The following is a 110,381-nucleotide window of genomic DNA, read 5'->3' as shown; positions in this document are numbered from 1 at the left end:
ACGACGCGGCGATCGCGGCCGGGTCGGCGAAGCAGCGGACGTACTCGGCGACGGCGCGGTCGTCGAACGGGGTGCCGCCGTGGTGGCGCGACCGCATCCGGGCGGTGATCCAGAACTCCGGGTCGCCCCCGATGAGCCGCTCCGGGATCCCGGCCGTGGCGGTGAGGAAGAACCAGTGCCAGTAGCCCAGCCCGAAGCCGGCGTCGGCGGTGTCGAAGGCGTGCCGGGTCGGGACGATGTCGAGCACCGCCAGCGCCGACACCGCGTCCGGTGCGTCGAGGGCCAGCCGGTGCGCGACCCGGCCGCCGCGGTCGTGCCCGGCGACGGCGAACCGGTCGAACCCCAGCTCCCGCATGACGGCGAGCTGGTCGGCGGCCATGGCGCGCTTGGCGTAGGCGGCGTCGTCCGGGCCCGGGGGCGGCTTGGCGCTGTCGCCGTAACCGCGCAGGTCGGTCGCGACGACGGTGAACCGGTCGGCGAGCAACGGCGCGACCCGGTGCCAGATCGCGTGGGTCTGCGGGTAGCCGTGCAGGAGCAGCAGCGGCGGCCCGGATCCGCCGGTCACGGTGTGCACCGCCGTCCCCGCCGCGTCGACCGTGCGGGCGGCGAACGGGGCGGGCAGCAGGGTCCGCGGGCTCATCGTGCCGGACCCCCGTGGGCTGGGGTAGGACGGGCGGCATGCCGCTGCCGGACCCCGTGCCGACCGACCCCGTGCCGACCGACCCCGTGCGACCCGGCGCCGCGCTGCCGGACACCGTCCTGCTCTGGGACGCCGACGAGGTCGCCGACCCGCCCCCGGAGCCCTGCTGCCTGGCCGGGACCGCGCCGGGCGACCGGGCCGTGGTCTACCGCACCGGGCCGGGCGGCGGCGTGATGGCGCTGTTCGCGTTCACCGGTCCCGCCGAGCCGCACCCCGGCGGGCGGCACGCGGCGGGCGTCGTCGTGCCGGTCGGACGGCCGGTGCCGCGGGCCGAGCTGCTGGCCGACCCGGTGCTCGCGCCGGTGTTCCGGCACCTGCGCGGCCGTCGCAGGCTGCCGCCCGACGCGGCCCGTCGCCTGGTCGCGCTCCTCGCGGGCTGAGCCGCGACGCCCGGCCGCCGGGGCGCGCCGGCCGGGTCCGGACGGGCTCATCCCCGCACGACCTCGGCGATCGCCGCGCCCAGCTCGGCGGTCGTCGCGGTGCCGCCCAGGTCCGGGGTGACGGTCGCGCCGCCCCGCCCGACGACCTCCTCGACCGCGGCCAGCACGGCCGCCGCGGCCTCGTGCTCGCCGAGGTGCTCCAGCATCATCGACCCGCACCAGATCTGGCCGACCGGGTTCGCGACGCCCTTCCCGGCGATGTCCGGTGCGGACCCGTGCACCGGCTCGAACAGGCTCGGGAACTCCCGCTCCGGGTTGATGTTCGCGCTCGGCGCGATGCCGATCGTCCCGGTGCAGGCCGGCCCGAGGTCGGACAGGATGTCCCCGAACAGGTTGCTGGCGACCACGACGTCGAACCGCTCCGGGCTCATCACGAACCGCGCCGCCAGGATGTCGATGTGGGAGGAGTCGACGTCGACGTCGGGGTACTGCGCCGCCATCGCCGCGACCCGCTCGTCCCAGTACGGCATGGTGATCGCGATGCCGTTGGACTTCGTCGCCGAGGTCAGGTGCCGGTTCGGGTGCCGCCGCGCGAGCTCGAAGGCGTAGCGCAGGATCCGGTCGACGCCGGTGCGCGTCATGACGGTCTCCTGGATCACGATCTCGCGGTCGGTGCCGGAGAACATCCGCCCGCCCACCGACGAGTACTCGCCCTCGGTGTTCTCCCGGACGATCAGCATGTCGATGTCGCCGGGGGAGCGGCCGGCGAGCGGGGCGGCGACGCCGGGCAGCAGCCGGGCCGGGCGCAGGTTGACGTACTGGTCGAAGCGGCGGCGGAACTGCAGCAGGCTGCCCCACAGCGACACGTGGTCGGGCAGCACCTCCGGCCACCCGACGGCGCCGAAGAACAACGCGTCGAAGCCGCGCAGCTGCTCGAACCAGTCCTCGGGCAGCATCGTGCCGTGCTCGAGCCAGTGGTCGGCGCTCGCGAAGCCGAACTCGGTGAACTCCAGCCCGATCCCGAACCGCTCCGCGGCCGCGGTCAGCACGCGGACGCCCTCCGGGACGACCTCCTTGCCGATCCCGTCGCCCGGGATGACGGCGATGCGGTGCGCGGTCATGTCGTGTCCTCCTCGACTCGGTTGCTTCTATCCTGATCGGCGAACCGGATGCGGTGAACCGTCGTCCGGACCGGACAGTCTTTCCGCAGGGGAAAGGAGTGGGTGTGGAGCTGCCCGAGTTCGACGACCTGCGCTTCTTCGCCGGGGTCGCCGCCGCGGGCACGCTGACCGAGGTGGCGCGCCAGTGGGGTGTGTCGGTGTCGGCGGTCAGCAAGCGGCTCGCCCGCCTGGAACGACGTCTGGGCGTCCGCCTGGTCAACCGGTCCACCCGGCGTCTCACCCTGACCGACGAGGGCCGCCGCTACGCCGAGGGTGCCCGCGACGTGCTGGGCCGCATCGACGACCTGGAGGACGAGATCGGCCGGCGTCGCTCGGGGCTGCACGGGCGGATCGCGGTGCACTCGTCGATGGGGTTCGGCCGGGCGCACGTCGCGCCGCTGCTCGGCACGTTCGAGGCGGCCAACCCGGACCTGCGCATCGACCTGGAGCTGTCACACCTGCCGGTCGCCGTCGGCGGGTCCGGCTACGACTTCGCGGTGCGGGTCGGACCGCTGCCCGACTCGCGGCTGCACGCCCGGGTCCTGCACCGCAACCGGCGCGTGGTGTGCGCGGCGCCGTCGTACGTGGGCCGCCGCGGCGCCCCGCGCACCCCCGCCGACCTGGCAGGACACGACTGCATCGTGATCCGGGAGAACGACACCGCCTACGCCCACTGGCGTTTCGGGACCGACGCCGACGCCGCCGGGGTCCGCGTGACGGGCGCGATGACCTGCAACGACGGCGAGGTCGCGACGGCGTGGTGCCGGGCCGGCCGCGGGCTGGTGATGCGCTCGCTGTGGCAGGTCGCGCCGCTGCTCGCGTCGGGGGAGCTGGTGCAGGTGCTGGCGGACATCCCGACCCCGTCGGCGGACCTGCTGGCGGTGCACGGTGCGGACCCGCCCCGGCGGGTCCGCGCGGTGCTCGACCACCTCGTCGACGGGCTGGCGGAGCGGCTGCCGGTCAGGCCGGCTCCCGTTCCCGCCGCCGCGTCCACGGCCACGTGATCGCCGCCCACCCCACCGCGACCAGCACGAACTCGACGACCAGGTAGACCGGCCACGGGCCCAGCAGGTCCAGCGCGGAGGCGTTGGTCGGCTTGTGGGCGAGGAAGCCGTAGTTGGTGCCCGCGGCCAGGTTGAACGGCAGCACCACCGCCGCCCAGGCGATCGTGGCCGCCAGCGTCACGGCCATCCCGCGCCAGGTCGGCCGCACCCCGGCGCCCCAGGTCAGGTACACCGCGGCCCAGGTCACCAGCAGGTGCAGCGCCCAGAAGTGCAGGAACGCGACGTGCGGGAAGTCGGGGGAGTCGGTGGCCGGGGTGAGCAGCGCCTGCGGGGTCAGCGTGAGACCCCAGTAGTACAGCGGCGCGCACGCCCACCAGCGCCGTGTCCACAGCGCGACCGCGGCGGTGACCCACGACAGGTCCGACAGCTGCAGCGGCAGCGAGATGTGCACGTCGAAGGTCTGCGGGGTCAGCAGCCGCAGCTGCAGCGGCACCAGCGCCGCGACGACCACGACGGCGAACGCCCGCGAGACGCCCGGCTCGGCGGGGGTGCCGCGCAGCCGTCGTCCCAGGGCCACCAGCGCGACGGCGCCGAGGACCCCGACGGTCAGCGCGGCCCAGTGGGTCGCGCCGTAGGGCACGAAGACGCCGGTGTCTCCCATCGCCCGATCATGACGGACCGGGCAGCGCCGCGAGCAACCGCCACAGCGGGCGCTGCACCGCGTCGGGGATCCCGGCGAGGGTGAAGTCCAGGTCGTGGGCGACGTTGAGCCGCGCGAGGCGGCGCAGCGGCGGCAGCCGCCCGGCCGTCGCCAGGATCCGGAACTGCTCCTCCAGGGCCCCGGCGGGGGTCTCGACGGTGCGCACGCGCACCGGGCCGTCGCCCCCGTTGCCGAACGAGTGCGTGACGCCGGGCGGCACCACGATCCCGTCGCCGGGGTGCAGCAGGCTCGTCCAGCCCCCGACCCGGACCCGCAGGACGCCCTCGAGCACGGTGAACGACTCGGTGGCGCCCCGGTGCCGGTGCGGCGGGGGACCGGCCACCCCGGGCGGTACGACGGCCTCGAACTCGAAGGCCGGGGCGCCGCTGTGCAGCACGTCGATCGTCTCGCCGGACGGCATCTCGATGCGGCTCACGGCGGCCTCCCGGGTCAGGCGCCGGCGGTCCCGGCGGCCTCGGCGTCGTCGTCGGTGTCGTTCTTCTTCCGCTTCGGCACCAGGTGCGCCACGGCGACGATCACCGCGCCGACCACGACCCCGAGGATCGCCGAGCCGACGGTGTTGGTGAGCCAGCCCAGGAACCCGCCCAGCGCACCGGTCGCGTCGGCGACGGCCACCTCCAGATGGTGCACCAGGTCGTAGATCGGGGAGAAGCCCAGCTCGTCCATCCCGACCAGCAGGATGTGCCCGCCGACCCACAGCATCGCCGCGACGCCGACGACCGACAGCGTCGTCAGCACGATCGGCATGGCCTTCACCAGCCCGCGCCCGAACGACGCGACGGGGCCGGAGCCGCGCTTCGCCAGGGCCAGGCCGGCGTCGTCCATCTTCACGATGAGCGCGACCGCGCCGTAGACGAGCGCGGTGATCGTGACGGCGACGACGGCCAGGATGATCGCCCGGGACACGATTCCCTCGGACGCCACCTCGTTCAGCGCGATGACCATGATCTCGGCCGAGAGGATGAAGTCGGTGCGCACGGCGCCGGAGACGACCCGGCGCTCGTTCTCCGCCGGGTCCGCCGCGACCTTCTCGTCGCGCTCCTCGGGGTGCTCGGAGTGCCCGGAGAAGTACTCCCAGAGCTTCTCCGCGCCCTCGTAGGCCAGGTAGCAGCCGCCGACCATCAGGATCGGGGTCAGCAGCCACGGCGCGAACTGGGACAGGATCAGCGCGACCGGCAGGATGAACACGATCTTGTTGATCAGCGAGCCCCTGGCGATCCGCCAGATGATCGACAGCTCGCGCTCGGGCTTGAGCCCCTGCACGTAGCGGGGGGTGACCGCGGCGTCGTCGACGACCACCCCTGCGGCCTTGGCCCCGGCGCGCCCGGCGGCCCCGGCGACGTCGTCGAGGGAGGCCGTCGTCAGGCGCACCAGCGCCGCGACGTCGTCGAGCAGGGCGAACAGTCCGCTCATCGGGTCACCGTCCGTTGCATGGCCGAATCCGTGCGCACGCGCGGAGCCTACGGTGCGGGCGGGACGAACGGGACCGAACCCGCCCGATCGCGGGGCTTGACCGTGCCGCGGCGGCACGGTGTCGACTGGGCCCATGGCAGAGGACACGACCACCACCGCGCCGACCGCGCCGACCGCAGGCCCGGACACCGTGGACCCGTCGGACCCGGTCGCCGGCTTCTCCGCGCTGCGCGAGGTCGCGGCGGTCGTGGAGATCCCGCTGGAGATCCCCGGACGGCCCACGCAGCAGGGCCTGATGGTGACCCGGCACGCCGAGGTCCGCGCGATGCTCACCGACGACCGCTTCCGGCACGACGCGGCCGCGGTACCGGAGGCGGAGAACTACCTGCGCAACGCCCAGACCGGGCTGATCGGGCTGCCCGAGGACCTCGACCTGCTCCGCCGTCCGATGCTGGGCCGGGACGGCGAGGACCACGCGCGGCTGCGCCGGCTCGTGTCGCGGGCGTTCACGGTGCGCCGGGTGAACGGGCTGCGCCCCCGCGTCGGGGCGATCGTCGACGGCCTGCTCGACGACGTCGCCGCGGCCGGTGCCGACGGCACCCCGGTCGACCTGGTGGAGGCGCTGGCCTACCCGGTGCCGATCGCGGTCATCTGCGAGCTCGTCGGCGTGCCGGAGGGCGACCGGGACCGCTGGCGGGAGTTCGCCCGGCTGCTGATCCAGCCCGACCCGGAGCGGATGCCCGACGTCGCCCGGGGGATGGTCGCCCACGTCCGGGACCTGATCGAGGCCCGTCGCCGGGAGCCGGCCGACGACCTGCTGTCCGGGCTGGTCGCGGCGCACGACGAGGACGGCGACCGGCTCTCGGAGCAGGAGCTCGTCGACATGACGGTGAACCTCACCGTCGCCGGGTTCGAGACCACCGCGCACGTGCTGGCCAAGGGCACACTCGCCCTGCTCAGCCGCCCGGACGAGCTCGCCGCGCTGCGGGCCGATCCGCAGCTGTGGCCGACGGCGGTGCACGAGCTGGTCCGCACCTGCGGTCCGATCCCGGCCGGTGCCCCGCGCTACGCCGCCGAGGACCTGGAGATCGCCGGGACCCCGGTGCCCGCCGGGACCGCCGTGCTGCCCGGCGTGCTGCCGGCGAACTTCGACCCCCGGGTGCTCGACCGGCCCGAGAAGCTGGACGTGCGCCGCGACCCCGGACGCGGCGAGGGGCACCTCGGGTTCGGGCACGGGGCGCACTACTGCCTCGGCGCCGCGCTGGCCCGCCAGGAGGTCGAGGTCGTGCTGTCGGCGCTGGTCACGCGCTTCCCGGGGCTCCGGCTCGCCGAGCCGGCGGACGGCCCGTCGCGGCTGGGGTTCGAGCGGCTGCCCGCCCTGTCCGTCCACGTCGACCGCCCGCCGGAAGGCTGACGCTCAGCGCGCCGCGCGGGTCTCGTAGAGCCGGCGCGACCACAGCAGGCTCCCGACGGTGATCACCGTGCACCAGCCGACGGCGAGCGCGGCGTCGGCGCCGAGCCCGGCCCCGCTGCCGGGCCCGGCACCGAGCAGACCGCGCAGGGTGTCGATGACCGGGGTGAACGGCTGGTACTCCGCGAACCACCGCAGCCCGGCCGGCATGGACTCCACCGGCACGAACCCGCTGCCCAGGAACGGCAGCAGCATCAGGAACATCGGGGTGTTGCTGGCCGTCTCCACACTGGCGGCGGCGAGCCCGAGGGCCACGGTCAGCCAGGTCAGGGCGACCGTGAGCAGCACCAACATCCCGGCGACGCCCAGCCAGGCGAGCGGCCCGGCACCGCTGCGGAACCCGAGCGCCAGCGCCACCCCGAGCACGACGACCAGACCGACCGCGGTCTGCACGAACGCGCCGACGACGTGCCCGGTGAGGACGCTGGACCGGGCGATCGCCATCGTCCGGAAGCGGGCGACGACGCCCTCGGTCATGTCGGTGGCGACCCCGATGGCGGTGCCCATCGCGACGCTCGCAACGGTCAGCAGCAGCACCGCGGGGGTGACGAAGGCCAGGTAGTCGCTGCGGTCACCGCCCAGCCCGGCGCCCATCGTGCCGCCCAGGACGACCACGAACAGCAGCAGGAACACCAGCGGCTGGGCGATCAGCATGATCGTCAGCGACGGGTAGCGGCGCAGGTGCCGGATGCGGCGGCGCAGCATCGTCACCGAGTCGGTGAGCAGGCGGGGACGGTCGAGGTCGGTGGTGTCCATGACGGCGGCGCTCATGACGCGGCCACCTCCGGGGTGCTCGGGTGGCCGGTGAGGGCCAGGAAGACGTCGTCGAGGTCGGGCGTGTGGGTGGTCAGCTCCTCGGGTTCCACCCCGGTCCCGGCGAGGCGGTCCAGCAGGTCCCGCAGGTCGCGGGCCCCGGCGGCGGGCAGCTGCAGCGTCACCGCGGCGGTGTCGGCGACGGCGGCGGGCAGCACGGTGCGGGCGGCGGCGAGGGCGTCGTCGTCGGCGAAGCGCAGGCGCACGTGCCCGCCGGGGACCTGGGCCTTGAGCTGCGCCGGGGTGCCGCGGGCGACGAGCCGGCCCCCGTCCAGGACGGCCACCTCGTCGGCGAGCTGGTCGGCCTCCTCCAGGTACTGGGTGGTCAGCAGCACGGTCACGCCGCGGCCGACGAGGTCGCGCACGGCGTCCCACAGGCCGCGGCGGCTGCGCGGGTCCAGCCCGGTGGTCGGCTCGTCGAGGAACAGCACCTGCGGGTCGGAGACCAGCGTCATGGCCAGGTCCAGCCTCCGGCGCATCCCGCCGGAGTAGGTCCCGGCCCGGCGGTCCGCGGCGTCGGCGAGGTCGAACCGGTCGAGCAGCTCGCGTACCCGTTCCCGGTGCCGCCCGCGGGGCAGGTGGTGCAGGTCGGCCATGAGCTGCAGGTTCTCCGCCCCGGTCAGCAGGCCGTCGACGGCGGAGAACTGGCCGGTCACCCCGATCGCGGCGCGGACGCCGTCGGGGTCGGTCGCCGGGTCCCTCCCGGCGATGCGGATCCGGCCGGAGTCCGGCGGGATCAGCGTCGACAGGATCCGGACCAGGGTGGTCTTGCCGGCGCCGTTCGGGCCGAGCAGGGCGAGCACGGTCCCGGCGGGGACGTCGAGGTCGATGCCGCGGAGCACGGCGTGGTCGCCGTAGGACTTGTGCAGGGCGGCGACGGCGATCGCGGGCGGGGGTGTGGGCACGGTGGTTCCTCTCGTGGACGGGCTCATGGGTGGGGCCGCGGCCGGCGCGGGTCAGGCGCGGCGGACGACGATGTCGCCCTCGCGGGACCGGGCGTGCACGGCGACGGTGTCGACGGCGTCGCCGTCCGGGGCCTCGCGCGGTGCGAGGTCGTTGCCGACCCGGCCGGTGGTGTCGAGGTCGAGCCAGGCGGCGCTGCCCTGCGCGACGCCGATCTCCAGCCGGCCGTGCGTGCTGGTCAGCGACACCTCGCCGCGGTGGACGCGGCCGAGCCGGACGTCGCCGTAGGCGGTGCGCACGCGGGCGCCCGCGCCGAGCTCGTCGACGTCGATGGGACCGTGCGTGCCGGTCAGCTCGGCGTCGCCGGTCAGCTCGTCGGCGCGGATGCCGCCGTGCTTGCTGCTCAGCGTCGCGGTTCCGCCGATGCGGTGGATCTGCATGCCGCCGTGGTCGGAGCGGACCGTGGCGTCCCCGGTGACGGTTCCGCCGATCCGGACGTGACCGAAGCCGGTGCTCAGGTCGGCGGAGGCGGCGTCGTCGACGCGGACGTCGCCGAAGCGGGTGCGGGCCTCGCAGGCCCCGAGCGGGCCCTCGACGACGATCCCGCCGTAGGCGGTGGCGGCGGTCAGCGCCGACCCGGCGGGCAGGGCGATCCCGACCTCGATCGAGCGGCCGGGGGTGCGCGGGGTGAGCTTCTGCAGCAGCCCGAGCTGCGGGCCGGTGACGCGCAGCTCCCGCCCGGTCAGCTCGACCCGGACCCGGTCGGCGTGGGCGCGGTCGGCGTCGGAGCTGCGGACCTCGACGACGGTGTCGGTGCGGTCCGACGCGGTCACCCGCAGCTCGCCGATGGCGAGGTCCACGATCGCGGTGACGGGCTCGGGGGTGTCGTAGGTGGGCACGGGGCATCGCCTCCTCGGCGTCGCGGTGACGCCGTGAGTCAGGGGTGGGTGGCAGAGGTCGTGTGGCTCAGCCGAACCAGCCGACGCGGCCGCGGCGGGCGGCGTCGGGACGGTCGGGCGCGGTGGCGGGGCGGTCCAGCGCGGCCGCGGCCACACGGGTCAGCCAGGTGTTCACGCTGAGGCCGTCCCGCCCGGCGGCCTCCTCGATCCGGGCCTTGAGCGTCTCCGGCGGCCGGAAGTTGATCCGGGCGACCGGCCCGGACTCGCCGTCGGCGCCCGCCGGTGGCGATGGCGCCACGGGTGGCGCCTCCGTCGTCGCCGGGGGTGCCGACGGCGGGGCCGACCCTGCGGTGACGACGAACTCTGGGTCGCTGCCGCGCAGCCGCACGTGCACCGACCCCGGTGCGAGCTCGAGGGTGATCTCGTCGGCCGCCGCGGCCAGTGCCTCGAGCAGGACCAGGCGGGTCGTCGACGTCAGGGGCGTGAGCAGCCGTTCCGCGGCCGCCCGCGTGTCCTCGCCCGCGGCCTCGCCCAGTGCGGCGAACTCGGTGCGCAGGCGGTCGACATATCCGTCCAACTCCATGGCGCAATAATGGCGCAGAATGGCGCCATCGTCAAGGATGTGGCGCCACGGAGATCGGTCGGCGCCGCGGGCTTGACCCTGCCGCGACGGCACGGTGTCCGATGGACCGGACCTGCTGACGCCGTCGAGGGAGTACGTCGTGGACCGCACCACCTGCCCGGTCGCCGCCTTCGGGCGCCTGCGCGAACAGGGGCCCGTCGTCGCGATGCCGGAGTCGCCGATGGTCGCCGCGTCGCTCGTCACCCGGCACGACGACGTGCACGCCCTGCTCCTCGACCCGCGGTTCCGCAACGACCCCACCGGGGTGCCCGGCGCCGGGGACGTCCTGGGCCCGCTCCTGACGGGGCTCGGGCTGCCGCCGGAGCTCGACCACCTCGGCCGGGGCCTGCTCGTCCGCGACGGCGCCGACCACGCCCGGCTGCGCCGGCTCGTCTCACGGGCGTTCACCGTGCGCCGGGTCGCCGCGCTGCGCCCGCGCGTGGAGCAGCTCACCGCCGAGCTGCTCGACGACGTCGCGGCCGCCGGTGCCGACGGCAGCCCGGTCGACCTGCTGCCCACGGTGTTCCGCGCGCTGCCGATCGCGGTGATCTGCGAGCTCGTCGGCGTCCCGGTGGAGCAGCGCGGACTCTGGCGGGAGCTGGCCGCCCTGCTCGTCGCACCCGACCCGGAGCGGATGCCCGACGTGGCGCGCGCCGTCGTCGCACAGATCCACGAGCTCGTCGCGGCCCGGCGGGCCGACCCGCGCGACGACCTGGTCGACGTGCTCGTCGCGGTGCACGACGACGGCGACCGGCTCACCGCCGACGAGCTGGACGTCCTGCTGTTCGACCTGGTCGTCGCCGGGTTCGAGACGACCGCGCACGTGCTGTCCCGGGCGACGCTGGCCCTGCTGACCCGCCCCGACCAGCTCGCGACGCTGCGCGCCGAGCCGTGGCGGTGGCCCACCGCGGTGCACGAGATCGTGCGGACCTGCGGCGCGGTCCCGGTGAGCACGCCCCGCTACGCGAGCACCGACGTCGTCGTCGGCGGCACCCGGATCGCGGCGGGGGAGTCGGTGACGGCCGGGCTGGTCACCGCGAACTTCGACCCGCGCCGGCACGACCGGCCCGACGAGCTCGACGTGACCCGGGACCCGGGCCGCGGCGAGGGGCACCTCGGGTTCGGCCAGGGCGCCCACTACTGCCTGGGTGCCGCGCTGGCCCGCCAGGAGGTCGAGGTGGCGCTGCACGCGCTGGTCGAGCGGTTCCCCGCGCTGCGGCTCGCCACACCGGCCGACCGGCCGTCGGACCTCGGGTTCGAGCGCCTCGGGTCGCTCGAGGTGCGGATCGACGCGCCGTGACCGCCGGTGTTGCGCGACCACACCCGTGCTGCCGTCGTGCCCGGTTCCGGCCAGGATGACCGGTGTGACCCGTGACCCGCACCCCGCCCGTCTCCGTCGCGCCGGGACGGCGGCCGCGGCCGTCGCCCTGATGGTCGCCGCCGGCTGCGGCGCCGCCGCACCCGCGCCCGCCGAGCCGGCGCCCGCGCCGCCCACCACCGACGCCCCGGCGGCGGCCGGGGAGCTGGCGCCGGTCGTCGTCGCGGGCGGGTTCTCCCACGTCTGGAGCGTCGGCGTGCTGCCCGACGGGCGCGCGCTGGTCACCGAGCGGGACGGGCGCCTGTCGCTGCTCGCCTCGCTCGACCCGGGCACCGCGGTCACCCCGGTCGCCGCCGACCTGGGCGACGTGTTCGCCCGCGGGGAGGGCGGGCTGATGGGCCTGGCCGTGCACGCCGACTTCGCGACGTCGAACCGGTTCACCACCTGCCAGACCCGTGCCGAGAACGGGAGCCCGGTCGACGTCCGGCTGGTCACCTGGACGCTGTCCGCGGACGGGGCCACCGCGACCCGGGTCGCGGACCCGCTGGTCGGTGGCCTGCCGATCGCCTCGGGCGGACGGCACTCGGGCTGCCGGGTCGCCGTCGACGACACCGGGGCGCTCGTCGTCGGGACCGGCGACGCGGCGATGCCCGCCACCCCGCAGGACCTCACCTCGCTCGGCGGCAAGACGCTGCGGGTCGACCCGGCCACCGGCGGGCCCGCCGCCGGCAATCCCTTCGCCGACGCCGCCGACCCGGCCCAGCGGCTCGTGTACACCTCCGGGCACCGCAACGTGCAGGGCGTCGCGGTCGAGCCGGGCACCGGGCGGGTCTTCACCGCCGAGCACGGCCCCACCCGCGACGACGAGGTGAACCTGCTGCGCCCGGGCGGCAACTACGGCTGGGACCCCTCGCAGGGCGGCACGGTGACCACCTACGACGAGTCGGTCCCGATGACCGACCGGGACCGCTTCCCCGACGCCGTCCCCGCCGTGTGGGCCTCCGGCAGCCCGCCCGAGGCGCTGGCCGGCGCCGCGTTCCTCGACGGCGACGCGTGGGGGCAGCGGAACGGGATGCTCGCCGTCGCCGCGCTGCGCGGGCAGAAGCTGCTGCTGATGCGGGTCGGCCCGGAGGGCACCGACGGCGCGGTCTCCGACGTCGAGATCCCGGCGGCGCTCGACGGGGACTCCGGCCGGCTGCGCGGGGTGTACGCCGTGCCCGGCGGTCCGCTGCTGGTCACGACCTCGAACGGCGACGACGACCGGATCCTGCGGATCGACCCGAGCTGACCCCGCGGTGCGGGGCCGGCCCGGGCCGGTGGTGGTGCCGGGTCAGCGCCCGGGATCGGTCCGTTCCCGCAGCTCGGTGCCGGTGGCGACCTCGCCGCCCCCGGTGCCGACGGTCGCCACGGCGGCCGTGCGCTCGACGGCCCGGGCGTCGTCGTCGGCGCCGGGCTCCGCGGCGTCGTTCTCGGCCCTCATCAGCTGGTCGACGTCGACCTGCCCGGGGTCGTCGAGCACGGCCCGCAGCCGGTCGCGGTCCAGCTCCCCGGTCCAGCGTGCGATGACCAGGGTGCCGATGCCGTTGCCGGTGAGGTTGGTCAGCGCGCGGCCCTCGGACATGAACCGGTCGATGCCCACGATCAGGGCCAGTCCGACCAGCGGGATGATGTGGTCGAACGCCGCCAGCGACGCGGCGAGCGTCACCAGCCCGGCGCCGGACACGCCGGCCGCGCCGTTGGACGAGATCAGCATGAACAGCAGGATCCCGATCTGGGTGCCCAGCGGGACGTCCACGCCGAACGCCTGGGCGATGAACATCGCGCCCATCGTCATGTAGATCGCGGTGCCGTCGAGGTTGAAGGAGTAGCCGGTGGGGATGGTCAGCCCGACGACGTGCTTCGGTGTGCCGGCCGCCTCCAGCTTGCGCATCATCCGCGGCAGCACCGTCTCCGACGACGACGTGCCGAGCACGATCAGCAGCTCGTCCTTGATGTAGCGCAGGTACTTGAACAGCGAGAACCCGGCGAGCCGGCAGATCGGGCCGAGCACCACGAAGACGAAGATCAGACAGGTCGCCCAGAAGGTCAGCATGAACCCGGCCAGGCTGCCCAGGATCGAGCTGCCGTGCTGGCCGATGGTGAACGCGATCCCGCCGAACGCGCCGAGCGGGGCGACCCACATGACCAGCTTGATCACGCCGAACATGACCTGGGCGAACGAGTCCAGGGCCCGGGTGATGCTCTTGCCCCGCTCGCCGAGCATGGTGATGGCGACGCCGACCAGGATCGCCAGCAGCAGCACCTGCAGGAGCTGGCCGTCGGTGAAGGCCGAGGCGAACGAGTCCGGCACCAGTGCCAGCAGGAAGTCGGTGAGGCCCCCGCCCGCGGCGGCCCCGGCCGACTCGATGGTGGAGTCCGCGGCCGAGCCGTCGAAGCTCTCCCGGTCGTAGCCGAGCCCGACGCCCGGGGCGATGACGTTGATCGTCAGCAGGCCCAGGGCCAGCGCGATCAGGGTGGTGACGTTGAAGTAGACCACCGTGCGCCCGGCGAGTCCGCCGACCTTGGCCAGGTTGCCGAGACCGGCGATCCCGACCACGACGGTCGCGAAGATGACCGGCGCGATCACCACCTTCACCAGGCTGATGAACAGCGTGGCGAGCCACTGCATCTGCGCGCCCACCTCGGGCAGCAGCAGGCCGACGAGGATCCCCGCGGCGATGCCGGCGAGCACCCAGACGTAGAGGTGCTTGTAGATCGGGGTCCTGGTCCGGGGCCGTGGTGCGGCCGGGACGGCGTCCGCCGTTGGACTGCTCATGCTCGCTCCCTCGCGTGACGATGCCTGCCCGACGGTGGTCGGGCGGGACGTCGTGCGGGGCCGGACGACCGGATTCTTGGGCTGTTCTTGGGATTACCGGCATACCGGACGAAAACGTAGGATGCGGACATGGCCGGATGGTCGCGCCGCGACGTGCTGCGGGGCGGCGGACTGCTCGCCGGGACCCTGCTCACCGGTGGTGCGCTGACCGGCTGCGCGGCGCCGCCGCCCCGGCCGCCGTCGCCGTTCCGGCTGGCCACGGGCCCGGAGGGCGCGGTCTACCGTGAGATCGGCGCCGCGCTGGCCCGGCTGCTGGACCGCGAGTGGGGCCGTGAGGTCGTCGAGGTCGTGCACACCGACTCGGCCCCGGAGAACGTCGCGCTGCTGACCTCCGGGCGGGCCGAGCTGGGGTTCGTCAACGTCGACGTCGCCCTCGCCCACCCGGAGCCGGTCGTCGCACTGGCCCGGGTGTTCGACTCGGTGCTCCACGCGCTCGTGCCCGCCGTGAGCCCGGCCCGCGACGCCCGCGACCTCGACGGCCTGACCCTCGCCGGCGGTGCGCCCCGCTCCGGGACCCGGTTCGTCACCGAGCGGCTGCTGGAGGTCGCCGGGGTCCGGGCGACGCTGCGCAGCCACACCCAGGCCGACTCGGTGCGGGCGTTCCGGGCGGGGGAGGTCGACGGCGTCCTGAGCCTCACCGGCATGCCGACGCCCGCGGTCACCGAGCTCGCCGCGTCCGGCGGGGTCCGGCTGCTGGACCTGACCGTGCAGGTGGAGGCGCTGGTCGCGCGGCACCCGCTGGAGTACGTGCCGGTCGTGGTGCCCGCGACGATGTACCCGCCGCTGGAGGCCGCGCCCGCCCCGGCCGTCCCGACGCTGCTCGCGGTGTCGCCGTCGATGGACGACGCCCTCGCGCACTGGCTCACCGACCAGCTGTTCGTCCACTCCGGCGAGCTGTCCCGCGTCCGGCTGGAGGCGGGCCAGATCAACCCGCGCACCGGCGCGGCGACGACGCCGGTCCCGCTGCACCCGGCTGCGCGCCGCTGGTTCCGCGACCACAAGCCCTGACCTCCGTGCGTTACCCCGGCGACACGGTGACGACCGCGGTGAGGCCGCCACCCGGGGTGGCCTCGAGCGACAGCGCGCCGCCGGCGTCGTCGAGCACCTGCGCGACGATCGCCAGCCCCAGCCCGGTCCCCGGCACGTTCTGGTCCCGCGGCGAGCGCCAGAACCGCTCGGTGGCCCGCCGCCGCCCGGCGGGGTCGAGTCCGCGGCCGTCGTCGGCGACGGTGAGGCGGTAGCCGCCGTCCGGGGCCGCGGCCCCGCGCACCGTGAGGGTGCGCCCGGCGGAGAGTCGGCAGGCGTTCGCGACCAGCTCGTCGACGGCGGCGGCGAGCCCGCCGGTGGGCTCGCGCACCGTGGTGGCGGTGTCGGCCAGCTCCGCGGTGAAGGCCAGGCCGGCGTCGCCTGCCACACCCCGCCAGATTTCCGCGCGCCGCCCGAGCGCCCCGGCGACGGTCGCGGTGCCCGCCGGGCGGTCCCGCAGCGCCGTCGCGGCCAGCATCCCGTCGACGACCGAGCTCATCCGGTCCAGGTCGTCGACGGCGTCGTCGTAGGTCGCGCGGGCGTCCGGGTCGCGCTCGGACAGGTGCGGGGCGAGGTTCTCCACCGACAGCCGGGCCGAGGCGATCGGGTTGCGCAGCTGGTGCGCGGCGTCGGCGACGAAGCGCTGCTGGCGCTCGATGGTGCGGTGCACCGCCTCGACCATGTCGTTGAACCCGGCGGCGAGATGACGCAGCTCCGGCGGGCCGCCTGCCGGGGCGGCCCGGGCCCCGAGGTCACCGGCGCGGACGGCGGCGGCGCTGCGCTCCAGGTCGGTGACCGGCCGCAGGATCCACCGCGTCATCGGGCCGACCGCCCCGATCACCAGCGCCGCGACCAGGGCGAACAGCCCGCCGAGCAGGCCCCAGTCGCGCAGGATCTCCCCGCGGACGGTGTCGGTCGGGACCGCGAACACCAGGGCCGCGACGACCTGCGAGTCCCGCCCGACCGGCGTCACGACGATCTCGTCGGCGGTGTCCCACGGCCACACGGTGCGGTCCAGCGGCGGCAGCCGCCCGGCCATCGCACCGGTGAGCCGGGGCAGCGCCGTGTCCGGCGGGCTGCCCGCGTGCCCGGGCCCGGTCGCGTGCAGGACGTGCCGTTCGCGGTCGAGGAACCAGACGCCGGTGTCGTACAGGTCGGCGTACTCGTCGAGCTCGGCGCGCAGTCGCGCCAGGTCGGCCTCCAGTGCGGTGCCGCCGGTCAGTGCGGTCAGTGCCAGCACCGAGAACCGCGACGCGTCGGCGAGCCGGTCCGACACCAGCGTGGCGGTGTGCCGCTCGGCGATCGTCGCCGCCGTCGGCACCAGCACCCCGAGCAGCAGCAGGACCAGCAGCGGGGCGACCGCGACGACGAGCCGTCGCCTCACGGCCCGGCCTGGTAGCCGACCCCGCGCAGGGTGCGGATCCGCAGGCGTCCCTCGACCTTCCCGCGCAGCGTCGCCATGTGGGTGTCCAGGGTGCGTGAGCGCGCCTCGGACGGGGCCGACCACACCCGGTCGAGGATGACGCCGCGCTCGACCGGGCCGTCGTGGGCGAGCAGCAGGGCCAGGACGGCCGACTCGGTCGCGGTGAGGGCGACCGACCAGCCGTCGTCGGTGTCGGACAGGGTCCGGGCGGTCGTGTCGAGCTCGAGCGACCCCCGCCGGTGCACGACCGGCGCCGGTGCCTCGCGCAGGGCGCGGGTGCGCCGGCTGACGGCCTCGATCCGGGCGAGCAGCTCGGCGAGGCTGAACGGCTTCACGACGTAGTCGTCGGCGCCGGCGCGCAGCCCGACGACCCGGTCGGTCTCGCCGTCCTGCGCGGTGACGATCAGGACCCCGGTCGCCGGGTGGTCGCGCAGCCGTCGCACGACGGCGGAGCCGTGTCCGTCGGGCAGCCCCATGTCGACCAGGGCCAGGTCAGGGACCTGCTCGGCGATGGCCTCGTACGCCTCGGCGACGTCGGCGGCGCGCACGACGCGGTGGCCCGCGCGCAGCAGGGCGCGCACGAGGCCGCGGGCCACGCGGTCGTCGTCCTCGACCACCAGGATGCGCACCGGGCCAGGATAGTCCGACAAGACGGACAAAACGTACGGAAAGGGTGACCGGGGGTCTGAACCGTCCGGAGCCGGGTAGACGGCGCGGATGGTCGTGCCCGAGGAACCCGTGACGGTGTCGCTCCCGGCCGGGGCGGCGCTGTCCGGGCTGTCCGCCTACGACGTCTGGGTCCGCTACGCGGGTCTCGGCGGCACCGGCAGCGAGCACGACGTCGCCGACATGCTGACCGACCCGGCCGCGGGTGCCCGGGCCGACCGGGTCCTGCTCGCCCGGGTGCTCGACGCACACCTGGTCGTGCTGGGGTGCCGCCGCCGGGTGCGCCCGGACACCGGCGACGAGCCGGACCCGCCCGCCGTGTCCTGACCCGGCGGGCTCAGCCGCGCACCGACCGGGCGAAGCCGACGACGTCGCGCACGGCGTGCGCGTAGACGTCGGGCATCGCGTCGCGGAACAGGATCATCCCGACGTGGCAGAGCCCCGGGTACACGAGCCCGACCGACGGCACGCCGGCGGCGAGCAGCCGACGGTGGTGGGCGAGCCCCTCGTCGCGCAGCGGGTCCAGCTCCGCGCACGCGATCACGTGCGGCGGGAGCCCCTGCAGGTCCTCGGGGCGTGCGGCCGCGGCCCAGCAGGTCGGGTCGTCGGCGTGCACGGAGCCGGGGTCGTAGACCTCGGCGAGCAGTGGGAACAGCTCCCGGTTGAGCCAGTAGCGGTCGTTCTCCCACAGCGACGCCAGGTCCGCGGGCGGCCGGTCCCAGGACCCCAGCACATAGGGGCACTGGGCGTAGACCCCGGCGATCCGCCCGGACCAGCCGTCCCGACCGGCCCGGATCGCCAGCCCGAGCGCGAGGTTCGCCCCGCCGGAGTCGCCGGTGACGACGACGTGCGTGCCGCCCAGCTCGGCGAGGTGTTCGTGCACCCAGTGCAGGCCGGTGACGCAGTCGTCCAGGCCCGCCGGGAACGGGTGCGGCCCGAGCCGCCCACCGCCGTTGCGGTACTCGACCCCCACGACGACGGCGCCTTCGGCGGCCAGCTCGTCGCGCCAGCGCACGTAGAGCGGCCCCTCGGTGGCCAGCATGACCATCCCGCCGCCGTGGACCTGGTAGATCACCGGCAGCGGCCCGTCGACGACGGTGGGGCGGTGGACGTGCAGGGCGATCTCGTGCCCGTCGGCGGCGGGCACGGTCCGTGTCGTGCGGTCGATGCCGGACATCGGGGCCCAGCCCGCGGCCAGCGCCGCGAAGAGCCCCTCGAAGCCCTCCTCGACGGCGTCGACGAACCCGAGCAGCGCCGGGCGGCCCGCGGTGCGGTCCAGCGGGGCGTCGTCGGCGTGCCCGGTCAGGCCGAAGCCCTCCAGCACCGCGACCATCCGCGGATCGGCCCGCGGGTCGTCGCCGATCGTGGTCGCCGGGTCCCCGAGCCTGCCGGGTGCGCGGGTGGGTACGGAGGCGTCGGTGCTCATGCGGGCTCCTCGGACAGCGGGTGGCCGCCCGATCGTGTCCCGCGTCACACGCGTTCGTCAACGGCGTCGTCGCGCCGCGCCGGAGCAGCCGGTTCGAGCAGGTGGACCTCCCGTTCGAGCTCGCCCATCCGGTCCCGCTTCACCGGCGGCGGCTCGGGCACCGGGCCGCCCTCGCGGATGACGCGCACGGTGTCGGCGAGCCGGTCCACCCGGCGCAGGATGCCGTTGCGGTGCAGGAACCAGGCCAGGAACCGGGTCAGCACGGCGACCGCGAGCGCGATGCCGACCGACAGGTAGTCGCGGAGGCGGATCTGGTTGATCTCGTCGATCCGGTCGTCGAGCAGCTCCCGCTCACCGGTCCGCATCTGGTCGACGCGGCTGCGGATGCCGTCCATGAGGTTCTTGCCGTAGGCGAGGTCCTGCCGGATCTCGCCGTCGGTGTCCCCGCCCGCGGCGACGACGTCGCGCTGCCGGGCCAGGTCGGTCATCTGCTTCGACGTCAGGTCCCGCAGCTCGGTGATCCGGGCCAGCTTGTCCGTGCGCGGCTTCTCCCCGGGCTCCGCCGCGGCCAGCGTCTCCAGCCGTCCCAGCACCGCCGGGAGCTCCGCCGACGCGTCGGTGAAGGGCTCCAGGTACTCCGTGCGCCCGGTGAGCTGGTAGCCCCGCACCCCGGTCTCGGCGTCGACCATGAGCGTGGTGAGTTCGCCGAGCGATCCGGTCATCTCGAACTTGCGCTGGATGTCGGTCTCGATGTCGACGCGCTGCAGGTTCCCGGTCAGGGCCAGCCCGGCCGAGATCAGCACCGCGACGAGCGGCAGCCCGATCGTGATGCGCCCCTGCACACGCATGGGCAGGTCGTTCCAGTACCGCAGGACGGGTCGCGCCGGAGCGCTCAGGGTGTCGCGAAGGCTCCTGGCCACGGCGTGAGTCTACGGACGGGCCCCGGGGGCGGGCCTGTCCGAGCGGCCGAGCAGCCCGGCCGGCGCGGCCCGCTGCCCGGCGGGACGAGCACGACGGCGGTACGCCGGGGTCGAGCCCCGGGGCTCACGGCTCCGCGTACCGGTCCGCGAGCGCGCGGGCCCGGTCGTGCAGGGCGGTCCGTAGCCACGGCGGGGCGAGCGCGTCGGCATGCGGGCCCAGGTCCCACAGCGCCCACTCGGCGTGCCTGCGGTCCTGGAACGCGACGTCGAGCCGGGAGGTACCGCCGTCGTCGACGGTCTCGGAGTGCACGGCGACGGCCGTGCGGGCCAGCACGTCGCGGTGCGTGGGGGAGACCCGGACCGTCACCCGCACCTGGTCGGGTCCGGCCCGGAACCGGGCGCTGCGCTCCTGCCAGGCCCGGGTCAGGTCCACCTGCTCGGTCCGGTCGGCGGGCTCGGGCAGCACCTCGGCCGCGGTGATCCGGGAGAGCCGGTAGGTGCGGTCCTCCCCGGCCCGGGTGGCCAGCAGATAGCCCTGCTCGCGGACCGTGACGAGCCCGACCGGGTCGACCGTGCGCCAGCGCGGCTCCTCGTCGGCGGCCCGGTAGCGGATCCGGAGCCGGCGCCCGTCCAGGACGGCTCGCCGGACCGGTCCGGCGACGTCGTCGGGCACCTCGTCGGGGTGCAGACGCCGGGCGAGGAGATCGGTGTCGGGGTCGACGAGCAGCCGTTCCGCGACGGCGACGGCCGGGTGCCCGTCGGGCAGCGCGTCGACCACCTTGAGCACCGCCGAGGCGAGCGCCGACCCGAGGCCGAACGCCTGCACCCCGCGCCGCGATCCGGCGACGAGCAGCGCGACGGACTCGTCGTGGGTCAGCCCGGTGAGCTCGGTGCGGAAGCCCGGCAGCAGCGCGAAGCCGCCCTGCGGCCCGCGCCGGGCGTACACCGGGACGCCGGCGGAGGACAGCGCGTCGATGTCGCGCAGCACGGTGCGCGTCGACACCTCCAGCTCGCGGGCCAGCGCGGACGCCGGCATCCGGCCGCGCTGACGCAGCAGCAGGACCAGCGAGACCAACCGGTCGGCGCGCACGCCGGAAACGTAGCCGACGTACCCGACAGGAGATGTCGTGATCTCCGGCGAGGCTGGAGCTGCACGGACCACGACGAACGGAGATCACAGTGGAACGGACCTCGATCAACCCGGTGACCTGGTCGGCGGCGATGGGCTTCGACCAGGCGGTGCTCGTGTCCGGCGGCCGGACGCTGTACTGCTCGGGGCAGACCGCGATGAGCGCGGACGGTGTCCCGCTGCACGAGGGCGACCTGGCGGCACAACTGGCGACGAGCCTGGACAACCTGGAGGGCGTGCTCGCCGCCGCGGGCATGGGCCTGACCGACCTGGTGCGGCTGACCGTGTACACCACCGACGTCGACCAGTTGCTCGGTCACCACGGCGTGCTCGCCGGCCGGCTGGGCGCGTCGGATGTCGCCCCGGCCACCACGCTGCTCGGGGTGACCCGGCTCGCGGTCCCCGGCCAGCTGGTCGAGCTGGAGGGGACCGCGGTGGCCTGACCGGTCGGGCCCGCTGCGCCGGCCACGGCCGCAGGTAGCCACGGGCGGGTCCGGGGCGCTCAGGTGCGGCGCCGGACGAACGCCCCCGCGACGAGCGCGACGGTCCGGTCGGCATCGTCGGCGAGCCGGCGCAGTACCCGCTCCGGGCCGGAACCGGGCAGCTCGACCAGGGCCTGTGCGACCCGGATCCGGGTCGCGGGGTCGGTGCCGGCCAGGTCGCGGGTCAGGGCGTCGAGGACGATCCCGGAGGTCACCGGATCGTCGTGCGACAGCGCCGCGAGGATCTCCGCGGCCTCGACGTCGTCGACGCCCGCGCGCACCATCGCCACCAGCTCCGGGACGGCCCCGGCGCCGCCGCCCCGTCCGACGACCGTCGCGGCGCGGCGCCGCACCCCCGGGTCCGGGTCGGCCAGGGCGTCGGCGAGCGCCGCGGCCGCGGCCGCGGCCGGTGCGGCGTCGGTCAGCGCGTCGGCCGCCCGTCGCCGGACCCCGGGCTCGCCCGAGCGCAGACCCGCCGCGAGCGCGGCCACGGCCGCCCCGTCCGGGTCGCCCGCGCGGGCCACCGTCCGGCGCAGGGCCCAGCGCAGCGCGCCCGCGGCGTGCGGATCGGTCTCGGCGAGCAGCGTGCGGGCCAGCATCTCCGCGGGCGGCGCGGGCCAGTCCCCCGCGGCCAGCGCTGCCTGCTGGCGGTGCCCCGCCGTCGGGGAGCCGAACGCCCGCAGCAGCCCGACGACGTCGACGACCTCCGCCCACGTCTCCGGCCCGGCGGCGTCCACGGTGCGCAGTCGGGCGAGCAGCTCCCGGTCCCGTTCCAGGCGCTCCTCGGTGGCCCGGACCAGGTCCGCGACCAGCGCCGACGGGGCGAAACCCGGGTCGTGCAGGGCCTCGCCGACCTGGGCGAGCGACAGTCCGAGCGTCCGCAGGCCCTCCACGTGGAAGAGCCTGCGGACGTCGCCGGGGGAGTACTCCCGGTAGCCGCCGACGGTGCGCCCGGTCGGTCGCAGCAGTCCGACCGCGTCGTAGTGGCGCAGCATCCGCACGCTCACCCCGCTGCGTCGGGCGACCTCCCCGATCAGCACGGCGGCCCGCCCGGTACGGCGCCGATCAGCACGACGCCACCTCGTGTCCCGGGCCGAGCGCGACCACGCGGCGGGCCTGTTCCACGGCGTCGTCGAACCCGGCGTCGGGATCGGCGCGCAGGAGCAGGGTGGCCCGTGCGTGCGCCGCGACCACCGGGTCGGGGTCGGTCGCGGCCCGGTCGAGGACGCCGTCGGCCGCTTCACCCAGGTCGGCCAGCGCCCGGGACAGACTCAGCCGGACCGCCCGGTCGCCGCGGCCCAGCTGACGACCCAGCTCCGCGGCGAGCGCGGCACGGCCGCCCGCGGCGACGAGCACGACGGCGGTGCGCCACGCGGTGCGGGCGACCTCGTCGTCGGGGTCGCGCAGCAGGGCGGGGGAGACCCGGTCCGCGGTCGCCGGATCGGCGATCTTGGACAGGGTGTGCAGCGCCTGGGCCCTGGCCCGCGGCCGCGGCGAGCCCAGCTCGACGTCCAGCCGGGGCAGCACGGTCGCGGTGGGAAGCCGGGTCAGCGCCCAGGACAGCATGTCGCGGACGAAGAAGTCCGGCTCCGCCCCGCAGCGCTCGACCAGGGCGTCGAGCAGGTCCGGGTCGGCGGCCGACCCGGCGGCGAGCGCGGCCCGCAGCCGGACCGACGGGTCGGCGGCGGACAGGGACGCGGTGATCTCCGGTGGTGTCATGACCGCCACCCCAGTACCTGTCACGGTGTCAGGGTCAAGTCCGTCGCGCCGGGAGCGCAAGCGGTCCTCACATGTCCGGGCGACCGCCGGCCGGTGGACGGCTGCCGGGTGCGGGGCCCCGACGCGGGCGGGGCCCCGGTGAATCGGCGTCAGCCCGGCGTGATGACCACCTTGAGCGCCTGGTTCGCCGCGGCGTTCTTGAACACGTCGTACGCCTCGTCCATCTGGTCGAAGGTGAACGAGTGGGTGCCCATCTTCTCCGCCGGGATCCGCCCGCCCGCGACCATCTTGAGCAGCGTCGGGATGGACACGGTGTCGACCAGGCCCATCGTCAGCGTGACGTTGGAGATCCACATGTCCTGCATGGGCAGCTCCACCGGGGTGCCGTGGACGCCCACGTTGGCGATCGTGCCGCCCGGGCGCACCAGCGACGCCGCCGTCAGCAGCGTCTCCGGGTAGCCGACGGCCTCGATCGCCACGTCCACGCCGAGCCCGTCGGTCAGCGCGGTCACGTCGGCGACGGTGCCCGGCCCGACCTCGACGCTGTCGGTCGCGCCGAACTCGACGGCCTTCTCCAGCCGGAACTTGTTGGAGTCGATCGCGATGACCTTCGACGCGCCCCACAGGCCGGTGGTGAGGATCGCCGAGAGGCCGACCGCGCCCGCGCCGACGACGGCGACGGTGTCGCCCGGCCGTACGTTCCCGGCGAGCACACCGACCTCGTAGCCGGTCGGCAGCGAGTCGGCGAGGAAGATCGCCTGCTCGTCGGTGACCGACTCCGGCACGGCGTAGAGCGAGGTGTCGGCGTAGGGGACCCGGACGTACTCGGCCTGGGTGCCGTCGATGAGGTGGCCGAAGATCCAGCCGATCCCGCCGACGGTCTGGCAGTGCGACGGCATGCCGCGCTGGCAGTAGTCGCAGCGGCCGCACTTGGTGATCGCGGGGACGAGGACGCGGTCGCCGACGGCGAAGCCGGACACGGCGTCGCCGACGGCGGTGATCGTGCCGACGGCCTCGTGGCCGAGGATGCGGCCGTCGGTGACGGCCGGGACGTCGCCCTGCAGGATGTGCAGGTCGGTGCCGCAGATCGTGGTGGTGTCGACCTTGACGATCACGTCGGTGGGGTCCTGGATCGTCGGGTCCGGGACCTCCTCCCAGGCCTTGGCGTCCGGTCCGTGGTAGACGAGTGCCTTCATCTGCTCACTCCGTTGGTCGCAGGGGGTGCCGAGAGCGTCGGCGGGCCCGACGCTAATGCGGGAGTGCGCATGTGACTGTCCCGTTCTGGGACGACTCCGCGGGCGGCACGACCCCCGGCGACGGCGGTGTGTCCCGGTCCCGGGACACCTCAGCCGATGTAGCTGATCCCGAACGCGTCGATCTTGCGGTAGAGCGAGGACCGGGCGATCCCCAGCAGCTCGGCGGCCTGGTAGCGGTTGCCGCGCGCCTCGTAGAGGGCCTGGATGATCACGTCGCACTGGGCCGCCTCGAGCATCGACATCCGCGGTGCGCCGCCGGTGAAGCACGACGACGGCAGGTCCGGTGCCTGCACCACGCCGACCGGCTTGCGGGCGATGACGTAGCGCAGCACGTCCTCCAGCTCTCGCAGGTTCCCCGGCCAGGCGTAGCCCTCCAGGACCCGCACCACCTGCATGCTCAGGCTCAGCGACCGGCCGCCGGACAGCGAGTGGAGCACCGACCGCGCGAGTTCGCCGAGCTCGTCGGCCCGGTACCGGAGCGCGGGCACCCGGACCGTGTCGTGGAAGTGGCGCAGCAGCAGCCCGTAGGGCCGGGTGGCGTCGACCGAGGGGGTGTCGATGCACCCGACGACCGTCGGTGCGGCGGATGTGGCCACCAGCACCCGCAACGACTCGTCGAGGCGCCGCGCGGCGACCGACCCGAGCAGCGAAAGCCGGCGCAGGACGAGCAGCCGCGGCCGGTCCCCGTCGGTGCCGCGGACCGTCGGCAGGAGGGGGCCGCCGGACTCCGCGATCCGCGCGCAGTCGAGCACCTGCACCGTCCCGGCCGGGTGCCTGCGGCGGAACTGCTCGACCGCCAGGGTCTGCTTCCCGACCCCCGGCTCGCCGACGAGGAGCAGGTGCCTGGTCCGGGCGGCGACCGCGGCCGCGACGTCGCGGCGGGCGCGCAGGTAGGGGCTGAGCAGCTCGCGGTTCGCGCGACGCCGCACCTCGGCGGCGGCGCCGTCGGCATGGGCGTCCCGGAAGTCGGCCGCGAAGTCCCGGCGGGCGGTCGGCGCGACGTGCGACCCCTGGCGGCGCATCGCGTCCGTCACCAGGGCCCCGGCCGGTACGGGAACGCTGCGCCGCCCGGAGCTGACGTGGCCCACGACGGCACGGCCGTCGCGGACGACGGAGGTGACGACGTCGTCGCGGCGGCCCGACGGGAGGTCGGCCGTGGACCCGGCGGGCGGCGGCTCGGCGAGGGCGGCGTCGGCGAGCGCCCGGTCGAGCATGTGGTCGCGGTCCTCGCGGGGCAGGGCCCGGAACCCGGGGCTGCACAGGGTCGCCCGGCCGTCGGTCGCGAGGACCCATTCGGCCCCGGAGCGTGCGCAGACGTCGTCGAAGCGGGCGTGCAGCATCCGCCCGGCCCGGTGCCCGCGGTCCCGGACACGCTCGCCGACCTGGCGGGCCAGCTCCGCGGCGACGGCCGCACGCAGCGCCGACGTACCGCCCGGCGTCGACAGGTGCGTCACGACCACCACCGTCTGCGGGGCCGCGTCGGTGTCGGACGGCACCGGTGCGGCGGCCTCGGCCAGGTGGGCGAGGTCGGGGTGGAGGTGCTCGGGACCGTCCACCCGGGCGGCGCGACCGGTGGCCCGCACGAGCGCGGACGCCGTCGTCGCCACGTCCTGCTCGGCGATCCGGAAGCCCGGTGCGACCAGGACGGCGTCGAGCAGCGCGGCGAGGTCCGGGCAGGCGTCGCGGCGGACGCGGACCACACCGTCGCCGTCGACGAGCAGCACCGAGCAGTCCAGGTCGTCGGCGCCGACGAGGAAGCGGTCGAACACCTCGTCCGCCTCGGCGACGGCGGCGGCGCCGGGTTCGTGTCCGACGTAGGTCGCGGACCGGGCGAGGTCGACGCCCAGGTCGACCGACCGCTGCCAGGACTCCGCGACGACCGGGCGGACGTGGGCGCCCACGTCACCGACGTGCCGGGCGTGCCGCACCCGCCGGGCGGCGGCCTCGACCCCGGCGCCGGCTTCCACGGCCCGAGCGTAGCCACCCGGTGCCCCGCGCCGCGAGGATCGTCGACACCCGCCCGCCCCGCGGGGAGCCCCGGTGACGACCTCGGCCCGGGGCGTGGCGACGGACCCGCGCGGCCGGCCCGATCGGCGTACCGTCGAGACCACGGCCATGTGCTGCTGGACAGCCGGATGCCCTGCCAGTCGGGGGCACGCACGATCCGGAGGATCCGCCGGGGTTCCCGGGTCCACACGGCGACGCGTCCTGCTCCGCCGTGACCATGTCCGCGTCCCGCCGGACGGCCGCCCTGCAGGGCGCCGCCCGCCGGCCCGCGGCGGCCGAACGGAGCCACACCGTGAGCGATTCCCGCACCCCGTCACCCACCCGCCCCGCCGCCCCGCCGCGCCCGTCCGCGGCGCGTGTCGCGCTGAAGGAGGATCCGAGGCCGGTCGGGGAGGTCGACGGGGCGTGGTGGCCGCGCTCGCGCGTGCTGGTCGACGAGCTGCGTGAGCTCGGCGCAGGGGTCGGCGACCGGCTCGGCCCGGTCACCCGGGTCGGCTACAGCCTGCGGACCTGGTCGTCGGTGCCGCGCCGGACGACGAGCGACGGGCACCTGATCCGCCTCGGCGGCTTCGCCGGCACCCCGCCCGAGGTCGTCGACGTGTTCGGGCTGCACGGCCGGCTGTGCCTGCTCGTCGTGCCGCCGGAGAGCTCGGACGCCGACGCGCGGCGCTGCCTCGACCGGGCGTCGGCCGCCGGGAACGACGACGACGTCGCGACGCTGCTGGCCGGAGTCGGGACCCGCGCGACCGCCTGAGCGTGTCGTGGGATCCGGAGGGGCAGCACGGCTAGGCAGGGAAGTCCGCGCTGCGGGAGAGGTCTTCGTTCGCCCGCAGGTCGGCCAGGGCCTTCTCCAGCGCATCGGTCACGGCGTCGTATCCGCTGTTGCCCAGGACCAGCCGGCGGGGCGGCGGATCCTGGGACATCGCCATGATCACCGCACGGGCACCGCGGTGCGGGTCGCCGGGCTGCACGCCGTCCATTCCGACGAAGACGGCCCGGACCTGCTCCAGCATCTCGTGGTACACCGGGATCGCCTCCTCGACGGCTTCGTCGGCGAATCCGGCGTAGGCGTTGGTGCGGAACGCTCCCGGTTCGACGGTCAGCACGGAGATCCCCTGTGCGGCGACCTCGTCGTGCAGCGCATCGGTGACGGCTTCGACGGCGAACTTGGTCGCGCTGTAGTAGCCGAACCCGGGCGCCGGGACGAGCCCGGCCACCGAGGACACGTTGACGATCCACCCGTCGCCGCGGGCGCGCATCCCCGGCAGCACTGCGCGGGTCACGGAGAGCACGGCGAAGAAGTTCAGCTCGAACATCGACCGCACCGCGGACTCGTCCATCGCCTCGATGGATCCGTACCAGCCTCGGCCGGCATTGTTGACCAGCACGTCGATACCGCCGAAGTGCTCCTCGGCCGCTCGTACCGCGCGCTGCACCTGTGCCGCGTCGGTCAGTTCCAGCGGCACGACGAGAACGCGGTCACCGAACCGGTCCGCCTACGTCGCCAGCTCCTGCGGGCGGCGGGAGGTCACCGCCACGCGGTCACCGGTGTCGAGCGCCGCCTCGGCGAAGGCCATCCCGAAGTTGCCGGGCGTGCCACCGGTGATGAACCATCGCCGCGTCACGGCTCGATCACCAGCCGACTGATCACTGCACCATCGAGGGTGAAACGGTAGTTCAGGTCGACGACCCCGCCCGGGAAGTCGCCCTCCAGATGCTGCCCGACGTCGACGCCTCCGTCGGTCGTGGACGCACCGGTGAACTCGGCGGTGTAGGTGTACTCGGTGACCGCGGTCGCCAGCCAGGCCCCGATCTCCTCGGTGCCCGCGTGGTCGCGCCCGTCGTCGGTCACCACGGCGTCGGAGGCGAAGGTGGCGAGTGCCCGATCGAACTCCTGGGAGTCGAGTGCGGTCATGAACGTCTGCACGGTTTCCGGGAGTGCTTCCCATTCTGCTGTGGACATGGCCCCACGATGGAGCTTCCTGTCAGGGGAAGGTCAACCCGTGGTCGCGAGCATCCCGCGACGTTGACCTTGCCCCGGGGGGAGGCTCCAGGATCGCCTGCGTCCCGCAGGCGACGCGACGGGGAGGAGGACACCATGGGGGCCCAGGTCTCGATCGGTGACTTCGCGTTGATGACCGGTCTGAGCCGTAAGGCACTACGCCACTATCACGACATCGGCATTCTCGAACCGGCCCATGTCGACCCCGGCACCGGCTACCGCTTCTACGACACCGGCCAGGTCGACCATGCGCACATCGTCCGCCGGTTCCGCTCCCTGGGCATGTCCATCCCCGACATCAAGGCGCTCCTGAGCACCGACGACGCCGGGGCCCGCACCGCGATCATCACCACCCATCTCGAGCAGATGGAGGCTGCGCTCGCGCAGACCCGTGACACCGTGGGGGCGTTGCGTGAACTGCTCGCCCCGGCGAGCCCTCCCGCCGACGTCACGTTGCGCCACGAGCCGGCGCTCGCCGTGTGGTCCGTCAGCGCCACCGTCGACGTCTCCGGGATCGACGACTGGTTCGCAGCGGCACTGCGGACACTGCACCGGGCCGTCGCCGCGGCCACGGGCGCGCCCGGCGCGGTGGTGTCGGGCGGCCTCTACGAGAGAGCGCTGTTCCTCGAACAGCACGGCCGCGCCACCCTGTTCGTCCCCGCGCCACCCTCCGTCGAGCCGCCGGAGGGTGTCCGGGCCGAGGTGCTCCCCCGGACCGAGTTCGCGGTGCTCACCCATCCCGGCGGCCACGACGGCATCGACCGCAGCTACGCAGCCCTGGGGATCTACGTCAACGAGCATCTGATCAGCGGCCAGGGGCCGATCCGCGAGCACTATCTCGGCGGTACGCCCACGGATCCGGCCCGGTTCACCGCCACGGAGATCTGTTGGCCGATCTTCGGCACCACCGCACCCCCGGTATGAGCGGACCGGGAACTCGATCATCGTGACGGCGATCGTCACCATCCGGCGGGCCGCCCCCGGCTGCATCGCCCGCCGTCGTCACCGGGTCGTCGACCGCCACGGGCGGGACGACGGGCCCTCACCGGGCCACGGGGTCGCGCAGGATCGTCCGCAGGTGGTCCTGCGGCGTGCTCGCGGTGAACGGATCGAGGTGGATCTCGTGGTGGTCACCGACCCGGCGCAGGCCGTGGCCCGCGGCGAACGAGCCCAGCTCGGCGAGGGTCCGCCGCTCGTCGGCGAACGGCCCGCGGTGCAGGACCTGCACGACCAGGCGCTCGGGCAGCGTGTACAGCTCGACGTCCGCCCCGTCCGCCCCGTCCGCCGCCGTGGCGAGCTCCTCGTCGGTCGTCGCCGGGTCGACCTGTGCGAGCACCCGGTACTCCAGGTCGTCGACCGGGTTGACCCAGTAGAAGTCCGCGATCCCGACCGGGACCGAGCCCTCGGGGTACCGGTAGAGGATCTCCACGACGGCCCCGGCACCGGGCACCCGCCGCGCGGGAGGCAGCGCGCGCTCCACCGTGCGCACGGTCCGCTTCGCCCGGTGGAACGCCTCGGTGCCGGGGCGCCCGCTGCCGTGCAGCGAGACGAAGGTCGTGGCGGGCGCCACGACCAGCTCCGGCTCGTCGGCGGCGGCCAGGTGCGGGGTCGTGGGCACGGCGTCGGTGGTCATCGGGGTCCTTCCGGTGGGGAGTCGCGGTACCGCCGACGGTAGGAGCGGTTGCGGACCGTTCCCGTCCGGAACCCGGACCTATCCTGCGACGGTGCTCAGCGCCTCGCACCGGCTCCTCCAGCTCCTCACGGTCCTGTCGACCCGCCCGGAGTGGTCGGGTGCCGAGCTGGCGGACCGGCTGGGCGTGCACGAGCGGACCGTCCGCCGCGACGTCGTCAAGCTGCGTGAGCTCGGGTACGGCGTCGAGACGTCGACCGGACCGTTCGGCGGGTACCGGCTCGTCGCCGGGTCACGGACGCCCCCGCTGAGCCTCGACGACGACGAGGCGCTGGCCACCGCGATCGCGCTCCGCCGGCTCGCGTGGAGCCACCCCGACGGCGAGGGACGCGCGGCGCCGGCGGCCCTGCTCAAGCTGCGCCGGTCCCTGCCGCCCCGGGCCGCCGAGGCACTGGGCCGGTTCGACCTCGCGATCGCCGAGGCCGGGGTGCGGCCGGACGCCCCCGGCGAGGTGGACCCGGACACCCTGACCGCGCTCGCCGGCGCCTCCCGGACCCGCGACCGGGTCCGGTTCCGCTACCACGACCGCAGCGGGGCGGAGAGCACCCGCGCGGTGGAGCCGGAGCAGGTCGTCCGCACCGCGCACCGGTGGTACCTCGTCGCCTGGGATCTCGACCGCCGGGACTGGCGGGTGTTCCGGGTCGACCGCGTCGCGGCCGTCGCCCTCACCGGCCCGGCGGACCCGCGCCGCAGGGAGGTCGACGCGCCGGCGCTGGTCGAGGAGGCGATCACCACCACGCCCTACGCGACCTACGCCGAGGTCGAGATCCACCGCTCCCTCGACGAGACCCGAGCCCTGCTCCCGGCCACCATCGCGCGGCACCGTGCCGACGGCCCGGACCGGACCCTGAGCACTGTCGGCGGCCTCGACGCCCGGTGGATCGCGGAGTTCCTGCTCCGGCTCGGGGTTCCGTTCCGGGTACTCGGACCCGACGAGGTCCGCGAGCACGTCGTGGTCCGGCTGGAGGAGTTGCTGGCGCTGCAGCGCCACCCGTGACGCGGGCCACCGTCGCCGGTTGCGGACAGGAGCGGTCCGGAACCGGGCCTAGCGTCGTGGTCCCACGAGACGAAGGGCGTGACCATGATCGACGACACCGGGTCGGCCGACGACGGACTGGCCGACGCACGCAGCCGCGCCCGCGAGGTGCGGGCGCTCTACGAGCAGCTCGAGGGCCGGCTGCTGGGGCGCACCTGGACCCTCCCGGAGCTGGCGCTCGGGTTCACCCACGACGCCGCCTACGTCGGACGGTTGGTGCTCGCGGCCGAGCGCACCTGGGACATCGACGGCGACACCGACGCCGAGCTGCGGCACAAGCTCGCCGAGTGCCTGTGGTGGCTGTTCGTGCTCGCCGACCGGCTCGACGTCGACCTCCCCGAGGCCTACGGCGCCACGATGGAGCGTATCGGGGGCGGCCTGCGGCGCGCGGTCGCCGAGGGGGCCGGGTGACGGTGCGTCCCACGGCGGCGCCGGGTCAGACGCGTCGCGCCAGCACGTCGGACCAGTGCCGCTGCGCGACCCGGGGGTGCGAGCGCAGCCAGCCGGTCAGCGCGTTCTCCCCGTAGCGCGCGTCGAGTGGGTTGTCGGCGTCCTCGCTGATCCCGCGGGCGTCCGCGGCCAGCTCGGCCGGCAGGTCGAGCGGCGCGACGACGGCGTCCAGGCGCGGCGCGAGGAAGAACGGCACCGAGATCCGGTCGACGCCGGGCGGTGGCGACACCACGCGGTGCCGCGTCGCGGTGAGGTAGCCGCGGGTGGCGATCTCCAGCATCTCGCCGATGTTCACCACGAACGAGCCCGGCACCGGGAGGGCGTCGATCCAGCCGCCGTCGGGGCCCTCGACCTGCAGGCCGCCGACCTCGTCCTGCTGCAGCAGCGCGAGGTAGCCGTAGTCCTTGTGGGCGCCGACGCCCTGGTCGGAGTCCGGGTCCGGCCGCCCGGGATAGCGCACGATCTTGAGGTGCAGCGAGGACTCCTCGTCGAACCAGCCGTCGAAGTAGCCCTCCTGCTGGCCGAGCGCGGCGGCGAGCGCACGCAGTACCTCGCGGGAGACCCGCAGCGCCTCGGCCTGCCAGCGCAGGACGACCTCGCGCAGCTCGGGCAGGGCGGCCGGCCACTGGTTCGGTCCGATCAGCCGCAGCCAGTCCGGGTCCCCGGGACCGGGCTCGACGGCCGTGCGCTCGGGCCCGATGTCGATCTGCTCGCGCCAGTCGGCGGTGCCGCCGGTGTGCTCGGCCCCGGCCCGGGTGTAGCCGCGGAACTGGGGGGAGTGGACGTTCTCGATCGCGAGACGGTCCTCCATCCGCAGCGCGAAGAAGCGGCGGGCGAGCGCGTCCATACCGGTCAGGACGTCGTCGGGGACGCCGTGACCGGTGACGTAGAAGAACCCGACCTCGCGCGCGGCGCGACGCAGCTCCGCGAGGAAGGCCGCCCGCTCATCCGGACCGGCGCGGAAGCGGGACAGGTCGAGGACCGGGAGCCGGTCGGTGGCAGGGGGCGGCATGGTGCCTCCGACGGGGTGGCGGGCGGCACCTCGGACGTGGTGCGCCGGGTGTACCAGACAACCCGGCCGTCGGAGGGGGCGTCAAGGCGCCGGCCGGGGACCGACCGTCGTGATCAGCCGCGGCTGCTGCCGACGAGATGGGCGAACACCACGGTGTTGTCCCGATAACTCCGCGCGCTCGAGTCGAAAGATCCGCCACAGGTGATCAGGCGCAGTTCCGCGCGGTCGACGTCGCCGTAGACGGATTCGGTAGGAAACGCATTCTTGGGAAACGACCGGACCTCGTCGACGCGGAACGTCGCGGCGATTCCGTCGGCCCGTGTCACGGTGATGTCCTCGCCCGGACGCATCCGGCCGAGGTCGTAGAACACCGACGGTCCCTCGGCGGCCGAGTCGACGTGGCCGAGGATGACCGACGGGCCGCGGAAGCCCGGCGCCGACGACCCGCGGTACCAGGACGCCCGGTCGTAGCCGGGGCCCGGGGCCGGGACCTCGAGGGAGCCGTCCGGAGCGAGACCGGACTGGTCGACGACCGACTCGACCCCGATCGACGGGATCGAGATCGACCGGGGCGGGGAGGGCGGGAGCACCTCGCCCACCGGCCGGGCCCCGGCGGGCGCGGTGCCCACCACGGCCGGTCCCACCGGGCCGGCGGCCGCGGCCACCGGCTCCGGGGGACCGCCCGCGGTCAGCGCCGACACCAGTACGACCACACCCGCGACGGCCAGCAGCGCGCCCAGCGGAGCGAGCAGCCGCCGGACGCGGGACGGGTGTGGTGCGGTCATCGGGTGCTCCGGTCCTGGTGCCGGTCGGGGAACCGGTCGTGGTGGTCCACCACGACCGGAGCCGGGTGTGCCGCCCGCCTGTGCGGACGGCACACCCGGGGTGGATCAGTGCCCGCGGACGCCGCGACGGCGGACGACGAGCACCAGCGCGGAGCCGGCGAGCAGCGCGACACCGGTCACGACCAGCGCCGTGTCGGTGCCGGAGGTGCTGCCACCACCGGTCTCGACGCCACCCTGCGGCATCGGCATGGTCCCGCTCGTCGTGTTGACGACGATCGTCGCGATGCCGATGGTGGTGCCGCCCTTGAGGGCGTCGGTGGAGAAGGCGCCGTTCAGGGCCTCGGCGGCCCCGGCGTTCAGGGTGACGGTCGTGCCGGTCAGCGTCGCGGTGCCCGCCGACTGGTCGATCGTGATGGGCTTCAGGGTCGAGCCGTTGAGGTCGAACAGGGTGGTCGACTCGGCGACGGTCTGGCCGCCGGCGCGGACCCGGCCGGTCAGCACGGCGGGGTCGCCCGGGTCGATCACGAAGTTGTCGAGCGTGACCTCGGTGTCACCCTTGGTGAGGGTGAGCCCGCTGCCGCTGTGCTCGATCCTGCCCTGCACGTAGGGCAGGACCTCGTTCGGCTTGTAGACGGTCACGTTGCCGCCGGTGATCGGGAACGACGCGGTGCCGTCGGAGATCGAGGCGGACCCGAACGGGCCGGGGGTGACGTCGAGCGAGGTCAGCGCGTCGGTGAAGCCCTTGTCCAGCGCGACCGAGGTGCTCTTGCCGGTCAGGTTGGAGATCATCGCGACCGGGGGAGGGGTCTCCTGTGCTGAGGCGACCCCGGCGCCCAGCGCGGTCGTCGCGGCGGCGACCAGGCCGATCGTGGCCAGACCGATCACACGTCGTACTGAATTCGCCATGGTGGTTCTCCTCGGATCGCACCGACCGACGGGCGATTCCCGGCGACCTTTGCTCCTGTATTCGACGGCCGGAGCGCAGGGGTTCGGAGAAATGTGGGGAATTATGTCCCGGGGCCCGGATATCACTGCCGGTGACGTGTTCCGGACCCCGGGCAGCGGAGCGTGTGCGGCGGAGCTCAGCCCCCGGGGTGGCCGAGCCCGTGGTGCCGGATGCGGGCCTTCATCTCGGCGACGCCGTCGGCGAACCGCCTCGCGTAGACCTCCTCGACGGCGGCCGCACCGGCCGCGGTGACGCTCCCGTCGGCGTCGATGAGGCCGAGGGCGAGCAGGTGCCGGGCCACCGCCGGGCGCAGCAGGTCGACGTCCACCTCGCGCGCGTCGAGTAGTTCCAGGGCCCGTGACTCGTCGCGGGTCAGGAGCATCCGCCTCACCTCCACCCCTGGGTTCGTGCGCGGGGCGCGAGGGGTTCACCCCGGTGGACCGGCCGGACCGCGGTCAGGCGGCCGGGTAGCGGGTCGGGGTCGTGGTGTCGCTGTCGAGGTACGGGGCGTCCCCGGTCAGGTTGTCCCCCCGGTTGGGGCGGGGCCGCGGGTCGCGCGGTGACGCGTCGCCGTAGGTCGCCCGCACCAGCGACGCGTGGGTGGGCGCCTCCGGGACGCCGGGCGCGCGGCGTGCCGTCGTCTCACGGCGCAGCGCCGGCACGACCTCGGTGGCGAGCAGCTCGACCTGCTCGAGCACCGCGCCCTCGGGGACACCGAGGCTGTCCAGCGCCCACAGCTGGCGCTGGTAGTCCCCGAATCCGTCCTGGAAGGTCAGGGTCTTGTCGATGACCTCCTGCGGGCTGCCGACGCTGAGCGGCGTGCGGTCCGCGTAGTCCTCGAGTCGGGTCCCGCGGAACAGGACGTGGTTCTCGAAGTAGGGACGGAACGCAGCGTAGGCGTCCTGGGAGCGGCGGGCGACGAACGCGTGCCCCCCGAGGCCCACGATCGCCTGGTCGGGACGCCCGTGGCCGTGGTGGGCCCAGCGCTTGCGGTAGAAGTCGACCAGGGGCCGGAAGTGCAGGTTCGGCGCCAGGATGTGGTTGGCGAAGTAGCCGTTGCCGTAGTGGGCGGCCTGCTCGGCGATCTCCGGGGTGCGGATCGCGCCGTGCCACACGAACGGCGGCACGCCGTCGAGCGGCCGGGGGGTCGAGGTGAACCCCTGCAGCGCCGTGCGGAACCGGCCCTCCCAGTCCACGACGTCGGAGCGCCAGAGCCGGTGCAGCAACGCGTAGTTCTCCAGGGCGAGCGCGACGCCGTCGCGGACCTCCCTGCCGAACCAGGGGTAGACCGGCACCGTGTTGCCCCGGCCGAGCATGAGGTCCAGCCGCCCGTCGGCGAGGTGCTGGACCGTCGCGAAGTCCTCGGCGATCCGGACAGGGTCGTTGGTCGTGATCAGCGTGACCGCCGTGCTCAGGACGATCCTTCTGGTCACCGCCGCGATGTGCCCCAGGATCGCCGGCGGCGACGACGGGACGAAGGGCGGGTTGTGGTGCTCGCCGAGTGCGAACACGTCGAGGCCGAGCTCGTCGGCGTGACGGGCGAGGCGCACGATCGAGCGGAGGCGCTCGGCCTCGCCCGGGGTGCGCCCGGTGAGCGGGTCGGCGCCGATGTCGCCGACGGTGAAGATGCCGAACTGCACGGGGGTCCTTCCGGGGTGGCGGCCCGCGGGCCGCGCTCAGACGAGGTCGCGCACGGCGGCGAACGCCGCGGGCGTCACCGGGTCCAGCACGTCGTCGACGTCGTGGTGGCGCTGTACCCACCGCGCGACGTACGGGCAGACCGGCACGATCCGCAGGCCGGCGTCGCGCGAGTCGGTGAGGGCCCGCCCGACCAGGGTCCCGGCCAGCCCGCGTCCGGCGAAGGCGTCGTCGATCTCGGTGTGGAAGAAGACCCGCTGCCCGTCGCGGTCCACGTAGGCGGTGAACCCGGCGAGCACGCCGTCCACCCGCACCTCGTAGCGGTGCGTCGTGGGCCGGTGGGTGACCTCGGGCGTCCCGGCCGCGTCGGGCGTCGCCGATCCGGACATGGCTGTGACCTCCGTGATGGGGTGGTCCGGGGGCGGGTGGCCTGCCCGGCCGCGGCCGTCGGGGGTCCCGGCGGCTCCGTCGCCACGACGCTAGGTCGGCCCGGTCGTCCCCGGATCGGTCACGCGATCGGTCGTGCGGAGCCCCGGGGCACCGGTCGGGTCGGTGATCTGCCGCGACGGCGGTCGCTCCCGGGGTCCCGCGGCCGGGTGCCGCCCGGGGGTCCCACGGCGACCGTCCGGCGGGCCCACCGGTCGCCGCGTGACCCATCCGGCGACCGATCCGGCGGTGCCCACGGCGCGGTGACACTGGGCCCGGGCGGCACCCGGCCGTCCGTCGAGGAGGACCCGATGCCCGATCGAGCCGATCCCGCCGGGATCGCCGCCGCACACCTGGACGCCTGGAACGCGCCGGAGGGGCCCGTGCGCGACGAGGCCGTCGGGGCGGTCTACACGGACGAGGTGTTCGTGGGCGAGCCCGACGCCGTCCACCGCGGGCACGAGGGGATGTCCCGGGCGATCGCGGCTCTGCACGCCCAGGCGCCGGGGGCCGTGCTCAGCCGGTCGGGTCCGATCGGCACGGCCCAGGACCTGGTCACCTACGCCTGGACCCTGGGTGTCGACGGCGGGCCCGCGGTCGCGTCCGGCCGCGACGTGCTCCTCCTGCGCGACGGGCGGGTCTCCGCCCTGTACGTGCTGCTGGACGGGGCCGGGGACCAGGGGTGAGGCGGTCGGTGACGACCTGCGTGAGATCCGTGAGGGCGTCCACCCGAACTCGTGGACCGGGGCGGGCGGCACGCCGTACCCGAAGATCACGATCGACGGCACGCCGCACGCGCTCGTCGGCACGATCACCGCGTCCCACCTGAGTCGCCGCGGCCGGCCTCGGGCGGTCGGCCCGGCCGTGCGCGGCGGGTCAGATCAGACCCGCGGCGCGGGCCGCGATGACCGCCCGCGCCCGGTTCTGGGTGTCGAGCTTGCGCATCGCGCTGTGCAGGTAGGCCTTGACCGTCCCCACGGTGATCCCGAGCTGCGCGGCGATCTCGGCGTTGGTCGCGCCCACCGCGACGTGCTGCAGCGCCTCGATCTCCCGTGGGGAGAGGGCGGGTGTCTCCCCGACCGTCCGGCCCGCGGTCGGGCGCACCCCGGCGAGGCCGGTGTGGATCCGGCGCAGCCGCTCGCGCAGCTCCGGGTCACCGGTGCTCTCGATCAGCGCAGCGAGCTCCAGCAGTGCGTCGGTCCGGCTCCCGGCATCCGCGGCGGCCGGGTACGCAACGGCCGGGGGAGCGTGCTGGTCGAGCAGGGTCGTGGCGTCCCGGGCGATGGTGGCGGCCACGATGCCGGCGTTGCGGACCGCGACGTCGCCGATCGGCCGGTGCTCGCGCATCGCCCCGTACATCACCCCGCGGACCGAGCCGCGGACGACGATCGGGTACGCCAGGATCGACGCGAGCCGCTCGTGCTCGACGACGACGTGGTCGTAGTCGTGGGTGATCCCGGGGGTCGAGGCGTAGTCGCTCACCCGGCACGGGATCCGGCGGGCCATCGCGGCACCGCCGAGTCCGCGTCCGGTCAGGACGCTGAGCAGCCGCAGCGAGTCGCCGAAGGTGCCGATCAGCTGGTTGATCGAGAGCTGCTGTTCGTCGCCCACCGTCCGGGTGGTCCCACCGAAGACGACGGGCAGGCCGGTCGTCGCGCTGAGTTCGTGCAGACGCCGGGGCATGACCCGGTCCAGGGCCCGCGCGACTGCGTCGTCGTCCTGCACGAGTTCTCCTCCCGTCCTGGCGGCGTCGTCGCCGGCTCCGGACCACCTCGTCACGTGCAACGAGTCATGCCCGGCGGGGTTGTTGTGCCAGACACGCCCCGGCGCGTCAATCGGCCCGGTCGGTTCCAGCCCTGTCATCTGCCCGGGTACCGGAGCGGGTCAGCTGTGCCTGTCGCACCGGCGACCTCACGGCGGCAGGGCACGTCGACCGGGTCGTGGGACCCGATCCGAGGATCCGAACACTGACTTCGGTTGGTAGCGGGCGGGGGACCGCTGCGGCGAGTCTCGGTGCTTCACCAGGCCGCGCTCGACGAGGAGCCACGCATGACCACCACCCCCGCACCGGTCCCCCTGAGAAGGGTGGCCGCAGCCAGCTGCGCGGGCACCACCATCGAGTTCTACGACTTCTTCATCTACGGGACGGCCGCGGCGCTGGTGTTCCCGAAGGTCTTCTTCCCGGCCCTGGGCTCCACCGCGGGCACCGTCGCCTCCTTCGCGACGTTCGCGGTGGCGTTCTTCGCCCGCCCGGTCGGCGCGATCGTGTTCGGCCACTACGGCGACCGGATCGGCCGGAAGAAGACCCTGATCTCGACGCTGCTGCTGATGGGCATCGCAACCGTCCTGATCGGACTGCTCCCGGGCGCCGAGACGATCGGCGTCGCGGCCCCGCTGATCCTGGTCTTCCTGCGGTTCTGCCAGGGCTTCGCCGTCGGCGGCGAGTGGGCGGGTGCGACCCTGCTGACCGCGGAGTACGCGCCGAAGGAGAAGCGCGGCCTGTACGGCGTGTTCCCCCAGCTCGGCCCGGCCATCGCGTTCGCGCTGTCCTCGGGCACCTTCCTGGTCACCGGGCTGGTCATGGGTGACACCGACGACGCGTTCCTGACCTACGGCTGGCGGATCCCGTTCCTGCTGTCGATCCTGCTCGTCGGCGTCGGGCTGTGGGTGCGGCTCTCCATCGAGGAGACCCCCGCGTTCGCCGAGGCCCGGCGGCGCGCGGCCGCGGAGGCGACCGCGCTCGACCGCTCGAAGCGGCTGCCGTTCCTGGAGGCCGTCCGGGCGCAGCCGCGTGAGGTCCTGCTGTCGGCCGGTGCGCTGTCGATGCTGTTCGCGTTCTTCTACATGGGCACGGCCTACCTGACCGCCTACGGAACGAACCCGCAGGGTGCGGCCCTGGACCGTCCGGTGGTGCTGGGCATCGGCATCGCCGCTGCCGTCGTGTTCGGGCTCGCGACCGTGGCCGCCGGGATGCTGTCGGACCGGTTCGGGCGTCGCGCGGTCATCCGGACGTCCTGCGTCGCCGGGATCGTCTGGGCGCTGGCGCTGTTCCCGCTGCTCGACACCGGCAGCGCCACCGCGTTCGCGATCGGCCTCTGCGGAACCTTGGTGATCTTCGCGGTCGCCTACGGCCCGGCGGGCTCCTACCTGCCCGAGCTGTTCTCGGCCCGGCACCGCTACACCGGCGCCGGGCTCGGCTACAACCTCGCCGGCGTCCTCGGCGGGGCGATCCCGCCGCTGGTCGCGCCCGGTCTGGCCGCGGTGTACGGCTCGATCGCGATCGGCGTGATGCTCTCGTTGATCGGCGTGATCTCCCTGGTCTGCGTATCGCTGCTGCACGAGACCCGCAACGTCGCGCTCGAGCACGAGCGCCCCGCGACCGCCCCGACGACGGTCTGACCCGCACCACCGACCCGGAGGTCGTCCGCCCCATGGCCAACCACGACATCTACCGCGACGCCCGTGACCGGCTCGTCGCGCTGCACGGCGAGCACGAGAAGGCCGTCGCCGACTTCACCTGGCCGCAGTTCGACGGCGCGTTCCAGTGGGCCCACGACTGGTTCGACGTGATCGCCGACGGCGAGTCGCGGACCGCGCTGCGCATCGTCGAGGAGGACGGTGCCGAGGGTGCCTGGACCTTCGACGAGCTGCGCCGCCGCTCCAACCAGGTGGCCCGCTGGCTCGCCTCGCACGGCGTCGGGCGCGGGGACAGCGTGCTGGTCATGCTCGGCAACCGCGTCGAGCTGTGGGAGTCGATGCTCGCGGTGATGAAGCTCGGCGCGGTGATCATGCCGACGACCACGGCGCTCGGCGCCGTCGACCTGCCGGACCGGCTGGAGCGCGGGGGAGCGCGGTTCGTGATCGCCGACGCGTCCTGCACGGGCAAGTTCGACGGCCTGCTCGACGGGCTCACCGCGGTCTCGGTCGGCGGGTCCGCCGAGGGCTGGCTGGACCTCGCCGACTCCCGCGACGTCGACGACGCCCCGGTCGAGCACCCGGGCACCACCGCCGACGACCGGCTCCTGCTGTACTTCACCTCCGGCACCACCAGCCGGCCGAAGCTGGTCGAGCACACCCAGGCGTCGTACCCGGTCGGGCACCTGTCCACGATGTACTGGCTGGGCATCACCCCGGGCGACGTGCACCTCAACATCAGCTCGCCGGGCTGGGCCAAGCACGCGTGGAGCTGCTTCTTCGCGCCGTGGATCGCCGGGGCGACGATCTTCCTCTACAACTACACCCGCTTCGACGCCGCGTCGCTGCTCGGCCAGATCCGGGACAAGGGCGTCACCACGTTCTGTGCTCCGCCGACGGTCTGGCGGATGCTGATCAAAGCCGACCTGTCCGGCGGACCCGGCTCGCTGCGCGAGGTCATCGCGGCGGGCGAGCCGCTCAACCCGGAGATCATCGAGCAGGTCCGGGCGCAGTGGGGCCTGACCCTGCGCGACGGGTTCGGCCAGACCGAGACGACGGCGTCGGTCGGCAACACGCCCGGCTCCGTCGTGAAGCCCGGGTCGATGGGGCGTCCGCTGCCCGGCGTCCCGGTGGTGCTGGTCGACGAGCTCACCGGCGAGGTCTCCGGGACCGAGGGCGAGATCTGCATCGACCTGTCCCGGCGGCCCACCAGCCTGATGGTCGGGTACCTGGACATGCCGGAGAAGACCGCCGACGCCATGGCGGGCGGCTTCTACCACACCGGTGACACCGCGACCCGCGACGAGGACGGCTACCTGTTCTACGTCGGCCGCACCGACGACGTGTTCAAGGCCAGCGACTACAAGATCTCGCCGTTCGAGCTGGAGAGCGTGCTCGTCGAGCACCCGGCGGTGCTGGAGGCGGCCGTGGTGCCCCAGCCCGACCCGGTCCGGCTCGCCGTGCCGAAGGCCTACGTCGCGCTCGCCCCCGGCCACGAGCCGACCCGGGAGACCGCGGCCGCGATCTTCGCCCACGCCCGGGACCACCTGGCGCCCTACCTCCGGGTGCGGCGGATCGAGTTCTTCGAGCTGCCGAAGACGATCTCGGGCAAGATCCGGCGGGTGGAGCTGCGGGCCCGCGAGCGCGACGAGGCCGGGGCGGCCGCGGGCGGGGAGTGGCGCTACGAGGACTTCCCGGAGCTGAAGGGCTGACCGCCCTCCCCGGGAACGCTCCGGGGCGGTGTCCGCCGAGCCGCCTCGGACCGGACGGTCGGCCCGTCCCGGCGGCGTGCCGGGGACGGGTCGACCGTCTCTCTCGCTGCGTGGAAGCTGCCACCGGAGCAGGTCGTCACCACAACCGCGGTGATGACCCACACCGACCCGTCCGGGATCGACTCGCACGGGATGTCGATGCCGATGTCCTACGAGGAGCTGTGGCGCTCGGAACGGCTGCGGCTCGACGCGCAGGGGGACTCGGTCATCCGGCCGCCGTCGCCGCGATGGAGCCGGCGATCGGGATGACCCGGGCGGCCAGGAAGCCCTCCTGCACACCTACCGCGGGCTCGCGGTGGCGACGATCGGCGACGCCCAGGACCGCATGGGCATGATGGACGGCGGCATCCGCGCCCTCTACGAGGGCGCCCGTGCGGTCGGCCGGGCCCGCACCGTGTGGGTCCGCAGCGGGGACAACGCGGCGATCCACCGGGCGCTGCAGTCCCTCCTCACCGCGGGCTGATCGGACCCGCCGGGCCGGGACGGACGCGCGGGCCCCGAGGAGCGCCGCCACGAGGGCTCCGGTCACCCGGGCCGGTGGTCAGGCCGGGGACGGGACGGGCCGGAACGCGGCCTCGGCGGCCTCTGCGACGACCCGGTCCTGCTCCCCGCTGCCTCCCGAGACCCCGACCGCGCCGACGACGTTCCCGTCGCTGCCGTGCAGCGGCACCCCACCGGCGAAGATCATCACTCGGCCGTGGTTGGAGCCGTTGATGCCGAAGAACTGCTCGCCGGGCTGGGAGCTCGTCGCGAGGTCGCCGGTCGGGATGTCGAAGGCCCGCGCGGTGAAGGCCTTGTTGATCGAGATGTCGATGCTGCCCATCCAGGCGTCGTCCATCCGGATGTGGGCCACCAGGTTCCCGCCCGCGTCGACCACCGCCACGTTGCTCGGAGAGCCGATCTCGTGGGCTTTCCGCTCGCCCGCGGCGATCACCCGGCGGGCGTCCTCGAGGGTCACTGTCTCGATCTGTCGCATCGTCGTGTCCTTTCGGGGCCGGCTGCCGGGTGCGGCGGTCCGGCCGGTCTGCTCGGGCAGCCGGTTCGGGAGGGGGTGCGGACGGTCTCGGTCCGGCCGTCCCCGCGGGCGGTGGAGATGGCGGAGGGCATCGGGTGGCGGTTCCTCCCGCAGACGGGTCCGTGTGCTGTCCGCCCCCGTGCTCGCTGCGTCCGTCAGGCCCGGGCGGGCACGGCGGCGAAGCGGGTGACGATCGCGGCGCAGAAGGCGGGGAGGTCGAACGGGGACCGGCTGGTGATGAACTGGCCGTCGACGCAGACCTCCTCGTCGACGACCTCGGCGCCTGCGTTGCGCAGGTCGGTGCGGATGCTCGCCCACGACGTGAGCCGGCGCCCCCGGACCACGTCGGCCTCGACGAGGGTCCACGGGCCGTGGCACACCGCCGCGACCGGTCTGCCGGTGGCCACGAAGGTCCGTACGAACTCCACCGCGACCGGATGGGTGCGCAGCTGGTCGGGGTTCACCGTTCCCCCGGGCAGCAGCAGGGCGTCGTAGTCGTCGACCGAGGCCTCGGCGACGTCCCGGTCGACGGTGACGGTGCCCGCGGGGTCCTTGTCCCACTCCCGGGTCCACAGCGATCCGGTGTGGACGGACAGCACCTCGACCCGGGCCCCGGCGCCGTAGAGCGCCCCCCGGGGGAGGTCGAGCTCGACGCGTTCCACGCCGTCGGCGGCCAGGATCGCGACCGTCCGGCCGCGCAGGCTCCCGGCCGTCATCGGTCGGCCCCGTCCCGGACGGGCCGGCCGGCGCCGGGGTGCCCGGGCCGATCGAGCAGGTCCTGGACGACCTCGGTGACGACGCGGCAGTGCTGCGGGAGTTCCGGTCTGCGCTCGCGGACCCGGGTGACCAGGGTGAGGGCGAGGTCGGCGAGCTTGGTGTTGGTGTGCTGGGAGATGCGGGTCAGCAGGGCGAACGCCTCGTCGGCCTCGATGCCGTAGTGGGCGACCAGGACGCCCTCGGCCTGCCCGATCGCGTCCCGGGAGTGGAGGGCTCGGGCGAGGTTGTCCACCCGCCGCTGGAGCACGGTGGTCGGGTTCTGGTCGGGTCCGGTGGCCGTGCGGGGCCGTTCCCGTCCCGGGTTGTCGGTGGCGAGCTGTGGCGGCATCAGGGGTGTGCTCCCCTTCCGGTGGCTGCGGTGGGCTGGTGCGCCGGGCCCGGCGGGTCCCCGTGGCGCGGTCACGACGCTAGAGAGCCCCGGAGCACCGCGATCGGGCCCGGCATGCCCAGCGACACCGTCGAGGTCCGGCCCGGCGGGCCGTGGCCGCCCCGGTCGGAGCAGGCCGGCACGCGGCGGTCAGAGCAGGCCGTGTGTCCGTGCCCGGGAGATCACCTGGGCCCGGTTGCGGGCCTCGAGCTTGCGCATGACGGTGGCCAGGTACGCCTTGACCGTGTTCGGGGACAGGTGGAGCTGCTCGCCGATCTCGGTGTTGGTGAGCCCCGTGGCGACGAGCCGGATGACGTCGTACTCGCGGGCGGAGACCACCCCGCCACCACGGGGCGGCTGCCGGTGGTCGGCGCGGTCCGGGGGCCGGTACCGGCCGGTGCGGGCGACGTCGCGGACGGCGACCGCGAGGGTGTCCGCCGACGCGTCCTTGACGACCATCCCCGCTGCCCCCGCCGCGAACGAGGGGCCGACGCCCGCGTGCTCGGGGAACGCGGTGAAGAGCAGGATCCGGGTGCCGGGTGATGCGGAGCGGATCTGCGCCGCGACGTCGGGGGCTGGCCGGTCGGGCAGCCGGACGTCGAGCACGACGACGTGCGGACGGAGCCGGGCGGCCTCGGCGACGGCCTGTCCGCCGGTGGTCGCGACGCCGACGACGCGGATGTCGTGGTGGCTCGCCAGCTGGGCGGCGACGCCGTCGCGCACCACGGGGTGGTCGTCGACGACCAGGACGTGCACGGTGCCGCCCGGTCCCGTCAGCACGGCAGCTCGATGCGCCATGTGGTCCCCCCGTCCGGGTCCCCGTCGACGGTGAGCCGGCCGCCGACCCGGGCGACGGCCTCGGCGGTGGTGCTCAGGCCGATCCCGTGCGGGCGGCCGGGGGTGATGCCGACGCCGTCGTCGGTGACGGCGACGGTGAGGCGCTCGGGGGTGCGGCGGCGGCCGACGGAGACGACGACGCCGTGCGCGCCGGCGTGCTTCTCGACGTTGTGCAGGGCCTCGCGTACGGCGGTGACGGCGATGTCGCGCCGGGTGGGCGCGAGGGTGAGGTCGTCGTCGAGCATGACGAGCTCGGCGGGGGTGCCGGTGCGCTCGGTGAACGCGGTGCAGTCGGCGCGCAGCGCGACGGCGAGCTCCAGCGCGGCGGGGGAGGCGCGCAGGGTGCGCATCGAGTCCCGCAGCGCGGTCGACGCCTCCGCGGCCTGCGACCGGAGCTGGTCGAGGCGGGCACGCAGGACGGGGTCGGCGCCGGCGGACTCGGCGAGCCCGGCCATGCCCGAGCCGATGGAGAACAGCAGGGCCCCGACGCTGTCGTGCAGCTCGGCGGCCAGGCGGGAGCGCTCGGCGTGGACGGCGGCGTCGCGCGCGGCGCGGGCCCGGTCGGCGACCTCGACGGCCCGGGCGACCTCGTCGGCGACGGTGGTGGCGTGCCCGACGGCGACCGAGCCGAACGCGCCGTCGGTGCGCACCCCGACGCCGAGCACACCGAGGGTACGGCCGTCGGCCACGACGGGGACGGCGAGCAGGCGGCGGATGCCCTCGTCGGCGATGTGGGTGTCGAAGGTGTGGGTGATGCGGGCGGCGGTGAAGTAGTCGTCGACCCACTCCGCGCGGGCGAGGTCGAAGACCTTGCCGGTCAGGCCGTGCCCGGGCGGGATGTGCAGGGCGTGGAGGGTGGTGGTGCGGTCCCCGTGCAGGTGGCGCAGAACGGCGCCGCCGTCGGGGGCGTCGGGGTCGAGCTCGGCGATCCACGCGACGTCGCCCAGCGTGCGCGTGACGACGTCGACGCAGGCGCGCCAGGCCCGGTCGCGGTCGGCGAACGCGGCCAGGCCCGCGTGCTCGCGCACCAGGCCGCGCAGCGTCGCGGCCCGGTCGTCCCGCGGGACCGGCGCCGGTTCGTCCACCGGGTCAGTCAACCGTCCGGCCGTCGACGCTGTCGACCTCCACGGTCTCGATCAGCTTCCGGCGCATGATCTTCCCGGTGGAGGTGGCCGGCAGCGCGTCGACGAACCGCACGAGACGGGGGACCTTGTAGGCGGCCAGGTGTTCGCGGGCGTGGGCGATCAGCTCGGCGCCGGTGGTGGTGTCCCCGTCGGCCCGCACGACGTAGGCGCAGGCCAGCTCGCCCTTCACCGGATCGGGCACCGGGCCCGCGGCGACCATGGCGACGCCCGGGTGACCGGCCAGGACGCGTTCGATCTCGGCGGGGTAGACGTTGTACCCGGCCGTGATGATCATGTCCTTGCGGCGGTCGACGACGAACACGTAGCCGTCCTCGTCGATGGTGGCGATGTCGCCGGTGTGCAGCCAGCCGTCGGGTTCGAGCACTTCGGCGGTGGCTTCGGGCCGCCCGTGGTAGCCGAGCATGACGACCGGGCCGCGGATCATCAGCTCGCCCGGCTCCCCGGTCGCGGCGTCGCGGGCGGTGTCGTCGAGGTCGGCGATGCGCACCTGCACACCGGGCAGCGAGACCCCGATCGACCCGGGCCGCGGCGGGGCGTGCAACGGGTGGGTGGTGCCCAGTCCGGAGATCTCGGTCATCCCCCACAGCTCCAGCAGCGGCGCCCCCGAGCGCTGCTCCCACCGCTGCACCGTCGACACCGGGATCGTCTGCCCGCCGACGGTGCACCGGGTCAGCGAGGACAGATCGGCGGCGGCGAGGTCCGGGTGGGCGAGCAGCATCGCGTACATCGCCGGGACGCCCTCGAACAGCGTGGCCCGGTGCTCGGCGATCAGCCGCAGGGTCTGTGCCGGGTCGAACCGTGGCATCAGCACGACCGTGCCGCCGGCCAGGAACGTCCCGTTGATCACCACGTTGCCGTAGACGTGTGGCGCGGGCAGCGCCGTGACCACGACGTCGTCGGCGCTGCGCCCGTGCATGGTCGCGGTGGCCGCGCAGTTCCACAGCACCGCGCGATGGCTCTGCACCGCGCCCTTCGGGTGCCCGGTGGTGCCCGAGGTGTAGCCGATCGTGCACGGCGCGGTGGGGTCCGGGTCGGGCAGCGCGGGCACCGGGCCGGTCGCCTCCGACAGCTCCGCGAACGGCACCACCCCGTCCGCCGGGGCCGCCGCGGGGGGCCCGAACGCGATCACGCTGCGCAGCTCGGGCAGGTCGGCGACCAGCTCGGCGACCCGGCCCGCCTGCTCGGCGGTGGTGAACACCGCGGCCGCGCCGCAGTCGCGGAGGACGAACGCCAGCTCGTCCACGGTCAGCATCACGTTCACCGGGTTCACGACGGCGCCCGCCTTCAGGGCGCCGTGGTAGGCCACGACCCACTCCCAGCTGTTCGGTGCGTAGATCGACACCGGCCTGCCGGGGCGCACGCCACGCTCGGCGAGCCCGGCCGCGACCCGGTCGCTGAGCCCGTCGAGCTCGGCGAAGCTCAGGACGCGGCCGGGAGTCACCAGGGCGGTCCTGTCACCGAACCGGCGGGCGAGTCCGGGCAGGATCTGCCCCGGCCCGTTCACGACCGCCCCTCGTGCGGCCGGGCCCGGTGACCGGGCCACAGCCCGCCGCTCTCCGCGTTCATCGGCACTTCCTCGTATCGGACGGGTCTCGTCGACGACAGTCAAGGCGAGCGGCCGGGACCTGCACTACACCCGAACGGACATGGTGGCGGGACCGGCCGCCGCGGATGCCGCCGACCTCGTCGACCTCGAGTTCAGCCGGCCAGCAGCCGGGGGAGCAGGTACACGACCGAGAACGCCTCGTAGTAGGCGCCGACCACGAGGACCACGACCGTCGGCACCGCCAGTCGTGCGAGGCGCCGCAGGCCGACGACGTACGCGCCACCGCGCGTCGTGGCTCCGAGGTAGGACGGGCGGACCCATCCGCGACCGAGCTGGTAGACCCCGAACATGACCACGGCGTAGCCGGTGAGCTCGATCAGCAGGGTCAGGGCGTGCGGGACGAGCACGGTCGCGGTCGTCGGATCGGTCGGCGCGATCGAGACGCCGACGTTGAACATGTACAGCGTGATGACGGGGACACCCAGGAAAGGCACGACGAGCGAGGGCACCACGATGCCGCCGACGGCGGCCACGAACAGGTTGATCAGAAGGATCGTGGTCCCGAAGAGCCAGGGATTCGTGATCATCGTGCGGACGAGGTCGTCGGACACGCCGCCCGCGACCAGGGTGGGCAGCTCGAGGTCGGGGAACAGGACACCGACCCCCATGCCGACCAGGAGCGCGCCGAAGATCAGCGCGACGAGCAGCGTCAGCCCACGTGGGTCCGAGCGCAGGATGTCGGTCGTCCGGCGGAGCGCGGTCATGGTGTCCCTCCCGAGAGGTCGGTGGGACGGCTGTCGGCACGGCGGGTGACCGGCGGCGGGCACCCGCCGCACGGCGCTGCCCCGGTCCACCGGGAGCACGGCGCCGCCGATCGTGCGGGAGGCCGGGCCCGTGAGACCGGTCAGCTGTCGCACCGCGCGCCCGGCGGCGGCGTCACGAGGTCGACGAGGTAGTCGGTCACGGCACGGTCGACGCAGGCGTTGCCGCCGTAGAGGGCGATGCCGTGCCGGGCCGCCTCGACGGTCAGCAGGCTGCCGCCCAGAGCTCGGGCGAGGTGGACACCGCCCTGGTAGGGGGTTCCCGGGTCGTCGGTCAGCGAGAGGGTCAGGGTGGGTGGCAGCCCGGCCGTGTCGGTGCTCCAGGGGAGGGTCCGGCTGGGGGGCTCGGGCCACGCCTCGCACTCGTAGTGGGTCGGTCCGCCGGGGCGGCCGGGGTCGAGGAACGGGGCGGCTCGCCGGGCCCGGTCACGCAGCTCGGCCTGCTCGGCGGGGGTGCGGCGGGGGTTGTCCATGCAGCGGGTGGCGAGGTTGGCGTCGAGGTGGGTGGAGCCGCCGTAGTGGCCGTCGGGGCCGCGTCCGAGGGCCGCGTCGCGCAGGGCGAGCAGCGTGTCGCCGCGTCCTGCGGCCAGGTCACGGAGGCCCTGGAGGAGCTGGGGGCGCTGGGCGGGGGAGAACAGCGAGCTGTAGACGGCCGGGACCATGTCGGCGTAGGTGAGTGTGCGGCCGTCGGTGGTGGGGGCGGGGTGGTCGAGCAGGGGGCGGGTGAGGTTCTGGAAGACCTCGGTCGCGCGGGCCGGGTCGGTGCCCAGCGGGCAGTCCGGCTCGGTGGCGCAGGTGGCGGCGAGGTCGTCGAAGGCCTTCTGCCAGGCCTCGAACTGGGACAGCCGGAGCTGTGCCTCGGAGATGTCGGGGTCGACGGCGCCGTCGACGACCATGGCGCGCAGGTTCTGCGGGAACGTCTGGGCGTACATCGCGCCGAGCTCGCTGCCGTAGCTGTAGCCGAGGTAGGTGAGCTTCTCCTCGCCCAGGGCTGCGCGCACGACGTCCATGTCCTGCACGACGTTGTCGCTCCCGACGCTGGTCAGGGCCTCGACTCCGCCGGTGGCGTCGGTGCAGCGGCGGGCGATGTCGCGGGCCCGGTCGGCGTCGGCGACGTCGAACAGGTAGGTCGAGGGCAGTGCGTTGCGGTCGGTCTCGGCGTCGGTGAAGCAGTCCACCCGCGGTGTCGACGCGCCGACCCCACGCGGGTCGAACCCGATGACGTCGAAGCGTTCCCCGACCGGGACGTTGTCCCAGACCGGGCCCAGCGAGGCCACCAGGCTCGCTCCGGACCCGCCGGGACCACCCGGGTTGACCAGCAGCGAACCGATCTTCTCGCCGCGTGCCTCCGCCCGGAGCAGGGCGACCTGTCCCCGGGGGCCGTCGGGGTCGGCGTAGTCCAGCGGGACCTGGACGCGTGCGCAGTCGAAGCGGTCGTTCGCGTAGAGGGTCCGGTCGGCCGCCGAGGTGGCGAACCCGTCGCAGGGCTGCCAGGTGATCTGCTGGTCGTGGAAGGCGGCGAGCTGTGGTGGCGGTGTGATCGCGGCCGCGGCGGCTGCTCCGGGTGGGGCGGGGGCGCCGCAGGCGGCGACGGCGGTCAGCGACACCACCCCCACGGCGAGCCGGAGCAGGTGTGAGCGGAACATGTCGTCTCCTCGGGTCGATCGGGTCGTGTCCCATCGCACCCGCGCACGCACCGGTGGCACAGTGGCGTGAGGTCACCGCGGCACATGACGTGGTGTCACTACCGTCGCCGAGGAACGTGCCGGACCGTGGACGACCATGAAGCTGCTGGACCTGGTCCTCACCGCCGTCACCGTCCTCTCCGTGACCGTGGTCATCGCCTACGTCGGACTCGCCCACGACACCGGGCTGTTCACCGTGCTGCCCGAGCCGGTCACCGCGTTCTTCCTGCGCAACGGCTCCCTGCAGTGGGTGGCGCTCGCCGTGCTCGTCGTGGGGCTGATCGGCAAGACTCTGGTCGGGCGCATGCTGAAGCAGCGCCGCCCGCAGCCGACGCGGTCGTGACCGACCGCCCCACCGGGAGTTCCATGGCCGACACCGATGCCGCCGACACCGATGCCGCGGACACCGGCGCGGCTACGGGGACCGCGGCCGCCCGGGCGCGCCGGGCCGCGATGCTCACCGCCCTCGCCGCCATCGCCCCGCTGTGCGTGGTCGGTGTCGTGCTCACGGCGCACAGCTGGTGGGAGGGCGCCATCGTCGCGGTGGGTCTGGTCCTGGCCCTCGGGGTGCTGCGGCAGTGGAGCCTGGACGGCTACTCGCGCGGCGCCGTGTTCACCCTGGCCTTCACCGGGGTGAACTGGCTCGTCGCGGCCCTGAGCGCCGCGAGCCCGATCACCTTCGTGCCCTTCGCACTCATCGGGTCGCTGCTGGTGTCCGCCCGCCCGCGCCACCGGCGGGCGTGGGTCGGTGCGCTCGCCGTGGTCGTCGCGGCCTCCGGTGCCGCGGCGCTCCTGCCCCGGCCGCCCACCGTGACCCTCGCCGGCCAGTACGTGCTCCTGCCCCTGCTCGGCACCGTGTTCGTCGCCGGCGTCATCGTCGTCTCCGAGTACGCGTGGGTCGTCGTGCGTCGTCTGGAACGCGCCCGCGAGGCCGAGCGGGAGCTGGCGGTCGCGCACGAGCGGATGCGTTTCGCGGGCGACCTGCACGACATCCACGGGCACTCGCTGCACGTCATCAAGCTCAAGGCCGCCTACGCCCAGAGCCTCGTCCGCGGCGGCGGCGAGGACGCCACCGCGACGGCCGTCGCCGAGCTCGGTGAGATCCGGGGACTCGTCGACGACGCCCTCGCCCGGACCCGCGAGCTCGCCCACGCGCGCCACCAGCTCAACCTGACCGCCGAGCTGGAGAACACCCGTCGGCTGGGCGAGGCCGCCGGGATCACGGTCGAGGTCCAGCACGACCCCGGCGCCGCCCCCGCCCACCCGCTGCTCGCCCAGGTGCTGCGCGAGGCCACGACCAACCTGCTCCGCCACGCCCGCCCGAGCACCGTGCGCATCACCACGTCGGCGTCCCGGGTCGAGATCACCAACGACGGGGTCGCCCCCGCCGCGGATGCCGGGCCGGAGCTGCGCGGCCTCGCCCGCCTGCGGGACCGCCTGGCCGCGGCCGGCGGCGACCTGGACGTGACCACCACCCCGACGACGTTCACCGTCGCGGCCCGGCTCGCGAGCCCCGGGGCGGGCACGCGTGGTGACGGCGCGGCCCGACCCACGGGAGGCGAGGGCCATGACCGGCGCTGAGCCCGTCCGCATCGTCCTGGCCGACGACGAGAAGCTGCTGCGCACCGCGATGGCGGCGCTGCTGCCCCAGGACGGGACGATCATCGTCGTCGCCCAGGCCGAGGACGGCGACGGGGCCGTGCGGGAGACCCTCGAGCACCGTCCCGACGTGCTCGTCGTCGACCTGGAGATGCCCGGGGCCAACGGCCTCGACGCCGTCGCCCGGATCCGGGAACACCACCCCGGGCAGGCGGTGCTCATGCTCACCCGCCACGCCCGCCCGGGGGTCCTGCGCCGGGCGCTCAAGCTCGGGGTGCAGGGGTTCATGAGCAAGGGCGCCGACCCGGAGGACATCGTCGCGGTCGTCCACGAGCTGCGGGCCGGGCGTCGGTGGATCGCCCACGAGGTCCTCGAGGCATCCGTGATCGACGACTGCCCGCTCACCGACCGCGAGATCGACGCCCTCGCCGAGACCCGCGAGGGCTACTCCGTGGCACACATCGCCCGCCGGCTGCACCTCGCCCACGGGACCGTCCGCAACTACCTGTCCAGCGCGATGCAGAAGACCGGCACCGCCACCCGCCACGACGCCGCGCGCCACGCGCACGAACGCGGCTGGCTCTGACACCGGCCGGACGCCGGACCGTGGCCCCCGCACCGACGTCGGCCCGTCCCCGGGTCGTGTGCTCGACTCCACCGTCCATCCCGATGCCTACTGCCTCGAGTCCTGCTTCTCCGTCGCGCACCGCTGACGATCGTCGAACGCCGCGGCGGCTTCGATGAACAGCGCCGACCACCGTCGATGACGTGGCGGAGTACGGCAGGACGGTTCCTGGCCGCTGGAACCGGGAAGACCCCCGCATGTCCGAGAGCTACCGACAGGACCGCCGCGACGACGACCGACCGGCCCCGGAGCACCGCCGACCGGACGGTGTGTCGGACGAGGCGGTGGCCACGGTGGGCAAGTTGGCCGAGGCCGTCGAGACGATCGAACGGGCCCGCGGGCACCTCTACGCCTTCCACCAGATGACCGGGTACGCCGACGAGATGCTCGACGAGGTCGTCGGCGGCCTGCGGGGGATGGGGCGCGACGATCTGGCGGACCGGATCACCACCGAGCTGATCGGGCTCAACGTCGTCGCGGGGCGGTGGAGCTTCCAGGTCGTGGAGGAGTACGACGACGGCTACTACCGCACCACGCTGGAGCTGGACCGCGCGGTACGCGACGAGTTGGTCGGTGGGCGGCGGCATCTGATGGAGGCTGAGATGAAGGAGCAGCGCCGCACGCGCGGGCGCCCGGGCCACGCCGCGCGACCGCACGAGAGGGACTGACCTCCTCGGTCACGCGGAGCAGAGGTCGTGGCCGGTGCCCGCCACTGCGTGCGGGTGTCCCCGGCGATCGACCATGCCGGTCCGACCCCGAGGGACCGGCCGCCGGTGTCGCCGGCCCCGGGCGGCAGGCAGGTGACGCAGTCGTACCCGTGCTCGCCGTGAACGGTGCCCTCGGCGAACTCGTGCGGGAACTCCGAGCGCGGCCCGGCCGCAGCGGGTTTCGTTCCACGGTGCGAAGTCGTTTGCGATCGTGACCAGCGTTTCCGCTGTTCACGGTGTAGTGCCCCCGGCAGGATTCGAACCTGCGGCACCCGCTTTAGGAGAGCGGTGCTCTATCCCCTGAGCTACGAGGGCCTGAGGGAAGCCTACCCGGACGCCTCCCCGCCGGACCGCCGGTGCCGCCCGCCGCGCCGCGGAGCGGCGGATCCGTCGTCAGCGCGGAATCCGGGAATCGTCGTCGTGACGTCGCCCACTACGACACCGGAGGGCTTCTGCGAGTTCACGGCGACAGCGACCTCCTCGCAGCCGGAACGGTGCCACGAGCCGCGTTGACCTGCGGATTCGTGGACCGGGGGCGATGTCGCCGCCACCTCGCAGTGCACGCCTGGAGGCTGCTGCTCCCCGCTGGCAACTGATCCGTTGGGGCGATCGGGAAATCGTTCTACGGTCCCCGCAGTCGACGGGGGAGGGCCAGTGCGATCGTTGTTCCGGAACACGCGGTTCCGCCGGCTGTTCACGGCCCAGGTCGTCGCTCTGGTCGGGACCGGTCTCACGACGGTCGCGCTCGGGCTGCTCGCCTACGACCTGGCCGGCGAGCGGGCCGCGCTCGTCCTCGGCTCGGCGCTGACGATCAAGATGGTGGCCTATGTCGTCGTCGGTCCGGTCGTCGGCGCGGTCGCCGACCGGGTCCCGCGACGCATGCTGATGGTCGGTGCGGACGTCGTCCGCGCGGCGGTCGTGCTCGTCTTGCCCTGGGTGACCGGGATCTGGCAGGTGTTCATCCTGGTCGCGGTGCTCCAGGTCGCCTCGGCGACGTTCACCCCCGTGTTCCAGTCGGTCATCCCCGACGTCGTCCCCGACGAGCGGGACTACGCCGGGGCGCTGTCGGCCTCGCAGCTCGCGAGCAGCGCGGAGACGGTGCTGAGCCCGCTGCTGGCCGCGGCGGCCGTCGCGGTGATGAGCTACTCGACGCTGTTCGTCGGCACCTGTGCCGGGTTCGTGTTCTCCGCGGTCCTCGTGGCGTCGACGGCCGTCCCGCCGGTCGCGGGCCGCGCCCAGGGCGGCTTCGCGACCCGGCTGCTGCTCGGGGTCCGGCTGTTCCGGGCGGTCCCGCAGCTGCGGGGGCTCCTGGCGCTGAACGTCGTCGTCGCCGCGGTGGGGGTGGTGTCGCTGGTGACGACGGTGAACGTCGTCCGCGACCTGCTCGGCGGCACCGAGGCCGATGTCGGGCTGCTGCTCGCGGTGTCCGGTGCGGGCACGGCCGCGGCGGCGCTGGCCTCCCCGTGGGTCGCCCGGCGGCTCCCGGTCCGGACGGTGATGCTGGCCGGTGCGGCGGTCTCCTGCCTGGCGGCCGGCGCGACCCTGCTGCTGGCGGCCGCACCGTCGTGGACGACCGCGGCGTTCGCGTGGGCGCTGGTCGGCTTCGGCCCGGGGTGGATCATGGTCAACACCGGTCGCCTGCTGCGCACCTCGGCCGGGCCCGGCCAGCGGCCCGCCCTGTTCAGCGCGCAGTTCTCGCTCTCACACGCCTGCTGGCTGCTCACCTACCCGCTCACCGGCTGGCTGGCGGTCTCGGCCGGCTGGACGGTCACCTGGTCGGTCCTCGCCGCGCTCGCCGTCGTCGCGCTCGGGGTGGCGGTCACGGTCTGGCCGACGGCCGGCGCCGACCTCGTGCGGCACCGCCACGACCACGACGCCGACCACGCCCACGTCGTCACCGCCAGCCCCTCGGTGCACGGCTGGACCCACGCGCACCGGCTCGTCGTCGACGACCTGCACCCGCACGGACCCGTCCCGGTGTGACCGTTCAGGCCGCCGGGAGCAGCCCGTCGGCGACCTCCCGGGCCGCGCGGATCGGCCCCGCCCCGTGCTCGACCACCGCCATCGCGGCCGCCCCCTCCAGGAGGATCATCAGGGTCCCGGCGAGCGCCGCGGCCGGCTCGGCCGTCCCCAGCCGCTCGACCTGGGTCTGCAGGTAGCTGCGCAGCGCGGTCTTGTGGTGCCGGACGACCTCGCGGGCCGGGTGGTCGAGGCGCGGCAGCTCGGAGGCCGCGTTGAGGAACGCGCAGCCGCGGAAGCCCTCCCGGGACTGCCAGCTCTCGTAGGCGTCGAAGACGGCGAGGATCCGGTCCCGCGGCGACGCGTGGTCGGCGGTGATCCGGTCGACGTCGTCCTGCCACCGGCGGTCGCGGTCCCGCAGGTAGGCGACGACGAGCCGGTCCTTCGAGCCGAAGTTCGTGTACAGCGCCGTCTTGGTGACGCCCGCCTCGGCGGCGACGGTGTCCACCCCGACCGCGTTGATGCCGTCCCGGTAGAAGAGCCGGGACGCGGCGTCGAGCACCTTCGCCCCGGCGTCGCCGCGCCGTGTGCGTGCCATGCGTCCTCCTGGAATGAACCGAACGGTCTGTTCTTAAAGGCGACTCTAGCAGCAGAGACGATGCTGTCCGTGGGCACGAGTTGCAAATAAACAGACAGGTCTGTTCACTATCGGCATGACGGCGACCTGCGAACGGCCCGGACCTGCACCCGCCACCGACCGGCCCTGGTGGACCACCGCGCTGCTCGGCGCGGGGGTGATCGCGCTCTGCTACGGCGTCGCCCGCTACGCCTACGGACTGTTCGTGCCTCGCTTCACCGAGACGTTCGGCCTGACCCCGGCCGCGGTCGGCGTGCTCGGCGGGCTCTCCACGGCCGGCTACGTCCTCGGGCTGCTCGCCGCTCCGGCGCTGTCGGCGCGGTCGGCGCGCGGTGCCACGATCGCGGCCGCCGTCTCCGCGACGGTGGGGCTGCTGCTCATGGCCCTCGCACCGGGAGTGGTGGTGTTCGGTGTCGCGATCGTGGTGGCGGGGGCCGGCGCCGGCATCGCGACACCCGGGGTGGCGCAGCTCGTCGTCGAGACGGTCGGTGCCCTCGCGCGCACCCGGGCACAGGCCTGGGCGAACACCGGCACCGGGGCGGGGCTCGCGCTGACCGCGTTCACGCCGCTGCTGCCGGGGGACTGGCGGGCCGTCTGGCTCGGGTTCGGCCTGGTCGCGGTCGTCGTCACCGCTGCCGCCGCGTGGTTGCTGCCGCGAGGGGTCCCCGAGGCGGCGCCCACGCAGCGCGGGCGCGGCCGGGTGCTGCCGCTGCTGGCCGTCGCCGGGCTGCTGGGTCTGGTCAGCGCGCCGTACTGGACCTTCTCGACCGCGCGGCTCGACGAGCTCGGCGCCGGGCCGGTCGTCGGCACCGTCGCCTGGTGTGCGATCGGTGTGGTCGGGATGCTCGGCGGCGCGGTGGGACGGGCGGCGCAGCGGTACGGGCTGCGGACGGTCGGGCTCGTCGTCTGGACCCTGTTCTCGGCCGGGATCGCCCTGCTCGCCCTGCCGGAGCCGGGCCCGACCGGCGCGGTCGTCTCGGCGGGCCTGTTCGGCGCCGGCTACATCGGACTGACCGGGCTGTGCATCCTGTGGGCCGCACACATCCTCCCGGGCGCTCCCGCGCGCGCGGTGACGTGGGCGTGCCTCGCCCTGGGCGTCGGTCAGACGGTGGGCGCACCGCTGGCCGGGGGGCTGGCCGGCCGGATCGGGACGGCGGGGACGTTCGCCGTCGCCGCCGCGCTGGGGTTGCTGGCCTGGGCTCAGCTGCACCCGCGGCTGGCACCGCCGGACGCGGACCGGGCCCGAACGACGGCGTCCCCCGGCGCGGACGCGCCGCGCCGGGGGACGGGGGTCAGCGACGGGCCGGGGCGCGGCCGTGCGTGACGGCGCTCCAGGTGTCGATGCCCACCCAGATCGCGCGGAGCACGTTCCCGGTGCGCCGGCCGGCGTCCCGCAGGGTCTCGGACCAGGACGGCATCGGGGTCTCGTGGGTGGTCATCGGCTACCTCCTCGTAGTGGTCGACTCGGAAGCTGCTCTGTCCGACTCGCACCAGGAGAGTAGCTCCTGAGACACCGTTGCCTCAACGGTGACCATCGTGTGTCACGCCTCATCCGCTCGGAGCAGCACCGGTGACGGGGCGCAGCAGCCGGGCGCATGCGCGTGACCAGCGCGGGCCACTCCCGTGACGCGGCTCGTTCGCCGCGTCACCGGTGTGGTGCTTTCATGAACATTGCCCGCTTTTCGTCTGGACAACCGGTTCAGCGAGCGCCGCGCGCAGGAGGACCGCTTGTTCAGCATCACCGTCCGTGACCACGTCATGGTGGCGCACAGCCTGCGCGGCGAGGTCTTCGGACCGGCGCAGCAGCGCCACGGCGCGACCTTCCTCGTCGACGCCACCTTCCGGCGCCCCGAGCTGGACCCGGACGGGATCGTCGTCGACATCGGGCTGGCCACCGCCCAGCTCGCGGAGACGCTCGCCGACCTCAACCACCGCGACCTCGACGACCACCCCGAGTTCGCGGGCGTCAACACGACCACCGAGTTCCTGGCCCGGGCGATCGCGGACCGGCTCGCCGACCGCATCGGCGCGGGGAAGCTCGGCGGCAACGCCGGCGGGCTGACCGGCCTGACGGTGACACTGCACGAGTCGCACGTCGCGTGGGCGAGCTACGAGCGGGACCTGTGACGGCTCCCGCACCGCCCCGGACCACGGGGCGTGCGGTGCACGTCGTCGTCCCCGCCGGGATCGACGATCCGCGCTCCCCGAGCGGCGGGAACCGCTACGACCGCAATGTCTGCGCCGCGTTCGACCGACCCGTGCGGGAGATCGCCGTCGCGGGTGGCTGGCCGGACCCGGACCGGGCCGCCCTCGAGCGGCTCGACGCGGCGCTCAGGGGTGTCCCGGACGACGCGTCGGTGCTGCTCGACGGGCTCGTCGCCTGCGCCGCGCCCGGGGTCCTCGCCCGTCACACCGGCCGGGTACGCGCGGTCGTCCTGGTGCACCTGCCGCTGGGCGACGAGCACGGGCTCGCCGCGGCGGTCGTCGCGGACCGCCGGGGCCGGGAGCACGCGGCGCTGCACACGGCGGCCGCCGTCGTCGCCACCAGCCGATGGACGGCACGGCGGGTGGTCCGTCTGCACCAGCTGCCCCTCGCCCGCGTGCACGTCGCGTCGCCGGGGGTGGACCCTGCCCCGATGACGTCCGCGCACCCGTCCGGTACCCGGCTGCTCGCGGTCGGGGCCCTCACCCCGACCAAGGGCCACGACCTGTTGGTCGAGGCCCTCGCCCGCGTCGCCGACCGGGAGTGGACGTTGCGCCTGGCCGGGCCGCTCGACCGCGACCCCGCGCACGCCGCGGCCGTGCGCGCGGCGGTGGACCGGCACGGCCTGGCCGGGCGGATCACCCTCACCGGCCCGCTGACCGGCCCCGCCCTCGACGCCGCCTACGCCTCCGCGGACCTGCTCGTGCTCCCCTCGCGCACCGAGAGCTACGGGATGGTCGTCACCGAGGCGCTGGCCCGGGCCGTCCCGGTGATCGCCGCTGCGGTCGGCGGGGTGCCCGAGGCGCTCGGCGACGGTGGGCTGCTCGTCGACCCCGGCGACCAGGACGCGCTGGCCGGCGCGCTGCGGTCCTGGCTGACCGACCCGGGGATGCGCGCGGACCTGCGCGCCGCCGCCCGGGACCGCCGGGACCGGCTCGACGGCTGGGCCGACACCGCCCGCGCCCTCTGCGCGGTGCTGCCGTGAGCGCCGCCGCCGGCCACCGCGCCGCCGACCACCGCGCCGACCACCGCGTCGACCACACCGCCGTCCCGATCCAGGGTGCGGCGGGCAACCCGGTCTGCCCGCCGGAGTGGCTCGCCCTGCGCGAGCCCGCCGACGCCGACGCCCGCTCGACCGCGCTCGCCGACGCCGTCCGCGACCTCCTGCCGCCGGGCCCGCTGCTGGTGCGCGACCTCGGCTGCGGCACCGGGTCGATGGGCCGCTGGCTCGCCCCGCGCCTCGCCCGGCCCGGTGGCCAGCACTGGGTCCTGCACGACCGCGACCCCGTCGTGCTCTCCCACGCCGTCGCGTCGCTGCCCGGCGGGGTGACCGCCGAGGCCGGCCCCGGCGACCTCACCGGGCTCGGCGCCGACGCGCTGGCCGGGACGTCGCTGGTCACCGCGTCCGCGCTGCTCGACCTGCTCACCGCCGAGGAGATGGACGCCCTGGCCGCCGCCTGCACCGCCGCCGGCTGCCCCGTGCTGTTCACCCTGACCGTGTCCGGCCGGGTCCGGCTGCACCCCGAGGACCCGCTCGACGCCGAGATCGGCGCCGCCTTCGACGACCACCAGCGCCGCGACGAGAACGGCCGCCGGATGCTCGGGCCGGACGCCCCCGCCGCCGCGGCGGCCGCGTTCGCCCGGCACGGCGCGCGGGTCCGCACCGCCGACTCGCCGTGGCGGCTCGGTCCCGACCGGCCCGCGCTGCTCCGCGAGTGGCTGGCCGGACGGCTCGACGCGGCGTGCGCGCAGCGTCCCGGTCTCGCCGCGCACGCCGGTGCCTACCGCGACCGGCGCGAGCGCGCCCTCGACGCGGGGGAGCTCACCGTCTCGGTCGGGCACACCGATCTGCTGGCGGTGCCGGGGGGACGGTCGTGAGCGGTCGGGTGGGTCCGGCCCTGCGGCTGTTCGCCGGGGTGGGGCTGCTCGCCGTGCTGGTCGTGCAGGTCGGTGTCGGTCCGGTGCTGGAGCGCCTGCGCGGCGTCGGCCCGGCGGCCGCCGTCGCCGCGCTGCTGCTCGGCGCGGTGGCGACCGTGCTCAGCGCCTGGCGGTGGCGGATGGTCGCCCGCTCGATCGGGCTCGGCCTGACCCCGGGACGCGCCGTCGCCGACTGCTACGGCGCCACCTTCCTCAACTCACTGCTGCCCGCCGGGGTCCTCGGTGACGTCCACCGCGCGGTCAGCCACGGGCGCAGCGAGGGGGACCTCGGCGCCGGGGTGAGGGCCGTGGTGTTCGAACGGGTCGCGGGGCACCTGGTCGCGGTGGCGGCCGTCGCCCTCGTCCTGGCGCTGCAGCCGGACCTGCTGCGGGCCGCGGCCGGGGCGGTCCCGGGCGGCGCGGCGCTGCCCGTGCTCGCCGTCGTGGCCGCGCTCGGCGGGGCCGGGTGGCTGCTGCGCGCCCGGCTCGGCCGGGTGTGGTCCGACGCGCGCACCGTCCTGCGCCCGCGCACCGCGGCCGGGGTGGTGCTGACCTCGGCCGGAGCGCTGGCCTGCCACCTCACGTTGTTCGTGCTGGCCGCGCGGGCGGCCGGCGCGACCGCACCGCTCACCGTCCTGCTGCCGTTGCTGCTGGTCGCGCTGCTGGCGATGACGATCCCGCTCACCGTCGGCGGCTGGGGGCCGCGCGAGGCGGCCGCCGCGGCCGGGTTCGCAGCGGTCGGGCTGCCGGCCGCCGAGGGGCTCGCCGCCGCCGTCGCCTACGGGGTGCTGGCGCTCGTCGGGGTCGCGCCCGGCGCGCTCGTGGTGCTGCGGCGCCGCCGCGCGGCCCGGGGGACCGCGCCGTCAGCGCCCGGCGAGCACCCGCAGGTGGCCCGCGAAGGCGACCACGAGCGCGTCGAGCAGGCCCCGGCCCTTGTCGGCGGTGGCGAGCGACGGCCGTCCCACCACACCGGTGGCGGAGTAGGCCGCGAGCCCGGTCGTGAGCAGGTGCGGCCGTTCGTCGGCGACGTGGTCGGCGGTGCGGTACGACGGCCGGACCTGGTCGGGGACGGCGTGCAGCAGGATCGAGGTCTCGAGCTCCCCGGCGTGCATGTCGGCGGTGTTCGAGGTCTCGCAGCCGGCGGATCGGCGGGCGGCGGTCCAGTCCTCGGAGACGGGGAACAGGGCCATGGGCAGCGGCCCGACCGAGGCCTCCTGGACGACGTTGCGCAGGACGTGGTTCCCGCCGTGCGCGTTGACCAGGACCAGCGCGGTGGTGCCGGAGGCGCGCAGCGAGGCGGCGACGTCGGAGACGACCGCGCCGAGCGTCGCCGCGGAGATGCTCACGGTGCCCGCCCACGCGGCGTGCTCGTGGGAGCAGGAGATCGTCAGGGGTGGCAGGACGCGCACGGGGTGGGCCTGCGCGATCCGGGCGGCCACCGCGGACGCCACGAGGGTGTCGGTGGTCAGGGGCAGATGCGGTCCGTGCTGCTCGAGGCTCCCGACCGGGAGCAGGGCCACGGAGGCACCCCGCTCCCGGACGTCCTCGGTGGTGTCGACCGGGAGGGGATTCACGCAGGCGAGGCTCTCACGGCCCCGCCCGATCATGGAGGAGCAACGGTGCACGACGACCGACACGAGTTCGCCGAGTCCCGGTTGACCACACGGCACGGGGAGTTCCGTGCGATCGCCTTCCGCGAGTACGAGGGTGGTCCCGAGCACCTCGCGCTGGTGCACGGCGACCCCACGGACGTGGAGGCGCCGCTGGTGCGGATGCACTCCGAGTGCCTCACCGGCGACGTCTTCGGTGCGCGGCGCTGCGAGTGCGGCGCGCAGCTGTCGATCGCGATCGAGGCCGTCGTCAACGCGGGCCGCGGCGTGATCGTCTACCTGCGCGGGCACGAGGGCCGCGGCATCGGTCTGATCGCGAAGATCCGCACGCACGTGCTGCAGGACGAGGACGGCCTGGACACCATCGACTCGGCCCTCGCGCTGGGGCTGCCGGTGGACGTGCGCGACTTCGGCGCCGCCGCGGTCGTGCTGCGCCACCTCGGCATCGACCGGGTGCGGCTGCTGTCCAACAGCCCGGCGAAGGTCGAGGCGCTGACCGGGCACGGCATCGTCGTCGCCGAGCTGGTGCCGGTGCTCGAGCCCGCCGACGAGCACAACGTGCGCTACCTGACGGCCAAGCGCGACCGGCTCGGCCACGTCCTGCCGCAGGTCGACACGGCCGACGGCGCACCGCGCAGCCACACCGCGACCGGCTACTGAGCTCCGTCGTGCGACACCCGGAGGCACAGCGACGGCGGCCCGCCCGCCGCCATCGCGGCGAGCACGCCCGGCAGCTCGTCGAGCGTGCACTCGCCGCCGACGAGGGCGTCGAACCGCGGGTCGGCGAGCAGCCGCAGCGCCAGCGCCATCCGGTCGCCGTAGCCACGCCGGGCACGGCGCGGCGACACCGTGCCGACCTGGCTGGCGCGGATGGTGAGCCGGCGGCTGTGGAACGCCCCGCCCAGCGGCAGCGGCACCGTGCGGGTGCCGTACCAGCTGAGCTCGACCACCTCGCCCTCCGGCCCGAGCAGCTCCAGCGAGCGCGCCAGGCCGGCCGGGGTGGCGCTGGCGTGCACGACGAGGTCCCGGTCGCCCTCGGCGTCGTCGGGAGAGGCGAACTCGACGCCGAGCGCCGCGGCGACGGCGGCCCGGTCCGGGTCGGGGTCGACGAGCTGCACCCGCGCGCCGGGCAGCCCGGCCAGGACCGCGGCCACCGCCGCCCCGACCATCCCCGCCCCGACGACGGCGATCCGGTCGCCGACCAGCGGGGCGGCGTCCCACACCGCGTTCACGGCGGTCTCGACGGTGCCGGCGAGCACGGCGCGCGCGGCGGGCACGTCGTCGGGGACGACGGTGACCGCGTCGACGGGCACCACGAACCGGCTCTGGTGCGGGTACAGGCAGAACACGGTCCGCCCGGCGAGCTCCGGCGGGCCCTGCTCGACCTCGCCCACCGCGAGATAGCCGTACTTCACCGGGGCGGGGAAGTCGCCGTCCTGGAACGGGGCCCGCATCCGCTCGTGCTCGGACTCCGGGACCTCGCCGCGGAACACCAGGGTCTCGGTGCCGCGGCTGACGGCGGTGTACCGGGTGCGCACGAGCACCTCGTCGGGCCCGGGGTCGGGCACCGGCACCGTCCGGATCTCGCCGTGCCCCGGCGCGGCCAGCCAGAACGCCCGTGCCTCGTGTCCCACCGCACCGTCCCCGATCCCGGCGCCCGGCGCGCCGACGGTCCTGACGGTATCCGGACGTATCGGGCGACGGCCCGGTGCGCGGAGGTGGTCTGAGTGGACCGGCCATACGTGCTGGCGTCGGTCGCGATGTCGCTGGACGGCTACATCGACGACGCCGGCCCGGACACCCTGGTGCTCTCCGACGCCGACGACCTCGACCGCGTGGACGCCGTGCGCGCGGGGGTCGACGCGATCCTGGTCGGCGCGGGCACCGTCCGCGCCGACGACCCGCGGCTGCTGGTGCGCCGCGCGGAGCGTCGCGCCGGGCGGGTCGCCGACGGCCGCCCGCCGTCGCCGCGGCGGGTGGTGCTGACCACCGGGGCGTCGCTGGACCCGTCGGCCCGGGTGTTCGCGGGCGGGGACGCCCCGCTGGTGTTCACGGCCGGACCGTCCGCGGCCGCGCTGCGCGAGCGGCTCGGCGACACCGCCGAGGTCGTCGCCGCGGGGGACCCGCCGGACCCGTGCGCGGTGCTCGACGACCTGGCCGCCCGCGGCGTGCGGCGGCTGCTGGTCGAGGGCGGGGGCGCTGTGCACACCGCGTTCCTCACCGCCGGGGTGGTCGACGAGCTGCACGTGGTCGTCGCGCCGTTCTTCGTCGGCGACGCCCGGGCCCCGCGCTTCGTGCACGACGGCCGGTTCCCCCAGTGCCCGCAGCGCGGCATGTCCCTGGTCGAGGCCCGCCCGATGGGCGACCTGGTGCTGCTGCGCTACCGCGCGTCCTGAGCCACCGGTCAGGAGAACGCGGCCAGGAAGCGGTCCCGGAGCCCGGCCATCGGCCACGGCGGCGCGTCCGGCGGCGGGAGCAGCCCGGGCGTCCAGCCCCAGTCGTCGATCCGGTCCAGCACCTCGGTGTCGCGGGTGATCACCGAGACCGGGACGTCGGAGCCCGCGCCGGGCCCGGACACCGTCGCGCCGGGCTCGTGGTCGCCCAGCATCAGCACGACGAGGTCCCGGTCGCCCTCCGGGCGGTCGGCCACCCAGCCGGTGGCGCTGCGCAGCGCGTACTCCAGCGAGGTGAGGTAGTCCGCGCGCAGCGTCGCCCGGTCCAGGGAGAAGATCGTGTCGTAGGCCTGCTGGCCGTCGGCGTACGGCCCGTAGACGGCGCCGTCGCCGATCCCGGCCGGGTCGAGCAGCGGCGGCACCGGCGACCACGGCGCGTGGCTGGAGGTCAGGACCACGGTGCCGAGCAGCGGGCCCCGGCCCGGGCGGTCGAGCTCGAGCCGGGAGAACGCGTCGAGGGTGTACTGGTCGGGCATCGGGGACCAGCTGAACGGCGGGCCCGCGTAGCCGAGGTCGGCGCCGGCGTGCACCCGCTGGTGGCCGAAGAACGCGGCCTCGGGCCACTCCCGCGTCGTCGCCGGGGTGACGACGGCGGTCTCCCACCCGGCGTCGCGGAACGCGCGGGGCAGCGTCAGCCGGTTGGACGCGGTGAGCCGGTCGTGCGCGCCCTGGTCGGCGATCGACAGCCCGGAGAACAGCGTCGCGTGGGCGAGCCAGCTGCCGCCGCCGTTGATCGGTGCGGTGAGCACGCCGCTGCGCGCGCCGTACCCGGCCGCGGCGAGGCGGGCGTCGGCCCCGGCGAGCACCGGCCGGATCCGCGGCGCCATCTCCGGGGCGTGCTGGGCGTTGCGGCCGTAGCTCTCCACGAAGACGATGACGACGTCCGTGCCGTCCAGCGCCGTGAGCAGCGACTCCGGAGGGCGGCCGGCCCATGCGTCGCGGGCGAGGGACTCGGTGAGCTCCCGGCGCTCGGCCAGCGTGCGCGGGACCTGCTGGGCGCGGTGGGCGACCTCGGCGACGCCGTCGGCGGCGGCCACCGGCACCCCGGGGACGATCCGGGCGTCGGCGAGGGTGCCCACCAGCAGCCAGGCCGCGGCCAGCAGCGCGGCGGTCCCGACGGTGGCCCGCCGGTGCCGGGCCGCGAGCCGCCCGAGCCGGGCCGCCGCGGCCGCCGTCGCCACGACCAGCCCCACCGCGACGACGGCGGCGAGCACGGCGACCGCGGTCCCGGCCGCCGCACCGGCGGCGCCACGCAGGAACTCGTGCGCGTTGCCCAGCAGCGACCAGTCGGACACGGCGTCGAACCGGCGGCCCTGGAAGGCGAGGAAGCCGATGTCGGCGAGCTTGAGCAGCCCGACGACGCCGAGCAGCGTCCCGGCGAGGGCGGCGGCGACCCGCCGGGCCCGCCCGGGCAGCAGCGCGAGCACCGCCGCGCCGAGGACGGCTTCGATCGGCAGCCGCAGCAGCCCGGCCGGGCCGAGGGCGGCCGGGTCGGCGGGCAGCACCAGGATCCCGCCGACGAGCGCGAGGCAGAGCGTGGTGAGCAGCGCGGCCCCGGCCCGGCGGGCGTGGAACGGATGCCGGTCGGCAGCCCGCCACAGCTGCACCACCGACACCCCGAACGACCACGCCAGCGCGGCCAGCGCGACCCCGACCGCGGTGAGCGCGACGGCGTCGGGCAGCACCCCGGCCGCGGTCACGACCAGCACGATCCCCTGCAGGGCGGCGACGACCTTGGCCGAGTAGCGCGGCGGGAGCTCGCCGCGCAGCCACGGCGCGGCCCGCCCGGCGGCGACGAAGGCGTAGCGCAGCAGGCCCAGCGCGGTGACCCACCAGTGCCCGGTCGTCGCGGCGACGTGGACCGACAGCACCATCAGCAGGAACGCGTCGGTCTCCATGTCGAACCGGGCGCCCAGCGCGGTCACGGTGCCGGTGCGGCGCGCGACCGGGCCGTCGACGCCGTCGAGGGCGAGGGCGAGGGCGGTGAGCGCCACCAGCGCGACGGTCCCGGCGCCGTCCAGGCCGACCAGCGCGACGACCGCCACGGCGAGCGCGCCGCGGGCCAGCGTGACCACCCCGGCCGGGCCGAGCGTCCGCTCCCCGGCGCGGCGCGCGGCCCGCAGGAGCAGCGCCGCGGCGACGACGCCGACGACGGCCGCGCCGGTGACCCGCAGGGCACCGGCGCCGGTGGTCGGCACGAGCACGGCGAGGACGGCCGTGAGCAGCACCGCGCCCGCCGCGACCTGGAGGGCGACGGGGGCGGTGGCGGCGGTGCCGCTGGTCCTACGGAGCATGAGGTGTCCAGCATGCCCGACTTGTCCGGAGATCAGCCCGGGCGGTGGGGTCAGTCGGGCAGGTGGCGGGCGTAGACGTCGCCCGAGCGGCCCAGCGGGCGGCGCCGGTCGAGCAGGGCGCGCAGCGCGGCGGCGTCGACCCAGCGGTCGCCGGCCGAGACGTCCCAGGTCATCGTCTCGACGGGGGAGTAGCGGTAGACGTAGCGGCCCAGGGCCTCGATGCGGGCGAGCGACTCCAGGGTGGCGTCGTGCGCGGCGGGCAGGTACTCCACCGAGAGCGCGGGCAGCGGCCGGGACAGTCCGTCGAGGACGGCGGCCTCGAAGCCCTCGACGTCGATCTTGCAGAAGGCGGGGACGCCGTGCTCGGCGATGAGCGCGTCGAGCGTGCTGACCGGCACCTCGATCGAGGAGTCCCAGGTCACCCGGGCGAACCCGGCGTCGTCGGCGACGGTGTCGCGCCAGCGCTGGGACAGCGTCGAGACGGTGGGGGTGGCGCGGGAGACCCCGAGGTGGGCGGTGCCCGCCGCGGCGCCGAGCGCGAGGGGCAGGACGGTCACGGCGTCGTCGCGGCCGAAGAACAGGCGCAGCAGCCGGGTGAAGTCCGGCTGCGGCTCGACGGCGACCACCCGCGCGCCCAGGGCGCGCCAGGCGCGGACCCGGTTGCCGGCGTGCGCGCCGACGTCGAAGGCGAGGTCGCCGGGGCGCAGGAACGCGGAGTAGAAGCGGCGCATCCGGCGCTGCCGACCCGGGATCCCGTGGTAGGTCGCGAGGGAGCGGGCGATGCCGGAGGCGCGGGTCAGCACACCCCGAGCGTAGTGGGCGAAAGGGAGGAACCAGACGTGCGGATCAGGGGGTGGCCGGGCTGCGGCCGGCGGTCTCCACGACCCCGGCCAGCAGCGTCCGCTCGGTGACCCCGACGATCTCCTGCCGGGCGAGCCTGCCGTCGTGCGCGGCGAGGACCGCCCGGGTCAGCAGGGCGTACAGCGCCTCGGTCATCCACGTCGCGGACTGGGTCACGCAGAAGGCCCCGCTCCGCTGGCCGCGCCGGAACAGCTCGACGAGCAGGGTGTCCATCTCGGCGTAGCGGGCCAGGACCTCGTCGCTGGACTGGATGCGCTCGGCGAGCACCCACAGGTCCACCGAGGGCAGCAGGCCGACGATGACCCGGCGCACCGCCTCGATCGGGTCGCCCTCGTCGGTCCGGGCCTCCCGGATCGCGGCGATCCCGCGCTCCACGCCCATCTCGCTGAGCTCGGAGAGCAGGGCCTCCCGGCCGTCGACGAGCCGGTGCAGGGTCGCCCGGCTGATGCCGGCGCCGGTCGCGATCTCCGACATCGACGCGGCCGGGTTCTGCACGAGCACGGTCGCGGCCGCGAGGAGCACGTCGTTCCGCTCGATGGCCACGCCGGAGACGGTAGACCTCTCGGCGTCAGACCATCGCAGCCGTTCCGACCTGCGGATTCACGCGGAAGAAGCGGACCATCGCGTCGACGTGCCCGGTGAACGGCGGGCAGTGGACGCCGAGCCCGCCGAGCATCGCCGTCGTCGCGTCGGTGTCGTAGTGCGACGGGTGGGTCAGGTACTCCAGCGTGCTCGACGGGACCTGGAACAGCCGTCCGACGCCGGGTACGTGGTCGATGGAGAACGCGGCGAGCCCGACCGGCATCGGCACCACGCGCAGCTGCTTGCCGAGCCGGTCGGCGAAGACCTCGCACATCTCGGTCACCGTCGGCGGGGCGGGCTGGGCCAGCGCGAACGTCCGGTTCACCGCCGGGCCGTGCCCGGCCAGCGCGGCGATCCCGTCGACGACGTAGTCCGAGGGCACCAGGTTGAACCGGGTCCGCGACGCGGCGCGGGGGAGCGGCGCGAACGCCGTCCGGCCCTGCCGGGCCAGCAGCTGGAGCAGGTAGTAGGGGCCGTCGAACTTCTGCGTCGCACCGGTCACCGAGTCCCCGACGACGACCGAGGGCCGGTAGACCGACACCGGCAGGCCGGCGTCGCGCGCCTTCGCCACGACGCGCTCGGCCTCGTGCTTGGTGTGGTCGTAGTGGTTGGCGAAGGGCTGGCCGAGCTCCAGGTCGGTCTCGGAGAAGATGCCGTCGTAGCGGCCCGAGACGTAGCAGGTCGACACGTACTGCAGCCGGACCAGCTGCGACGCGGCCTCGGCGAACCGCACGACGTGCCGGGTGCCCTCGACGTTCACCCGCCAGGCGACGTCCGCCGGCACCGAGAGGTCGTAGACCGCGGCCAGGTGGAAGATCTCCAGCGGTCCGCCGAGCAGACGCTCGCGCTCGACCTGCTCCAGTCCCAGCCCGTCGACGGTGATGTCCCCGACGACGAGGTCGGTGCGCCCGGCGATCTCCGGCGCCTCGCGCTCGATCCGGGCCAGCGTCGTGCGGGCCTGGTCGAGGAACTTCGCCTGCACCAGTGCGACCGCGCGTGCGTCGGGTGCGCGGCGCAGGGTCCGCGGCAGCAGGGCCGACCCGAGGAACCCCGGGAACCCGGTGAACAGCACGACACCCACGGGTGCACCGCCTCTCGCGCGGCGTCCGTGCCGCATCGTCGCTCGTCCGGACGGTATCCGGTACCGGCCGTACCGTCCGGGTGGATGTGACCTAGATCAGCGTCGACGCGTGGTCGGGCACGTCGCGCTGCACCTCGCGCGGCGGGCGTTCGTAGCCCGTCGACGGCTTCCGGTCCGGCAGTGTCAGCACCTGGCGCGCCACCGGCTCCCAGGGGATCGACCCGAGCAGGTGGTGGATCATGTTGATCCTCGCGTTGCGCTTCTGTTCGGCCTCGACGATCCACCACGGTGCGTACTCGGTGTCGGTGTGGATCAGCATGTCGTCGCGGGCGCGGGAGTAGTCGTCCCAGCGGGTCATCGACTCGAGGTCCATCGGCGAGAGCTTCCACTGCTTGAGCGGGTTCTCCAGCCGCTCGGCGAACCGCCGCGCCTGCTCCTCGGCGCTGACCGAGAACCAGTACTTGCGCAGGTGGATGCCGTCCTCGACGAGCATGTTCTCGAACACCGGCGCCTGGCGCAGGAAGCGGCGGTACTCGGTCTCGGTGCAGAACCCCATCACCCGCTCGACGCCGGCGCGGTTGTACCAGGACCGGTCCATCAGCACGATCTCGCCGGCCGCGGGCAGCTGCTCGACGTAGCGCTGGAAGTACCACTGCCCCCTCTGGCGCTCGGTCGGCGCGGGCAGCGCGACGATCCGGGTGAACCGTGGGTTGAGGTACTGGGTGACCCGCTGGATCGCTCCGCCCTTGCCCGCGGCGTCGCGTCCCTCGAAGACCACGACCACCCGTGCGCCCGACGCCCGGACCCACTCCTGCATCTGCAGCAGCTCGCCCTGCAGGCGGAGCAGCTCGGCGTCGTAGACCTTGCGCGGCAGCTTCGGGGTGCTCACCGGCACAGCCAACCAGAAGGCGGGGTGACGTGGCGGACAGCACGGTGGGCTGGCGCGTCGCCTATTTACTCGTTTAGCGTGTTTATTCGCGACGACGACGCCGCCTCCCTGTCCTGCCACTCCCCGGAGGAGGCACCCGATGCGTGCAATCACCACCCGTCCCGCCTTCGCGCTCGCCGCACTGGCCGTCGGCGCCTTCGCCATCGGCACCGGCGAGTTCGTGATCATGGGCCTGCTGCCCGACGTCGCCGGCGGGCTCGCCGTCGACATCCCCGACGCGGGCCGGCTGATCTCGGCGTACGCGGTCGGCGTCGTCGTGGGGGCCCCGCTGCTGGTCGCGGCGGCGAACCGGTTCCCGCGCAAGCACGTCCTCATCGGACTCATGGCCGGCTACGCCGCGTTCAACGTGCTGTCCGCCGTCGTGCCCGGCTTCCTGCCGGTGCTCGCCGCCCGGTTCCTCGCCGGGCTGCCGCACGGCGCCTTCTTCGGGATCGGCGCCGTCGTCGCGGGCGGGCTCGTGAGCGCCGACCGCCGGGCCCGCGCGATGGCGACGATGTTCGCCGGGCTGACCCTGGCCAACGTCGCGGGCGTCCCGGCCGGGACCCTGCTCGGCCAGCAGCTCGGGTGGCGGCCGGTGTTCGGCGTCGTCGGGGTGATCGCCGCGGTCGCCGCGGTGGCCGTCGCCGCCTGCGTCCCCGACGTCCGCGACGCCACCCCGGTGCGCCTGCGCGCCGAGCTGCGCGCCCTCACCCACCGTCCGGTGTGGACGGCGCTGCTGGTCGCGACGGTCGGCGGGGCCGCGCTGTTCAGCACCTACAGCTACATCACCCCGATGCTGGTCGAGGTCGCCGGGTTCACCCCGACCGAGGTCACGCTGCTGCTCGCGTTGTTCGGCGTCGGCATGACCGTCGGGAACCTGGTCGGCGCCCGCCTGGCCGACATCGCGACCATGCCGACGATCTACGGCGCACTCGTCGCCGACGCCGTCGTCGCGTTGCTGTTCGTGCCTGCCCTGCAGAACCAGGCGACCGCGGTCGTCGCCCTGTTCGCCTTCGCCGTGACGACGTTCGCGCTGGTCCCGGCGGTGCAGCTGCGGATCATCAGCGGCGCCGGTGACGCGCCGAACCTGGCCTCGGCGGCCAACCAGGCCGCGTTCAACGTCGCCAACGCGATCGGGGCCGCGCTGGGCGGCATCGTGATCGCGGCCGGGTTCGGCTACGCCTCGCCGAACGTCGTCGCGGCCGGGCTGGCCGTGGTCGGGCTGGTCGTCGCGGTGCTGGCCGGGCGTGGGGACCGGACGGCGGCGTCCCGGGCGCGCGCGGTCGCCGCGGCGGTGTGACGGGTTCAGTACCCGGCGCGACGCAGCGCCTCCCCGAACACCTCGGTGATGGCGGCGTAGCCGCGGTCGTTGGGGTGGAACCGGTCGGAGGCGAGCTTGCCGCGCCAGTGCCGCGTCCGCGGGTCCCGCAGCTCGGCCAGCACCAGCCCGCGGCGCCGCACGGCGTCGTCGATCAGGCCGTTGACCTGCACCGCCGCGGCGAAGGTGCCCGGCTGGTTGCCGACGACCGTGCCGCGCGGGAGCCGGTCGAGCAGGGCCGCGTACCGGCTCCCGACGCCCTCCTGGTGCTTGGGCTGCATCAGGTCGTTCGACCCGATCAGGCACAGCAGCAGGTCCGGGTGCAGCCGCAGCGCCGCCGGGAGCTGCGCGTCGAGGACGTCGTCGACGCGGGCGCCGTACTGGGACAGGTTGACCGTGCGCCAGCCCGGCAGCAGCCCGACCAGCTGCCCGAACCAGCCGCACTCCGGGGCCGACGCGCCGACGCCCTGGGCCATCGAGTCGCCCAGCGCGACGCACAGCGGCCCGGTCCGGACGAGCTCGGTGCGGTTGCGCTGCTCCCAGTACGCGGCGTAGGGCTCGATCTGCTGCTGCACCCGGCGGATCGCGGGCACGAACCGGGACACCGCGGTGATCACCCGGCCCGGCGGGCGCCCGGTCCGGTTGGAGAAGCCGGGATCGCCCGCGTCGGTCACGTCCCCAGTGAAGCAGAGACCGTCATCGCACCGTCGTCTCCCCGTGCGCGATCCGCGCGGTCAGCGGGGTGTCGGGGAACGACCGCAGGCTCCGCTTGAGCTCGGCGAACCCGGGCCAGGTGGCGAGGGTGTACGTCGCGTCCCACAGCCGCAGCGCGTCCTCGCCGAACGGCACGGAGTCGATCACCGGCCCGAACAGGGCCGGCCCGTCCGGCGGGGAGAACGACAGGATCGGGGTGCCGACGTCGTCGCCGCACCGCCGCCGGGCCTCCGCCACGTTCGCGGCGAGGCCCTCGTCGAGGTCGGTGCCCGTCGCGGCGTCGGCCAGGGCAGGGTCCAGGCCGAGGTCCTCCAGCACTGGACGCAGGTCCCGCTGCTGCGCCATGACGCGCATGACCGGGTCGAAGCCCTCGCCGTCGGGTGCGGGGGAGTCCCACACCAGCTCGCCGAACCGGGTGTAGAGGTCCCCGACGACCTCGGGGCCCGCCACCGCCTCGGCCGCGGCGATCACCCGCAGCATCTCCAGGCCGCGGAGGTGGGAGTCCGGGTAGGACTCCGAGACCTTCCGCCGCTCCTCGTAGGAGATGCCCTCGTTCAGCATCGCCAGCGGCAACGGGCGCCAGTGCACCGCCAGCTCGCGGAGACGGCCCACCTCCACCACCCAGCGGGACGTGACCCAGCAGAACGGGCAGATCGGGTCGAAGAAGAACTCGAGTTCGTCGCTCATCCCGCCCGGGTACCCGGTCGGGGTGCCGGCAGTGCCGCGCAGGCGCGACGGGGCCCTACCCGCGACGGGCCACACGACCCGGCGTGCGTCGGCGCTCCCACGGAGATCGACCTACGGTGGGTCCATGACGACCGTGGCACTGCTGGGAACCGGGATCATGGGCGCCGGGATGGGGCACAACATCCTCGCGGCCGGGCTGGACCTGCGGGTCTGGAACCGGACCGCGGCGAAGGCGCAGCCGCTCGCGGACGCGGGCGCGGCCCTGCACACCGATCCGGCCGACGCCGTGCGCGGCGCCGACGTGGTCGTGACGATGCTGGGGGACGCCGACGACGTCACCGCCGTCCTCGAGCAGGCCGCCGGCGGTCTCGCGCCGGGCCAGGTGTGGCTGCAGACGACCACCGTCGGCGTCGAGCCGTTCGACGGGCTCCGCGCGATCGCCGGGCGCCACGGCCTGACCCTGCTCGACGCGCCGGTGCTCGGCACCCGAGCGCCCGCCGAGTCCGGGCAGCTCGTCGTGTTCGTCGCAGGCGACCCCGCGGCGCGTCCGGTCGTCGACCCGGTGCTCGACGCCGTCGGGAGGCAGACCGTCTGGGTCGCCGAGGACAACACGACCGCCCAGGCGAGCCGGCTCAAGCTCGTCGCCAACAGCTGGGTGCTGGCGATCACCGCAGCGACGGGGGAGTCCGTCGCGCTGGCCCAGGGACTCGGCGTGGACCCGCTGGCCTTCCTCGACGCCGTCGCCGGCGGTCCGCTGGACCTGCCCTACCTGCAGAACAAGGCGAAGGCGATCCTCGACGACGACTTCACGCCCAGCTTCACCGTCGACAACGCGGCCAAGGACGCGGACCTGATCGTCGCCGCGGCGGAGGCCTCGGGCACCCGGCTCGACGTCGCGCCCGCCGTGCGGGACCGGTTGCGGCGGGCGTCGGAGCGCGGGCACGGCGGCGACGACATGGCGGCCGCCTACAAGGCGTCCTGATCACCGGGCGCTGATCACCATCCGCTGATCAGGGCCTGCTCAGGTTCCTCTCAGAGCCGTCGGCGAGACTGGCGCCCATGCGCATTCTGGTGGTCGACGACGACAAGGCGGTCCGTGACTCGCTGCGCCGTTCGCTGGCCTTCAACGGCTACCAGGTCGACCTCGCCGAGGACGGCCAGGTCGCGCTGGACAAGATGCTCACCGACCGGCCCGACGCGCTCGTCCTGGACGTGATGATGCCGCGCGTCGACGGGCTGGAGGTGTGCCGGCGGTTGCGCAGCGCCGGTGACGCGCTCCCGATCCTCGTGCTCACCGCCCGCGACGCGGTGTCGGACCGGGTCGCCGGGCTCGACGCCGGCGCCGACGACTACCTGCCCAAGCCGTTCGCGCTGGAGGAGCTGCTCGCCCGGCTGCGGGCGCTGCTGCGCCGCCGCACCCCCGACGCCGACGACGACGCGGGCACCAGCCCCGCGCTCACCTTCGGCGACCTGTCGCTGGACCCCGACACCCGCGAGGTGTCGCGGGGCGGACGGCCGATCAGCCTCACCCGCACCGAGTTCTCGCTGCTGGAGCTGTTGCTCGCGCACCCGCGCCGGGTCCTGACCCGCGCCCAGATCCTCGAGCAGGTGTGGGGCTACGACTTCCCGACCAGCGGCAACGCCCTGGAGGTCTACGTCGGCTACCTGCGCCGCAAGACCGAGGCCGAGGGCGAGCCCCGGCTGATCCACACCGTGCGCGGTGTCGGCTACGTCCTGCGGGACACCCCGCCGTGACCCAGCTGCTCCCGCCCGACGAGGAGCGGGCCGAGCGCTGGTGGCGCCGCGGGCCCGCGGCCGAGCCGGACCGCGAGCGGTTCACGCTGCGCGCCCGGATCGGGGTGCTCGCCGCACTCGTCGCCGCCGCGATGGTGCTGCTCGTGTCCGCCGCCGCATTCCTCGTCGTGCGCCAGAACCTCACCAGCTCGCTGGACGAGACGCTGCGCCAGCGCGCCTACGCCGCGGCGCAGAGCGACCTGATCGACCCGCGGCTGCTCGCCGCACTCCCGCCCGACGTGCTCGGCGCGGCCGACCTGCACATCGCGCTCGTCTACTCCTCGGGCGTCGCGACCTCGGCGGACGAGTCGTCACGGCCGCCGCTGGGCGAGCCGGAGATCGAGGTCGCCCAGGGCGGGCCGACCCAGCCGGGCCGCACCGCCGAGCTCGACGGCGTGCCGTACCGGATCGTCGCCGTCCGGGCCGGGGACGGCCGCGCGCTGGTGCTGGCCCAGCGGCTCGACACGATGACCCGGGTGGTGACCCGGATGGGCACCGCGCTGCCGATCGTCGGGCTGGGTGGGGTCGTGCTGGCCGCGCTCGCCGGGGTCGCCGTCGCCCGGACCGGGCTGCGGCCGGTGCTGCGGCTGACCGCGGCGACCGAACGCGTGGCCAAGACCGGTGACCTGCGCCCGATCCCCATCTCCGGGTCCGACGAGCTCGCCCGGCTCACCCAGTCGTTCAACACGATGCTCGGCGCGCTGGCCGCGTCGCGGGAACAGCAGCGCCGGCTCGTCGCCGACGCCGGGCACGAGCTGCGCACCCCGCTGACCTCGCTGCGCACCAACCTGGAGCTGCTCGCCTCCGCCGACCGGCCGGACACCCCCGACCTGCCCGCCCAGGACCGCACCGAGCTGCTCGACGACGTCCGCGCCCAGGTCGAGGAGCTGTCCCACCTCGTCGGGGACCTCGTCGAGCTCGCCCGCGACGACGCCCCGACCATGACCAGCGAGGCACTGGAGCTCACCGAGATCGTCGACCGCGCCCTGGACCGGGTGAAGCGACGCGCGGGGGAGGTCGAGTTCGACGTCCACCGCACCCCGTGGATCCTCGACGGCGACGCCAGCGCCCTCGAACGGGCCGTGCTGAACCTGCTCGACAACGCCGTGAAGTGGAGCCCGCCCGGCGGCACGGTGCGGCTGTCGATGGTGCCGATCTCGCCGGAGTGGCTGGTCATCGAGGTGGCGGACGCGGGTGAGGGGATCGCCGCGGAGGACCTGCCGCACGTGTTCGACCGCTTCTACCGGGCCGACACCTCGCGGACCATGCCCGGCTCCGGGCTGGGGCTGTCGATCGTCGCGCAGGCGGCGGCACGGCACGGGGGAGAGGTGCGGGCCGGGCGCGCCCCGGAGGGCGGTGCGCTGCTCTCGATGGCCCTGCCGGGCCGGTACGTGGCGGAGCCGGACAGCCCATAGCCTGGTGTGACACGACGTGACACACCGGTGACACGACGGACGGAGACGACGGACGGTGGACGCATGACCCAGGACAACCCGCCCGACGAGCCGACCCGCACCGGAGCGGGGACGTCCGGCGGGGCCTCCGGGGACGCGGCCGGCCGCGAGGGCGGGCCCTCCGCCACCGCGGGAGCGGCCGGGTCCTCCGGCGACGCCGCCCCCGAGCAGGACGGGCCACGGTCGTCGTCGGGGTCCTCCGCCGACGGGTCCGCGTCGGACGGGGTCACCGACGCTCCGGCCACCGGCTCGCCGGGCGCCGCCGGGGACGGCGCCGGAGCGGACCCGGCCGGGGACACCGCCGCGGCCGGCGCGGGCGGCGAGCCGGCGACGACGTCCGCGACGTCCGCGACCGCCGACGGCGACGCGTCCACCGGGTCCGGCACGACCGCCGCGACGACCGCGGCCGGGGCGTCGCCCGCCGTCCCGGCGGACGAGGACGCCACCCCGCACCACGACCACGGCCCCGACACCGAGGCCGTCTCCACCCAGGACCCGCCCACCGACCGCTGGGCCGTGCCCGCCAACCCGTGGGCCCGCCCCGGTTCCACCGCCGCGGACGCGCCCGTCGCGGGCTCCGACGGTGCCGCGCCCGACACGGCCGCCCCGGACACCCCGACCGACACGACGCCGGTGCCGGCGGACGGCACCCGGGAGCTCCCGGCGCACCCGGACGCGACCGGCGCGGCCGCCCCCGGCGAGTCTGCCCCGCCCCCGTGGGCGGTCGGCGCCCCGCCCGCACCACGTCGTCCGCCCGGCCGCGGCCGCCGGGGTGTCGTCCTGGTCGCGGCCGGGCTGCTCGTCGCGCTGGTCGCGGGTGCCCTCGGCGGCCTGATCGGCGCGCGCCTCGCAGGCGGGCCGGGGGGCGCGGCGCCGTCCGGCTCGGTCGAGGCCGTCGCCGAGAAGGTGCTGCCCGCCGTCGTGCAGATCCGCGTCGACGGCGGCGCGGGCAACGTCGGTGACCGCGGCGAGGGCTCCGGCATGATCGTCGGCAACGACGGCCTGATCCTCACCAACAACCACGTCGTCGCCCCGGCGGCCCAGGGCGGCACGCTGCGCGTGGTCCTGCAGGACGGCCGCACCGCCATCGGGACGATCGTCGGGCAGGACCCGCAGTCCGACATCGCCCTCGTGCGCACGGACCTGCCGGGCCTGAGCACCATCGAGCTCGGCGACTCCGACCGCGTCCGGGTCGGTCAGCAGGTCACCGCGTTCGGGTCGCCGCTCGGGCTCGGCGGGTCGGTCACCACCGGCATCGTCTCGGCCGTCGACCGGGCCGTCGGCATCCCCGCCGAGTCGGGTGCGCCCGGGGCGAGCGACACCGTGCTGAACGCGATCCAGACCGACGCCGCGATCAACCCCGGCAACTCCGGGGGCCCGCTCGTGGACTCCGACGGCCGGGTCGTCGGCATCAACTCCGCCATCGCGACGGCCGGGCCGGGCGGCGGCTCGATCGGCGTCGGCTTCTCCATCCCGATCAACCAGGCCCGCCGGATCGCCGACCAGCTGCGCGGCGGCGGCAAGGCCACGCACGCCGTGCTCGGCGTGACCGTCGGCAACGACCCGCAGCTGCGCGGCGCGGTGATCCAGGAGGTCACCCCGGACGGCGCGGCCGCGAAGGCCGGGCTGCGCCTGCAGGAGATCGTGGCCCGGCTCGGCGACCAGCGGATCACCACCGGCACCGATCTGCAGGCCGCGGTGCGGTCGCAGCCGCCGGGCAGCGTCGTCCAGCTGGACGTCGTCGACGCCGGCGGGGCGACCCGGACCGTCGAGGTGACACTGGGCGAGCAGTGAGGGTGCAGTCCGTCCGACCGGACGGGGCCGGGTGGGTGGCACACACCGTACGTCGTTGACGGGTGAAGAACCGGCGTGATGGGGTGTCCCCGTATTCGGTGGTGCCCCACCGAATACGCCCGGAGCGTCGTGTCGGTGCCGGTCCCCCCTCCCCGCACCGGCACGGCCTCCCCGGGGCCGCGTCCCGGCCGACGCTAGGGTGACCGCCATGGAGATGTCGGGTCCGCAGATCGGCCGTGCCCTCGTGGTGATCGTCGACGACCGGGTCAGTGCGGGTGAGCGGTCCGACGGCACCGGGCCGCTGGTCACCGAGCTGCTGGAGGAGGCCCACTTCCTCGTCGACGGTGTGGTCTCGGCCCCCGGCGACGTGGTGGCCATCCGCAGCGCGCTGAACACCGCCGTGATCGGCGGCGTCGACCTGGTGGTGACCGTCGGCGGCACGGGCGTGTCGCCCCGTGACGTCACCCCGGACGCCACCACCGGTGTCCTCGACCGGCCGGTGCCGGGGATCGCCGAGGCCATCCGCGCCTCCGGCCTCGCCGCCGGTGCGGTCGACGCCGGGGTGTCCCGTGGGGTCGTCGGCGTCTCGGGCAGCACGCTGGTGGTCAACCTGGCGGCGTCCCGCGCCGCCGTCCGCGACGGCATGGCGACGCTGACCCCGCTGGTCCCGCACGTCATCTCGGAGCTGTCCGGCCTCGACGACTGACCCCCTGCACGACGGACGGGCCCCGGCGGATCGCCGGGGCCCGTCCGTGTGCGTGGGCTCAGTTCGCCGGGGGCACCGGCGGGACGCCGCCGTCGTCCTTGCGCTCCGGCGGCACCGGCGGGACGGCCGGCGGCTGCTGCGACGCGGCCGGGTTGCCCTGCGGCGCCAATGCGTCGCCCCCGGGCGGGGCGGGCGGCACCGGCGGGACGGCGTCGCCGTGCGTGCCGGCGCCGGGGGCGGCCGGCCCGGTGTGCCCGAGTGCACCCTCGACCTTGCCCTTCACCCCGTCGATCTGCTCGGAGTACTTGCCGCCGGTGGCCTGGTCGACCTTCTCGGCGGCCTTCTCGACGAGCGGACCCGCCTTCTCCTTGGCCTTCTCCAGGTGCGGGCCGGCCTGCTCCATCGCCTTGTCCAGGTGCGGCTTCGCCTTCTCGATCGCGTTCTCGGCCGCCTCGCGTGCCTTGTCCAGGAACCCCATGAGCGGTCCACCTCTCCTGTCGTCGCCCGGGTGCCCGGGCGGATGCGTACGGCTGACCCCATGGTGTCACCCGGACGCGTCGTCGTGGGGAGTCACGGGCACGGCACGGCACGGTGACGCGGGATCGGTGCCCACCCACGCCGCCCGCGCACGGCACCATGGGGCCATGAGCGAGCCCGCGGACCGGATGCGCCGACGGATCGAGGAGATCTTCGGCGACGACCCCTCGACCACCGCCGACGAGCGGGCCGACTACGGCGCCGCCGACGAGCGCGACACCGCGGACCCCGACCGCTGGTTCACCGAGAACCGCCCCCCGCACCACGGCGGCTGACCGGCCGGAGCGCGCTCAGAGACCGAGGGCCGCCCGTACCGCCGGGACGGCGCGGCGCGACACCGGGATCCGTTCGGCACCGGCCCGGTCGGTGCCCACCGTCATGCCGTCCGGTCCGCGGTGCACCGTCCGGACCCGCGCGGTGTTCACGAGGTGCCCGCGGTGCACCCGCAGGAAACCGGCGGGCGCCAGCTCGCGGGCCAGCCGGTCGATCCCGCGGTGCGCGGCCCGCAGTACGCCGAGGTCGGTGACCAGCCAGACGTCGTGGCCGTCGGCGCGGGCGTGCCGGACGTCGTCGCAGGCCAGCAGGTGCAGCCGCCCGCCCCGCCCGACCGCGGCGACCCGGCCCGGCGCGACCCCGCCGGCGGCCGGCGGTGGGACCGGCAGCACGTCGTCGGTGACCGACCCGGTGCGGTCGGCGACGGCGAGGAAGCCGACCGGGCCCGCGTCGCCGGGCACCGGGCGCAGCCGGAACGCCAGCGGCTCCGCACCCCCCGCGGCACCGACGACGACCGTCCCCGACCAGGTGTCGTCCCCGCCGGCCCGGACCAGCGCGGGTGCGACTGCCCGGCCCAGCGCCCGTCCGCCGTCGGAGCGGGGGAGCAGGCCCCGCCGGCAGGCCGCGGCGTTCGCCGCGACGACCCGGCCGCCGCCGTCGAGCGCGAGCAGCGGCCGCCGTTCGCGCCGGTCCAGGTCGACGAAGGCGCCCGCCAGCACGGCGCTGGAGCGGGCCGCGGCGTCGCACAGCACCCGGAGTGCGGGGCCGGTCGCGAGGAGCAGGTCGTCGGGGCGGACCGGCAGGCAGCGGCCCCGGGTGGAGACGGTCAGCGCCGCCACCGCCGTCCCGAGCACCGGGTCGCACACCGCCGTCGAGACACAGCTGCGGTCGTGCAGCGCCGAGCTCCAGTGCTCCGGCCCCCGCACACAGACCGCCCGCGGGTGGGCGAGGGCGGTCCCGGCGCCGTTGGTCCCGGCCCGCGCCTCGGCCCAGACGCTGCCCGGGGCCGCGGCGGACCCGCCCGATCCGCGCGCCGCCCACGACGCCAGCACCCGGCCGTCGCCGTCGGTGACGGCGGCGACGCACCCGTCGTGCCGGCCGGCGATCCCCGCGGCGACGGCGCCGAGCATCGTGAACACCGAGGCGTGCTCCCGGCGGTAGACCGCGTCGTCCCGGGCGGGGGCGTGCACCGGTGCCAGTGGGTCGAGCCGGTGGAGGTCCCGGCAGCGCAGCCAGGACAGCGCGATCGACAGCGGCACGTCCGCGGGCACCTCGTCGCCCGCCGCGAAGCGTTCCCACGCCTCCCGGGTGCGGGTGAAGGCCGCCGAGCCGTCCCGGTCGGGCATCAGCGCACCCCCGGGACGGTGCCGATGCCCTCCATGGATCGCGTGAAGGGGAGCGGGTCGCCGTCGGCGAAGACGTCGGGCGTGTAGCCGGGGTCGGTCATGACCCCCCAGGTGCGACGGCGCTGCATGGCCAGGTTGCCGGCGTCGTAGAGGGGGAAGACGGCGGCCTCGCGGTAGAGGCGCTCCATCGGGAACCGGCGGTCCAGGGCGTTCACCCCGACCACCCGCATGCAGTCGTTCACCACCTGCGTGACGAGCTCGGTGCAGAACGTCTTCGACATCCCGGCGAGCGCCTGGCCCTGCCCGTCGTGCCGGTCCAGGTAGTGCGCGGCCTTCCAGCACAGGTAGCGGGCCGCCTCGATCCGCACCCCGACGTCGGCGAGCAGGTTCCCGACCGCCTGGTGCTCGATGACCGGGGCCGAGCCGCCGCCGGTGAAGGTCCGCGCCCACTTGAGCGTGAACTCGAAGGCGGCCCGCGCGACGCCGACCGCGGCGATCCCGGCGATCGGACCGGACCAGGTGAAGGCCCGGTTGACCAGCAGGTCCCCGTCGCCGTGGGCGAAGACGTTCTCCTCGGGGACGCGGACGCCGCGGAAGGTCATCGTCACGTTCTGGCAGGTCCGGTGGGCCAGCTTGTCGATCACCTCGAACGACAGCCCCGGCGCGCCCCGCTCGACGACGACGGCGCTCAGCGCCGAGGTCCCGCCCGCCGTGCGGTCGGTCCGCACGATGCAGACGGTCAGGTCGGCACCCTCCAGGTCCCAGCCGCCCGCGTTGCACGGCCAGTGCTTCTCACCGTGCAGGACGTACTCGCCGCGGGCGCGGTCGTGGGTGGCGACGAGCTGGACACCGGCCCGACTGTCGGGGTGGTCGAAGTTCGCGGTCCCACCACGCTCGCTCACCGCCCAGCCGGCCAGGAACCGCCCGGTGGGGTCGCCGGTCGCGCGCCGGACCCACCGGTCGCGCAGCTCGTCGGGGGCCGCCCAGAGCAGCGGCTTCAGCGCCAGGCCGTTGACGAGCAGCGTCGTCGCGAAGCCGGGGTCGACCGCGCACAGCTCCTCGACCGCGACCAGGAAGTCCACCTGGGACAGCCCGCCACCGCCGAGCTCGCGGGGCAGGAACAGTGTGGTCAGCCCGGCGGCGTAGGCGGCCTCGTAGGCCGGGCGGGTCGCCCGGAACGCCTCCTGCGGGTCGGGCAGCGCCTCGGCCCGCTCGACGACCGGGCGCAGCACCTCCCGGGCGAACCCGCGGGCCCGGCGCTTCAGGTCGCGCTGGGAGCGGGAGAGCGTGAAGTCGACGGCCATCGGGCACCTCCTGCCGGTCCGGTCACCGGGAGGAGCCGGATCCGCAGCCGCGGAGGCCGGTCCCGGTGAGCTCGAGGGCTCCGCGCAGCCCCAGGTCGTTGTCCGCGATCTGGTCGAGGGTCGCGGCGTCGAGGACGGCGAAGTAGGCGTCCAGCGCCTCGGAGAAGACGCTGCGGGCCCCGCACACCCCCGCGATCCGGCAGTAGCGCGCCGGCCCCAGGCACTCGACGACGGCGAAATCGCCCTCCATCGCCCGCATCACCGCCCCGACCGTGATCGACGACGGCCGTGCGGCCAGCCGCACACCGCCGCCCCGCCCGCGCGAGGTCGCGACGATCCCGGCGGCGGCGAGCCGCTGGACGACCTTCTCCAGGTGGTGGCGCGAGACGCGGTGGGCGGCGGCGATCTCGCCGACCGAACCCCGCCCGTCCGGGGCGACCCGGAGGTACATGAGGACACGGAGGGCGTAGTCGGCGTGGCTGGTGTGTTTCACGGGCGCGTGCGCTCCTCGTCGCCGGGGGACCGGAAGCAGTATTCGATCTACCGATTACAGCTGCGTTTCCCCAGGTGAAGCTCGTGTAGCAGGTGCCGGGACGGTGTCGCGAACAGGCCTGTCGAGGCGGTTGAGGGTGTCGCGTGACCGCTGGTGACAGGGCCCGTACCGCTCGTGCCACGGGGCTTCCGTCGGGCGCGCCGCGGTCCGATCGTCGGCGGCCACCGGGTCCGTTCCGAACCGGTACGCCCGGTACCGGTTCCGCCCGGTGCCGTCCCCGATCCCGATGCGAAGGGAAGCGCCATGCCTGTCGACTTCACGTTGTCCGACGAGCAGCGCAAGCTGCAGCACGACGTCCGTGCGTTCTCCGAGAACGTCCTCCAGCCGGTCGTCGCGGCGGCGGACGCCGAGCCCGACCCGCTCGAGGGCTTCCGGATGACCAAGGGGGCCTACGTCGAGGCGTACAAGGCGGGCATCGCCATGTGCATGCTGCCCGCCGAGTACGGCGGCGGCGGGGTCTCCTGCGTCGACCTGGTCATCGCCGCCGAGGAGATCTGCGCGGTCGACCCCGGCTTCGCCTGCACCGTGCTCTGCAACGGCCTCGGGCTGATGCCGATCGCCTGGTACGGCAGCGACGAGCAGAAGGAACGCATCCTGCGGGCGGCCACCTCCGACCCGACCGGCACCTACCTCGGCGGGTGGACGGCGAGCGAGCCGCCGGGCAACCCGGGCGGCACCGCGAACTTCGACATCCCGCTGCCGCGACCGGCCGGCGTCGGCCTGACCGCGGTCCGCGACGGCGACCACTTCGTCGTCAACGGGCGCAAGTACTGGCCGTCGTCGGCCGGATGGGACGAGACCGGCACGAACGCCGGCACCCTCATCGTCCGGACCGACCCGGAGGCGGGCGGCACCGAGGGGCTGTCCGCGCTGATCCTGGAGGGGAACACCCCCGGTGTGACGTTCCGGCACCTCGACAAGATCGGTCACCGGCTCGCGTCCAACGCCGAGATCGTGTTCACCGATGCCCGGATCCCGGTCGAGAACCTCCTGCCGGGCGCCGAGGGCAACGGCGACCTCGTGATCAACCGGAACTTCGCCTGGTCCGGGCCGGTCGCGGCGATCGCCGCCGTCGGCATGGCCCGCACCGCCTACGAGACCGCGCTGGAGTTCGCCCGCAACCACACCGCGGGCGCCCTGAAGCCGATCATCGAGTTCCAGAACGTCGGCTACGTGCTCGGCGACGTCGCCTCGAAGATCGAGATGGCGCGGTACTTCTGCTGGCGGGCCGCGGACTACCTGGACAAGCACGACCAGCACGCCGAGCTGGTCGGCGCGATGAACAAGATCCAGGTGACCGAGCTGATGATCGACTGCGTCTACAAGTGCATGCAGATCGTCGGCGTCAACAGCCTGGAGACCGCGAACGGCTTCGGCAAGCTGCTGCGCGAGGTCGCGGTGCTCCCGATCTACGACGGTGGGAACATGGGCATGCAGCGCCGCCGTGTGCACGGCATCCTCGCCGACCCGCTGTTCAACCCGCGGGCGATCATGGACGACGAGATGGTCGTCTTCGGCAAGCAGCACGAGTCGATCGGCACGATCGCCGGCTGAGGCCCGGCGCCACCGGGGCTCAGCGCAGGGTGACCGTGACCTCGCCGGCCAGCGTCGCCGCGGCCACCGCGGTCGCCTCCGCCTCGGGCAGCGCGACCAGCACCAGCGGTCCCGGGTCCGCCCGCGCCCCGGCGGCCCCGGGGGCGGGTGGCAGCACCGCCACCACCCCGGCCCGGGCGGCCAGCACACGCGCGCCGTCCGGGCCGCCCGCCACGACGTCCACCCGGGAGCCGGGGGACAGCAGCGCGGCCACCGCCGGATCGGCCGGGCGCAGCGGCACCGCCGAGGCGCCCGGCCCACCGGTGACGACGGCCAGCGCGGACCCGACCAGCCTCAGCTCGCCGACCGGCTCGCCCGCGGTCACCGGTCCGGCGAGCAGCCGCCCGGCCACGGCGTCGGGCGCGGTCAGGGCACCGGCGGGGGCGAGGGCGGGCGGCCAGGAGGCCACGACGACGTCGGCCGGGCCCAGCGCCGTGCCGGGGGCGAGGTCGCGGGCCGCGACCAGTACCGGGACCCGCTCGTCACCCGCGGCGGGGAGCAGTGCCACGACCACGGCCGCGACCGCGAGGGCGGCGGCCAGCACCCGGCGGGCCAGCAACGCCCGTGACCAGGAGGGCCGCCGCAGCAGCCGGTCCCACGGGCGGTCCGCCCGCTGTGTCTGCTCCGCCATGGCCGCCCCTCCGCCGTCGTCGTTCCGACGCTAGGGCGGGACAGGGCCGGTGACGGGCCGATCCACCGGCCTGTGGACAACCCCGGCCGGTTGTGGACGGATCAGGAAGCGGCGGCCTTCGAGGACGACGTGCCGGCCGAGCTCGACGAGGAGCTCGACGACGAGGAGGACGAGGAACTCGACGAGGACGAGGAGTCCGAGGACGACGAGCTCGACGAGGAGCTGTCGGACTTCGCCGACTCCGAGGAGGACCCGGACCCGCTGCTCACCGAGCCCGAGCGGGAGTCGGTGCGGTAGAAGCCGCTGCCCTTGAACACGATGCCCACCGAGGAGAAGACCTTGCGCAGCTTCCCGCCGCAGTTCGGGCAGGTGCTGAGGGCGTCGTCGGAGAACGACTGCACCGCCTCGAAGCGGTGGTCACACGCGGTGCATGCGTACTGGTAGGTCGGCACAACATCCTCCGGACGAACTGGGGCGGTGCCCGCCCGCGGGCTGGCACTCGACGAGAGCGAGTGCCAGCATACTCCGAGGCGACGGTCGCTCCGACCCGTCCACACGGTCAGGGCGAGAGATGCACCACCCCGTCCCGGGGCAGGACGACCGCCCCCACCGCGACGTCGTGGTCCTCGGCCGGGACGTCGTCGAGCAGCTCGCCGTCGTGCAGCGGGACGACCAGCAGGGCGCCGGGCGCGGCGAGCGCGAGCGTCCGGTCGTAGAAGCCGCCGCCGCGGCCCAGGCGTCGCCCGCACCGGTCGACGGCCAGCGCGGGCACCACCACCAGGCCGGCCGACGCGAGCGCGGCGGGCCCGAGCCGGGGACCGGTCGGCTCGACGACCCCCAGCGGCCCGGGGGCCAGGTCGTCCGGACCGCGGTAGCCGGTCCAGTCCAGCGGGCCCGGCGCGTCCGGGACCACCGGGGCGAGGACCTCGTGACCGGCGGCGACCAGCGCGTCGGGCAGTGACGGCACGCCCGGCCCCGCACCGCCGGGTTCGGTGCCGATCGGCAGGTAGCACGCCACCGGGCCGGGTGTCGCGGTGGCGAGCGCGCACAGGTGCTCCGACAGCGCGGCGGTCGTCGCGGCCCGGTCGGCGACCGGGCGCCCGCGACGTGCCGCCAGCAGCGTGCGCCGCAGCGACCGCTTGGCGTCAGCGGCTCGTCCACCCTGATCAGGCGACGATCCACCCCTGTCCTCCGCGCGAGCCGTCACGGCTCCAGGCTAGAGCTGTGGCTAGGCTCGCCGACCATGAGCGTGCAGACGTCCAGCGGCACCGGGGCCTTCCGCACCGCCGTCGTCCCGGCGGCGGGTCTGGGCACCCGGTTCCTGCCGACGACCAAGGCCGTGCCGAAGGAGCTGCTCCCCGTCGTCGACACGCCCGGGATCGAGCTGGTCGCCGCGGAGGCCGCCGAGGCCGGCGCACAGCGGCTGCTGGTCGTGACCTCGCCGGGCAAGGACTCGGTCGCGGCCTACTTCCGCACCGACGACGAGCTGGTGAAGACCCTCGAGGGCCGCGGCAAGGGCGAGCTGGCGGACAAGGTCCGCCGCGCCCCCGGCCTGCTCGAGGTCGACTCGGTGTACCAGTACGAGCCGAAGGGCCTCGGCCACGCCGTCGCCCAGGCCGGCCCGGCACTGGCCGACGACGAGCAGGCCGTCGCCGTCCTGCTGCCCGACGACCTGGTCCTCCCGACCGGGGTCCTCGCCCGCATGGCGCAGGTCCGCGAGGAGCACGGCGGCAGCGTCCTCTGCGCCTTCGACGTGCCGCGCGAGCAGATCTCGGCCTACGGCGTCTTCGAGGTCTCCGACACCGGCGACGACGACGTCAAGCAGGTCCACGGGATGGTCGAGAAGCCCGCCCCGGACGAGGCCCCCTCGACCTTCGCCGCGGCCGGTCGCTACCTGCTCGACCGTGCGATCTTCGACGCGCTGGACCGGATCACCCCCGGCGCGGGCGGTGAGCTGCAGCTGACCGACGCCGTCGCGCTGCTGATCTCCGAGGGGCACCCGGTGCACGTCGTCGTGCACCGCGGCGGGCGCCACGACCTGGGCAACCCCGCCGGGTACGCGCGGGCCTACGTCGACTTCATGCTGCAGCACCCGGAGTACGGCGAGGACCTGCGGACCTGGCTGAACGAGCGACTGAAGGACTGAGAGTGCGCACGGTCACCGATCACCTGTCCCGCATCCTGGACGTGGCGGTGCGCCCGGCCCCGGTGCGCGTCGCGATCACCGACGCGCAGGGGCTGCGCAGCGCCGAGGAGGTCGTCGCGGCGCGTCCGTTGCCGGTCTTCGACCAGGCCGCGATCGACGGCTACGCGGTGCGCAGCGTCGACGTGGCCGGGGCGACCGACGCCTCCCCGGTCACCGTCCCGGTGGTGGGCGAGATCGCCGCCGGGTCGCGTCAGCCGCTGCGGCTGCAGCCCGGCCAGGCCGTCCGCGTCGCGGCGGGGGCGCCGCTGCCGACCCTCGCCGACGCCGTCGCACCGCTGGGGTGGACCGACGGCGGCACCGCGCGCCTCACGATCCGCCGCGGCGTGCCGTCGGCCGGCTTCGTGCGCCGGGTGGGGGAGGACGTCCAGTCCGGTGACGTCGCCGTCCGCGAGGGCGACGTCGTCGGCTCGGCCCAGGTCGCGATGCTCGCCGCCGCGGGCCGGGACAAGCTGCTGGTGCACCCGCGGCCACGGGTCTCGGTCGTCTCGGTCGGCGACGAGCTGGTGGAGGTGAGCCGCTCGGCGTCGTCCGGGCAGGTCGCCGACGTCTGCTCGCACGCCGTGGTCGCCGCCGCCCGGGAGGCGGGTGCGGAGACCAACCGGCCCCGCACCGTCGGCGGCAGCGCCGCGGAGATCCGTGGCGCCGTGGAGGACCTGCTGCCGGCCTCGGAGATCGTCGTGGTCTGCGGCGCGGGCGGCGGGACGACCGCGGCCGAGGCCAGGAGCGGGCTGGCCGACCTCGGTGGCATCGACGACACCCGCGTCGCGATGCACCCCGGTTCCGCGCAGGGCTACGGCCGGCTCGGCCCGGACGCCGTGCCGGTGTTCCTGTTCCCGTCGCACCCGGCGACCGCGCTGGTGCTGTTCGAGGTGTTCGTCCGGCCGCTGATCCGGCTGGCGCTGGGCCAGGAGCCGATGCGGCGCACCTGGACCGCCCGGCTGACCTCCCCGATCGTCTCCCCGGCCGGGCGCCGGTCCTACGTCCCGGCGCGGCTGCTGCGCTCCGACGACGGCGGCGAGCTGCTCGCCCAGCCGCTCGGTGTGTCGGGCACCCACCTGCTGGCCGTGCTGTCCGAGGTCAACGCGCTGGCGGTCATCGACGAGGACGTGACCGAGATGACCGTCGGTGAGCACGTCGAGCTGGTTCCCCGCGGGCGGAACTGAGCCGCGTGCCGCCGTCCGCCGTCCCCGAACCGCCCGGCGGTCACCCCGGCTGGCCCGCCGTCCTCGGACCGCTGCGGGTGCGCGGGCACGAGGTGGGGCTGCGCCCGGTGCGGCTGCGCGACGGCGGTGACTGGGCCCGGATCCGGGTGCGCGACGAGCAGTTCCTGCGTCCCTGGGAGCCGACGACCTACGGCGGGTGGTCCCGCCGCAACTCCGGGGTGGAGTGGCCCGGCCGCTGGTGGCTGCTGCGCGGGGCCGCCCGGCGCGGGCTGTCGCTGCCGTTCGCGATCACTGTCGACGGCGCGATGGCCGGCCACGTCATGGTCGGCAACGTCGTACGGGAGCCGCTGCTGTCGGGCTACGTCGGTTACTGGCTCGACTCGGCCCTGGGCGGGCGCGGGATCACCACCGCGGCCGTCGCGCTCGTCCTCGACCACTGTTTCGGCCCGGTGCGGCTGCATCGCGTCGAGGCCACGGTCCGCCCGGAGAACGTGGCCAGCATCGCGGTGCTCGCTCGGCTCGGGCTGCGCCGCGAGGGACTGCTGCAGCGCTACCTCGACGTCGACGGCGCCTGGCGTGACCACTACGCCTACGCGGTGACCGCCGAGGAGGTCCCGCCGGGTGGTTTCGCGGCCCGGCTGGTGCGGGACGGACGCGCCTCGCGGGCCTGACCCTGCGCAGCGTCCACACCTCGTCTGATCACTCACCGGAGTCACACGTGTACCGCACGTCCCTGGTTTCGCACCGTCCGTCCGAGGGACCACGGCGCGTCGCGACCCGGGTGCGGACGTCCGCCCGATTACGGTGATCGGTGGTGGCGCGGATCGGGGCCGTTCCACCGGGTGGACTGCGCCGGTCGGGGGAGGAGGCAGCCGTGCCCAGCTCTCTGATCTTCGTGGGTCTGGTCGTGCTCTGGCTGCTGATCCTCGTTCCGACCGTCGCCCGGCGTCAGCAGGAAGTGGCCCGGCTCAGCCCGGCGCTGCTGTCCGGGCGGGTGCTGGAACGTCCCGCGCGGCATCGACACCCGGAGGTTCTTGTGACACAGCGATCCGGTCCGACCACGGTCGGCGAGCTGGCGGAGGCGCGGGACGACGTCCCCGCTCCCCGTGAGCGCTCCGACGAGGCCGACCAGTACGCCTACGACGACGTCGAGGACACCGAGATCGACGACGAGGGCCGGGTCCGCGGCCCCGGAGGCGCCGACCACGACCTCGACCTCGTCGACCACGACGACGTCGATCCCGACGAGCGGGTCCGGTCGGACCGGGAGCACGACCCCCGGCCCGACGACGACCACGAGCCCGCCGGGCCCGTCGACGCCGACGACGAGCGCGGGACCGACGCCGAGCGCCTCGACGAGGTCGACGAGGTCGACGAGGAGGGCTGGTCCCGCCCGCCGGCCCGCTACCGCCCCGGCCGCGGGGGCTTCGACCCCGAGGCCGCCGCCGCGGCCGCGCACGCCAAGTACGCGTTCCGCCAGCGCGTCGTCCTCGGCCTGCTGGTCCTGCTGCTCGCCGCCGGTGCGGCCGCGCTGCTGGTCTCGACGGTGTTCTGGTGGGTCACCGGTGTCCTCGGTGCGGGCCTGGTCGGCTACCTGACCTACCTGCGCCGCCAGGTCCGCATCGAGGAGGGCATCCGGGCCCGCCGCGCCGCGCGCCTGGCCGGCACCCGGCAGTCCCCGGCCGCCGACGACCCCGAGCTCGACGAGTGGGCCCACCGCGGCCGCGACGCCTCCGCCGAGGAGCGGACCGACGACGAGACCCGCGCGACCGCGGCCCCCGTCACCGCGGGCGCCGACGAGGACGACGACTGGACCGCCGACGACGGCGAGCCCACCCGGGTCCGCGGTACCGGCGAGCCGCTGGGCGTGCTCCCGGCCCGCGGGCGCACCGTCGAGGGGCCCGTCGGTACCGAGCACGAGTCGTCGCTCCCGCGCCTCGCCGCGGCCCCGCCGCCGCCCGTCCCGGCCGGGACGTCGCTGGTCGACGTGGACGCCGAGGAGGAGCCCGACGAGTTCGACACCGGTACCCCCCACCGGCGTGCGGTGGGTGAATAGGGGTCTGTTAGGGTTCTTCAGGTCGGCCCGCGAGGGCGGACCTGAGACACCTGGGGCTGTAGCGCAGTTGGTAGCGCGTCTCGTTCGCATCGAGAAGGTCAGGGGTTCGATTCCCCTCAGCTCCACCACCATCTGAGTTCTTTCCACGGACGTTCCGTTCGCGAAGGGCCGTCCTCCCCCAGGGGAGGGCGGCCCTTCGTGCATTCCGGGGTCGGATCCCGCGCCCGCCGCCGTCCGGCGGACCCCGTCGCCCACGCCCGCGTTGACATCTGGAGGTCGTCTCCATATCGTCGAAGTGGAGACAATCTCCAATTGACGGTGGGGTGCGGCGTGAAGATCCTGATGATCGGCCGTGGCGTGATCGCGACGGTGTACGGCCGGGTGCTGGAACAGGCCGGCCACGAGGTCGAGTTCCTCGTCCGCCCGGGGCGTGCCGCGACCTACGGCGACGCGGTCGACATCGAGCTGGCCGACCTGCGGCGCCGGCCGTGGGGGCGGCGCGTCGTCGAGCGGTGGCCGGTGCGCCTCCGGGAGGAGCTCGAGGCCGACCACGACGTGGATCTGATCGTGCTGAGCGTGGGGCACCACCGCCTCGCCGAGGCCGCCGCGTTCCTGGCGCCGCGGCTCGGCCGGGCCACCGTGCTGGTCTTCGGCAACATCTGGGACGAGCCGCTCACCGCGATCGGCGACCTCCCGGTCGATCGGGTCGCCTGGGGTTTCCCGCAGGCGGGAGGTGGTTTCGGCGCGGACGGCGTGCTGCGCGCGATGCTGCTGCCGTCGGTCCTGTTCGGCACCCTCGGCGCGGCGCCCACCGAACGCGAGTCGGTCGTCCGCACGGTCTTCCGCGGGGCCGGGCTGCGGATCCGCGAGCAGCCCGACTTCCGCGGTTGGCTGTGGATCCACTTCGCAGCGGACGCCGGGATGCACGCGCAGGGGCTGCGGCGGGGCGTGCTGGCGAACCTCGCCGGGGCACCGGGGGACCTGCGTGCGGCGATGCTGGTCGGTCGTGAGCTGCTGCCGGTCCTCGAGGCACGGGGTGCCGACCTGAGCCGGCACCGGGCCGGTCTCCTCCCGTTGCGTGCTCCCGCATGGGCGGTCGGCGGCGCGCTCGCGCTGGCGACCGTCGTCCCCTCGCCCGCGCGTCTCAGCTTCACGGCGCACGCCGATCCCGGGGCCGAGGAGCCGCGTGCGGTCTGCCGGGACGCCCTCGCCGAGGCACGCCGGCTCGGCGTCGTCACGCCCCGCCTCGAGGCGGCCGAGCATCTCTTCGCCCGGGCCGGGGCCGGCTGAGCACCGCCCGCCCGCCCACACCCACCGCCCACGCACCGGAGGACGACATGACGACCGTCGACGAGTTCCCGCAGGCCCGTACCTGCCCGTTCGCCCCGCCGCCGGCCTACGCGAGGATCCGGGAGGAGGACCCGGTCGCGCGGGTCCGGCTGCCCGACGGCCGGCCGGCGTGGGTGGTCAGCCGCCACGAGGACGTCCGCACCGTGCTGAACGACCGGCGCTTCAGCGCCGACCGGGGGCATCCGAGCTTCCCGCAGCTGGTGCTCGGCGCGGCCGTGACCGGCGCCCCCGACGACGAGCCCGTGCTGCTCAGCATGGACGCGCCGGAACACCCGGTGGCCCGCAGGGCGGTGCTCGGAGAGTTCACCCTGCGCCGGACCGAGGGGCTGCGGCCACGGGTCCAGGAGATCGTCGACGAGCGGATCGACGCCGTGCTGGCCGGGCCCCGGCCCGCCGACCTGGTCGAGGAGCTGTCGTTGCCGGTCCCGTCGCTCGTGATCTGCGAGCTGCTCGGGGTGCCCTACTCCGCGCACACGTTCTTCCAGGAGCAGTCGACCGCGCTGATCGCCCGGGCGACGCCGCCCGAGGAGCGTGCCGCCGCCGGCGCCGCTCTGAGCGGCTACCTGGGCGACCTGATCGCGGAGAAGGAGACCGACCCGCCGGACGATCTGCTCGGGCGCCAGATCCGCCTGCTGCGCGAGCAGGGTTCCTACCGGCGGTCGGCCCTGGCGGGCCTGGGGATCCTGCTGCTCGTGGCGGGACACGAGACGACGGCGAACATGATCTCGTTGTCGACGGTGGCGTTCCTGCGCGCCCCGGAGCAGCTCGCGTCGATCCGGGCCGATCCCACCAGGACCCCCGCCGCGGTCGAGGAGATGCTGCGGTACTTCACGATCCTCGACGCGGCGACGGCCCGGCTGTGCGTCGAGGACGTCGAGATCGGCGGCCGGCTGATCCGCGCCGGCGAGGGGGTGCTGGCCCTGACGTACGCCGCGAACCGCGACCCGCGGGTGTTCGACGATCCCGACGAGCTGGACATCGAGCGCGGCGGCCGGCACCACGTCGCCTTCGGGTTCGGGCCGCACCAGTGCCTGGGGCAGAACCTGGCCCGGATGGAGCTGCAGATCGTGTTCGACACCCTGTTCCGCCGCATCCCCACGCTCGCGCTCGCCGTCGACGTCGACGAGCTGCCCTTCAAGGACGACGCGACCATCTTCGGTCTGCACCGGCTCCCGGTGACCTGGTGAGGATGTCCTGTCCCGTGGCCGGGGGCTGGGGCACGATGGGCGGACGATCTCCACCCGTGACGTGAGGTGCCCCGTGACCACCGACAAGCCGCTGCGTGCCGACGCCCGGCGGAACCGCGAGGCGATCGTCACCGCGGCGCGCGAGGTCTTCGACGCCGGCCGGTTCTTCGACATGCGGTACGACGACCTCGCCGGTCTGGCCGGCGTGGGGACCGGCACGCTCTACCGGAACTTCCCCACGCGCGAGGCGCTGGCCGAGGCCGTCTACCGCTCGGAGATCGCCACCCTGAGCGACCGCGCCCGGCGCCTCGGCGCGACGCGGTCCGCGGACGAGGCGCTGGCGACCTTCCTGCGGGACATGGTCGACCACATCGACGCACACCAGGGCCTGGCCCGCACGTTGGCCACCCTGATGTCCGCCGGCGGCGGGAGCGGGCACGAGCTCGAGGACGCGGTCGCCGAACTGGTGGCCGCGGGTGTGGCGGACGGGTCGCTGCGCGACGACGTCGACGCCGGTGCGGTGCTGATGGCCCTGCACGGCATCGGCGCCGCGCACGCGCGTCCCGGGTGGCGGGCCGAGGCCGACGGCGTCGTGACCCTCGTCGTGGACGGGCTGCGCCGGGACGCGGCGGTCGGGGACCGGGCGGTGCGCGGGGAGCCGGAGCGGCATGGGTGAGCCGACCGCAGTCGGCGTCCGCGCCGCCACGCCGTCCGACGCTCCGGGTATCGCCGACGTCTGCGCCCGTGCCTACCGTGTCACCTACCGCGCCCGTGGCTTCGTCGAGCGGGACCGCGTGCCGATGCGCACCTCCGCCGCGGACGACGACCTGTGGTCGCTGCGGATGCACCGAGATATCGCGAGATCCTCTCGTCAATCGTGACGATCTTCGTGGAACGGCGCCCGTCCCGCCTGGATCCGCGTGATCGCGAACCGCATACTCGTCCGGGTGACCGAATCCCCCGACGGTCGTCCCCTCGACTCCCCGGAACTGTTCTGTCGTGACTTCGCCGCGGTGCTCGACGCCCGCGGCGTGTCCGTCCGTGAGGCCGCCGAACGCTCGAACTGGAGCAAGAGCGCGATCGGGAACGCCCGCACCGGACCCCGCCTGCCCCGCGCCGACCTGGTGACGACGGTCCTCGCCGCCGTGGGAGTACCCGCGTCGGAGGTGCGGGAGTGGGCGCGCCGGCACGCGGCGCTGGCCGCGGCCCCCTCGTCGCCCACCACGGCTCCGGCGACGCTCTCGGCGACCGTCTCCGCGGACGTCGCGGCACCGGCGACGGGAGCACCCGCGGCCCGGGATGCGACGGAGCCCCCGGGAACGGGCGGGGCGGTGCCTCCCGCGGCCGCCGGGGGAACGGAGCCGACGAGCGCGGCCGCCGGGGAGACGGAACCGGCGGGCGCCGAGGATCCGAGGGGGCGCACGGCGCGGGCGGTGGTCGTCGCCGTCCTGGCCACGGCCCTGGTCGCGGGCGGTGCCGGCTGGCTCGCCGCCCGGACCCTCGGAGCGCCGGCCGCGGCGTCGGCGGGGCCGGCCGTCGTCACGGTGCAGAACAAGGTCGCGCTCGGCGCGGAGGACCTCGTCGAGGACTCCGGGCCCGCCTACCTGTCGTCACGGGCGATCGCGTTCTGCGGTCCCCGGGGCTGCAAGGAGGACGGCACCGACGTCGTCAGCGGGGCGCTGCTGCCCGCGACCTGCACGGTCGTCGGCGAGCGGATGTGGAACTACAACCTCGACTCGCCCGCCGCGCACAACCCGCACCGGGTCGAGTCCGCGCTCTGGTACCGCGTGACCTGGCCGGACGGCCGCTCCGGCTACCTCTCGGAGGTGTACCTGGATCCGGGGTCCCGTGGCGGGCTCGGACTCCCGACCTGCGGTTGATGCCACGCAGGAGCACTCCGGCGACGTGAGCGAGGAGCGGCTGGACCTGCTCGACCGCGACGTGCTGTTCGTCGACGGCGCGACCGAGCAGCAGATGACGGCGTCGGTGCCGTTCGCCCGCCTCGGCGTCGTCCGCGAGGGCCGCACGCTCTCCACGACGTTCTCCGACCCCCTGGACGGCGCGCTGTCCTGCGGCGGCCCGGACGCGCTGCTCCAGGCGATCGACCGGCTGGAACCGCAGCTCGCCGCCGCGACGACCCGCTGACCGCTCAGGCGGTGTGGGTCAGGGTCGCGGCGACCCCGGTCGCCGCGACCAGCACCAGCACCTCCACCGCCGCCCACACCAGCACCGGCAGCCGCCCGTCGCGCAGCCGGGCCCGCGTCGCGCCGCCCAGCGCGGCGGCGCAGGCCAGCAGCACGACCTTGGTGAGGACGACCGCGCCGTAGGCCGTCGTGACCAGGTCGGTGGGTGAGGACAGCCGCGCGGTGGCGGCGAGCAGCCCGGTCACCCCCAGCACGACGACGGCGGCGAGCGCGAGCCGGGAGAACCGGGGCACCGCGACGGTGCGCACGTCGGCGTCACGGGCGGTGACCAGCAGCGCGCCGAGCCCACCCACCCACAGCAGCGCCGCCGCGACGTGGGCGACGACCGCAGGCACCGCGTACGCCGCGACCGTCGACGCCGCGGTGTGCCCGGTCGCCGCGGGCGCCGCCGCCGCGACGACGACCACCAGCAGCGCCAGCACCGCGGGCCCCGGACCGGCGCCCGGCCGGGCAGGCCGCGACCCGGCGACGCCGACCAGCGCGAGGACCGCGGCCAGTGCCACCAGCTGGCCGGTCCCGGCACGCGGACCGGTCAGGAACTCCAGCAGGTCCGGGCCGCGCACGTCGGCGAGCCCGCGCCCGGACACGACCGCGCCCCGGACGAACGTCTCGACCAGCAGCACCCCGAGCCAGAGCGGCGCGACGGTCGTCAGGACCCGGTCGGCGCCGGGAACCCGGTCGGGTGCGAGCAGCGCGACCAGCGCCGCACCCGCCGCGACCACCGCGGCCAGGTCCGCCGCGGCCCGTACGACGGTCTGGGCCAGGTCGAGCGCGACGCCGTCCGGCCCGATGCCACCGGTGACCCCGGCGACGACGACCGCGGCCCCCACCAGCACCGCGACCCACCCGGCGACCGCGGGCGCGGGCTCGCGGACCGGGTCGCCCAGGACGCCGCCGCCGGGGGAGGTCCCGTCGATGGTCAGGCCCGCGACCGGCGCAGCGCGAACACGGCCCCGGCCCCGATCACGACGACGGCGAGCACCACCCACGGCCAGACCGGGGCGCCGCCGTCGTCGGCCGCGGTGGGGACGGTCCGGGGCGCGGTCTCCGGTGCGGCGGCCGTCGGGGCCCCGGAGGCGGGCGCCGGGGTGGTGGCGGCCGCACCCGGCCCGGGGGAGGTCAGGGTGAACGGCACCGTGCCCGAGACGGGGTGGCCGTCGTCGGAGACCACTCGGTAGGTGACCGTGTAGGCGCCGGCCGCACCGAGCGGGCGCAGCGGCACGGTGAGGGTGTCGCCGTCGCCGGTGGCGGGGCCCGCCGCGTAGTCGGTGCCGCCGGGGCCGGTCACCGAGACGGTGGCGTCGGCGGCCGCGATGTCCTCGGAGAACGTCAGCGACACCGACGTCGGCGCGGTGCCGACCTGCGCGTTCGCGGCGGGGCTGCTGGACTCGAGCTCGGTGTGCGCCCAGGCCGGTGCGGTCCCGGCGACGAGGGCGAGGAGCACGGCGGGGAGGGCGACCGCGAGGCGGCGGAGAACGGGGCTCACGCCGGGTTGGTCGTCGCTCCGCCCGCCGGAGTTCCGGGCGTCACCCGGACGGATCAGATCAGCGCCAGGACGGCAGCCACAGCTCGGCCTGCCAGTGCGCCGCGGTGATCGGGTCGCCGACCAGGATCGGCCACAGCCACACGAAGTTGACCCCGATCAGCGCCACCCACGTCGCGACGACGAGCAGCCCGTTGCGGCGACGGCGCGCGCTCATCCGCGAGTGGCCCAGCATCTGCCCCATCGCCAGCACGACGCCCAGGACCAGGAAGGGCACCACCGGCATCATGTAGAAGAAGTACATCTGCCGGTCGATGTTGAAGAACCACGGGACGAACCCGGCGGCGTAGCCGACGAGCACCGCCGTCCACCGCCAGTCGACCCGGGTCACCGCCCGCCACAGCCCCCAGAGCAGCACCGGGATCGCCGGCCACCACAGCGCCGGGGTGCCGATCAGCATCACCGCGGAGACGCAGTCGGTCTCCCCGCAGCCGGTCGCGTCGTCGGCGTAGCGGTAGAGCATCGGCCGCAGCCCCATCGGCCAGGTCCAGGGCTTGGACTCCCACGGGTGCGCCCCGGCGGACTGCGTCGTCAGGTTCTCGTGGAAGGCGAGGACCTGGCCGTGGTAGTACCAGAGCGACCGCAGCGCGTCGGGCACCCAGGCGAACGCCCCGCCGGTGCCGATCTCCTGGCCCACCTCGTGGCGGTCGATGCCGGTCTCGCTGCCGAACCACGCCCACCAGGACCCGACGTAGGTCAGCACCGGGACCAGGACGAGCGCCCACAGCGCGGGGGCGACGTCGCGCACCATCGTCCCCACCCACGGCCGGGCGACCCCGGCGCGGCGGCGCACCGAGACGTCCCACAGCACGCACAACAGCCCGAACGCGGCGATGTAGTAGACGCCGTTCCACTTCACCGCACACGCCAGTCCGAGCGAGACGCCGGCGGTCAGCCGCCACCAGCGCACACCCCAGCGCGGGCCCCACACGGTGTCGCCGACCCGCCCCTCGGCGACGACGCGCGCCATCCGGGCGCGGACGTCGTCGCGGTCGGCGAGCAGCGCGGCGAACGCGGCCACCACGAACAGCGCGGAGAAGACGTCGAGCATCCCCATCCGCGACTGCACGTGCGACAGCCCGTCGGCGCACAGCAGCAGCCCGGCGAGCCCGCCCAGCGCCGTGGAGCGGGTCAGGCGCCGTCCGGCCCGGACGACGAGCAGCACGGTGAGCACCCCGGCCAGCGCGGCCGAGACCCGCCAGCCGACGCCGTCGTAGCCGAAGACCATCTGGCCCAGCGCGATCAGCTGTTTCGCCAGCGGCGGGTGGACGATCTTCTCGTAACCGGGGTTGCTCTCCACCCCGCCGTTGCGGACCATGTCCCAGGCCTGCGGGACGTAGTGCTTCTCGTCGAACACGGGGGTGCCGCGGTCGGTGGGCTCGCCCAGGTCGTAGAACCGCAGCAGCGCCGCGACCAGCACCACGCCCGCGGTGACCAGCCAGCCCGTCAGCCGGTCCGAGGGTGGCGGCGCGCCGAGCCGCGCGGCCGGGCCGGGATCGGCGCGGCGCAGCGGTGGCGGGGTGCCCCGCGGGGTCAGACCGGGTTCGGGTGCCGCTCCGGCGACCCGGCTCCCGGTGTCGGCGCTCGTGGTGGCCATCGCGTCCGATCGTAGGCTGGCCGACGTGATTCCCGCCCCCGACTCCACGCCCGACACGGCGACGACGACCGGTCGCCTGGTCCTGGCCGCGACCCCGCTGGGCGACCCGCGGGACGCGTCGCCGCGGCTGCGGGAGCTGATCGCCACCGCCGACGTCATCGCCGCCGAGGACACCCGCCGGTTCCGGACCCTCGCCGCGGCGCTGCCGGTCACCTACACCGGCCGCATCGTCAGCCACTACGACGCCGTCGAGGCCGAGCGGCTGCCCGGCCTGCTGTCCGCGGTCCGCGACGGCGCGACCGTGCTGGTCGTGTCCGACGCCGGGATGCCCGCCGTCTCCGACCCGGGCTACCGGCTCGTCGCCGCGGCCGCCGCGGAGGACCTCCCGGTCACCTGCGCGCCCGGCCCGTCCGCGGTGACCACGGCACTGGTCCTGTCCGGGCTGCCGTGCGAGCGGTTCTGCTTCGACGGCTTCCCGCCGCGCCGCTCCGGCGAGCGCCGCCGGTGGCTGGAGACCCTGCGCGACGAGCGCCGCGCCGTGGTGTTCTTCGAGTCGCCGCGGCGGACCGCGGACACCCTCGCCGACGCCGTCGCGGTGCTGGGCGAGACCCGGCGTGCCGCGGTGTGCCGGGAGCTGACCAAGACCCACGAGCAGGTCGTGCGCGGCACCCTGGCCGAGCTGCACACCTGGGCCACCTCCGGCGACGTGCTCGGGGAGGTGACCGTGGTGCTGGCCGGCGCCGAGGCCCGGGAGGCGCCGCCGGTGGAGTCGCTTGTCGACGCCGTCCGGGAACGCACCGACGACGGCGAGCGTCTCAAGGACGCCGTCGCCGCCGTCGCCGAGGCCGCGGGCGTGCCGAAGCGGGACCTCTACAACGCGACCCTCGCCGCCCGGGACTGACACCGCACCCCGCGCGCTGTCGCCGCACCCGTCGCGGCGGGTGCGACGGCCCCCGGTGGGGTGCGACGGCGGGCAGGGCGGGATGAGCGGGCGGTCAGGCCGTCGCGGGGGTGCGCGTCGGGATCGCCCGCATGACGGGCTCGACGTAGCGGGCGGCGATCGGGCCGAGCACCGCCATGATCAGCACGTACGCCGTGGCCAGCGCGGACAGTTCGGCGGGCACGGCGGCGTAGCCGACGGCCAGCCCGGCGATGACGATCGAGAACTCCCCGCGGGCGATCAGCGCGGCCCCGGCGCGGGCCCGGCCCATCCGCCCGATCCGTGCGCGCTTCGCCGCCCACCAGCCCGTCGCGTACTTGGTCGCGGCCGTCGACACGGCGAGCACGAGCGCCCAGCCGAGCACCGGCGGGATGGTCCGCGGGTCGGTCGACAGCCCGAACACCACGAAGAACACCGCGGCGAACAGGTCCCGCAGCGGCTCCAGCAGCTTCGTCGCGTTCTCCGCGGTCGAGCCGGAGATCGCGATGCCCAGCAGGAACGCGCCCACCGCGGCGGACACCTGCATGGCCTGGGCGAACCCGGCGACCAGCAGCGCGGCGCCGAGCACCTTGAGCAGGAACACCTCGCGGTCGTCGGAGTCGACGACGGCCGAGACGTAGCGGCCGTAGCGCAGGGCCACGACCAGCACCACCGAGATCACCGCGAGCGACACCGCGACCGCACTGATCCCGCCCCACAGCGTCACGCCGAGCAGCAGCGCCGTGAGGATCGGCAGGTAGAGCGCCATCACCAGGTCCTCGAAGACCAGCACCGACAGCACCACCGGCGTCTCCCGGTTGCCGAGCCGGCCCAGGTCCGACAGCACCTTCGCGACGATCCCGGAGGAGGAGATGTAGGTGACCCCGCCCAGCACCATCGCCCCGACCGCGCCCCAGCCCAGGATCAGCGCGACGGCGACGCCGGGCGCGGCGTTCAGCACGATGTCCACGATCCCGGCCGTCCAGGACCGGCGCAGCCCCGTGACCAGCTCGACCGCGGAGTACTCGAGCCCGAGCAGCAGGAGCAGCAGGACGACGCCGACCTCGCCGGCCAGCGAGGTGAAGTCGCCGATGTCGCCCAGCGGGATGACGCCGCCCGCCCCGAACGCGAGGCCGCCGAGCAGGTAGAGCGGGATGGGGGACAGGCCGATCCGCTGGGCGAGCCTGCCGAGCAGCCCGAGCCCGAAGAAGACGGCGCCGAGTTCGAGCAGTTCGAGTGCGGTGTGGTCCACGGCTACCGGGGCGGCCTCAGCCGCGCGCGAGGATGTCGGCGGCCTGCTCCAGCTTCTCGGCCGTCCCGACGGCGATCACGATGTCCCCGGCCGCCAGCACGTGGTCCGGCGTCGGCGACGGGATCACCTGGCCCGCGCGCATGATCGCGACCACCGACACCTGGGTGCGGGTGCGCAGCGCGGTGTCGCCGAGCGGGCGGCCGTCGAACGGGCTGTTGAGCTTGATCGGCATCTTGCGGGTGGTGATGCCCGGGAGGTCCGCGTGCTCGTCCTTCAGCTGGTTGACCAGCTGCGGGGCGCCGAGCAGGTTCGCCAGGGCGCCCGCCTCCTCGATGGTCAGCGGCAGCTCCGCGACGCAGGCGTCCGGGTCGTCGGCACGGGAGAGGATCAGGTCGATCTTCCCGTCGCGGTGCGCGATGACCCCGACCCGGCGGCCGCTGCGCAGCTCGATCTCCTTCCGCACCCCGATCCCGGGCAGCGGCGTCACGTCGACGTTCACCCCTGCAACGGTACGCCGCGCACACCGGCCGTCGGAAACACGCTGTTGACCGGCGCCGCCGAATGACCGGGCCCGCCCGGGGGTAGCCGAGGATCATGCCTTCGGACCTGCCCCCGCACGTGATCGTGCTGTTCGGCGCCACCGGCGACCTGGCGAAGCGCAAGCTCTTCCCGGGTCTGCTCCACCTGCAGAACGAGGGGCTGCTCCCCGAGGACTTCCGGGTCATCGGGTCTGGCCGGCACTCGCCCGGCTCCGACGACGAGTTCCGCGACCGCATCCGCGGCGCCCTGTCCGACGACACCGGCTGGGACGACTTCGCGCCGCGGCTGAGCTTCGTCGTCTCCGACGCCGACGACGGCGCCGACCTCGCCGAGGCGGTGCGGCGCGCGGAGAAGGACCTCGGCTCCGACGACGTGCGCCGGCTCGTCTACCTCTCCGTGCCGCCGACCGCGATGACCCCGATGGTCGCGATGCTGGGGAAGACCGGCATCGCCGAGCGCTCCCGGCTGGTGCTGGAGAAGCCGTTCGGCACCGACCTGGAGTCCGCGAAGGAGCTGAACGCGGGCCTGAAGGACGTCTACGACGAGGCCGACATCTTCCGCATCGACCACTTCCTCGGCAAGGAGTCGGTGCAGAACATCCTCGCGCTGCGCTTCGCCAACGGTCTGTTCGAGCCGGTGTGGAACCGCCAGAACATCCGCTACGTGCAGATCGACGTCCCCGAGGAGATCGGGATCGAGGGCCGGGCGTCGTTCATGGAGTCCACCGGCACGTTCCGCGACATGATCTCCACGCACCTGTTCCAGATCCTCGGGTTCGTCGCGCTGGAGCCGCCGCACGAGATCGCGCCGGACGCGCTGCACGCGGAGAAGGCGAAGGTGTTCGGATCGATCCGGCCGCTCGACCCGTCGCGGGTGGTGTTCGGCCAGTACGCCTCCTACCGCGACGAGGAGGGCGTCGCCGACGACTCGGAGTCCGAGACGTTCGTCGCGCTGGAGACCTACGTCGACAACTGGCGCTGGTTCGGCGTCCCGTTCCTCCTGCGCACCGGCAAGGCGATGGGCGCGACCCGGCGCACCGTGACGATCGGCTTCGACGAGCCGGCGCTGACCATGTTCCCGGGCGGGTCGTTCACGGGCGACGCCCACGACGGGCCGCCCACCGAGCTCGTGATCGAGCTGGCCGACCAGGTGTCGGCCGAGCTCGACGTCCGGGCGAAGGTCCCCGGCCCGGAGCTGAAGGTCGGCCGCGGCCGGATGCGGCTGGACCTCGACAGCGTCGGTGATCCCGACGACGCGCTGGAGGCCTACGAGCGGCTGCTCCTGGACGTCATGAAGGGGGACCGCACGCTGTTCACCACCACCGAGGAGGTCGAACGGCTCTGGGAGCTGTGCGACCCGGTGCTCGCCGACCCGCCGCGGACGCAGACCTACTCCGACGGGTCCTGGGGCCCGCAGGACGCGCTCGACCTGCCCGGCCCGCGCGGCTGGCGGGTGCCGGAGTGAGCCCCTCGCGCAGCGAGCGCTACCTCCCGATCGCCGAGCACGGGATCATCGGCGACCTGCGCTCCGCGGCGCTCGTCGGCACCGACGGCACCGTCGACTGGTTCTGCCCGGGCCGGTTCGACGCGCCCAGCGTGTTCGCCTCGCTGCTCGACGCCGACCGCGGCGGGCACTGGAGGCTCGCGCCGTGCGTCGACGAGACCGAGCTCGCCAGCCAGCAGCAGTTCTACTACCCCGACTCCAACATCCTCATCACCCGCTTCCTCACCGCCGACGGCATCGTCGAGGTGCAGGACCTCATGGTGGTGCTGCGCCCGCACGACCCCGACCACCGCCAGCGGCTGGTCCGCCGGGTGACCGGGGTCCGCGGGTCGGTGCCGATGACCGTCGAGGTGGTCCCGCGACCCGACTACGCCCGGGAGACCCCGAAGGTCGAGACCGCGGGCGCCGGCATCCGGTTCACCGGCAGCGGCCTCACCCTGGACCTGACGTCGTCGGTGGAGCTGGAGATCACCGACCACGCCGCGGGCGCGGAGTTCCGCACCGCCGAGGGCCGCACCGAGGTGTTCGTGCTGGAGGTGGACGCGACCGGGGAGCCCACCCCCTGCGACGACGCCGCGGAGGCCCTGTTCACCGGGACCGTCTCGTTCTGGAAGGACTGGCTGGCGCACTCGTCGTACACCGGGCGGTGGCGCGAGCGCGTCCACCGCTCCGCGCTCACCCTCAAACTGCTCACCCACGAGCCGACCGGCGCGGTGATCGCGTCGCCGACGATGGGGTTGCCCGAACATCTGGGCGGCGAGCGGAACTGGGACTACCGCTACGTCTGGATGCGCGACGCCGCGTTCACCCTCTACGCGCTGCTGCGGCTCGGGTTCACCGAGGAGGCGGGCGCGTTCATCGGCTGGCTGTCGGGCCGGTTCGGGAGCACCCGCGACGGGGACCAGGGCCCGCTGCGCGTGATGTACACGATCGACGGCGACGAGACCCCCGACGAGGTCGAGCTCGACCACCTCGACGGCTACCGCGGCTCGCGCCCGGTGCTGGCCGGCAACGGCGCCGCGGACCAGCTGCAGCTCGACATCTACGGCGAGATCATCGACTCGGTCTACCTGTACGACAAGTACGGCGACGGCGTCGGCCACGAGGACTGGACGAACCTCTGCACGATCCTCGACTGGCTGCGCGAGCACTGGGACTCCCCGGACGAGGGCATCTGGGAGACCCGTGCGGGCCGCCAGGACCACGTGTTCTCCCGGCTCATGTGCTGGGTCGCGGTCGAGCGGATGATCCGGATGGCGCGCCGGCGCGGCCTGCCCGGCGACGTCGGGGCCTGGACCACCACCCGCGACGAGATCTACCACCAGATCATGGACCGCGGCTGGGACCCCGACGTGGGGCCGCGCGGGTCGTTCGTGCAGCGCTACGGCGCGACCACGCTGGACGCCTCGGTGCTGCTCATGCCGATGGTGAAGTTCTGCGCGCCCACCGAGCCGCGGTTCCTGGCGACCCTGGACGCGATCAACGACGACCTCGTCGTCGACACCCTGGTGTTCCGCTACGACGTCGAGGACTCGCCGGACGGTCTCGACGGCGAGGAGGGCACGTTCTCGATGTGCTCGTTCTGGAACGTCGAGGCGATGACCAGGGCCGGACGCCTGGAACAGGCCCGGATCGCGCTGGAGAAGATGTTCTCCTACGGCAACCACCTGGGCCTCTACGCCGAGGAGATCGGCCTGACCGGGGAGCAGCTGGGGAACTTCCCGCAGGCGTTCACGCACCTGTCGCTGATCAGCTCCGCGATCAACCTGGACCGGGCGCTGGGGTGAGGCCGCTCAGCGGGTGAACAGGCAGGACTCGTAGAGCCGGACCCCGTGGCCCAGGGCCTGCTCGCGGGTCACGGGGCTCTCCGGGTCCAGCCAGGCCAGCACGATCTCGCCCATCCCGCCGAGGCAGAAGTGCCCGGCGACGCGCAGGTCGTCGGGCTCGATCCGGGTGTCGGCGGCGCCGCTGACCATCAGCTCGGCGAAGCCGCGGTTGGCGCTGCGGCGGCGCGCGAGCAGCGCAGGACAGCCGACCGCGTCGACCAGCGCCACGACCCGGCGCGGGTCGCGGTCGACGTCGTCGAACCACGCGGTGAGGGCGGCCCTGATCTGGGCGGCCGGGTTCGGGGCCGCCGACTGCACCGCGGCCATCGTGGCGGCGGCGCGCTCGTCGACGACGTGGTCGAACACCGCGCACCCGAGCTCCACGCCCGAGGCGAACTCCGCCGCGGCGGAGGCGGGCAGCCCGGCCCGTTCCGCGGCCGAGGTGGGGTCGATGGCGGGCCACCCGCCGTCCACCCACTGCTGCAGGGCCGCGTCGAGCAGTGCCTCGCGGTCCCGTTCACCACGGTCCATGGGCGCCACTATGACACCAGCAGGGGGAACGACACCCGTCTCCGCGAGCTATCCCCATCTTTGGTGATGTGCCGCCGCAGAACGGGATGGCGACGGTGAATACGCTGGAGGGCATGAGTAAAGCCGTGCTGACCGCCGTGGCGTGGCCCTACGCCAACGGACCCCGGCACATCGGCCACGTGTCCGGCTTCGGTGTGCCCTCCGACGTGTTCGCCCGGTACCGGCGGATGGCGGGGGACCGGGTGCTGATGGTGTCCGGCACCGACGAGCACGGCACCCCGATCCAGGTCCAGGCCGACGCCGAGGGGCTGACCCCGCGCCAGCTCGCCGACAAGTACAACGGCGTGATCACCGACGACCTGCAGGGCCTCGGGCTGAGCTACGACCTGTTCACCCGCACCACGACGTCGAACCACTACCGCGTCGTGCAGGACATGTTCACCGCGCTGTACAAGAACGGCTACGTCGTCCCGAAGACGCAGCTGGGCGCGATCAGCCCGTCCACCGGCCGCACCCTGCCCGACCGCTACATCGAGGGCACCTGCCCGATCTGCGGCTACGACGGCGCCCGCGGCGACCAGTGCGACAACTGCGGCAACCAGCTCGATCCGGCCGATCTCAAGAACCCGCGCTCGCGGATCAACGGGGAGACCCCGAAGTTCGTCGAGACCGAGCACTTCTTCCTCGACCTGCCCGCCTTCTCCGAGGCGCTCGGCAGCTGGCTGTCGACCCGCACCGACTGGCGCCCCAACGTGCTCAAGTTCTCCGCCAACCTGGTGGAGAACCTCAAGCCGCGCGCCATCACCCGCGACCTGGAGTGGGGCGTGCCCGTCCCGCTCGACCTCTGGTCGGACAACCCGCTCAAGAAGATCTACGTCTGGTTCGACGCCGTCATCGGCTACCTGTCCGCCTCGGTGGAGTGGGCCCGCCGCGGCCCGGACCCGGACGCGTGGAAGCAGTGGTGGACCGACCCGGCCGCCGAGGCCTTCTACTTCATGGGCAAGGACAACATCACCTTCCACTCGGTGATGTGGCCGGCGATCCTGCTCGGGCAGAACGGCGCGGGCGACCGCGGCGGCGAGCCGGGGCCGTACGGGACGCTCGACCTGCCCAGCGAGGTCGTGTCCTCGGAGTACCTGACGATGAGCGGGTCGAAGTTCTCGACCAGCCGCGGCACCGTCATCTACGTCGGCGACTTCCTGCGCGAGTTCGGGCCGGACGCGCTGCGCTACCACATCGCCGTCGCCGGGCCGGAGAACCAGGACGTCGACTTCACCTGGGACGAGTTCGTCCGCCGGGTGAACTTCGAGCTGGCCAACGAGTGGGGCAACCTGGTCAACCGGTCCATCTCGATGGCCCACAAGAACGTGGGCGCGGTCCCCACGCCGACGGCGCCGCAGCAGGCCGACGCCGAGCTGCTCGCGTACTCGCGGGCCGGGTTCGACACCGTCGGCGGGCTGCTCGCGCGGAACCGGTTCAAGCAGGCCGCGGGTGAGGCGATGCGCGTGGTCACCGCCGCGAACCGGTACCTGTCCGACCAGGAGCCGTGGAAGCGCAAGGACGACCCGGAGCGCCGGGACACGATCCTGCACACCGCGCTGCAGGTCGTGCAGGACGCCAACACCCTGCTGACCCCGTTCCTGCCGCACGCGGCGCAGAAGGTGCACGAGGCGCTCGGCGGCACCGGGGTGTGGGCCGCGCAGCCGGAGAAGACGACCGTCGACGACCTCGGCGACGGCCCCGCCTACCCGGTCCTCACCGGCGACTACGCCGCCGAGCAGGCCCACTGGGGGTCGACGCCGATCGAGGTGGGACGCCCGCTGGCCAAGCCGTCGCCGATCATCGCCAAGCTCGCACCCGAGCTGGGGGAGACCGGGCCGGAGTGGGCCCCGGTCCAGACGTGAGCGGACACGGCCGCCGGCCGCGTCCCGAGCCGCCGGAGCCGCTCGCCGCGTCGACGATCGACAGCCACACCCACCTCGACGCGTGCGGCTGCGAGACCGACGCCGACGTCGTCGCCGCGATGGACCGGGCGGCGGCGGTCGGCGTCGTCGGCGCGGTCACCATCGCCGACGACCTCGACGGCGCGCGGTTCGCCGTCCGCGCCGCGCACGCCGACGACCGGGTGTGGGCGGCCGTCGCGCTGCACCCCACCCGGACGGCAGGGGTACCGGCCGCCGACCTCGCCGAGATCGAGCGGCTGGCCGCCGACGACCGTGTCGTGTCGATCGGCGAGACCGGCCTGGACTACTACTGGGACCACAGCCCGCCCGCCGCGCAGCAGGATGCGTTCCGCTGGCACATCGGGCTGGCCAAGCGCACCGGCAAGCCGCTGATGATCCACGACCGGGACGCCCACGACGACGTCCTGCGGATCCTGCGCGAGGAGGGCGCCCCGGACACCGTCGTCTTCCACTGCTTCTCCGGCGACGCCGCGATGGCCCGGGAGTGCGCCGACGCCGGGTACGTCCTGTCCTTCGCCGGGCCCGTCACCTTCAAGAACAACCACGAGCTGCGCGCCGCCGCGGCACTGGTGCCCGCCGGGCAGTACCTCGTGGAGACCGACGCGCCGTTCCTCACCCCGCACCCGCACCGCGGCCGGGCCAACGAGCCCTACGTGCTGCCGTGGACCGTGCGGGGGATCGCCGCGACCCGCGGGGAGTCCGAGGCCCTGGTCGCCGAGACAGCCCGCCGCAACGCCGAACGGATCTTCCGGCTGCGCACAACTGATTGACGCCGTCCGCCGTGACGAGTGGCGGGGTTGTCGTCACTCACCGTCGATCACCGTCCGCTCGTCGCCACGCGCGCGTCGGAAACGCTGCGCCGGGTCACGGTCCGCTAACGTCCCTCGTCGTACCCGCCGGGACGGGGTCGCTCCCCCGACCCGCGGGACGACGACCGGTCCGCTCCCCAGCGACGGTTCCGCTCCCCGGCACCGCGCCGGTCGTCGTTCCCGCAGGTCATGGCCCTTCCCGGACAGCCGAGCCCCCGGGAAGTCATGTCTTCGCGTCACGCCGCACCGCTCGCCGACGACGAGCTCACGCGACCGCTCCCCGTCATCGCGCCCGCCGGTCTCGCCGGCGACGAGGCCGGGTACGTCACCTACGAGGGCCGTCACCGCACCGCCGGTGCCCGCTCCCGGGCCGGGGTCCGGACGGCCGCTGCGGCCGCGCTGTTCTCGGTCCCGACCGGCGGCCTCGCCGCCGCGGTGCTCACCGCCCCGGCCGAGCAGCCCGCCCAGGAGCTCCAGGCCGGGCTCGCCGCGAACGCCACCGACCTCGGCACGGCGTCGATGAACCTCGACCGGCCCTCCTCGCCCGCGTCGTTCGCCCCGGTCGCGGCCCCGACCACCGGCTCGGACATCGTGAACGCCCAGATCGTCGAGTCGCAGAAGCTCCCGGCGCCGGAGCAGGAGGTGCAGGACCCGTCGCTCGACGAGGGCACCCGCACCGTCGTCGACCCGGGCCGCGAGGGCGCCCGCAGCGTCATCTGGCGGGTCACCTACGACCAGGGCCGCGAGATCGCGCGCGAGCGCGTCGGCGCCGGTCAGGACACCCCGGCCATGCCGCGCGTCGTCAAGGTCGGCACCAAGAAGAAGGTCGAGGAGACCGTCGAGAAAGCCGCCGCGAAGGCGAAGTCCTCGGCGCCCGCGGTCTCGAACGGCGCGACCTGGGACAAGCTGGCCAAGTGCGAGTCCGGCGGCAACTGGGCGATCAACACCGGGAACGGCTACCAGGGCGGGCTGCAGTTCAACAAGCAGACCTGGCAGGCCTACGGCGGCGGGCAGTACGCCCCGACCGCGGACAAGGCCTCCCGCGAGGAGCAGATCGCGGTCGCGGAGAAGGTCAAGGACGACCGCGGCGGCTACAGCGCCTGGCCGTCCTGCTCCTCCAAGCTCGGCCTGAGCTGATCCCGCACGCACCCCGCCCGGGGTGCCCGGCGAGAATGGTGCCGTGAGCGACCACGGGACCGACGGCGGCCGGAGCCGGAGCATCGACGCCGACGGCGACCGGAGCCGGGCCACCGCCACCGCCCGCCTGCTGGGCCCGGCCGACGTACGGGTGCTGGCCGAGCGGCTCGGTCTGCGCCCCACCAAGAAACTCGGCCAGAACTTCGTCCACGACGCCAACACCGTCCGCCGGATCGTGAAGTCCGCCGGTGTCGACGGCGACGACGTCGTCCTCGAGGTCGGCCCCGGTCTCGGCTCGCTCACCCTGGCGCTGCTGCCGGTCGCGGCCCGGGTGCACGTCGTCGAGATCGACCCGGTGCTGGCCGGGCTGCTCCCCGCCACCGTCGCCGAGCGCGCCCCCGAGCTGGCCGGTCGACTGACCGTGACCGGGGCCGACGCCATGCGGGTCGGCGCGGACCGGCTCGCGGCCGACGCCGGGCCCGGTGCGGCGCCGCCCACCGCGATCGTCGCGAACCTGCCCTACAACGTCGCGGTGCCGGTGATCCTGCATCTGCTCGCCGAACTGCCGTCGCTGCGGACCGGGCTGGTCATGGTGCAGGCGGAGGTCGCCGACCGGCTCGCCGCCGGACCCGGCTCGCGCGAGTACGGCGCCCCCAGCGCCAAGCTCGCCTGGTACGCGGCCGCCCGCCGGGCCGGGCCGGTGCCGCGCGCGGTGTTCTGGCCGGTCCCCGGCGTCGACTCCGGGCTGCTGGCCTTCACCCGGCACGACCCGCCCGCCGACGCCGACCGGGCGGCGACCTTCGCGGTCGTCGACGCGGCCTTCGCGCAGCGCCGCAAGGTGCTGCGGGGAGCACTGTCGGGCTGGGCCGGCTCGGCCGCGGCGGCCGAACAGGCCCTGCGCGCCGCGGGGGTCGACCCCACCGCCCGCGCCGAGACCCTGGCGGTGTCCGACTTCGCCCGGATCGCCCGGAACCGCCCGGCCGGGCACCCTCCCACCCGACCGGACCGTGCCGGGGGCGGCGCATGATGGCGTGGTGACGCGGTCGAGGGAACAGGTGGTCAGCGCCGACGGGACGAACCCGTGGCCCGCGCTGTGGGCGCTGGTGATCGGGTTCTTCATGATCCTGGTCGACGCCACCATCGTCACCGTCGCGACGCCCGCACTCCTGACCTCGCTGGACGCCGACGTCAACTCCGTCGTCTGGGTGACCAGCGCCTACCTGCTCGCCTACGTCGTCCCGCTGCTGGTCACCGGGCGGCTGGGGGACCGGTTCGGGCCCAAGCGCGTCTACCTGTGCGGGCTCGCGGTGTTCACCCTGGCCTCGCTGTGGTGCGGGCTCACGACGACCGTCGGCGCCCTGATCGTCGCGCGGGTCGCCCAGGGCTTCGGCGCCGCGATGATGACGCCGCAGACCATGGCCGTCATCACCCGGACCTTCCCGGCGGCCCAGCGCGGGCGCGCGATGAGCCTGTGGGGCGCCGTCGCCGGCGTCGCGACACTCACCGGGCCGATCGTCGGCGGGCTCCTCGTCGGCGGCCTCGGCTGGGAGTGGATCTTCTTCGTGAACGTCCCGGTCGGGGTGATCGCCTTCGTCGCCGCCTGGCGGCTGGTGCCCTCGCTCGAGACCTCGCGCCGCCGGTTCGACGTCGTCGGCGTGGTGCTGTCCGCCGCGGGCATGTTCCTGCTGGTCTTCGGCATCCAGGAGGGCCAGAAGTTCGGCTGGGGTGCCGGCATCTGGGCGCTGATCGGCAGCGGCGTCGTCGTGCTGGTCGCGTTCGTGTGGTGGCAGCGGGTCACCACCAGCGAGCCGCTGGTCACGCTGCGCCTGTTCCGGGACCGCAACTTCTCGCTGGCCAACGTCGCGATCTGCACCGTCGGCTTCGCGATCACCGCGCAGGGCTTCCCGCTGATGATCTACGCGCAGAGCGTGCGCGGCTTCACCCCGACCCAGGCCGCGCTGCTGCTCGCGCCACTGGCGATCTTCTCCGGCGCGCTCGCGCCGTACACCGGGCGGCTGACCGACCGCGTCCACCCGCGGCTGATCGGCGGCTTCGGGATGTCGACGTTCGTCATCGCGCTGGCCTGGCTGGCGTGGGTGATGGGCCCGGACACCCCGGTCTGGCAGCTGCTGCTGCCGCTCACCCTGCTCGGCATCTCCAACTCCTGCGTCTGGGCGCCGATCTCCACCAGTGCCACCCGCAACCTGCCGATGGACCAGGCTGGGTCCGGGTCGGGTGTCTACAACACGACCCGTCAGGTCGGCGCGGTGCTCGGCAGCGCGGGCATCGCGGTGCTCATGGAGTCGCGGATCGCCGCGCTCGTCCCGGGCGCGTCGGCGGTCGGCGGCTCTCCGGAGGTCGCCGCGACCGGCGGCCCGCTGCCCGAGGTGCTCCGCGACCCCTTCGCGACGGCGATGGCCCAGTCGATGCTGCTGCCCGCGGCCGTGCTGGTGATCGGGTTCGTGGCCGTCGCCTGCTTCGCGACGCCGCGCCACCTGGTCGAGCGCCGCGCCGCCGTGGAGCGCACCGGCTCCGCGGAGTCGCTCACCCGGTAGCTCCTCCTCCGGGAGCGGGCGTCTCGTCCGGGAGCGGGCGCCTCCGGGAGCGGGCGTCGGCGGCGGGCGTCGGCCGTCCCACCGGCGGCGCTGCCCTGCCCGTCGGATCGGGCGGGTGCCGGTTCTCCGAATTCGCTTACCGGGTAAGCGAGTTCGGAGGGGGACGGGTGCCCGCGACCGGG

The 110,381-nt window shown here is 74.8% G+C and carries 115 protein-coding genes, 2 tRNA genes and 2 pseudogenes (1 of these 119 only partly in view); 56 read left to right on the top strand and 63 right to left on the bottom strand.

The window, feature by feature from the left end:
- Positions 1-640, bottom strand: the 5' portion of a protein-coding gene (locus KPF22_RS26705; RefSeq protein WP_224403631.1) for an alpha/beta fold hydrolase. It extends 251 nt beyond the left edge of the window; only the first 640 of its 891 coding nucleotides appear in the window; its start codon is at positions 638-640; the stop codon falls past the left edge of the window.
- Between the two features lie 38 nt (positions 641-678).
- Here KPF22_RS26705 and KPF22_RS26700 point away from each other — a divergent pair, with 38 nt between their 5' ends.
- Entirely contained in the window at positions 679-1,080 is a 402-nt protein-coding gene (locus KPF22_RS26700; RefSeq protein ID WP_224403630.1) for a hypothetical protein, read from the top strand.
- Between the two features lie 47 nt (positions 1,081-1,127).
- Here KPF22_RS26700 and KPF22_RS26695 read toward each other — a convergent pair whose 3' ends face one another.
- On the bottom strand, positions 1,128-2,201 hold the full coding sequence (locus KPF22_RS26695) for a tartrate dehydrogenase (protein WP_224403629.1): 1,074 nt from the start codon (positions 2,199-2,201) through the stop codon (positions 1,128-1,130).
- A 104-nt stretch (positions 2,202-2,305) separates the two neighbouring features.
- On the opposite strand from KPF22_RS26695, the gene KPF22_RS26690 reads away from it, so the two are divergent.
- Positions 2,306-3,244, top strand: coding sequence for a LysR family transcriptional regulator (locus tag KPF22_RS26690; protein WP_208822190.1), 939 nt, complete (start codon positions 2,306-2,308; stop codon positions 3,242-3,244).
- Here KPF22_RS26690 and KPF22_RS26685 read toward each other — a convergent pair.
- The 3 genes from KPF22_RS26685 to KPF22_RS26675 are packed head-to-tail and all read right to left on the bottom strand — an operon-like array spanning position 3,201 to position 5,378.
- On the bottom strand, positions 3,201-3,905 hold the full coding sequence (locus tag KPF22_RS26685; protein WP_208822192.1) for a TIGR02206 family membrane protein: 705 nt from the start codon (positions 3,903-3,905) through the stop codon (positions 3,201-3,203). The genes KPF22_RS26690 and KPF22_RS26685 overlap by 44 nt on opposite strands.
- Positions 3,906-3,912: 7 nt before the next feature.
- On the bottom strand, positions 3,913-4,380 hold the full coding sequence (locus KPF22_RS26680; protein ID WP_208822194.1) for a cupin domain-containing protein: 468 nt from the start codon (positions 4,378-4,380) through the stop codon (positions 3,913-3,915).
- A 14-nt stretch (positions 4,381-4,394) separates the two neighbouring features.
- Positions 4,395-5,378: a DUF808 domain-containing protein gene (locus tag KPF22_RS26675; RefSeq protein WP_224403628.1), complete on the bottom strand. Its 984-nt coding sequence runs from the start codon at positions 5,376-5,378 to the stop codon at positions 4,395-4,397.
- Positions 5,379-5,511: 133 nt separating this feature from the next.
- On the opposite strand from KPF22_RS26675, the gene KPF22_RS26670 reads away from it, so the two are divergent.
- Positions 5,512-6,792 carry a cytochrome P450 gene (locus KPF22_RS26670; RefSeq protein WP_224403627.1) on the top strand — a complete coding sequence of 427 codons (1,281 nt, stop codon included), beginning with the start codon at positions 5,512-5,514 and terminating at the stop codon, positions 6,790-6,792.
- Positions 6,793-6,795: 3 nt separating this feature from the next.
- Here the strand turns inward: KPF22_RS26670 and KPF22_RS26665 are convergent, their stop codons facing one another.
- From KPF22_RS26665 to KPF22_RS26650, 4 genes are all read right to left on the bottom strand, one after another.
- A complete protein-coding gene (locus KPF22_RS26665; protein ID WP_224403626.1) occupies positions 6,796-7,620 on the bottom strand; it encodes an ABC transporter permease in 825 nt (274 codons plus the stop codon).
- Entirely contained in the window at positions 7,617-8,594 is a 978-nt protein-coding gene (locus KPF22_RS26660; RefSeq protein WP_224403625.1) for an ABC transporter ATP-binding protein, read from the bottom strand. Before KPF22_RS26660 ends, KPF22_RS26665 begins: the two co-directional genes overlap by 4 nt.
- Before the next feature lie 24 nt (positions 8,595-8,618).
- On the bottom strand, positions 8,619-9,464 hold the full coding sequence (locus KPF22_RS26655; protein WP_224403624.1) for a DUF4097 family beta strand repeat-containing protein: 846 nt from the start codon (positions 9,462-9,464) through the stop codon (positions 8,619-8,621).
- Between the two features lie 67 nt (positions 9,465-9,531).
- Positions 9,532-10,047, bottom strand: a complete 516-nt coding sequence (locus KPF22_RS26650; protein WP_224403623.1) for a hypothetical protein — start codon at positions 10,045-10,047, stop codon at positions 9,532-9,534.
- A gap of 139 nt (positions 10,048-10,186) precedes the next feature.
- Between KPF22_RS26650 and KPF22_RS33375 the strand changes: the two genes are divergently transcribed.
- Complete coding sequence (locus KPF22_RS33375) at positions 10,187-11,386, top strand: cytochrome P450 (RefSeq protein ID WP_224403622.1); 1,200 nt, start codon at positions 10,187-10,189, stop codon at positions 11,384-11,386.
- A 55-nt stretch (positions 11,387-11,441) separates the two neighbouring features.
- On the top strand, positions 11,442-12,692 hold the full coding sequence (locus KPF22_RS26640; RefSeq protein ID WP_224403621.1) for a sorbosone dehydrogenase family protein: 1,251 nt from the start codon (positions 11,442-11,444) through the stop codon (positions 12,690-12,692).
- 42 nt (positions 12,693-12,734) lie between these two features.
- Here the strand turns inward: KPF22_RS26640 and dctA are convergent, their stop codons facing one another.
- Entirely contained in the window at positions 12,735-14,219 is a 1,485-nt protein-coding gene (gene dctA, locus KPF22_RS26635; protein WP_224403620.1) for a C4-dicarboxylate transporter DctA, read from the bottom strand.
- 129 nt (positions 14,220-14,348) lie between these two features.
- Between dctA and KPF22_RS26630 the strand changes: the two genes are divergently transcribed.
- Positions 14,349-15,287: a TAXI family TRAP transporter solute-binding subunit gene (locus KPF22_RS26630; protein WP_224403619.1), complete on the top strand. Its 939-nt coding sequence runs from the start codon at positions 14,349-14,351 to the stop codon at positions 15,285-15,287.
- A 10-nt stretch (positions 15,288-15,297) separates the two neighbouring features.
- Here KPF22_RS26630 and KPF22_RS33370 read toward each other — a convergent pair whose 3' ends face one another.
- Both KPF22_RS33370 and KPF22_RS26620 read right to left on the bottom strand, forming a co-directional pair.
- Positions 15,298-16,689, bottom strand: a complete 1,392-nt coding sequence (locus KPF22_RS33370) for a HAMP domain-containing sensor histidine kinase (RefSeq protein ID WP_224403618.1) — start codon at positions 16,687-16,689, stop codon at positions 15,298-15,300.
- Entirely contained in the window at positions 16,686-17,357 is a 672-nt protein-coding gene (locus tag KPF22_RS26620; protein WP_224403617.1) for a response regulator transcription factor, read from the bottom strand. The genes KPF22_RS33370 and KPF22_RS26620 overlap by 4 nt, the downstream gene beginning before the upstream one ends.
- Positions 17,358-17,451: 94 nt before the next feature.
- Here KPF22_RS26620 and KPF22_RS26615 point away from each other — a divergent pair, with 94 nt between their 5' ends.
- Entirely contained in the window at positions 17,452-17,721 is a 270-nt protein-coding gene (locus KPF22_RS26615; protein ID WP_208822216.1) for a hypothetical protein, read from the top strand.
- Between the two features lie 10 nt (positions 17,722-17,731).
- On the opposite strand, the gene KPF22_RS26610 is transcribed toward KPF22_RS26615, so the two are convergent.
- The 3 genes from KPF22_RS26610 to KPF22_RS26600 all read right to left on the bottom strand — a co-directional run bounded on the left by KPF22_RS26610 (position 17,732) and on the right by KPF22_RS26600 (position 20,830).
- Positions 17,732-18,820: an alpha/beta hydrolase fold domain-containing protein gene (locus tag KPF22_RS26610; RefSeq protein ID WP_224403616.1), complete on the bottom strand. Its 1,089-nt coding sequence runs from the start codon at positions 18,818-18,820 to the stop codon at positions 17,732-17,734.
- A 44-nt stretch (positions 18,821-18,864) separates the two neighbouring features.
- A complete protein-coding gene (locus KPF22_RS26605; RefSeq protein WP_224403615.1) occupies positions 18,865-19,740 on the bottom strand; it encodes a CHASE3 domain-containing protein in 876 nt (291 codons plus the stop codon).
- 124 nt (positions 19,741-19,864) lie between these two features.
- A complete protein-coding gene (locus KPF22_RS26600; RefSeq protein WP_224403614.1) occupies positions 19,865-20,830 on the bottom strand; it encodes a YafY family protein in 966 nt (321 codons plus the stop codon).
- Between the two features lie 89 nt (positions 20,831-20,919).
- On the opposite strand from KPF22_RS26600, the gene KPF22_RS26595 reads away from it, so the two are divergent.
- Positions 20,920-21,312, top strand: coding sequence for a RidA family protein (locus KPF22_RS26595; RefSeq protein ID WP_208822224.1), 393 nt, complete (start codon positions 20,920-20,922; stop codon positions 21,310-21,312).
- 59 nt (positions 21,313-21,371) lie between these two features.
- Here the strand turns inward: KPF22_RS26595 and KPF22_RS26590 are convergent, their stop codons facing one another.
- The 4 genes from KPF22_RS26590 to KPF22_RS33365 all read right to left on the bottom strand — a co-directional run bounded on the left by KPF22_RS26590 (position 21,372) and on the right by KPF22_RS33365 (position 26,293).
- Positions 21,372-22,391, bottom strand: a complete 1,020-nt coding sequence (locus tag KPF22_RS26590; RefSeq protein WP_224403613.1) for a MerR family DNA-binding transcriptional regulator — start codon at positions 22,389-22,391, stop codon at positions 21,372-21,374.
- A gap of 25 nt (positions 22,392-22,416) precedes the next feature.
- Complete coding sequence (locus tag KPF22_RS26585; protein WP_224403612.1) at positions 22,417-23,070, bottom strand: HEAT repeat domain-containing protein; 654 nt, start codon at positions 23,068-23,070, stop codon at positions 22,417-22,419.
- A 149-nt stretch (positions 23,071-23,219) separates the two neighbouring features.
- A complete protein-coding gene (locus KPF22_RS26580) occupies positions 23,220-24,266 on the bottom strand; it encodes an alcohol dehydrogenase catalytic domain-containing protein (RefSeq protein WP_178374616.1) in 1,047 nt (348 codons plus the stop codon).
- 149 nt (positions 24,267-24,415) lie between these two features.
- On the bottom strand, positions 24,416-26,293 hold the full coding sequence (locus KPF22_RS33365) for a helix-turn-helix domain-containing protein (RefSeq protein WP_224403611.1): 1,878 nt from the start codon (positions 26,291-26,293) through the stop codon (positions 24,416-24,418).
- 332 nt (positions 26,294-26,625) lie between these two features.
- On the opposite strand from KPF22_RS33365, the gene KPF22_RS26570 reads away from it, so the two are divergent.
- Positions 26,626-27,087 (top strand): DUF5994 family protein, encoded by a 462-nt coding sequence (locus KPF22_RS26570; RefSeq protein WP_224403610.1) that lies wholly within the window; start codon positions 26,626-26,628, stop codon positions 27,085-27,087.
- Between the two features lie 31 nt (positions 27,088-27,118).
- On the opposite strand, the pseudogene KPF22_RS26565 reads toward KPF22_RS26570, so the two are convergent.
- The 3 genes and pseudogenes from KPF22_RS26565 to KPF22_RS26560 all read right to left on the bottom strand — a co-directional run.
- Positions 27,119-27,811: pseudogene (locus tag KPF22_RS26565) on the bottom strand (SDR family NAD(P)-dependent oxidoreductase); the annotation flags it as partial.
- Positions 27,812-27,829: 18 nt separating this feature from the next.
- Positions 27,830-27,958, bottom strand: a complete 129-nt coding sequence (locus tag KPF22_RS32390) for a hypothetical protein (protein WP_255625192.1) — start codon at positions 27,956-27,958, stop codon at positions 27,830-27,832.
- Positions 27,955-28,296 (bottom strand): nuclear transport factor 2 family protein, encoded by a 342-nt coding sequence (locus KPF22_RS26560; RefSeq protein WP_224403608.1) that lies wholly within the window; start codon positions 28,294-28,296, stop codon positions 27,955-27,957. The genes KPF22_RS32390 and KPF22_RS26560 overlap by 4 nt, the downstream gene beginning before the upstream one ends.
- A gap of 135 nt (positions 28,297-28,431) precedes the next feature.
- Between KPF22_RS26560 and KPF22_RS26555 the strand changes: the two genes are divergently transcribed.
- Positions 28,432-29,259: a MerR family transcriptional regulator gene (locus tag KPF22_RS26555; protein ID WP_224403607.1), complete on the top strand. Its 828-nt coding sequence runs from the start codon at positions 28,432-28,434 to the stop codon at positions 29,257-29,259.
- A gap of 118 nt (positions 29,260-29,377) precedes the next feature.
- Here KPF22_RS26555 and KPF22_RS26550 read toward each other — a convergent pair whose 3' ends face one another.
- A complete protein-coding gene (locus KPF22_RS26550; RefSeq protein ID WP_224403606.1) occupies positions 29,378-29,968 on the bottom strand; it encodes a GyrI-like domain-containing protein in 591 nt (196 codons plus the stop codon).
- A gap of 91 nt (positions 29,969-30,059) precedes the next feature.
- On the opposite strand from KPF22_RS26550, the gene KPF22_RS26545 reads away from it, so the two are divergent.
- Both KPF22_RS26545 and KPF22_RS26540 read left to right on the top strand, forming a co-directional pair.
- Entirely contained in the window at positions 30,060-31,022 is a 963-nt protein-coding gene (locus KPF22_RS26545; protein ID WP_224403605.1) for a YafY family protein, read from the top strand.
- A gap of 78 nt (positions 31,023-31,100) precedes the next feature.
- Positions 31,101-31,472 carry a hypothetical protein gene (locus tag KPF22_RS26540; protein WP_224403604.1) on the top strand — a complete coding sequence of 124 codons (372 nt, stop codon included), beginning with the start codon at positions 31,101-31,103 and terminating at the stop codon, positions 31,470-31,472.
- Positions 31,473-31,497: 25 nt separating this feature from the next.
- Here the strand turns inward: KPF22_RS26540 and KPF22_RS26535 are convergent, their stop codons facing one another.
- From KPF22_RS26535 to KPF22_RS26510, 6 genes are all read right to left on the bottom strand, one after another.
- On the bottom strand, positions 31,498-32,523 hold the full coding sequence (locus KPF22_RS26535; RefSeq protein ID WP_208826989.1) for an isopenicillin N synthase family oxygenase: 1,026 nt from the start codon (positions 32,521-32,523) through the stop codon (positions 31,498-31,500).
- Positions 32,524-32,636: 113 nt separating this feature from the next.
- A complete protein-coding gene (locus KPF22_RS26530) occupies positions 32,637-33,308 on the bottom strand; it encodes a class F sortase (protein ID WP_224403603.1) in 672 nt (223 codons plus the stop codon).
- Between the two features lie 105 nt (positions 33,309-33,413).
- Positions 33,414-34,214, bottom strand: a complete 801-nt coding sequence (locus tag KPF22_RS26525) for a hypothetical protein (RefSeq protein ID WP_224403602.1) — start codon at positions 34,212-34,214, stop codon at positions 33,414-33,416.
- A 176-nt stretch (positions 34,215-34,390) separates the two neighbouring features.
- On the bottom strand, positions 34,391-34,636 hold the full coding sequence (locus KPF22_RS26520) for a hypothetical protein (RefSeq protein ID WP_224403601.1): 246 nt from the start codon (positions 34,634-34,636) through the stop codon (positions 34,391-34,393).
- Positions 34,637-34,709: 73 nt separating this feature from the next.
- A complete protein-coding gene (locus tag KPF22_RS26515; RefSeq protein ID WP_224403600.1) occupies positions 34,710-35,894 on the bottom strand; it encodes a CE1758 family FMN-dependent luciferase-like monooxygenase in 1,185 nt (394 codons plus the stop codon).
- A gap of 36 nt (positions 35,895-35,930) precedes the next feature.
- Entirely contained in the window at positions 35,931-36,281 is a 351-nt protein-coding gene (locus tag KPF22_RS26510) for a GNAT family N-acetyltransferase (RefSeq protein ID WP_208826501.1), read from the bottom strand.
- A 348-nt stretch (positions 36,282-36,629) separates the two neighbouring features.
- On the opposite strand from KPF22_RS26510, the gene KPF22_RS26505 reads away from it, so the two are divergent.
- Positions 36,630-37,004: a hypothetical protein gene (locus KPF22_RS26505; RefSeq protein WP_208826503.1), complete on the top strand. Its 375-nt coding sequence runs from the start codon at positions 36,630-36,632 to the stop codon at positions 37,002-37,004.
- Between the two features lie 190 nt (positions 37,005-37,194).
- Here the strand turns inward: KPF22_RS26505 and KPF22_RS33360 are convergent, their stop codons facing one another.
- Complete coding sequence (locus KPF22_RS33360) at positions 37,195-38,043, bottom strand: LuxR C-terminal-related transcriptional regulator (RefSeq protein WP_208826505.1); 849 nt, start codon at positions 38,041-38,043, stop codon at positions 37,195-37,197.
- Positions 38,044-38,367: 324 nt separating this feature from the next.
- Between KPF22_RS33360 and KPF22_RS26495 the strand changes: the two genes are divergently transcribed.
- The 4 genes from KPF22_RS26495 (at position 38,368) to KPF22_RS26480 (ending at position 41,967) form a co-directional block, all read left to right on the top strand.
- Positions 38,368-39,717 carry an MFS transporter gene (locus KPF22_RS26495; RefSeq protein ID WP_208826507.1) on the top strand — a complete coding sequence of 450 codons (1,350 nt, stop codon included), beginning with the start codon at positions 38,368-38,370 and terminating at the stop codon, positions 39,715-39,717.
- Positions 39,718-39,749: 32 nt separating this feature from the next.
- Complete coding sequence (locus tag KPF22_RS26490; protein WP_208826509.1) at positions 39,750-41,444, top strand: AMP-binding protein; 1,695 nt, start codon at positions 39,750-39,752, stop codon at positions 41,442-41,444.
- Between the two features lie 153 nt (positions 41,445-41,597).
- Entirely contained in the window at positions 41,598-41,753 is a 156-nt protein-coding gene (locus tag KPF22_RS26485; protein ID WP_224403599.1) for a hypothetical protein, read from the top strand.
- Between the two features lie 46 nt (positions 41,754-41,799).
- On the top strand, positions 41,800-41,967 hold the full coding sequence (locus tag KPF22_RS26480) for a hypothetical protein (protein ID WP_224403598.1): 168 nt from the start codon (positions 41,800-41,802) through the stop codon (positions 41,965-41,967).
- Between the two features lie 78 nt (positions 41,968-42,045).
- Here the strand turns inward: KPF22_RS26480 and KPF22_RS26475 are convergent, their stop codons facing one another.
- The 8 genes from KPF22_RS26475 to KPF22_RS26440 form a co-directional block, all read right to left on the bottom strand.
- The gene (locus tag KPF22_RS26475; protein ID WP_208826513.1) at positions 42,046-42,480 is read right to left on the bottom strand and encodes a heme-binding protein; all 435 of its coding nucleotides are present in this window, start codon (positions 42,478-42,480) and stop codon (positions 42,046-42,048) included.
- Positions 42,481-42,674: 194 nt separating this feature from the next.
- The gene (locus KPF22_RS26470) at positions 42,675-43,235 is read right to left on the bottom strand and encodes a type 1 glutamine amidotransferase domain-containing protein (protein ID WP_208826516.1); all 561 of its coding nucleotides are present in this window, start codon (positions 43,233-43,235) and stop codon (positions 42,675-42,677) included.
- Positions 43,232-43,624, bottom strand: a complete 393-nt coding sequence (locus KPF22_RS26465) for an ANTAR domain-containing protein (RefSeq protein WP_224403597.1) — start codon at positions 43,622-43,624, stop codon at positions 43,232-43,234. Before KPF22_RS26465 ends, KPF22_RS26470 begins: the two co-directional genes overlap by 4 nt.
- Positions 43,625-43,813: 189 nt before the next feature.
- Positions 43,814-44,443, bottom strand: coding sequence for a response regulator transcription factor (locus tag KPF22_RS26460; protein WP_224403596.1), 630 nt, complete (start codon positions 44,441-44,443; stop codon positions 43,814-43,816).
- A complete protein-coding gene (locus KPF22_RS26455; protein WP_224403595.1) occupies positions 44,437-45,585 on the bottom strand; it encodes a GAF domain-containing protein in 1,149 nt (382 codons plus the stop codon). Before KPF22_RS26455 ends, KPF22_RS26460 begins: the two co-directional genes overlap by 7 nt.
- A 4-nt stretch (positions 45,586-45,589) precedes the next feature.
- Positions 45,590-47,149 carry a class I adenylate-forming enzyme family protein gene (locus KPF22_RS26450; RefSeq protein ID WP_224403594.1) on the bottom strand — a complete coding sequence of 520 codons (1,560 nt, stop codon included), beginning with the start codon at positions 47,147-47,149 and terminating at the stop codon, positions 45,590-45,592.
- A gap of 194 nt (positions 47,150-47,343) precedes the next feature.
- Positions 47,344-47,955: a stage II sporulation protein M gene (locus tag KPF22_RS26445; RefSeq protein ID WP_224403593.1), complete on the bottom strand. Its 612-nt coding sequence runs from the start codon at positions 47,953-47,955 to the stop codon at positions 47,344-47,346.
- Between the two features lie 140 nt (positions 47,956-48,095).
- Positions 48,096-49,658, bottom strand: a complete 1,563-nt coding sequence (locus KPF22_RS26440; protein WP_224403592.1) for an alpha/beta hydrolase — start codon at positions 49,656-49,658, stop codon at positions 48,096-48,098.
- A 136-nt stretch (positions 49,659-49,794) separates the two neighbouring features.
- Between KPF22_RS26440 and KPF22_RS26435 the strand changes: the two genes are divergently transcribed.
- The 4 genes from KPF22_RS26435 to KPF22_RS26420 all read left to right on the top strand — a co-directional run bounded on the left by KPF22_RS26435 (position 49,795) and on the right by KPF22_RS26420 (position 52,589).
- A complete protein-coding gene (locus KPF22_RS26435) occupies positions 49,795-50,040 on the top strand; it encodes a hypothetical protein (RefSeq protein ID WP_224403591.1) in 246 nt (81 codons plus the stop codon).
- Between the two features lie 23 nt (positions 50,041-50,063).
- The gene (locus KPF22_RS26430; RefSeq protein ID WP_224403590.1) at positions 50,064-51,278 is read left to right on the top strand and encodes a sensor histidine kinase; all 1,215 of its coding nucleotides are present in this window, start codon (positions 50,064-50,066) and stop codon (positions 51,276-51,278) included.
- Complete coding sequence (locus tag KPF22_RS26425; RefSeq protein WP_224403589.1) at positions 51,265-51,882, top strand: response regulator transcription factor; 618 nt, start codon at positions 51,265-51,267, stop codon at positions 51,880-51,882. Before KPF22_RS26430 ends, KPF22_RS26425 begins: the two co-directional genes overlap by 14 nt.
- Positions 51,883-52,118: 236 nt before the next feature.
- Complete coding sequence (locus tag KPF22_RS26420) at positions 52,119-52,589, top strand: hypothetical protein (protein WP_224403588.1); 471 nt, start codon at positions 52,119-52,121, stop codon at positions 52,587-52,589.
- Positions 52,590-52,870: 281 nt separating this feature from the next.
- Here KPF22_RS26420 and KPF22_RS26415 read toward each other — a convergent pair.
- Positions 52,871-52,943, bottom strand: a tRNA-Arg gene (locus KPF22_RS26415).
- A 339-nt stretch (positions 52,944-53,282) separates the two neighbouring features.
- On the opposite strand from KPF22_RS26415, the gene KPF22_RS26410 reads away from it, so the two are divergent.
- The gene (locus tag KPF22_RS26410) at positions 53,283-54,611 is read left to right on the top strand and encodes an MFS transporter (RefSeq protein ID WP_224403587.1); all 1,329 of its coding nucleotides are present in this window, start codon (positions 53,283-53,285) and stop codon (positions 54,609-54,611) included.
- Between the two features lie 4 nt (positions 54,612-54,615).
- Here KPF22_RS26410 and KPF22_RS26405 read toward each other — a convergent pair whose 3' ends face one another.
- Complete coding sequence (locus KPF22_RS26405; RefSeq protein WP_224403586.1) at positions 54,616-55,185, bottom strand: TetR/AcrR family transcriptional regulator; 570 nt, start codon at positions 55,183-55,185, stop codon at positions 54,616-54,618.
- Between the two features lie 115 nt (positions 55,186-55,300).
- On the opposite strand from KPF22_RS26405, the gene KPF22_RS26400 reads away from it, so the two are divergent.
- Entirely contained in the window at positions 55,301-56,548 is a 1,248-nt protein-coding gene (locus KPF22_RS26400) for an MFS transporter (RefSeq protein ID WP_224403585.1), read from the top strand.
- On the opposite strand, the gene KPF22_RS26395 is transcribed toward KPF22_RS26400, so the two are convergent.
- Positions 56,517-56,663, bottom strand: coding sequence for a hypothetical protein (locus tag KPF22_RS26395; RefSeq protein WP_157818460.1), 147 nt, complete (start codon positions 56,661-56,663; stop codon positions 56,517-56,519). The two genes, KPF22_RS26400 and KPF22_RS26395, sit on opposite strands and share 32 nt — an antisense overlap.
- A gap of 289 nt (positions 56,664-56,952) precedes the next feature.
- Between KPF22_RS26395 and KPF22_RS26390 the strand changes: the two genes are divergently transcribed.
- The 4 genes and pseudogenes from KPF22_RS26390 to KPF22_RS26375 all read left to right on the top strand — a co-directional run.
- Complete coding sequence (locus KPF22_RS26390; RefSeq protein WP_208823205.1) at positions 56,953-57,351, top strand: 6-carboxytetrahydropterin synthase; 399 nt, start codon at positions 56,953-56,955, stop codon at positions 57,349-57,351.
- The gene (locus KPF22_RS26385; protein ID WP_224403584.1) at positions 57,348-58,412 is read left to right on the top strand and encodes a glycosyltransferase family 4 protein; all 1,065 of its coding nucleotides are present in this window, start codon (positions 57,348-57,350) and stop codon (positions 58,410-58,412) included. Before KPF22_RS26390 ends, KPF22_RS26385 begins: the two co-directional genes overlap by 4 nt.
- A gap of 68 nt (positions 58,413-58,480) precedes the next feature.
- Complete coding sequence (locus tag KPF22_RS26380) at positions 58,481-59,305, top strand: SAM-dependent methyltransferase (protein WP_224403984.1); 825 nt, start codon at positions 58,481-58,483, stop codon at positions 59,303-59,305.
- Positions 59,302-60,147 (top strand): annotated as a pseudogene (locus tag KPF22_RS26375) (lysylphosphatidylglycerol synthase domain-containing protein); the annotation flags it as partial. The gene KPF22_RS26380 and the pseudogene KPF22_RS26375, both read left to right, overlap by 4 nt.
- A gap of 60 nt (positions 60,148-60,207) precedes the next feature.
- Here KPF22_RS26375 and KPF22_RS26370 read toward each other — a convergent pair.
- Positions 60,208-60,918: a creatininase family protein gene (locus tag KPF22_RS26370; protein WP_374107541.1), complete on the bottom strand. Its 711-nt coding sequence runs from the start codon at positions 60,916-60,918 to the stop codon at positions 60,208-60,210.
- On the opposite strand from KPF22_RS26370, the gene KPF22_RS26365 reads away from it, so the two are divergent.
- Positions 60,820-61,614, top strand: coding sequence for a GTP cyclohydrolase II (locus KPF22_RS26365; RefSeq protein ID WP_374107540.1), 795 nt, complete (start codon positions 60,820-60,822; stop codon positions 61,612-61,614). The two genes, KPF22_RS26370 and KPF22_RS26365, sit on opposite strands and share 99 nt — an antisense overlap.
- Here the strand turns inward: KPF22_RS26365 and KPF22_RS26360 are convergent.
- Positions 61,608-62,588: a zinc-binding alcohol dehydrogenase gene (locus tag KPF22_RS26360; protein WP_224403583.1), complete on the bottom strand. Its 981-nt coding sequence runs from the start codon at positions 62,586-62,588 to the stop codon at positions 61,608-61,610. The two genes, KPF22_RS26365 and KPF22_RS26360, sit on opposite strands and share 7 nt — an antisense overlap.
- Before the next feature lie 93 nt (positions 62,589-62,681).
- Here KPF22_RS26360 and KPF22_RS26355 point away from each other — a divergent pair, with 93 nt between their 5' ends.
- The gene (locus KPF22_RS26355; protein ID WP_224403582.1) at positions 62,682-63,350 is read left to right on the top strand and encodes a dihydrofolate reductase family protein; all 669 of its coding nucleotides are present in this window, start codon (positions 62,682-62,684) and stop codon (positions 63,348-63,350) included.
- Between the two features lie 8 nt (positions 63,351-63,358).
- Here KPF22_RS26355 and KPF22_RS26350 read toward each other — a convergent pair whose 3' ends face one another.
- The 5 genes from KPF22_RS26350 to ppk2 form a co-directional block, all read right to left on the bottom strand.
- Positions 63,359-65,701 carry a CDP-alcohol phosphatidyltransferase family protein gene (locus KPF22_RS26350; protein WP_224403581.1) on the bottom strand — a complete coding sequence of 781 codons (2,343 nt, stop codon included), beginning with the start codon at positions 65,699-65,701 and terminating at the stop codon, positions 63,359-63,361.
- Between the two features lie 50 nt (positions 65,702-65,751).
- Positions 65,752-66,504 (bottom strand): FkbM family methyltransferase, encoded by a 753-nt coding sequence (locus tag KPF22_RS26345; protein WP_208823201.1) that lies wholly within the window; start codon positions 66,502-66,504, stop codon positions 65,752-65,754.
- A 43-nt stretch (positions 66,505-66,547) separates the two neighbouring features.
- Positions 66,548-67,105 (bottom strand): TetR/AcrR family transcriptional regulator, encoded by a 558-nt coding sequence (locus tag KPF22_RS26340; protein WP_224403580.1) that lies wholly within the window; start codon positions 67,103-67,105, stop codon positions 66,548-66,550.
- A gap of 25 nt (positions 67,106-67,130) precedes the next feature.
- A complete protein-coding gene (locus tag KPF22_RS26335; protein ID WP_224403579.1) occupies positions 67,131-68,225 on the bottom strand; it encodes an SDR family oxidoreductase in 1,095 nt (364 codons plus the stop codon).
- A 91-nt stretch (positions 68,226-68,316) separates the two neighbouring features.
- Positions 68,317-69,114 (bottom strand): polyphosphate kinase 2, encoded by a 798-nt coding sequence (gene ppk2, locus KPF22_RS26330; protein WP_208823197.1) that lies wholly within the window; start codon positions 69,112-69,114, stop codon positions 68,317-68,319.
- Between the two features lie 139 nt (positions 69,115-69,253).
- Here ppk2 and KPF22_RS26325 point away from each other — a divergent pair, with 139 nt between their 5' ends.
- Positions 69,254-70,453 (top strand): MFS transporter, encoded by a 1,200-nt coding sequence (locus KPF22_RS26325; protein WP_224403578.1) that lies wholly within the window; start codon positions 69,254-69,256, stop codon positions 70,451-70,453.
- 5 nt (positions 70,454-70,458) lie between these two features.
- On the opposite strand, the gene KPF22_RS26320 is transcribed toward KPF22_RS26325, so the two are convergent.
- Both KPF22_RS26320 and KPF22_RS26315 read right to left on the bottom strand, forming a co-directional pair.
- Complete coding sequence (locus KPF22_RS26320; RefSeq protein ID WP_224403577.1) at positions 70,459-71,145, bottom strand: SGNH/GDSL hydrolase family protein; 687 nt, start codon at positions 71,143-71,145, stop codon at positions 70,459-70,461.
- A gap of 22 nt (positions 71,146-71,167) precedes the next feature.
- A complete protein-coding gene (locus KPF22_RS26315) occupies positions 71,168-71,872 on the bottom strand; it encodes a DsbA family protein (RefSeq protein WP_224403576.1) in 705 nt (234 codons plus the stop codon).
- Between the two features lie 124 nt (positions 71,873-71,996).
- On the opposite strand from KPF22_RS26315, the gene KPF22_RS26310 reads away from it, so the two are divergent.
- The 5 genes from KPF22_RS26310 (at position 71,997) to KPF22_RS26290 (ending at position 77,620) form a co-directional block, all read left to right on the top strand.
- Positions 71,997-72,854, top strand: a complete 858-nt coding sequence (locus KPF22_RS26310) for an NAD(P)-dependent oxidoreductase (RefSeq protein ID WP_224403575.1) — start codon at positions 71,997-71,999, stop codon at positions 72,852-72,854.
- 77 nt (positions 72,855-72,931) lie between these two features.
- Positions 72,932-73,627: a response regulator transcription factor gene (locus KPF22_RS26305; RefSeq protein WP_073577591.1), complete on the top strand. Its 696-nt coding sequence runs from the start codon at positions 72,932-72,934 to the stop codon at positions 73,625-73,627.
- 5 nt (positions 73,628-73,632) lie between these two features.
- Positions 73,633-75,081: a HAMP domain-containing sensor histidine kinase gene (locus tag KPF22_RS26300; protein WP_244326830.1), complete on the top strand. Its 1,449-nt coding sequence runs from the start codon at positions 73,633-73,635 to the stop codon at positions 75,079-75,081.
- Between the two features lie 63 nt (positions 75,082-75,144).
- The gene (locus tag KPF22_RS26295) at positions 75,145-76,914 is read left to right on the top strand and encodes a trypsin-like peptidase domain-containing protein (RefSeq protein ID WP_224403573.1); all 1,770 of its coding nucleotides are present in this window, start codon (positions 75,145-75,147) and stop codon (positions 76,912-76,914) included.
- A 214-nt stretch (positions 76,915-77,128) separates the two neighbouring features.
- Positions 77,129-77,620 carry a molybdenum cofactor biosynthesis protein B gene (locus tag KPF22_RS26290; protein WP_373324192.1) on the top strand — a complete coding sequence of 164 codons (492 nt, stop codon included), beginning with the start codon at positions 77,129-77,131 and terminating at the stop codon, positions 77,618-77,620.
- Between the two features lie 58 nt (positions 77,621-77,678).
- Here the strand turns inward: KPF22_RS26290 and KPF22_RS26285 are convergent, their stop codons facing one another.
- Complete coding sequence (locus KPF22_RS26285) at positions 77,679-78,098, bottom strand: antitoxin (protein ID WP_208823188.1); 420 nt, start codon at positions 78,096-78,098, stop codon at positions 77,679-77,681.
- A 166-nt stretch (positions 78,099-78,264) separates the two neighbouring features.
- Between KPF22_RS26285 and KPF22_RS26280 the strand changes: the two genes are divergently transcribed.
- On the top strand, positions 78,265-78,432 hold the full coding sequence (locus KPF22_RS26280) for a hypothetical protein (protein ID WP_167379102.1): 168 nt from the start codon (positions 78,265-78,267) through the stop codon (positions 78,430-78,432).
- A gap of 15 nt (positions 78,433-78,447) precedes the next feature.
- Here KPF22_RS26280 and KPF22_RS26275 read toward each other — a convergent pair whose 3' ends face one another.
- The 3 genes from KPF22_RS26275 to KPF22_RS26265 are packed head-to-tail and all read right to left on the bottom strand — an operon-like array spanning position 78,448 to position 81,573.
- A complete protein-coding gene (locus KPF22_RS26275) occupies positions 78,448-79,776 on the bottom strand; it encodes a DNA-binding protein (RefSeq protein ID WP_224403572.1) in 1,329 nt (442 codons plus the stop codon).
- Positions 79,776-81,080: an acyl-CoA dehydrogenase family protein gene (locus tag KPF22_RS26270; protein WP_224403571.1), complete on the bottom strand. Its 1,305-nt coding sequence runs from the start codon at positions 81,078-81,080 to the stop codon at positions 79,776-79,778. Before KPF22_RS26270 ends, KPF22_RS26275 begins: the two co-directional genes overlap by 1 nt.
- 22 nt (positions 81,081-81,102) lie before the next feature.
- Positions 81,103-81,573 (bottom strand): Rrf2 family transcriptional regulator, encoded by a 471-nt coding sequence (locus tag KPF22_RS26265; RefSeq protein ID WP_224403570.1) that lies wholly within the window; start codon positions 81,571-81,573, stop codon positions 81,103-81,105.
- 303 nt (positions 81,574-81,876) lie between these two features.
- Between KPF22_RS26265 and KPF22_RS26260 the strand changes: the two genes are divergently transcribed.
- A complete protein-coding gene (locus tag KPF22_RS26260) occupies positions 81,877-83,187 on the top strand; it encodes an acyl-CoA dehydrogenase family protein (protein ID WP_208823179.1) in 1,311 nt (436 codons plus the stop codon).
- 19 nt (positions 83,188-83,206) lie between these two features.
- On the opposite strand, the gene KPF22_RS26255 is transcribed toward KPF22_RS26260, so the two are convergent.
- The 3 genes from KPF22_RS26255 to KPF22_RS26245 form a co-directional block, all read right to left on the bottom strand.
- Entirely contained in the window at positions 83,207-83,857 is a 651-nt protein-coding gene (locus KPF22_RS26255) for an SAF domain-containing protein (RefSeq protein ID WP_178374540.1), read from the bottom strand.
- Between the two features lie 101 nt (positions 83,858-83,958).
- Complete coding sequence (locus KPF22_RS26250; RefSeq protein WP_208823177.1) at positions 83,959-84,309, bottom strand: FmdB family zinc ribbon protein; 351 nt, start codon at positions 84,307-84,309, stop codon at positions 83,959-83,961.
- A 107-nt stretch (positions 84,310-84,416) separates the two neighbouring features.
- Entirely contained in the window at positions 84,417-85,064 is a 648-nt protein-coding gene (locus tag KPF22_RS26245) for a 5-formyltetrahydrofolate cyclo-ligase (protein WP_224403569.1), read from the bottom strand.
- Positions 85,065-85,100: 36 nt separating this feature from the next.
- Between KPF22_RS26245 and KPF22_RS26240 the strand changes: the two genes are divergently transcribed.
- The 11 genes from KPF22_RS26240 (at position 85,101) to KPF22_RS26190 (ending at position 93,964) form a co-directional block, all read left to right on the top strand.
- The gene (locus KPF22_RS26240) at positions 85,101-86,003 is read left to right on the top strand and encodes a UTP--glucose-1-phosphate uridylyltransferase (protein WP_208823175.1); all 903 of its coding nucleotides are present in this window, start codon (positions 85,101-85,103) and stop codon (positions 86,001-86,003) included.
- Positions 86,004-86,005: 2 nt separating this feature from the next.
- Positions 86,006-87,226, top strand: coding sequence for a gephyrin-like molybdotransferase Glp (gene glp, locus KPF22_RS26235; RefSeq protein ID WP_224403568.1), 1,221 nt, complete (start codon positions 86,006-86,008; stop codon positions 87,224-87,226).
- A gap of 5 nt (positions 87,227-87,231) precedes the next feature.
- Entirely contained in the window at positions 87,232-87,897 is a 666-nt protein-coding gene (locus KPF22_RS26230; protein WP_224403567.1) for a GNAT family N-acetyltransferase, read from the top strand.
- Positions 87,898-88,100: 203 nt separating this feature from the next.
- Positions 88,101-89,282: a gephyrin-like molybdotransferase receptor GlpR gene (gene glpR, locus KPF22_RS26225; RefSeq protein ID WP_224403566.1), complete on the top strand. Its 1,182-nt coding sequence runs from the start codon at positions 88,101-88,103 to the stop codon at positions 89,280-89,282.
- Positions 89,283-89,334: 52 nt separating this feature from the next.
- Positions 89,335-89,410: transfer RNA gene (locus KPF22_RS26220), tRNA-Ala, on the top strand.
- Positions 89,411-89,612: 202 nt separating this feature from the next.
- Positions 89,613-90,572: a ketopantoate reductase family protein gene (locus tag KPF22_RS26215; protein WP_208823169.1), complete on the top strand. Its 960-nt coding sequence runs from the start codon at positions 89,613-89,615 to the stop codon at positions 90,570-90,572.
- A gap of 47 nt (positions 90,573-90,619) precedes the next feature.
- Positions 90,620-91,819, top strand: coding sequence for a cytochrome P450 (locus KPF22_RS26210; RefSeq protein WP_208818841.1), 1,200 nt, complete (start codon positions 90,620-90,622; stop codon positions 91,817-91,819).
- Between the two features lie 73 nt (positions 91,820-91,892).
- The gene (locus KPF22_RS26205) at positions 91,893-92,495 is read left to right on the top strand and encodes a TetR/AcrR family transcriptional regulator (protein WP_224403565.1); all 603 of its coding nucleotides are present in this window, start codon (positions 91,893-91,895) and stop codon (positions 92,493-92,495) included.
- On the top strand, positions 92,488-92,700 hold the full coding sequence (locus tag KPF22_RS26200) for a hypothetical protein (protein ID WP_224403564.1): 213 nt from the start codon (positions 92,488-92,490) through the stop codon (positions 92,698-92,700). Before KPF22_RS26205 ends, KPF22_RS26200 begins: the two co-directional genes overlap by 8 nt.
- Before the next feature lie 66 nt (positions 92,701-92,766).
- Complete coding sequence (locus KPF22_RS26195) at positions 92,767-93,699, top strand: helix-turn-helix transcriptional regulator (RefSeq protein ID WP_224403563.1); 933 nt, start codon at positions 92,767-92,769, stop codon at positions 93,697-93,699.
- 25 nt (positions 93,700-93,724) lie between these two features.
- Positions 93,725-93,964, top strand: a complete 240-nt coding sequence (locus tag KPF22_RS26190; protein WP_224403562.1) for a hypothetical protein — start codon at positions 93,725-93,727, stop codon at positions 93,962-93,964.
- A 4-nt stretch (positions 93,965-93,968) separates the two neighbouring features.
- Here the strand turns inward: KPF22_RS26190 and KPF22_RS33355 are convergent, their stop codons facing one another.
- The 3 genes from KPF22_RS33355 to KPF22_RS26175 are packed head-to-tail and all read right to left on the bottom strand — an operon-like array spanning position 93,969 to position 97,163.
- Positions 93,969-95,012, bottom strand: a complete 1,044-nt coding sequence (locus KPF22_RS33355; RefSeq protein ID WP_224403561.1) for a CopD family protein — start codon at positions 95,010-95,012, stop codon at positions 93,969-93,971.
- Complete coding sequence (locus tag KPF22_RS26180; RefSeq protein WP_224403560.1) at positions 94,943-95,509, bottom strand: copper resistance CopC family protein; 567 nt, start codon at positions 95,507-95,509, stop codon at positions 94,943-94,945. The genes KPF22_RS33355 and KPF22_RS26180 overlap by 70 nt, the downstream gene beginning before the upstream one ends.
- A 58-nt stretch (positions 95,510-95,567) precedes the next feature.
- Complete coding sequence (locus tag KPF22_RS26175) at positions 95,568-97,163, bottom strand: dolichyl-phosphate-mannose--protein mannosyltransferase (protein ID WP_224403559.1); 1,596 nt, start codon at positions 97,161-97,163, stop codon at positions 95,568-95,570.
- 25 nt (positions 97,164-97,188) lie between these two features.
- On the opposite strand from KPF22_RS26175, the gene rsmI reads away from it, so the two are divergent.
- Positions 97,189-98,064, top strand: coding sequence for a 16S rRNA (cytidine(1402)-2'-O)-methyltransferase (rsmI, locus tag KPF22_RS26170; protein WP_224403558.1), 876 nt, complete (start codon positions 97,189-97,191; stop codon positions 98,062-98,064).
- Between the two features lie 94 nt (positions 98,065-98,158).
- Here rsmI and KPF22_RS26165 read toward each other — a convergent pair whose 3' ends face one another.
- On the bottom strand, positions 98,159-99,334 hold the full coding sequence (locus KPF22_RS26165; protein WP_208818751.1) for a cation:proton antiporter: 1,176 nt from the start codon (positions 99,332-99,334) through the stop codon (positions 98,159-98,161).
- Positions 99,335-99,350: 16 nt separating this feature from the next.
- Entirely contained in the window at positions 99,351-99,833 is a 483-nt protein-coding gene (locus tag KPF22_RS26160; protein WP_208818752.1) for a cation:proton antiporter regulatory subunit, read from the bottom strand.
- A gap of 95 nt (positions 99,834-99,928) precedes the next feature.
- On the opposite strand from KPF22_RS26160, the gene zwf reads away from it, so the two are divergent.
- Complete coding sequence (gene zwf / locus KPF22_RS26155) at positions 99,929-101,338, top strand: glucose-6-phosphate dehydrogenase (RefSeq protein WP_224403557.1); 1,410 nt, start codon at positions 99,929-99,931, stop codon at positions 101,336-101,338.
- Positions 101,335-103,164: a glycoside hydrolase family 15 protein gene (locus KPF22_RS26150; RefSeq protein WP_224403556.1), complete on the top strand. Its 1,830-nt coding sequence runs from the start codon at positions 101,335-101,337 to the stop codon at positions 103,162-103,164. The genes zwf and KPF22_RS26150 overlap by 4 nt, the downstream gene beginning before the upstream one ends.
- A 6-nt stretch (positions 103,165-103,170) precedes the next feature.
- On the opposite strand, the gene KPF22_RS26145 is transcribed toward KPF22_RS26150, so the two are convergent.
- Entirely contained in the window at positions 103,171-103,734 is a 564-nt protein-coding gene (locus KPF22_RS26145) for a TetR/AcrR family transcriptional regulator (protein WP_062400192.1), read from the bottom strand.
- Between the two features lie 113 nt (positions 103,735-103,847).
- On the opposite strand from KPF22_RS26145, the gene metG reads away from it, so the two are divergent.
- From metG to KPF22_RS26115, 5 genes are all read left to right on the top strand, one after another.
- Complete coding sequence (gene metG / locus KPF22_RS26140) at positions 103,848-105,638, top strand: methionine--tRNA ligase (protein WP_208818755.1); 1,791 nt, start codon at positions 103,848-103,850, stop codon at positions 105,636-105,638.
- Complete coding sequence (locus KPF22_RS26135; protein ID WP_208818756.1) at positions 105,635-106,468, top strand: TatD family hydrolase; 834 nt, start codon at positions 105,635-105,637, stop codon at positions 106,466-106,468. The genes metG and KPF22_RS26135 overlap by 4 nt, the downstream gene beginning before the upstream one ends.
- Before the next feature lie 264 nt (positions 106,469-106,732).
- On the top strand, positions 106,733-107,644 hold the full coding sequence (locus tag KPF22_RS32795; RefSeq protein WP_305080366.1) for a resuscitation-promoting factor: 912 nt from the start codon (positions 106,733-106,735) through the stop codon (positions 107,642-107,644).
- Between the two features lie 127 nt (positions 107,645-107,771).
- Positions 107,772-108,671 carry a 16S rRNA (adenine(1518)-N(6)/adenine(1519)-N(6))-dimethyltransferase RsmA gene (rsmA, locus tag KPF22_RS26120; protein WP_224403981.1) on the top strand — a complete coding sequence of 300 codons (900 nt, stop codon included), beginning with the start codon at positions 107,772-107,774 and terminating at the stop codon, positions 108,669-108,671.
- A gap of 7 nt (positions 108,672-108,678) precedes the next feature.
- Positions 108,679-110,199 (top strand): DHA2 family efflux MFS transporter permease subunit, encoded by a 1,521-nt coding sequence (locus tag KPF22_RS26115; protein ID WP_224403555.1) that lies wholly within the window; start codon positions 108,679-108,681, stop codon positions 110,197-110,199.
- The last annotated feature ends 182 nt before the right edge of the window (positions 110,200-110,381 follow it).

Origin of the sequence: Pseudonocardia sp. ICBG1034 (assembly GCF_020131375.1) — a bacterium.
Lineage (GTDB): Bacteria > Actinomycetota > Actinomycetes > Mycobacteriales > Pseudonocardiaceae > Pseudonocardia > Pseudonocardia alni.
The sequence above is the reverse complement of the archived record's forward strand: the minus strand, read 5'-3'. Positions and strand labels throughout refer to the sequence as shown.

Excerpts from the sequence above, each read along its gene's own strand:
- KPF22_RS26700 (WP_224403630.1), top strand. The coding sequence starts at position 679 with ATGCCGCTGCCGGACCCCGTGCCGACCGACCCCGTGCCGACCGACCCC.
- KPF22_RS26695 (WP_224403629.1), bottom strand. The coding sequence starts at position 2,201 with ATGACCGCGCACCGCATCGCCGTCATCCCGGGCGACGGGATCGGCAAG.
- KPF22_RS26685 (WP_208822192.1), bottom strand. The coding sequence starts at position 3,905 with ATGGGAGACACCGGCGTCTTCGTGCCCTACGGCGCGACCCACTGGGCC.
- KPF22_RS26675 (WP_224403628.1), bottom strand. The coding sequence starts at position 5,378 with ATGAGCGGACTGTTCGCCCTGCTCGACGACGTCGCGGCGCTGGTGCGC.
- KPF22_RS26670 (WP_224403627.1), top strand. The coding sequence starts at position 5,512 with ATGGCAGAGGACACGACCACCACCGCGCCGACCGCGCCGACCGCAGGC.
- KPF22_RS26665 (WP_224403626.1), bottom strand. The coding sequence starts at position 7,620 with ATGAGCGCCGCCGTCATGGACACCACCGACCTCGACCGTCCCCGCCTG.
- KPF22_RS26660 (WP_224403625.1), bottom strand. The coding sequence starts at position 8,594 with ATGAGCCCGTCCACGAGAGGAACCACCGTGCCCACACCCCCGCCCGCG.
- KPF22_RS26650 (WP_224403623.1), bottom strand. The coding sequence starts at position 10,047 with ATGGAGTTGGACGGATATGTCGACCGCCTGCGCACCGAGTTCGCCGCA.
- KPF22_RS26640 (WP_224403621.1), top strand. The coding sequence starts at position 11,442 with ATGACCGGTGTGACCCGTGACCCGCACCCCGCCCGTCTCCGTCGCGCC.
- dctA (WP_224403620.1), bottom strand. The coding sequence starts at position 14,219 with ATGAGCAGTCCAACGGCGGACGCCGTCCCGGCCGCACCACGGCCCCGG.
- KPF22_RS26630 (WP_224403619.1), top strand. The coding sequence starts at position 14,349 with ATGGCCGGATGGTCGCGCCGCGACGTGCTGCGGGGCGGCGGACTGCTC.
- KPF22_RS26610 (WP_224403616.1), bottom strand. The coding sequence starts at position 18,820 with ATGAGCACCGACGCCTCCGTACCCACCCGCGCACCCGGCAGGCTCGGG.
- KPF22_RS26585 (WP_224403612.1), bottom strand. The coding sequence starts at position 23,070 with ATGACACCACCGGAGATCACCGCGTCCCTGTCCGCCGCCGACCCGTCG.
- KPF22_RS26580 (WP_178374616.1), bottom strand. The coding sequence starts at position 24,266 with ATGAAGGCACTCGTCTACCACGGACCGGACGCCAAGGCCTGGGAGGAG.
- KPF22_RS26560 (WP_224403608.1), bottom strand. The coding sequence starts at position 28,296 with ATGTCCACAGCAGAATGGGAAGCACTCCCGGAAACCGTGCAGACGTTC.
- KPF22_RS26555 (WP_224403607.1), top strand. The coding sequence starts at position 28,432 with ATGGGGGCCCAGGTCTCGATCGGTGACTTCGCGTTGATGACCGGTCTG.
- KPF22_RS26550 (WP_224403606.1), bottom strand. The coding sequence starts at position 29,968 with ATGACCACCGACGCCGTGCCCACGACCCCGCACCTGGCCGCCGCCGAC.
- KPF22_RS26535 (WP_208826989.1), bottom strand. The coding sequence starts at position 32,523 with ATGCCGCCCCCTGCCACCGACCGGCTCCCGGTCCTCGACCTGTCCCGC.
- KPF22_RS26530 (WP_224403603.1), bottom strand. The coding sequence starts at position 33,308 with ATGACCGCACCACACCCGTCCCGCGTCCGGCGGCTGCTCGCTCCGCTG.
- KPF22_RS26525 (WP_224403602.1), bottom strand. The coding sequence starts at position 34,214 with ATGGCGAATTCAGTACGACGTGTGATCGGTCTGGCCACGATCGGCCTG.
- KPF22_RS26520 (WP_224403601.1), bottom strand. The coding sequence starts at position 34,636 with ATGCTCCTGACCCGCGACGAGTCACGGGCCCTGGAACTACTCGACGCG.
- KPF22_RS26510 (WP_208826501.1), bottom strand. The coding sequence starts at position 36,281 with ATGTCCGGATCGGCGACGCCCGACGCGGCCGGGACGCCCGAGGTCACC.
- KPF22_RS26505 (WP_208826503.1), top strand. The coding sequence starts at position 36,630 with ATGCCCGATCGAGCCGATCCCGCCGGGATCGCCGCCGCACACCTGGAC.
- KPF22_RS26495 (WP_208826507.1), top strand. The coding sequence starts at position 38,368 with ATGACCACCACCCCCGCACCGGTCCCCCTGAGAAGGGTGGCCGCAGCC.
- KPF22_RS26490 (WP_208826509.1), top strand. The coding sequence starts at position 39,750 with ATGGCCAACCACGACATCTACCGCGACGCCCGTGACCGGCTCGTCGCG.
- KPF22_RS26485 (WP_224403599.1), top strand. The coding sequence starts at position 41,598 with ATGACCCACACCGACCCGTCCGGGATCGACTCGCACGGGATGTCGATG.
- KPF22_RS26475 (WP_208826513.1), bottom strand. The coding sequence starts at position 42,480 with ATGCGACAGATCGAGACAGTGACCCTCGAGGACGCCCGCCGGGTGATC.
- KPF22_RS26470 (WP_208826516.1), bottom strand. The coding sequence starts at position 43,235 with ATGACGGCCGGGAGCCTGCGCGGCCGGACGGTCGCGATCCTGGCCGCC.
- KPF22_RS26465 (WP_224403597.1), bottom strand. The coding sequence starts at position 43,624 with ATGCCGCCACAGCTCGCCACCGACAACCCGGGACGGGAACGGCCCCGC.
- KPF22_RS26445 (WP_224403593.1), bottom strand. The coding sequence starts at position 47,955 with ATGACCGCGCTCCGCCGGACGACCGACATCCTGCGCTCGGACCCACGT.
- KPF22_RS26440 (WP_224403592.1), bottom strand. The coding sequence starts at position 49,658 with ATGTTCCGCTCACACCTGCTCCGGCTCGCCGTGGGGGTGGTGTCGCTG.
- KPF22_RS26435 (WP_224403591.1), top strand. The coding sequence starts at position 49,795 with ATGAAGCTGCTGGACCTGGTCCTCACCGCCGTCACCGTCCTCTCCGTG.
- KPF22_RS26430 (WP_224403590.1), top strand. The coding sequence starts at position 50,064 with ATGGCCGACACCGATGCCGCCGACACCGATGCCGCGGACACCGGCGCG.
- KPF22_RS26425 (WP_224403589.1), top strand. The coding sequence starts at position 51,265 with ATGACCGGCGCTGAGCCCGTCCGCATCGTCCTGGCCGACGACGAGAAG.
- KPF22_RS26420 (WP_224403588.1), top strand. The coding sequence starts at position 52,119 with ATGTCCGAGAGCTACCGACAGGACCGCCGCGACGACGACCGACCGGCC.
- KPF22_RS26405 (WP_224403586.1), bottom strand. The coding sequence starts at position 55,185 with ATGGCACGCACACGGCGCGGCGACGCCGGGGCGAAGGTGCTCGACGCC.
- KPF22_RS26400 (WP_224403585.1), top strand. The coding sequence starts at position 55,301 with ATGACGGCGACCTGCGAACGGCCCGGACCTGCACCCGCCACCGACCGG.
- KPF22_RS26395 (WP_157818460.1), bottom strand. The coding sequence starts at position 56,663 with ATGACCACCCACGAGACCCCGATGCCGTCCTGGTCCGAGACCCTGCGG.
- KPF22_RS26365 (WP_374107540.1), top strand. The coding sequence starts at position 60,820 with ATGCGGTCCGTGCTGCTCGAGGCTCCCGACCGGGAGCAGGGCCACGGA.
- KPF22_RS26350 (WP_224403581.1), bottom strand. The coding sequence starts at position 65,701 with ATGCTCCGTAGGACCAGCGGCACCGCCGCCACCGCCCCCGTCGCCCTC.
- KPF22_RS26325 (WP_224403578.1), top strand. The coding sequence starts at position 69,254 with ATGCGTGCAATCACCACCCGTCCCGCCTTCGCGCTCGCCGCACTGGCC.
- KPF22_RS26315 (WP_224403576.1), bottom strand. The coding sequence starts at position 71,872 with ATGAGCGACGAACTCGAGTTCTTCTTCGACCCGATCTGCCCGTTCTGC.
- KPF22_RS26310 (WP_224403575.1), top strand. The coding sequence starts at position 71,997 with ATGACGACCGTGGCACTGCTGGGAACCGGGATCATGGGCGCCGGGATG.
- KPF22_RS26305 (WP_073577591.1), top strand. The coding sequence starts at position 72,932 with ATGCGCATTCTGGTGGTCGACGACGACAAGGCGGTCCGTGACTCGCTG.
- KPF22_RS26295 (WP_224403573.1), top strand. The coding sequence starts at position 75,145 with ATGACCCAGGACAACCCGCCCGACGAGCCGACCCGCACCGGAGCGGGG.
- KPF22_RS26290 (WP_373324192.1), top strand. The coding sequence starts at position 77,129 with ATGTCGGGTCCGCAGATCGGCCGTGCCCTCGTGGTGATCGTCGACGAC.
- KPF22_RS26285 (WP_208823188.1), bottom strand. The coding sequence starts at position 78,098 with ATGGGGTTCCTGGACAAGGCACGCGAGGCGGCCGAGAACGCGATCGAG.
- KPF22_RS26280 (WP_167379102.1), top strand. The coding sequence starts at position 78,265 with ATGAGCGAGCCCGCGGACCGGATGCGCCGACGGATCGAGGAGATCTTC.
- KPF22_RS26275 (WP_224403572.1), bottom strand. The coding sequence starts at position 79,776 with ATGCCCGACCGGGACGGCTCGGCGGCCTTCACCCGCACCCGGGAGGCG.
- KPF22_RS26270 (WP_224403571.1), bottom strand. The coding sequence starts at position 81,080 with ATGGCCGTCGACTTCACGCTCTCCCGCTCCCAGCGCGACCTGAAGCGC.
- KPF22_RS26260 (WP_208823179.1), top strand. The coding sequence starts at position 81,877 with ATGCCTGTCGACTTCACGTTGTCCGACGAGCAGCGCAAGCTGCAGCAC.
- KPF22_RS26255 (WP_178374540.1), bottom strand. The coding sequence starts at position 83,857 with ATGGCGGAGCAGACACAGCGGGCGGACCGCCCGTGGGACCGGCTGCTG.
- KPF22_RS26240 (WP_208823175.1), top strand. The coding sequence starts at position 85,101 with ATGAGCGTGCAGACGTCCAGCGGCACCGGGGCCTTCCGCACCGCCGTC.
- KPF22_RS26210 (WP_208818841.1), top strand. The coding sequence starts at position 90,620 with ATGACGACCGTCGACGAGTTCCCGCAGGCCCGTACCTGCCCGTTCGCC.
- KPF22_RS26200 (WP_224403564.1), top strand. The coding sequence starts at position 92,488 with ATGGGTGAGCCGACCGCAGTCGGCGTCCGCGCCGCCACGCCGTCCGAC.
- KPF22_RS26175 (WP_224403559.1), bottom strand. The coding sequence starts at position 97,163 with ATGGCCACCACGAGCGCCGACACCGGGAGCCGGGTCGCCGGAGCGGCA.
- zwf (WP_224403557.1), top strand. The coding sequence starts at position 99,929 with ATGCCTTCGGACCTGCCCCCGCACGTGATCGTGCTGTTCGGCGCCACC.
- KPF22_RS26145 (WP_062400192.1), bottom strand. The coding sequence starts at position 103,734 with ATGGACCGTGGTGAACGGGACCGCGAGGCACTGCTCGACGCGGCCCTG.
- metG (WP_208818755.1), top strand. The coding sequence starts at position 103,848 with ATGAGTAAAGCCGTGCTGACCGCCGTGGCGTGGCCCTACGCCAACGGA.
- KPF22_RS32795 (WP_305080366.1), top strand. The coding sequence starts at position 106,733 with ATGTCTTCGCGTCACGCCGCACCGCTCGCCGACGACGAGCTCACGCGA.